Annotated in this window: 100 protein-coding genes, 7 tRNA genes and 1 pseudogene; 76 read left to right on the forward strand and 32 right to left on the reverse strand. The window is 72.0% G+C overall.

Annotated features, from left to right (window positions below):
* Window positions 1-34: 34 nt before the first annotated feature.
* Window positions 35-910, reverse strand: a complete 876-nt coding sequence (locus tag VE614_RS12645; RefSeq protein ID WP_324935837.1) for a 3-hydroxybutyryl-CoA dehydrogenase — start codon at window positions 908-910, stop codon at window positions 35-37.
* Window positions 911-1,093: 183 nt separating this feature from the next.
* Here VE614_RS12645 and VE614_RS12650 point away from each other — a divergent pair, with 183 nt between their 5' ends.
* A complete protein-coding gene (locus VE614_RS12650; protein WP_324935839.1) occupies window positions 1,094-2,425 on the forward strand; it encodes a glycoside hydrolase family 10 protein in 1,332 nt (443 codons plus the stop codon).
* Between the two features lies 1 nt (window position 2,426).
* Here VE614_RS12650 and VE614_RS12655 read toward each other — a convergent pair whose 3' ends face one another.
* Together VE614_RS12655 and VE614_RS12660 are read right to left on the reverse strand one after the other, a co-directional pair.
* Complete coding sequence (locus VE614_RS12655; protein WP_324935841.1) at window positions 2,427-2,666, reverse strand: DUF1918 domain-containing protein; 240 nt, start codon at window positions 2,664-2,666, stop codon at window positions 2,427-2,429.
* Window positions 2,667-2,756: 90 nt separating this feature from the next.
* Window positions 2,757-3,692, reverse strand: a complete 936-nt coding sequence (locus VE614_RS12660) for a DMT family transporter (protein ID WP_324935852.1) — start codon at window positions 3,690-3,692, stop codon at window positions 2,757-2,759.
* Here VE614_RS12660 and VE614_RS12665 point away from each other — a divergent pair.
* Window positions 3,691-5,133 (forward strand): PLP-dependent aminotransferase family protein, encoded by a 1,443-nt coding sequence (locus VE614_RS12665; protein ID WP_324935854.1) that lies wholly within the window; start codon window positions 3,691-3,693, stop codon window positions 5,131-5,133. The two genes, VE614_RS12660 and VE614_RS12665, sit on opposite strands and share 2 nt — an antisense overlap.
* On the opposite strand, the gene VE614_RS12670 is transcribed toward VE614_RS12665, so the two are convergent.
* Window positions 5,130-5,456: a DUF6461 domain-containing protein gene (locus tag VE614_RS12670; RefSeq protein WP_324935858.1), complete on the reverse strand. Its 327-nt coding sequence runs from the start codon at window positions 5,454-5,456 to the stop codon at window positions 5,130-5,132. The genes VE614_RS12665 and VE614_RS12670 overlap by 4 nt on opposite strands.
* 49 nt (window positions 5,457-5,505) lie before the next feature.
* On the opposite strand from VE614_RS12670, the gene VE614_RS12675 reads away from it, so the two are divergent.
* Both VE614_RS12675 and VE614_RS12680 read left to right on the forward strand, forming a co-directional pair.
* On the forward strand, window positions 5,506-5,988 hold the full coding sequence (locus tag VE614_RS12675; protein ID WP_324935859.1) for a GNAT family N-acetyltransferase: 483 nt from the start codon (window positions 5,506-5,508) through the stop codon (window positions 5,986-5,988).
* Window positions 5,989-6,039: 51 nt separating this feature from the next.
* A complete protein-coding gene (locus VE614_RS12680) occupies window positions 6,040-6,687 on the forward strand; it encodes a histidine phosphatase family protein (protein ID WP_324935862.1) in 648 nt (215 codons plus the stop codon).
* Here VE614_RS12680 and VE614_RS12685 read toward each other — a convergent pair.
* A complete protein-coding gene (locus VE614_RS12685; RefSeq protein ID WP_324935864.1) occupies window positions 6,669-7,115 on the reverse strand; it encodes a DUF6314 family protein in 447 nt (148 codons plus the stop codon). The two genes, VE614_RS12680 and VE614_RS12685, sit on opposite strands and share 19 nt — an antisense overlap.
* 164 nt (window positions 7,116-7,279) lie before the next feature.
* Between VE614_RS12685 and VE614_RS12690 the strand changes: the two genes are divergently transcribed.
* On the forward strand, window positions 7,280-9,769 hold the full coding sequence (locus tag VE614_RS12690; protein WP_324935865.1) for an alpha-L-arabinofuranosidase C-terminal domain-containing protein: 2,490 nt from the start codon (window positions 7,280-7,282) through the stop codon (window positions 9,767-9,769).
* Window positions 9,770-9,833: 64 nt separating this feature from the next.
* Here the strand turns inward: VE614_RS12690 and VE614_RS12695 are convergent, their stop codons facing one another.
* On the reverse strand, window positions 9,834-10,424 hold the full coding sequence (locus VE614_RS12695) for a hypothetical protein (RefSeq protein WP_324935867.1): 591 nt from the start codon (window positions 10,422-10,424) through the stop codon (window positions 9,834-9,836).
* A gap of 199 nt (window positions 10,425-10,623) precedes the next feature.
* Window positions 10,624-10,815, reverse strand: a pseudogene (locus VE614_RS33760) (DUF6215 domain-containing protein); the annotation flags it as partial.
* Window positions 10,816-11,017: 202 nt separating this feature from the next.
* On the opposite strand from VE614_RS33760, the gene argC reads away from it, so the two are divergent.
* From argC to VE614_RS12720, 5 genes are read left to right on the forward strand one after another with little or no spacing between them, the layout of a single operon-like run.
* Window positions 11,018-12,046, forward strand: coding sequence for an N-acetyl-gamma-glutamyl-phosphate reductase (gene argC / locus VE614_RS12700; RefSeq protein ID WP_324935869.1), 1,029 nt, complete (start codon window positions 11,018-11,020; stop codon window positions 12,044-12,046).
* A complete protein-coding gene (gene argJ, locus VE614_RS12705; protein WP_324935871.1) occupies window positions 12,043-13,194 on the forward strand; it encodes a bifunctional glutamate N-acetyltransferase/amino-acid acetyltransferase ArgJ in 1,152 nt (383 codons plus the stop codon). Before argC ends, argJ begins: the two co-directional genes overlap by 4 nt.
* Window positions 13,191-14,111, forward strand: coding sequence for an acetylglutamate kinase (gene argB, locus VE614_RS12710; protein WP_324935873.1), 921 nt, complete (start codon window positions 13,191-13,193; stop codon window positions 14,109-14,111). Before argJ ends, argB begins: the two co-directional genes overlap by 4 nt.
* Window positions 14,108-15,304 carry an acetylornithine transaminase gene (locus VE614_RS12715; RefSeq protein ID WP_324935875.1) on the forward strand — a complete coding sequence of 399 codons (1,197 nt, stop codon included), beginning with the start codon at window positions 14,108-14,110 and terminating at the stop codon, window positions 15,302-15,304. Before argB ends, VE614_RS12715 begins: the two co-directional genes overlap by 4 nt.
* A gap of 7 nt (window positions 15,305-15,311) precedes the next feature.
* Window positions 15,312-15,851: an arginine repressor gene (locus VE614_RS12720; protein ID WP_324935877.1), complete on the forward strand. Its 540-nt coding sequence runs from the start codon at window positions 15,312-15,314 to the stop codon at window positions 15,849-15,851.
* 85 nt (window positions 15,852-15,936) lie between these two features.
* Here VE614_RS12720 and VE614_RS12725 read toward each other — a convergent pair whose 3' ends face one another.
* The 6 genes from VE614_RS12725 to VE614_RS12750 form a co-directional block, all read right to left on the reverse strand.
* Complete coding sequence (locus VE614_RS12725) at window positions 15,937-16,674, reverse strand: FAD:protein FMN transferase (RefSeq protein ID WP_324936035.1); 738 nt, start codon at window positions 16,672-16,674, stop codon at window positions 15,937-15,939.
* Between the two features lie 43 nt (window positions 16,675-16,717).
* A complete protein-coding gene (locus VE614_RS12730) occupies window positions 16,718-17,533 on the reverse strand; it encodes an FMN-binding protein (RefSeq protein ID WP_324935879.1) in 816 nt (271 codons plus the stop codon).
* A gap of 30 nt (window positions 17,534-17,563) precedes the next feature.
* Window positions 17,564-18,946, reverse strand: a complete 1,383-nt coding sequence (locus VE614_RS12735; RefSeq protein WP_324935881.1) for a ferredoxin reductase family protein — start codon at window positions 18,944-18,946, stop codon at window positions 17,564-17,566.
* Between the two features lie 76 nt (window positions 18,947-19,022).
* The gene (locus VE614_RS12740; protein WP_324935883.1) at window positions 19,023-19,724 is read right to left on the reverse strand and encodes a L,D-transpeptidase family protein; all 702 of its coding nucleotides are present in this window, start codon (window positions 19,722-19,724) and stop codon (window positions 19,023-19,025) included.
* Window positions 19,725-19,780: 56 nt separating this feature from the next.
* On the reverse strand, window positions 19,781-20,374 hold the full coding sequence (locus VE614_RS12745) for a pyridoxamine 5'-phosphate oxidase family protein (protein WP_324935885.1): 594 nt from the start codon (window positions 20,372-20,374) through the stop codon (window positions 19,781-19,783).
* A gap of 110 nt (window positions 20,375-20,484) precedes the next feature.
* Window positions 20,485-21,279, reverse strand: coding sequence for a hypothetical protein (locus VE614_RS12750; RefSeq protein WP_324935887.1), 795 nt, complete (start codon window positions 21,277-21,279; stop codon window positions 20,485-20,487).
* 194 nt (window positions 21,280-21,473) lie between these two features.
* On the opposite strand from VE614_RS12750, the gene argH reads away from it, so the two are divergent.
* The 4 genes from argH to VE614_RS12770 all read left to right on the forward strand — a co-directional run bounded on the left by argH (window position 21,474) and on the right by VE614_RS12770 (window position 26,207).
* Complete coding sequence (argH, locus tag VE614_RS12755; protein ID WP_324935889.1) at window positions 21,474-22,901, forward strand: argininosuccinate lyase; 1,428 nt, start codon at window positions 21,474-21,476, stop codon at window positions 22,899-22,901.
* Between the two features lie 57 nt (window positions 22,902-22,958).
* Window positions 22,959-23,930, forward strand: a complete 972-nt coding sequence (locus VE614_RS12760) for an aldo/keto reductase (RefSeq protein WP_324935891.1) — start codon at window positions 22,959-22,961, stop codon at window positions 23,928-23,930.
* Window positions 23,931-24,096: 166 nt separating this feature from the next.
* Window positions 24,097-24,648, forward strand: a complete 552-nt coding sequence (locus VE614_RS12765; protein ID WP_324935893.1) for a helix-turn-helix domain-containing protein — start codon at window positions 24,097-24,099, stop codon at window positions 24,646-24,648.
* Window positions 24,645-26,207, forward strand: coding sequence for an MFS transporter (locus VE614_RS12770; protein ID WP_324935895.1), 1,563 nt, complete (start codon window positions 24,645-24,647; stop codon window positions 26,205-26,207). Before VE614_RS12765 ends, VE614_RS12770 begins: the two co-directional genes overlap by 4 nt.
* Window positions 26,208-26,287: 80 nt before the next feature.
* On the opposite strand, the gene VE614_RS12775 is transcribed toward VE614_RS12770, so the two are convergent.
* Window positions 26,288-26,959: a lysophospholipid acyltransferase family protein gene (locus VE614_RS12775; RefSeq protein WP_324936037.1), complete on the reverse strand. Its 672-nt coding sequence runs from the start codon at window positions 26,957-26,959 to the stop codon at window positions 26,288-26,290.
* 568 nt (window positions 26,960-27,527) lie between these two features.
* On the opposite strand from VE614_RS12775, the gene VE614_RS12780 reads away from it, so the two are divergent.
* The 4 genes from VE614_RS12780 (at window position 27,528) to VE614_RS12795 (ending at window position 33,389) form a co-directional block, all read left to right on the forward strand.
* Window positions 27,528-28,691, forward strand: coding sequence for a glycerophosphodiester phosphodiesterase (locus VE614_RS12780; RefSeq protein WP_324935897.1), 1,164 nt, complete (start codon window positions 27,528-27,530; stop codon window positions 28,689-28,691).
* A gap of 76 nt (window positions 28,692-28,767) precedes the next feature.
* Window positions 28,768-29,271 carry a sigma-70 family RNA polymerase sigma factor gene (locus VE614_RS12785; RefSeq protein ID WP_324936039.1) on the forward strand — a complete coding sequence of 168 codons (504 nt, stop codon included), beginning with the start codon at window positions 28,768-28,770 and terminating at the stop codon, window positions 29,269-29,271.
* A 44-nt stretch (window positions 29,272-29,315) separates the two neighbouring features.
* A complete protein-coding gene (locus VE614_RS12790; RefSeq protein WP_324935899.1) occupies window positions 29,316-29,813 on the forward strand; it encodes a GNAT family N-acetyltransferase in 498 nt (165 codons plus the stop codon).
* 261 nt (window positions 29,814-30,074) lie between these two features.
* Complete coding sequence (locus VE614_RS12795) at window positions 30,075-33,389, forward strand: NACHT domain-containing protein (RefSeq protein WP_324935901.1); 3,315 nt, start codon at window positions 30,075-30,077, stop codon at window positions 33,387-33,389.
* On the opposite strand, the gene VE614_RS12800 is transcribed toward VE614_RS12795, so the two are convergent.
* A complete protein-coding gene (locus tag VE614_RS12800; protein WP_324935903.1) occupies window positions 33,376-33,828 on the reverse strand; it encodes a hypothetical protein in 453 nt (150 codons plus the stop codon). The two genes, VE614_RS12795 and VE614_RS12800, sit on opposite strands and share 14 nt — an antisense overlap.
* On the reverse strand, window positions 33,809-34,168 hold the full coding sequence (locus tag VE614_RS12805) for a hypothetical protein (RefSeq protein WP_324935905.1): 360 nt from the start codon (window positions 34,166-34,168) through the stop codon (window positions 33,809-33,811). The genes VE614_RS12800 and VE614_RS12805 overlap by 20 nt, the downstream gene beginning before the upstream one ends.
* A 645-nt stretch (window positions 34,169-34,813) precedes the next feature.
* On the opposite strand from VE614_RS12805, the gene VE614_RS12810 reads away from it, so the two are divergent.
* The 9 genes from VE614_RS12810 to VE614_RS12850 all read left to right on the forward strand — a co-directional run bounded on the left by VE614_RS12810 (window position 34,814) and on the right by VE614_RS12850 (window position 47,176).
* Window positions 34,814-35,857 (forward strand): methionine ABC transporter ATP-binding protein, encoded by a 1,044-nt coding sequence (locus tag VE614_RS12810; protein WP_324935907.1) that lies wholly within the window; start codon window positions 34,814-34,816, stop codon window positions 35,855-35,857.
* The gene (locus VE614_RS12815) at window positions 35,854-36,591 is read left to right on the forward strand and encodes a methionine ABC transporter permease (RefSeq protein ID WP_324935909.1); all 738 of its coding nucleotides are present in this window, start codon (window positions 35,854-35,856) and stop codon (window positions 36,589-36,591) included. Before VE614_RS12810 ends, VE614_RS12815 begins: the two co-directional genes overlap by 4 nt.
* Window positions 36,592-36,662: 71 nt before the next feature.
* A complete protein-coding gene (locus tag VE614_RS12820; protein WP_324935911.1) occupies window positions 36,663-37,490 on the forward strand; it encodes a MetQ/NlpA family ABC transporter substrate-binding protein in 828 nt (275 codons plus the stop codon).
* A gap of 21 nt (window positions 37,491-37,511) precedes the next feature.
* Entirely contained in the window at window positions 37,512-38,333 is an 822-nt protein-coding gene (locus VE614_RS12825) for a MetQ/NlpA family ABC transporter substrate-binding protein (protein WP_324935913.1), read from the forward strand.
* Window positions 38,334-38,458: 125 nt separating this feature from the next.
* Complete coding sequence (locus tag VE614_RS12830; protein WP_324935914.1) at window positions 38,459-39,094, forward strand: GNAT family N-acetyltransferase; 636 nt, start codon at window positions 38,459-38,461, stop codon at window positions 39,092-39,094.
* A 100-nt stretch (window positions 39,095-39,194) separates the two neighbouring features.
* Window positions 39,195-40,421, forward strand: coding sequence for a precorrin-6y C5,15-methyltransferase (decarboxylating) subunit CbiE (gene cbiE / locus VE614_RS12835; RefSeq protein ID WP_324935917.1), 1,227 nt, complete (start codon window positions 39,195-39,197; stop codon window positions 40,419-40,421).
* 346 nt (window positions 40,422-40,767) lie between these two features.
* Window positions 40,768-44,922, forward strand: a complete 4,155-nt coding sequence (cobT, locus tag VE614_RS12840; RefSeq protein ID WP_324935919.1) for a nicotinate-nucleotide--dimethylbenzimidazole phosphoribosyltransferase — start codon at window positions 40,768-40,770, stop codon at window positions 44,920-44,922.
* 138 nt (window positions 44,923-45,060) lie between these two features.
* A complete protein-coding gene (gene cobA / locus VE614_RS12845; protein WP_324935921.1) occupies window positions 45,061-46,293 on the forward strand; it encodes a uroporphyrinogen-III C-methyltransferase in 1,233 nt (410 codons plus the stop codon).
* Between the two features lie 64 nt (window positions 46,294-46,357).
* Window positions 46,358-47,176 carry an RNA methyltransferase gene (locus VE614_RS12850; protein WP_324935923.1) on the forward strand — a complete coding sequence of 273 codons (819 nt, stop codon included), beginning with the start codon at window positions 46,358-46,360 and terminating at the stop codon, window positions 47,174-47,176.
* A gap of 49 nt (window positions 47,177-47,225) precedes the next feature.
* Here the strand turns inward: VE614_RS12850 and VE614_RS12855 are convergent, their stop codons facing one another.
* Window positions 47,226-48,773, reverse strand: a complete 1,548-nt coding sequence (locus tag VE614_RS12855) for a serine/threonine-protein kinase (RefSeq protein WP_324936042.1) — start codon at window positions 48,771-48,773, stop codon at window positions 47,226-47,228.
* A 196-nt stretch (window positions 48,774-48,969) separates the two neighbouring features.
* Between VE614_RS12855 and VE614_RS12860 the strand changes: the two genes are divergently transcribed.
* The 4 genes from VE614_RS12860 (at window position 48,970) to VE614_RS12875 (ending at window position 51,213) form a co-directional block, all read left to right on the forward strand.
* Window positions 48,970-49,326, forward strand: a complete 357-nt coding sequence (locus tag VE614_RS12860) for a hypothetical protein (RefSeq protein WP_324935925.1) — start codon at window positions 48,970-48,972, stop codon at window positions 49,324-49,326.
* A 115-nt stretch (window positions 49,327-49,441) separates the two neighbouring features.
* Window positions 49,442-49,648, forward strand: a complete 207-nt coding sequence (locus tag VE614_RS12865; protein ID WP_086172951.1) for a hypothetical protein — start codon at window positions 49,442-49,444, stop codon at window positions 49,646-49,648.
* A gap of 240 nt (window positions 49,649-49,888) precedes the next feature.
* Window positions 49,889-50,833, forward strand: coding sequence for an aminoglycoside phosphotransferase family protein (locus VE614_RS12870; protein ID WP_324935927.1), 945 nt, complete (start codon window positions 49,889-49,891; stop codon window positions 50,831-50,833).
* An 80-nt stretch (window positions 50,834-50,913) separates the two neighbouring features.
* On the forward strand, window positions 50,914-51,213 hold the full coding sequence (locus VE614_RS12875; RefSeq protein WP_324935929.1) for a zf-TFIIB domain-containing protein: 300 nt from the start codon (window positions 50,914-50,916) through the stop codon (window positions 51,211-51,213).
* A gap of 56 nt (window positions 51,214-51,269) precedes the next feature.
* On the opposite strand, the gene VE614_RS12880 is transcribed toward VE614_RS12875, so the two are convergent.
* The 5 genes from VE614_RS12880 to VE614_RS12900 form a co-directional block, all read right to left on the reverse strand.
* A tRNA-Val gene (locus VE614_RS12880) sits at window positions 51,270-51,341 on the reverse strand.
* Between the two features lie 42 nt (window positions 51,342-51,383).
* Window positions 51,384-51,455 (reverse strand) — tRNA-Val (locus VE614_RS12885).
* A 40-nt stretch (window positions 51,456-51,495) separates the two neighbouring features.
* Window positions 51,496-51,567 (reverse strand) — tRNA-Val (locus VE614_RS12890).
* A gap of 1 nt (window position 51,568) precedes the next feature.
* A tRNA-Cys gene (locus tag VE614_RS12895) sits at window positions 51,569-51,642 on the reverse strand.
* 39 nt (window positions 51,643-51,681) lie between these two features.
* A tRNA-Gly gene (locus VE614_RS12900) sits at window positions 51,682-51,754 on the reverse strand.
* A gap of 177 nt (window positions 51,755-51,931) precedes the next feature.
* Between VE614_RS12900 and VE614_RS12905 the strand changes: the two genes are divergently transcribed.
* From VE614_RS12905 to VE614_RS12915, 3 genes are all read left to right on the forward strand, one after another.
* Complete coding sequence (locus VE614_RS12905; RefSeq protein ID WP_324935931.1) at window positions 51,932-52,969, forward strand: chorismate-binding protein; 1,038 nt, start codon at window positions 51,932-51,934, stop codon at window positions 52,967-52,969.
* Window positions 52,970-52,990: 21 nt separating this feature from the next.
* Window positions 52,991-53,812: an aminodeoxychorismate lyase gene (locus VE614_RS12910; RefSeq protein WP_324935933.1), complete on the forward strand. Its 822-nt coding sequence runs from the start codon at window positions 52,991-52,993 to the stop codon at window positions 53,810-53,812.
* Between the two features lie 65 nt (window positions 53,813-53,877).
* Window positions 53,878-54,702 (forward strand): GNAT family N-acetyltransferase, encoded by an 825-nt coding sequence (locus VE614_RS12915; RefSeq protein ID WP_324935935.1) that lies wholly within the window; start codon window positions 53,878-53,880, stop codon window positions 54,700-54,702.
* Between the two features lie 3 nt (window positions 54,703-54,705).
* On the opposite strand, the gene VE614_RS12920 is transcribed toward VE614_RS12915, so the two are convergent.
* A complete protein-coding gene (locus tag VE614_RS12920; protein WP_324935937.1) occupies window positions 54,706-55,227 on the reverse strand; it encodes a DsbA family protein in 522 nt (173 codons plus the stop codon).
* A 269-nt stretch (window positions 55,228-55,496) separates the two neighbouring features.
* Here VE614_RS12920 and VE614_RS12925 point away from each other — a divergent pair, with 269 nt between their 5' ends.
* Window positions 55,497-55,937 carry a hypothetical protein gene (locus VE614_RS12925; protein WP_324935939.1) on the forward strand — a complete coding sequence of 147 codons (441 nt, stop codon included), beginning with the start codon at window positions 55,497-55,499 and terminating at the stop codon, window positions 55,935-55,937.
* A 164-nt stretch (window positions 55,938-56,101) separates the two neighbouring features.
* Window positions 56,102-56,254, forward strand: coding sequence for a hypothetical protein (locus VE614_RS12930; protein WP_164873000.1), 153 nt, complete (start codon window positions 56,102-56,104; stop codon window positions 56,252-56,254).
* Window positions 56,255-56,320: 66 nt separating this feature from the next.
* Here VE614_RS12930 and VE614_RS12935 read toward each other — a convergent pair whose 3' ends face one another.
* The gene (locus VE614_RS12935) at window positions 56,321-56,881 is read right to left on the reverse strand and encodes a CGNR zinc finger domain-containing protein (RefSeq protein ID WP_324935942.1); all 561 of its coding nucleotides are present in this window, start codon (window positions 56,879-56,881) and stop codon (window positions 56,321-56,323) included.
* 590 nt (window positions 56,882-57,471) lie between these two features.
* The gene (locus tag VE614_RS12940) at window positions 57,472-57,885 is read right to left on the reverse strand and encodes an SsgA family sporulation/cell division regulator (RefSeq protein ID WP_004002642.1); all 414 of its coding nucleotides are present in this window, start codon (window positions 57,883-57,885) and stop codon (window positions 57,472-57,474) included.
* Between the two features lie 191 nt (window positions 57,886-58,076).
* Between VE614_RS12940 and VE614_RS12945 the strand changes: the two genes are divergently transcribed.
* The 7 genes from VE614_RS12945 to VE614_RS12975 all read left to right on the forward strand — a co-directional run bounded on the left by VE614_RS12945 (window position 58,077) and on the right by VE614_RS12975 (window position 65,646).
* Window positions 58,077-58,541, forward strand: a complete 465-nt coding sequence (locus VE614_RS12945; RefSeq protein WP_324935944.1) for a TIGR02611 family protein — start codon at window positions 58,077-58,079, stop codon at window positions 58,539-58,541.
* A gap of 76 nt (window positions 58,542-58,617) precedes the next feature.
* Window positions 58,618-58,689, forward strand: a tRNA-Val gene (locus VE614_RS12950).
* A 374-nt stretch (window positions 58,690-59,063) separates the two neighbouring features.
* The gene (locus VE614_RS12955) at window positions 59,064-60,350 is read left to right on the forward strand and encodes an ABC transporter substrate-binding protein (protein WP_414719566.1); all 1,287 of its coding nucleotides are present in this window, start codon (window positions 59,064-59,066) and stop codon (window positions 60,348-60,350) included.
* A gap of 14 nt (window positions 60,351-60,364) precedes the next feature.
* On the forward strand, window positions 60,365-61,321 hold the full coding sequence (locus VE614_RS12960) for a sugar ABC transporter permease (RefSeq protein WP_324935946.1): 957 nt from the start codon (window positions 60,365-60,367) through the stop codon (window positions 61,319-61,321).
* On the forward strand, window positions 61,318-62,193 hold the full coding sequence (locus tag VE614_RS12965; RefSeq protein WP_324935948.1) for a carbohydrate ABC transporter permease: 876 nt from the start codon (window positions 61,318-61,320) through the stop codon (window positions 62,191-62,193). The genes VE614_RS12960 and VE614_RS12965 overlap by 4 nt, the downstream gene beginning before the upstream one ends.
* Before the next feature lie 10 nt (window positions 62,194-62,203).
* The gene (locus VE614_RS12970) at window positions 62,204-62,803 is read left to right on the forward strand and encodes a hypothetical protein (protein WP_324935950.1); all 600 of its coding nucleotides are present in this window, start codon (window positions 62,204-62,206) and stop codon (window positions 62,801-62,803) included.
* A 104-nt stretch (window positions 62,804-62,907) separates the two neighbouring features.
* Entirely contained in the window at window positions 62,908-65,646 is a 2,739-nt protein-coding gene (locus tag VE614_RS12975) for a Tat pathway signal sequence domain protein (protein ID WP_324935952.1), read from the forward strand.
* Window positions 65,647-65,703: 57 nt separating this feature from the next.
* On the opposite strand, the gene VE614_RS12980 is transcribed toward VE614_RS12975, so the two are convergent.
* Window positions 65,704-68,031 carry an SCO7613 C-terminal domain-containing membrane protein gene (locus VE614_RS12980; RefSeq protein ID WP_324935954.1) on the reverse strand — a complete coding sequence of 776 codons (2,328 nt, stop codon included), beginning with the start codon at window positions 68,029-68,031 and terminating at the stop codon, window positions 65,704-65,706.
* Between the two features lie 101 nt (window positions 68,032-68,132).
* Here VE614_RS12980 and VE614_RS12985 point away from each other — a divergent pair, with 101 nt between their 5' ends.
* Together VE614_RS12985 and VE614_RS12990 are read left to right on the forward strand one after the other, a co-directional pair.
* Complete coding sequence (locus tag VE614_RS12985) at window positions 68,133-68,579, forward strand: SRPBCC family protein (RefSeq protein WP_324935956.1); 447 nt, start codon at window positions 68,133-68,135, stop codon at window positions 68,577-68,579.
* Between the two features lie 39 nt (window positions 68,580-68,618).
* Window positions 68,619-68,690, forward strand: a tRNA-Val gene (locus VE614_RS12990).
* 75 nt (window positions 68,691-68,765) lie between these two features.
* Here the strand turns inward: VE614_RS12990 and VE614_RS12995 are convergent.
* Complete coding sequence (locus VE614_RS12995) at window positions 68,766-69,494, reverse strand: 3'-5' exonuclease (RefSeq protein ID WP_324935958.1); 729 nt, start codon at window positions 69,492-69,494, stop codon at window positions 68,766-68,768.
* A 167-nt stretch (window positions 69,495-69,661) separates the two neighbouring features.
* On the opposite strand from VE614_RS12995, the gene VE614_RS13000 reads away from it, so the two are divergent.
* The 4 genes from VE614_RS13000 (at window position 69,662) to VE614_RS13015 (ending at window position 74,195) form a co-directional block, all read left to right on the forward strand.
* The gene (locus tag VE614_RS13000; protein ID WP_324935960.1) at window positions 69,662-70,228 is read left to right on the forward strand and encodes a DUF4365 domain-containing protein; all 567 of its coding nucleotides are present in this window, start codon (window positions 69,662-69,664) and stop codon (window positions 70,226-70,228) included.
* The gene (locus tag VE614_RS13005; RefSeq protein ID WP_324935962.1) at window positions 70,225-71,439 is read left to right on the forward strand and encodes a hypothetical protein; all 1,215 of its coding nucleotides are present in this window, start codon (window positions 70,225-70,227) and stop codon (window positions 71,437-71,439) included. Before VE614_RS13000 ends, VE614_RS13005 begins: the two co-directional genes overlap by 4 nt.
* 90 nt (window positions 71,440-71,529) lie before the next feature.
* Window positions 71,530-73,506, forward strand: a complete 1,977-nt coding sequence (gene thrS, locus VE614_RS13010; protein WP_324935964.1) for a threonine--tRNA ligase — start codon at window positions 71,530-71,532, stop codon at window positions 73,504-73,506.
* A 128-nt stretch (window positions 73,507-73,634) separates the two neighbouring features.
* Window positions 73,635-74,195 carry an HIT domain-containing protein gene (locus VE614_RS13015; RefSeq protein WP_324935966.1) on the forward strand — a complete coding sequence of 187 codons (561 nt, stop codon included), beginning with the start codon at window positions 73,635-73,637 and terminating at the stop codon, window positions 74,193-74,195.
* Between the two features lie 78 nt (window positions 74,196-74,273).
* On the opposite strand, the gene VE614_RS13020 is transcribed toward VE614_RS13015, so the two are convergent.
* Together VE614_RS13020 and VE614_RS13025 are read right to left on the reverse strand one after the other, a co-directional pair.
* Window positions 74,274-75,929 carry a hypothetical protein gene (locus VE614_RS13020; RefSeq protein ID WP_324935968.1) on the reverse strand — a complete coding sequence of 552 codons (1,656 nt, stop codon included), beginning with the start codon at window positions 75,927-75,929 and terminating at the stop codon, window positions 74,274-74,276.
* Window positions 75,930-76,112: 183 nt separating this feature from the next.
* Window positions 76,113-78,311, reverse strand: coding sequence for an elongation factor G-like protein EF-G2 (locus tag VE614_RS13025; RefSeq protein ID WP_324935970.1), 2,199 nt, complete (start codon window positions 78,309-78,311; stop codon window positions 76,113-76,115).
* A gap of 226 nt (window positions 78,312-78,537) precedes the next feature.
* Here VE614_RS13025 and pgsA point away from each other — a divergent pair, with 226 nt between their 5' ends.
* The 15 genes from pgsA to VE614_RS13100 all read left to right on the forward strand — a co-directional run bounded on the left by pgsA (window position 78,538) and on the right by VE614_RS13100 (window position 94,405).
* On the forward strand, window positions 78,538-79,311 hold the full coding sequence (gene pgsA, locus VE614_RS13030) for a phosphatidylinositol phosphate synthase (RefSeq protein ID WP_324936046.1): 774 nt from the start codon (window positions 78,538-78,540) through the stop codon (window positions 79,309-79,311).
* Window positions 79,308-80,228, forward strand: a complete 921-nt coding sequence (locus tag VE614_RS13035) for a phosphatidylinositol mannoside acyltransferase (protein WP_324935972.1) — start codon at window positions 79,308-79,310, stop codon at window positions 80,226-80,228. The genes pgsA and VE614_RS13035 overlap by 4 nt, the downstream gene beginning before the upstream one ends.
* Window positions 80,225-81,391 (forward strand): glycosyltransferase family 4 protein, encoded by a 1,167-nt coding sequence (locus VE614_RS13040; protein ID WP_324935974.1) that lies wholly within the window; start codon window positions 80,225-80,227, stop codon window positions 81,389-81,391. Before VE614_RS13035 ends, VE614_RS13040 begins: the two co-directional genes overlap by 4 nt.
* Window positions 81,392-81,599: 208 nt before the next feature.
* Window positions 81,600-82,142: a hypothetical protein gene (locus tag VE614_RS13045; RefSeq protein ID WP_324935976.1), complete on the forward strand. Its 543-nt coding sequence runs from the start codon at window positions 81,600-81,602 to the stop codon at window positions 82,140-82,142.
* A 443-nt stretch (window positions 82,143-82,585) separates the two neighbouring features.
* The gene (gene pdxS / locus VE614_RS13050) at window positions 82,586-83,500 is read left to right on the forward strand and encodes a pyridoxal 5'-phosphate synthase lyase subunit PdxS (RefSeq protein ID WP_324935978.1); all 915 of its coding nucleotides are present in this window, start codon (window positions 82,586-82,588) and stop codon (window positions 83,498-83,500) included.
* 53 nt (window positions 83,501-83,553) lie between these two features.
* Complete coding sequence (pdxT, locus tag VE614_RS13055; RefSeq protein ID WP_324935980.1) at window positions 83,554-84,165, forward strand: pyridoxal 5'-phosphate synthase glutaminase subunit PdxT; 612 nt, start codon at window positions 83,554-83,556, stop codon at window positions 84,163-84,165.
* A 48-nt stretch (window positions 84,166-84,213) separates the two neighbouring features.
* Entirely contained in the window at window positions 84,214-84,966 is a 753-nt protein-coding gene (locus tag VE614_RS13060; RefSeq protein WP_043499024.1) for a YebC/PmpR family DNA-binding transcriptional regulator, read from the forward strand.
* 126 nt (window positions 84,967-85,092) lie between these two features.
* Window positions 85,093-85,659, forward strand: coding sequence for a crossover junction endodeoxyribonuclease RuvC (gene ruvC, locus VE614_RS13065; protein WP_324935983.1), 567 nt, complete (start codon window positions 85,093-85,095; stop codon window positions 85,657-85,659).
* Window positions 85,656-86,261, forward strand: coding sequence for a Holliday junction branch migration protein RuvA (gene ruvA, locus VE614_RS13070; protein WP_324935985.1), 606 nt, complete (start codon window positions 85,656-85,658; stop codon window positions 86,259-86,261). The genes ruvC and ruvA overlap by 4 nt, the downstream gene beginning before the upstream one ends.
* A gap of 118 nt (window positions 86,262-86,379) precedes the next feature.
* On the forward strand, window positions 86,380-87,450 hold the full coding sequence (gene ruvB, locus VE614_RS13075; RefSeq protein WP_324935987.1) for a Holliday junction branch migration DNA helicase RuvB: 1,071 nt from the start codon (window positions 86,380-86,382) through the stop codon (window positions 87,448-87,450).
* A 163-nt stretch (window positions 87,451-87,613) separates the two neighbouring features.
* A complete protein-coding gene (gene yajC, locus VE614_RS13080) occupies window positions 87,614-88,090 on the forward strand; it encodes a preprotein translocase subunit YajC (protein ID WP_324935989.1) in 477 nt (158 codons plus the stop codon).
* 132 nt (window positions 88,091-88,222) lie between these two features.
* Window positions 88,223-90,013 carry a protein translocase subunit SecD gene (gene secD / locus VE614_RS13085; protein ID WP_324935991.1) on the forward strand — a complete coding sequence of 597 codons (1,791 nt, stop codon included), beginning with the start codon at window positions 88,223-88,225 and terminating at the stop codon, window positions 90,011-90,013.
* A 1-nt stretch (window position 90,014) separates the two neighbouring features.
* Window positions 90,015-91,127, forward strand: a complete 1,113-nt coding sequence (secF, locus tag VE614_RS13090; protein WP_324935993.1) for a protein translocase subunit SecF — start codon at window positions 90,015-90,017, stop codon at window positions 91,125-91,127.
* Complete coding sequence (locus tag VE614_RS13095) at window positions 91,124-91,663, forward strand: adenine phosphoribosyltransferase (RefSeq protein ID WP_324935994.1); 540 nt, start codon at window positions 91,124-91,126, stop codon at window positions 91,661-91,663. The genes secF and VE614_RS13095 overlap by 4 nt, the downstream gene beginning before the upstream one ends.
* Window positions 91,664-91,846: 183 nt before the next feature.
* Window positions 91,847-94,405, forward strand: a complete 2,559-nt coding sequence (locus VE614_RS13100; protein WP_324935996.1) for a RelA/SpoT family protein — start codon at window positions 91,847-91,849, stop codon at window positions 94,403-94,405.
* Between the two features lie 65 nt (window positions 94,406-94,470).
* Here VE614_RS13100 and VE614_RS13105 read toward each other — a convergent pair whose 3' ends face one another.
* Entirely contained in the window at window positions 94,471-95,700 is a 1,230-nt protein-coding gene (locus VE614_RS13105) for a DUF349 domain-containing protein (protein WP_324935998.1), read from the reverse strand.
* A 134-nt stretch (window positions 95,701-95,834) separates the two neighbouring features.
* Window positions 95,835-96,644, reverse strand: coding sequence for a peptidylprolyl isomerase (locus VE614_RS13110; protein WP_324936000.1), 810 nt, complete (start codon window positions 96,642-96,644; stop codon window positions 95,835-95,837).
* 167 nt (window positions 96,645-96,811) lie between these two features.
* Here VE614_RS13110 and VE614_RS13115 point away from each other — a divergent pair, with 167 nt between their 5' ends.
* From VE614_RS13115 to rpsD, 5 genes are all read left to right on the forward strand, one after another.
* On the forward strand, window positions 96,812-97,519 hold the full coding sequence (locus VE614_RS13115; protein WP_324936002.1) for an MBL fold metallo-hydrolase: 708 nt from the start codon (window positions 96,812-96,814) through the stop codon (window positions 97,517-97,519).
* 12 nt (window positions 97,520-97,531) lie between these two features.
* Window positions 97,532-98,794: a histidine--tRNA ligase gene (gene hisS / locus VE614_RS13120; protein ID WP_324936004.1), complete on the forward strand. Its 1,263-nt coding sequence runs from the start codon at window positions 97,532-97,534 to the stop codon at window positions 98,792-98,794.
* A 209-nt stretch (window positions 98,795-99,003) separates the two neighbouring features.
* Window positions 99,004-99,666, forward strand: a complete 663-nt coding sequence (locus tag VE614_RS13125; protein WP_324936006.1) for a vitamin K epoxide reductase family protein — start codon at window positions 99,004-99,006, stop codon at window positions 99,664-99,666.
* A gap of 60 nt (window positions 99,667-99,726) precedes the next feature.
* Window positions 99,727-101,082 carry a replication-associated recombination protein A gene (locus VE614_RS13130; RefSeq protein WP_324936008.1) on the forward strand — a complete coding sequence of 452 codons (1,356 nt, stop codon included), beginning with the start codon at window positions 99,727-99,729 and terminating at the stop codon, window positions 101,080-101,082.
* Between the two features lie 297 nt (window positions 101,083-101,379).
* Window positions 101,380-101,994 carry a 30S ribosomal protein S4 gene (rpsD, locus tag VE614_RS13135; protein WP_043498994.1) on the forward strand — a complete coding sequence of 205 codons (615 nt, stop codon included), beginning with the start codon at window positions 101,380-101,382 and terminating at the stop codon, window positions 101,992-101,994.
* A gap of 22 nt (window positions 101,995-102,016) precedes the next feature.
* Here rpsD and VE614_RS13140 read toward each other — a convergent pair whose 3' ends face one another.
* On the reverse strand, window positions 102,017-104,176 hold the full coding sequence (locus tag VE614_RS13140; RefSeq protein ID WP_324936011.1) for an AAA family ATPase: 2,160 nt from the start codon (window positions 104,174-104,176) through the stop codon (window positions 102,017-102,019).
* Window positions 104,177-104,338: 162 nt separating this feature from the next.
* Between VE614_RS13140 and VE614_RS13145 the strand changes: the two genes are divergently transcribed.
* The 7 genes from VE614_RS13145 to VE614_RS13175 all read left to right on the forward strand — a co-directional run.
* The gene (locus VE614_RS13145) at window positions 104,339-104,785 is read left to right on the forward strand and encodes a DUF948 domain-containing protein (RefSeq protein WP_324936013.1); all 447 of its coding nucleotides are present in this window, start codon (window positions 104,339-104,341) and stop codon (window positions 104,783-104,785) included.
* An 8-nt stretch (window positions 104,786-104,793) separates the two neighbouring features.
* Window positions 104,794-105,141 carry a hypothetical protein gene (locus tag VE614_RS13150; RefSeq protein ID WP_324936015.1) on the forward strand — a complete coding sequence of 116 codons (348 nt, stop codon included), beginning with the start codon at window positions 104,794-104,796 and terminating at the stop codon, window positions 105,139-105,141.
* Window positions 105,141-107,813, forward strand: a complete 2,673-nt coding sequence (gene alaS, locus VE614_RS13155) for an alanine--tRNA ligase (protein ID WP_324936017.1) — start codon at window positions 105,141-105,143, stop codon at window positions 107,811-107,813. The genes VE614_RS13150 and alaS overlap by 1 nt, the downstream gene beginning before the upstream one ends.
* Window positions 107,813-108,277 (forward strand): Holliday junction resolvase RuvX, encoded by a 465-nt coding sequence (ruvX, locus tag VE614_RS13160; protein WP_324936019.1) that lies wholly within the window; start codon window positions 107,813-107,815, stop codon window positions 108,275-108,277. The genes alaS and ruvX overlap by 1 nt, the downstream gene beginning before the upstream one ends.
* A 119-nt stretch (window positions 108,278-108,396) precedes the next feature.
* Window positions 108,397-110,139, forward strand: coding sequence for an endolytic transglycosylase MltG (gene mltG / locus VE614_RS13165; RefSeq protein WP_324936021.1), 1,743 nt, complete (start codon window positions 108,397-108,399; stop codon window positions 110,137-110,139).
* Window positions 110,139-110,966 (forward strand): shikimate dehydrogenase, encoded by an 828-nt coding sequence (locus tag VE614_RS13170; protein WP_324936023.1) that lies wholly within the window; start codon window positions 110,139-110,141, stop codon window positions 110,964-110,966. Before mltG ends, VE614_RS13170 begins: the two co-directional genes overlap by 1 nt.
* 211 nt (window positions 110,967-111,177) lie before the next feature.
* A partial coding sequence (locus VE614_RS13175) for a chorismate synthase (RefSeq protein ID WP_324936025.1) occupies window positions 111,178-111,537 on the forward strand: 360 nt, incomplete at its 3' end.

The raw sequence follows: 111,537 nt of genomic DNA on the forward strand, positions 1-111,537 counted from the left end.
TGGGTGCCGGGCCCACGCAGCTAGCGCTGTGTAATCAGCCGTAGGTGTAGAAGCCGGAACCGGTCTTGCGGCCGAGCCGGCCCGCGTCCACCATGCGCTGGAGCAGCGGGGGAGCGGCGTACAGCGGCTCCTTGTACTCCTCGTACATCGAGTACGCCACGGAGGCGACCGTGTCCAGGCCGATGAGGTCGGAGAGCTTCAGCGGGCCCATCGGGTGGGCGCAGCCCATCTCCATGCCGTTGTCGATGTCCTCGCGGCTGGCGATGCCCGATTCGAACATCCGGATCGCGGAGAGCAGATACGGGATCAGCAGCGCGTTGACGACGAAGCCCGAGCGGTCCTGGGCGCGGATGGCGTGCTTGCCGAGCACCTTCTCCGTGAACAGCTGCGCCCGGCTCAGGGTGCCCTCGGAGGTGGTGAGCGCCGGGATCAGCTCGACGAGCTGCTGCACCGGAGCCGGGTTGAAGAAGTGGATGCCGATGACCTGGTCCGGGCGCGCGGTGGCGACGGCCAGCTTCACCAGCGGGATCGAAGAGGTGTTGGAGGCCAGGATCGCGTCCGGGCGGGTCACCACCTGGTCGAGCACCTGGAAGATCTCGGTCTTGACCTGCTCGTTCTCCACGACCGCCTCGATCACCAGATCGCGGTCGGCGAACTCGCCGAGGTCGGTGGTGAAGCTCAGCCGGGCCTGCGTGGCATCCCGCTCCGCCTCGCTGATCTTGCCCCGCTCGGCGGCCTTGGCCAGGGAGTTGAACAGCCGGGTGCGGCCGATCTCCAGGGCCTCGCCGGTGGTCTCGGCGACCTTGACGTCCAGTCCCGCGCGGGCGCACACCTCCGCGATGCCGGCGCCCATCTGGCCGCAGCCGACCACTCCGACGCGCGCAATGTCTCCCGATGGGATGCCTGTCACATCGTCCCCTTCGCTGATCCGTTCGGCCGCGGCAGTCCGCCGGGTCCCGGGGCCTGCTCGTGCCTGCTCCGTTCGTGCACGTTACCGCCAAGTATCGATGATCGATCGCCGGGGTCGGGGGCATCCTTGGCCACGGAGACGTTCCGTGACCGCGTGAGAACGCGGAGTAGGGGAGTGTTCTGGATGGGACATGTGACACGCCGGGCGTTCGCCGCGGCTGCGCTGTCGGCCCTGGCGATGAGCGGGGAGGCCGCGGCGGCTCCCGGCCGGGCCGGGCAGCGGCCGCGAGGGCAGGACGCGCGGGACCCGGCGCCCTACATCCCGGAGGCCGAGGGGAGCGGGCAGACCCCGCAGACCACGGCCGCCGGGAAGCCGGGCGAGGCCGCCGCGGCGGCGGAGATGCGCGGCATGTGGCTGGCCACGGTCGTCAACCGGGACTGGCCCTCCCGGGCCGGACTGAGCGCGGACCGGCAGCGCGCGGAACTGCTCGCCCACCTCGACCAGGCGGTGCGCAGCCGGCTCAACACGGTGATCTTCCAGGTGCGGCCCGCGGCGGACGCGCTGTGGCCCTCGCCGTACGAGCCGTGGTCGCAGTACCTCACCGGCACCCAGGGCAAGGATCCCGGCTGGGACCCGCTCGGCACGGCCGTCGCCGAGGCCCACGCGCGCGGTCTGGAACTGCACGCCTGGTTCAACCCGCTGCGCGTCGCGACCCACGGGGACCTGTCCCGGCTGGTGGCGAGCCACCCCGCGCGCACGCATCCGGAGTGGGTGGTGCGCTACGCCGGGAAGCTGTACTACAACCCCGGGCTGCCCGAGGTCCGCAGTTTCGTGCAGACGGCGATGCTGGACGCGGTCCGCAAGTACCGGGTGGACGCCGTCCACTTCGACGACTACTTCTACCCGTATCCGGTCGCGGGCGAGACCTTCGACGACGACGCGGCCTACGCGAGGTACGGCGGAGGTTTCGCCACCCGGGCCGACTGGCGGCGCGACAACATCGACCGGCTGGTGCGAGACATGGGAGCCGGGATCAAGAAGGCGCGCCCCGGCACCCGGTTCGGGATCAGCCCCTTCGGGGTGTGGCGCAACGCGTCCACCGACCCGCTCGGCTCGGACACCCGGGCCCTCCAGGCGTACGACGATCTTTACGCGGACACCCGCAAGTGGGTGCGGGAGCGGTGGGTGGACTACATCTGCCCGCAGCTCTACTGGCACATCGGCTTCGCCGCCGCCGACTACGCCAGGCTGGTGCCGTGGTGGGCCCAGGTCGCCCAGGGCAGCGGCACCCGGCTGTACATCGGCGAGGCCCTCTACCGGGCGGGCAGCCCGTCCCAGCCCGCCCCCTGGCAGGATCCGGCCGAGCTGTCCCGGCATCTGACGCTGGCCCGTGACCATCCGCAGGTGAAGGGACACGTGTTCTTCGCCGCCAAGGAGGTGGCGACGGACCCGGTTGGCGCGATGGCACGGGTGATCGCCGACCACTACGGGCAGCCGGCGAATCCCGCGTCCTGAATCACAGCCCGAACGTCGGCGGCGTCGTCGGCGGCTGGGTGCTCGTCGCCGGCTGAGTGCTCCGGTGCCGGATCTCGGTGTCGGGGCCCGGGGAGCACAGCCCCTCGTGCCCGTCCTGGAACCGGACGCGGTACGGGGGGTTTCCCTCCTGGCCGAGCACTTCCACGATCTCGCCGACCTTGTCGTGCTGTCCGACCACCCTGCCGTGCTGGACAAGCTGGTCGCCCACGCTTGCGCGCATCTGGAGCCTCCTCCACCATCGCGGGAACAGCGGTCCGTGGCTGTGAGCCCACGGCGCCGGCGCCGGGCGGAACCCGGCGGCGCACGCCGGTCAGCCTCGCGCCCGTTGGGTGACGGCGATGCAGACGAGCACGGCCGCGGCCGTCAGCGGGGCGGCCACTGTCAGGTGCTCGCCCAGCAGCAGCACCGACCACACCAGTGTGAGCAGCGGCTGGGCCAACTGCAACTGGCTGGCCTTGGGGATGCCGATGGCCGCCATGCCCCGGTACCAGACCACCAGGCCCAGGAACTGCGAGCCCGCCGCCACCCACAGCAGACCCGCCACGGCGTGCGCGGTGAGGGTCACCGGCTCGTACGCCAGCGCGATCGCGGCGGCCGGGACGCTCAGCGGCAGACACAGCACCAGCGCCCAGCCGATCACCTGCCAGCCCGGTATCACCCGGGCGAGCCGCCCGCCCTCGGTGTACCCGGCCGCGCAGACCAGGAGGGCACCGAAGAGACAGAGGTCGGCGGTGCTCAGCGCGCCGCCGCTCTGCTGCACGGTGAACGCCACCACCGCGGCCGCACCGGCGAGAGCCGCCGTCCAGAAGGTGCGGGACGGACGGGTGCCGACCCGCAGGGCGGACAGCGCGGCCGTCGTGAGCGGCAGCAGCCCGACCACCACGGCGGCGTGCGAGGTGGTCGACGTCTGGAGCGCGAGCGTCGTCAGCATCGGGAAGCCGAGGACGACTCCGGCGGCGACCACGGCCAGTCCGGGCAGGTGCCCGCGCTCCGGCAGCGGGACGCGCAGCACCAGCAGGCAGCCGCCCGCGATCAGCGCCGCCAGCACACTGCGCACGGCCACCAGCGACCAGGGACCGAACCCCTCCAGGCCCCAGGCGGTGGCGGGGAAGGTGAGGGAGAAGGCGACGACGCCGAGCGCGGCCTGGAGGGTGCCCGCGGGGACCCCGGGCTTGGTGGCGGCGGGAGTGCCGAGGGTGTCGACCGCTATCGTGGTCGGCTGGGTAGCGCTACTCTGTGCTCTCATGCAAGAGCGTAGCAGTGTGGGTGAATTGGCGGAACTGCTGCGGAGAGAGCTGGACCGCTACTCTCCGGGTGGAAAGCTGCCGTCGAGTCGTGCGCTGGTGGAGCGGTTCCGGGTGAGCCCGGTGACCGTCTCGCGGGCGCTGGCACAGCTCGCCGCGGAAGGGCTGGTGGTGACCCGGCCCGGAGCCGGGGCGTTCCGCGCCGAGCCCCGCGCCGCGGCCGTGGCCGACGGGGACACCTCCTGGCAGCAGCTGGCCCTGAGCGCGGACACCGCCGCCGAGCCCGTGCCGCGCTCGGTGGACGCCTCCGGTGTACTGGTCTCCCTCTCCGCGCCGGCGCCCGGAGTCATCGAGTTCAACGGCGGCTATCTGCACCCCTCCCTGCAACCCGAGCGGGCGATGGCCGCGGCGCTCTCCCGCGCGGGGCGCCGCCCCGGCGCCTGGGGCCGGCCGCCCATGGAGGGCCTGCCCGAACTGCGCGAGTGGTTCGCCCGCAGCATCGGCGGTCCCGGCGGGGCCGTCACCGCCGCCGAGGTGCTGATCACCTCCGGCGGCCAGTCCGCGCTGACCACCGCGCTGCGCGCGCTCGCCCCGCCCGGCGCCCCGGTGCTGGTGGAGTCGCCGACCTACCCGGGCATGCTCGCGATCGCCCGGGCGGCGGGCCTGCGGCCGGTGCCGGTCCCGGTGGACGCCGACGGGGTCCGCCCGGCGTTGCTCGCCGACGCGTTCCGGGCCACCGGCGCCCGGGTCTTCGTCTGCCAGCCGCTGTTCCAGAACCCCACCGGCGCCGTCCTCGCCCCCGAGCGGCGGGGCGAGGTGCTGCGGATCGCCCGTGCGGCCGGGGCCTTCGTCATCGAGGACGACTTCGTGCGGCGCCTGGTGCACGAGGACGCGCCGCCGCTGCCGCGCCCGCTGGCCGCCGATGACCCGGACGGTGTCGTCGTCCACGTCTGCTCGCTGACCAAGGCCACCTCGCCGAGCTTCCGGGTGAGCGCGCTCGCCGCCCGCGGCCCGGTCCTCGAACGGCTGCGCGCCATCCAGGTCGTGGACACCTTCTTCGTGCCCCGGCCGCTCCAGGAGGCGGCGCTGGAGCTGGTCGGCTCACCGGCCTGGCCGCGCCACCTGCGGGCCGTCTCCGCGGCACTGAAGACCCGGCGCGACGCCATGACCTCCGCGCTGGCCCTGCACCTGCCCGAGCTGGCGCTGCCGCACATCCCGGGCGGCGGCTACCACCTGTGGCCGCGGCTGCCCGAGGGCACCGACGAGACCGCCCTGACGGCGGCGGCCCTGCGCGCGGGCGTCGCCGTCACCCCGGGCCGCCCCTACTTCAGCGCCGAGCCGCCCGCCGCGCACCTGCGGCTGAGCTTCGCCGCGGTCGCGGGCACGACGGAGATCGCGGAGGGCGTGCGACGGCTGCGGTCGGCCTGCGACGAGGTGCTCTAGGGCCGGGGTGATCCGAGGTGGCTGCCGTCGCGGCGGTGGGCGAAGAGCGGCTCGAAGTGCAGGCGCAGGGTGCCGTCCCCGTACCAGGTGAAGTGGTCGACAGCGTTGACGTTGCGGAAGTGGGACACCACCGCGCGTCCGCGTGACAGGGGCAACGTCGCCTCGTCCACCGGGCCCAGGCAGCCGTGAGGCCGCGCACCAGCGTCGCGCAGTACGCCTCCATGAGGTCGGCGTACCGCTCCTCCAGCCACCCGCCGTCCGCGGCGGTCGTCATCCCGGTCATGCCCCGCAGCATCGCACCCCCCACTGACAATCCCCGCCACCTGCGAAAACCGCTCGACGTCCGCGCGCTCGGCCTGTCAGCCTCCCGGCATGACCGATACCTTCAGCCTCCCCGAGGGCTACGAGATCTCCACCGACTCCGGCCGCGTCGACGCCGAGCGGGTGCACCGGTGGCTGTCCACCGACGCGTACTGGGCGCTCGGCCGGGCTCGTGAGAAGCAGGACCGGGCGATCGCCGGGTCGCTCAACTTCGGGGCGTACGACACCGCGTCGGGGGAGCAGGTGGCCTACGCCCGCGTCATCACCGACGGGGCGACCTTCGCGTGGCTGTGCGATGTGTACGTGGACCCGTCGGTACGGGGCAAGGGCGTCGGGACGGCGCTGGTGGCGGCCGTACGGGAGGAGCTGCGGCCGTACGGGCTGCGGCGCGTGCTGCTGGCCACGCACGACGCGCACGGGGTCTACGAGAAGCTGGGGTTCGCGCCGCTGGAGCGGCCGGACCAGTGGATGGCGCTGCACTTCGACCAGGGAGACTCGGACACACCCTCGGTGACACCCCAGAACCCTGGGTAACTCTTGGTGCCGGCTCTTGACCCGCGCACGCGCGCGGCTCACCATCCCCGCATGACACTTCGGGTCACGTTCGTCGCCGCCGCGCGCAGCTCCCCGCGGTCGGCGGAGCGCTTCGAGGACGACCGGCCGCTGGACCAGGCGGGCTGGGACGAGGTGCAGCGCGTCGCCGGCCAGCTGCTGCCGCTGGCGGCGGCCGAGCTGCGCTACTGCTCGCCCACGCCGCGCAGCCGCGCCACCGGTGACGCCCTCGGCTTCGCACCGCTGGTGCAGCTCGCCCTGCGGGACTGCGACATGGGCCGCTGGCGGGGTCTGACCCTCGGCGAGGCGATGGCCCGCGAACCCGAGGCGGTGGACGCGTGGCTCGCCGATCCGCGCGGCACCCCGCACGGCGGTGAGTCCCTGCTCGCCTTCATAGGCCGCGTCGGCGGCTGGCTGGACACCCGGCCGGTGGAGGACGGCTGCCGGATCGTCGCGGTCGCCGAGCCGTCCGTCATCCGCGCGGCGCTGGTGTACGCGCTGAAGGCGCCCCCGTCGACGTACTGGAACATCGACGTCCGCCCGCTGTCGACGACGACCGTGACGGGGCACCGGGGCCGCTGGAACCTGCGCCTCGACGGCTTCCTCGGCTCCTCCGGCTCTCTCGGCTCCCCCGGCCATCCCGCCCCGCTCGGCGCCTGGGCTCAGCCCACGCGCGCGTAGTCCGTCGTCAGCACCAGATCCTTCGCCGGGCCCCGGACCCGCCACACCGTCCGCCAGTGGTCCGGGTCCCGGACGCCGAACTCGCCGCGGTAGAGGTCGGCGGCGCAGGGGTGGTCGGCGACCCAGTGCCCGGCCGTCAGGTCCAGGTCGTGGAACGGCCGGCCGTCCGCGAACCGCACCTCGGCCGTCCCGGTGCCGGCCGGCCCCGGCAGGAACCGCAGCGACCGCTCGGCGGGACGGGCAACACCTCGCCAGACGAAGGTGCCCGACTCGTGGTGCAGGAGAGCGCCGCCCCCCGAGGGGCCGAAAACCGTCGTTCCGTCGAAACGGCCCTCGTCCCCGCTCGCTTGATCCCGCACGGTCCGCTCGACCCGCCAGCTCCCGGCCAGAAACGTCAGCACCTCGGGAACTGGCCAGAACTCGCCCATCGTGTACCGCTCTCCGTTCTGCCCTCCGCCGCGCGACGGACGTCCGACTACCGCGCGACCCATTGACGCGTACCCGCCCCCTCCCTATCTTGCCGTTCGAAGTGCTGACCAACGTCCGATATTTCGAACCACTCCTTTCCGGAGCAGAGAGCCGCGGAGTATCCATGTCACGCACCACCCGCACCACCCGTTGGAGACTGGGCCTGGCCGCCACCGCCGCGCTGGCCGTCTCCACCGTGCTCGTGCCCGCGCCCGCGCACGCCGAGGCCGTCACCGACTACGCGATCACCGTCGACCCGTCCGCGACCGGCGCGACGATCGACGACACCATGTACGGCGTCTTCTTCGAGGACATCAACCGCGCGGCCGACGGCGGTCTGTACGCCGAGCTGGTGCAGAACCGGTCCTTCGAGTACTCCACCGCCGACAACGCCTCGTACACCCCGCTGACCTCCTGGACGGTCGACGGCACCGCGCAGGTCGTGAACGACGACGGCCGGCTCAACGAGCGCAACCGCAACTACCTCTCCCTCGGCGCCGGTTCATCCGTCGCCAACGCCGGCTACAACACCGGCATCCGGCTGGAGCAGGGCAAGAAGTACGACTTCTCGGTCTGGGCCCGAGCCGCCGCCGGGACCACCCTCACGGTCTCCCTCAAGGACGCCGCCGGCGAGCTGTCCACCGCCCGCCAGGTGAGCGTCAAGGGCGGCTGGGCCAAGTACACCGCCACCTTCACCGCGACCCGCACCAGCAACCGCGGCCGCCTCGCGGTCGCCTCCTCCGGCGCCGCCGCACTGGACATGGTCTCGCTGTTCCCGCGCGACACCTACAAGAACCAGTCCAACGGCCTGCGGAAGGATCTGGCCGAGAAGATCGAAGCCCTGAAGCCGGGATTCCTCCGCTTCCCCGGCGGCTGCCTGGTCAACACCGGTTCCATGCAGGACTACAGCGAGGCCAGCGGCTGGCAGCGCAAGCGCGCCTACCAGTGGAAGGACACCATCGGCCCCGTGGAGCAGCGCGCCACGAACGCCAACTTCTGGGGCTACAACCAGTCGTACGGCCTGGGGTACTACGAGTACTTCCGCTTCGCCGAGGACATCGGCGCCATGCCGCTGCCCGTCGTGCCCGCCCTGGTGACCGGCTGCGGCCAGAACCGGGCCACCGACGACGAGGCCCTGCTCCAGCGGCACATCCAGGACACCCTCGACCTGATCGAGTTCGCCAACGGCCCGGCCACCTCCACGTGGGGCAAGGTGCGGGCGCGGATGGGCCACCCCGCGCCCTTCGGCCTCACCCACCTCGGCGTCGGCAACGAGGAGAACCTGCCGAACGAGTTCTTCGCCCGCTTCCAGAAGTTCCGCGCCGCGATCGAGGCGAAGTACCCGGACATCACCCTCGTCTCCAACTCCGGCCCCGACGACACCGGCACCACCTTCGATCGCCTGTGGCAGCTCAACCGGGAAACGGGCGTCGACATGGTCGACGAGCACTACTACAACAGCCCGCAGTGGTTCCTGCAGAACAACGACCGCTACGACAGGTATGACAGGAAGGGCCCGAAGGTCTTCCTCGGCGAGTACGCCTCCCAGGGCAACGCCTTCAAGAACGCCCTCGCCGAGGCCGCGTTCATGACCGGCCTGGAGCGCAACGCCGACGTGGTCAAGCTCGCCTCCTACGCCCCGCTGCTCGCCAACGAGGACTACGTCCAGTGGCGGCCCGACATGATCTGGTTCAACAACCGGGCCTCCTGGAACTCGGCCAGCTACGAGGTCCAGAAGCTGTTCATGAACAACGTCGGCGACCGGGTGATCCCCTCCGCCGCGACCGGCACCCCGAACGTGAGCGGTCCGATCACCGGCGCGATCGGCCTCTCCACCTGGGCGACCAGTGCCGCGTACGACGACGTGAAGGTCACCGCCGCCGACGGCACCACCCTGCTCGACGACGACTTCTCCGGTGACGCCGCGAAGTGGACCCACTCAGGCAGCGGCAGCTGGACCGTCCAGGACGGCGCCTACGTCCAGACCGACGCCGCCGCCGAGAACACCCTGGTCACGGCGGGCGACCCGGCCTGGAAGGACTACGACCTGCACGTGAGGGCCACCAAGAAGTCGGGCAAGGAGGGCTTCCTCGTCGCCTTCGGGGTCAAGGACACCGGCACCTACTACTGGTGGAACCTCGGCGGCTGGAACAACACCAGCTCGGCCGTCGAGCAGGCCTCGGACGGCGGCAAGTCGACGCTGATCTCCAAGCCGCACTCGATCGAGACGGGCCGCGCCTACGACATCGACATCAAGGTGCGGGGCCGCCAGGTCAGCCTCTACCTGGACGGGCAGCTGTGGGACAGCTTCACCGACGACAAACCGGCCGAGCCGTTCCGCCAGGTCGTCACCGAGGACCGGCGCACCGGTGACCTGATCGTCAAGGTCGTCAACGCCCAGTCCACGGCCGCCCGTACGGCGATCGACCTGGGTGGCGTCAAGGTCTCCTCCCGGGCCCGGGTGACCACCCTGGCCGCGGACCCGGAGGACGTGAACACCGAGACGGACACCCCGGTCTCCCCGGTGAGGTCCACGCTCTCGGGCGTCGCCGCGAAGTTCACCTACACCTTCCCGGCGAACTCGGTCACCTTCCTGCGGATCGGGCAGCGGTAGCACCGGGCCAGGGTGCGGGCCGCCGTCCGAGGGGCGGCGGCCCGCACCCGCCCGCGCGGGCGCCTCAGCCCGCGAACGGCGGCAGGATCCTGAACCGCTCGTCGAGCGTGACCGTGGGCGTGATCCGGCGCAGGGCGGCCCGGACGAGGGTGAGCGGATGGTCCGGGAAACCGGCGTCCCACTGCTCGTGGTCGCCCACGTGGTAGGGCAGGCCGCCGCCGATGCCCGGTGCGTACGGGTGCGGCCGGAAGTAGTCGGCGGGACCCACCTGCGCCATCACCATCGCCTCGCGCATCCCGGTGGTCGCGCCCTCCGCCGCCTGCACCTTGAGCACGGTGCTGCAGCCGGCCCTGGGAACCGTCCAGGATCCGAGGAACACCTGGCCGCGGCCCTGCGGCCGGGGCACCTTGATGAGCTGGCGCACCGCCGGGACGCCGTCGACGACGCCGCACTCCGCCTCGATCAGACCTCCCCCCGCCCGCGCCACGCCCTGCGCGAGACCGGCCCGCAGCCGCTCGGGCTCGTCGAGCCGGGCGGGCAGGTCCGGCACCAGGGGAAAGAAGTGCACGGAGAGTACGAGCCCCCGCGGGTCGGTCCACACGCCGGGCTCGCGTGCGGTGAAGCCGGTCAGGTCCAGACCGGTGATGGGAGTCATGGTGATCATCATGCCGGGCCCGGGGCCCGCCCCGGCTTCGAGGGGCCGGGCAGCGGGGGTGGCGGGAGGCGGGATCACCGGAAGGCGGCGCACCGGCAGGTGGGGTCACCGGGAGGCGGGACCGCCCGCGGGCCGGGGGTCCGTTCGCGGTCTTCGCGGTCTGTCCGGGCGTGCCGAGCAGTCCGGCGAGGTCGGAGCGGTTCAGGGCCTGGCACAGCTGCGCTCCGGTGACGCGCCGGGACGACTCCTGCCCGGTCTCCCCGTCCGAGCACGTGGCAGGCGGCGGGGCGCCGTCCGGGGCCGGGGACGACGATGTCTGCTGCACGGTCCACAGCCCGATGCCGAGCGCCCCCCACCAGGGCCACCGCCGTGGCGGCCTGCCCCCAGGCACTCGGTCCCCGTGTGGGCCCGTCCGTGTTTCCCGCCCGCTCCGTCATGTCCCCCCGCCTGCGTGATCCCCTCGACGCGTGCCCGGGGGCCCTAAACCCGTGATCGTCGGGCGGCAAGGGAATTCGGGGCCGCGGGCAGCCGGTGGCCCTGATTGCATAAACGTGCAGCGATACGTATAGTCATGCCATCCAGGAGGAGGTCCCATGACGGTACGTGCGGCGGTGGCCGGAGCGAGCGGATACGCGGGCGGAGAGCTGCTGCGGCTGCTCCTCGCGCACCCCGAGGCCGAGATCGGCGCCCTGACGGGCAATTCCAACGCCGGACAGCGGCTCGGCGCGCTGCAACCGCATCTGCTGCCGCTGGCCGACCGGGTGCTCCAGGAGACCACCGCGGACGTGCTCGCCGGGCACGACGTCGTCTTCCTGGCGCTGCCCCACGGGCAGTCCGCCGCCGTCGCCGAACAGCTCGGCCCGGACGTCCTCGTCGTCGACATGGGGGCCGACTTCCGGCTGAAGGACGCCGCCGACTGGGAGAAGTTCTACGGCTCGCCGCACGCCGGCACGTGGCCCTACGGCCTTCCCGAACTTCCCGGCGCACGCGCCGCGCTGGAGGGGACCAAGCGCGTCGCGGTACCCGGTTGCTACCCCACGGCCGTCTCCCTCGCCCTCTTCCCGGCCTACGCGGCCGGGCTGGCCGAGGCCGAGGCCGTGATCGTCGCCGCGTCCGGCACCTCCGGCGCGGGCAAGGCGCCCAAGCCGCATCTGCTGGGCAGCGAGGTCATGGGCTCCATGTCGCCGTACGGCGTCGGCGGCGGCCACCGGCACACGCCCGAGATGATCCAGAACCTGAGCGCGGCGGCCGGGCGACCCGTGAGCGTCTCCTTCACCCCCACCCTCGCCCCGATGCCGCGCGGCATCCTCGCCACGTGCAGCGCGAAGGCCGGGCCGGGCGTCACCGCCGAGTCCGTCCGTGCCGCCTACGAGAAGGCCTTCGCCGACGAGCCGTTCGTCCGCCTGCTCCCCGAGGGGCGGTGGCCGGCCACGGCGTCCGTCCAGGCTTCCAACGCCGTTCAGGTGCAGGTCGCGTACGACGAGGCCGCGGACCGGATCATCGCCATCAGCGCCATCGACAACCTGACCAAGGGCACCGCAGGCGGTGCCGTCCAGAGCATGAACATCGCCCTCGGACTCCCCGAGGAGCTGGGACTTTCGACGATCGGAGTCGCACCGTGAGCGTCACGGCAGCCAAGGGATTCCAGGCGGCGGGCATCGCCGCCGGGATCAAGGAGAACGGCAACCCGGACCTGGCCCTCGTGGTCAACACCGGGCCGCGCCGCGCCGCCGCGGGCGTCTTCACCTCCAACCGCGTCAAGGCCGCCCCCGTGCTGTGGTCCGAGCAGGTCCTCAGGGCGGGCGCGCTGACCGCCGTCGTGCTCAACTCCGGCGGCGCCAACGCCTGCACCGGCCCCCAGGGCTTCCAGGACACCCACGCCACGGCCGAGAAGGCCGCCGAGGTGCTGGACATCGGCGCCGGTGAGGTCGCCGTCGCGTCCACCGGGCTCATCGGCGTCCTCCTGCCCATGGACAAGCTCCTGCCGGGCGTCGAGAAGGCGGCGAAGGAACTGTCCGAGCACGGCGGCGAGAAGGCCGCCATCGCCATCAAGACCACCGACACCGTCCACAAGACATCCGTCGTGACCAAGGACGGCTGGACCGTCGGCGGCATGGCCAAGGGCGCCGGCATGCTCGCCCCGGGGCTGGCCACCATGCTGGTCGTGCTCACCACCGACGCCGACCTGGACAGCGCGGCCCTGGACCGGGCCCTGCGGGCGGCGACGCGCACGACATTCGACCGCGTCGACTCCGACGGCTGCATGTCCACCAACGACACCGTGCTGCTGCTGGCCTCCGGCGCCTCCGGGATCACGCCCGAGTACGACGCGTTCGCCGACGCCGTACGGACCGTCTGCGACGACCTGGGTCAGCAGCTGATCCGGGACGCCGAGGGCGCCAGCAAGGACATCAAGGTCGAGGTGATCAACGCCGCGACCGAGGAGGACGCCGTCGAGGTGGGCCGCTCCATCGCCCGCAACAACCTCCTCAAGTGCGCCATCCATGGCGAGGACCCCAACTGGGGCCGCGTGCTCTCCGCCATCGGCACCACGAAGGCCGCCTTCGAGCCGGACCGGCTGAACGTCGCCATCAACGGCGTCTGGGTGTGCAAGAACGGCTCCGTCGGCGAGGACCGCGACAAGGTCGACATGCGCTACCGCGAGGTGCACATCGTCGCCGACCTCGCCGCGGGCGACGAGACCGCCACGATCTGGACCAACGACCTCACCGCCGACTACGTCCACGAGAACAGCGCCTACTCCTCATGAGCACCCGTAAGCACACCGCGCTGCCCAAGGCCCAGATCCTCATCGAGGCGCTGCCCTGGCTGGTCCGGCACAACGGCAAGACCGTCGTCATCAAGTTCGGCGGCAACGCCATGATCGACGAGGAGCTGAAGGCCGCCTTCGCCCAGGACGTGGTCTTCCTGCACCACGCCGGCCTCAAGCCCGTCGTCGTGCACGGCGGCGGCCCGCAGATCAGCGCCGCCCTCGACCGGCACGGCATCGTCAGCGAGTTCAAGGCCGGGCTCCGGGTCACCACCGAGGACGCCATGGACGTCGTCCGCATGGTGCTCGCCGGGCAGGTGCAGCGTGAGCTGGTCGGGCTGCTCAACCAGCACGGCCCGCTCGCCGTCGGCCTCACCGGCGAGGACGCGCACACCATCACCGCCACCAAGCACCAGCCGGAGATCGACGGCGAACGCGTCGACATCGGCCGGGTCGGCGAGATCACCGACATCGACACGGGTGCCATCGAGGCGCTGCTCGCCGACGGCAGGATCCCGGTCGTCTCGTCGATCGCCCGCTCCCGGGACGACGGGCATGTCTACAACGTCAACGCCGACACGGCGGCCGCGGCCCTCGCCGCGGCGTTGGGCGCCGAGACCCTGATGGTCCTCACGGACGTCGAGGGACTGTACGAGGACTGGCCGAACAGCGATGAGGTGATCAGCCGCCTCACCGCCTCCCAGCTGGAGAAACTGCTTCCCGAGCTGTCCTCCGGCATGGTGCCGAAGATGGAGGGCTGCCTGCACGCCGTACGCAACGGCGTCACCACCGCCCGCGTCATCGACGGCCGGGTCCAGCACTCGATCCTGCTGGAGATCTTCACCGACGAGGGCATCGGCACGATGGTCGTGCCCGACGAGAAGCCCGAGGGACCGCGCGCACAGGGGGAGTCGTGAGCAACCAGGAACTGACCGCGCGGTGGCAGGGCGCGCTCATGAACAACTACGGCACCCCGCGGCTGCCCCTCGTCCGCGGCGAGGGCACCCGGCTGTGGGACGCCGACGGCAAGGAGTACCTGGACTTCGTCGGCGGGATCGCGGTCAACGCACTCGGCCACGCCCACCCGGCCGTCGTCGAGGCCGTCAGCACGCAGATCGCCGCCCTCGGCCACGTCTCCAACCTGTTCGTCGCCGAACCCCCCGTCGCCCTCGCCGAACGGCTCCTGACGCGCTTCGGCCGCGACGGCAAGGTCTACTTCTGCAACTCCGGCGCCGAGGCCAACGAGGCCGCCTTCAAGATCGGCCGACTCACCGGGCGCAGCCACATGGTCGCCACCGACGGCGGCTTCCACGGCCGCACCATGGGCGCCCTCGCCCTCACCGGCCAGCCCGCCAAGCAGGACCCCTTCCTGCCGCTGCCCGGCGACGTCACCCACGTCCCCTACGGCGACGCGCAGGCGCTGGCCGCCGCCGTCACCGAGAACACGGCGCTCGTGATCATCGAGCCGATCCAGGGCGAGAACGGCGTCGTCGTCCCGCCGCCCGGCTACCTGAAGGCCGCCCGCGCCATCACCGCCGCCACCGGGTCGCTGCTCGTCCTCGACGAGGTGCAGACCGGCATCGGCCGTACCGGGCAGTGGTTCGAGTACCAGGCGCACGAGGGCGTCCTGCCCGATGTCGTCACCCTCGCCAAGGGCCTCGGCGGCGGCCTCCCGCTGGGCGCCACCGTCGCCTTCGGCCGCGCCGCCGACCTGCTCCAGCCCGGCCAGCACGGCACCACCTTCGGCGGCAACCCCGTCGCCTGTGCCGCCGGACTCGCCGTCCTCGACACCATCGCGGCCGATGGACTGCTGGACAACGTCAAGCGCCAGAGCGAGCGGCTGCGCGGTGGAATCGAGGGCCTCGGCCACCCGCTCGTCGCCCATGTCAGGGGCGCGGGCCTGCTGCTGGGTATCGTGCTCACCGAACCGCTTGCGGCACAGGCGCAGCAGGCGGCTCAGGACGCCGGTTTCCTGGTGAACGCGCCCGCCCCCGATGTCGTACGGCTGATGCCGCCGCTGAACCTCGGTGACGACGATGTGGCGGCGCTGCTCCAGGCGCTGCCCGGCATCCTCGACGCAGTGCACGGGGACGGACGATCCGGAGAATGAGACGACGATGAGCCAGGCGCAGGATCACGAGCAGACCGCAGGGCCTGCCGTGCCGCAGACCCGCACCGCACGGCACCGCCGGATCGTGGACATCCTCAACCGGCAGCCGGTGCGCTCCCAGAGCCAGTTGGCGAAGCTGCTCGCCGACGACGGGCTGACCGTCACCCAGGCGACGCTCTCCCGGGACCTGGACGAGCTGAACGCGGTGAAGATCCGCAACACGGACGGCGACCTGATCTACGCGGTGCCGAGCGAGGGGGGCTTCCGGACTCCCCGGGCACCGCTGGGGGAGTCGGCGAAGGAGGAGCGGATGCGGCGGCTCTCGCAGGAGCTGCTGATCTCCGCGGAGGCCTCCGCGAATCTCGTGGTCCTGCGGACGCCTCCGGGGGCGGCGCAGTTCCTCGCCTCGGCGATCGACCAGGCGGAGCTGCACGACATTCTGGGGACGATCGCGGGTGACGACACGCTGCTGCTGATCTCCCGGCGGCCGGACGGGGGGCAGGCGCTCGCCGATCATCTGCTGCGGCTGGCGCAGAACGGGAGCTGAGGCTCTCCGGGGGGCGCGGTCCCGGTCCGGGTGCGGGTGTGCTGCGGCCGGTCGCGCAGTTCCCCGCGCCCCTGGGTGAGTTCACTCACCCGAGTCGGGATGCCAGGCCCCTTGTGCATCGCACCTCGTCGCCCGCCGTGATCAGCAGGGCCTCCGCCTCCGGCAGGGACTCCAGCCAGGCCAGGCCCTCTCTCGCGCCCATCGCGAAGGCCGCCGTCGCCCAGCAGTCGGCCCAGGTGAGCCGGGGAGCCACGACGGTGACCGCGAGCAGGTCGGTCATGGCCGGCCTGCCCGTGCGGGGGTCGACGATGTGGGCGCCGCGTTCGGCGGTCCCGGAGGTGGCGACGGCCAGTTCGGCCGTACCGGCCGCGGTGATCACCGCGGCCAGGCCGCCGGGCCGGAGCGGATCCGCGATGCCGACCCGCCACGGCCGCCGTGTCCCCGGCGCGCCCAGCAGCTGGACGTCGCCGCCGCCGTTGACGCTGACCCCGCTCGCCCCGGCCGCCGCCAGCGTCCGCGCCGCTCGCTCGACCGCCCAGCCCTTGACGATGCCGGTCGGGTCCAGCCGGCCCTCGTAGGCGGTGCTGAACCAGCCGTCGGTGACCCGCTCCGCCTCGGCGCCCAGCTCCAGCACCTCGGCGACCTCCGGGTCGCACTGCGCGACGGTCAGCTCACCGCGGGCCAGCCGGGAGAGCTGGCTGTCCTCGCGGTAGGTGCTGAACACCGCGTCTGCCCGGTGCAGCCCGGCGACCGCCTCGTCCAGGGCCGCGCGGACGGTACGGGGATCCCCGCCGCGGACGTCGAAGGAGAAGACGGTCCCCATCGCCTCCTCCGTCCGGCGCACCGCGACGGGAGCTTCTGTCACGTCACCCACCGATCCGGTCCAGGGCGGACTGGAGGGACTGCCGGTAGCCGGTGCTGGTGTAGGTGGCTCCGGACACCGCGTCGATGTCCGCGCTGCCCGCGGCGACGGCGGCCTGGCCGAGGCGGGGTACGGCGTCGGCGGTGATCTGGCCGCTGCGGCCTCCCTCGGGAGCCCGGACCGCGGTGGCCTGGATGATCCGCCCGCCGCTCACGGTGATCCGGACCTGGACCGGACCGTACTGGGTCTGGACGACGGCGCCGGTCACGGTGCGCGCCTCGGTCCCGGCCTCGGTCCCGGCCTCGGTCCCGGTCCCGGCCTCGGTCCCGGCCCCGGCCCCGGTTCCGGCCCCGGCCCCGGCGTTCGCGGCGCCCATCCGGTCCAGGGCGGACTGGAGGGACTGCCGGTAGCCGGCGCTCGTGTACGTCGCTCCGGAGACGGCGTCGATGTCCGCGCTCTGCGCGGTGACGGCGGACTGGTTGAGGCGGGGTACGGCGTCGGCGGTGATCTGGCCGCTGCGGCCTCCGCCGGGCGCCTGGACCGCCGCGGCCGCGGTGACGCGGCCTTCGCTGACGGTCAGGCGGACCTGGACGGGGCCGTACTGGGTGCGGACGGCGTCGCCGGTGACCGTGGTGGCGCCCGCGGCCTCGGCGCCGCCCTGGGGCGACCGGCCCGCCGCCGTCTGCTGCGGCGCGGCACCGCCCGCCGCCGAGGCGGAGGCCGGGTCGGACGCCGGCTTCAGCGACAGCAGCAGCACGATGCCGGACACCGTGGCGGCGGTGGCGAGCAGGGCACGCCGGATCGGGTGACTCTTCCTCATGGCTGAGCAAGCTCCTGAAGTGGCCGTCGCTCACATCTCGAACGACTCGTGGTGGATACGGCGGGCGGGCACTCCCGCGCCGCGCAGCGCCTCGTACACGGACTGCGCGAAGCCGGGCGGTCCGCACAGGAACACGTCGTGCTTGTCGATGTCGGGCACCTTCTCCCGCAGCCGCTCCGCCGTGATGTCCGGGCGTGCCCCGTCCGGGCTGTTCACCGCGTACATCAGCCGCGCGCCCCGTTCGTCGGCGATGGCGGCCAGCTCGCCCCAGAGAGCCAGGTCCTGGGTGCTGTTGGCCCGGTAGAGGAGGGTGATGTCACCGGCCGCGCCCGGCAGCGTCTCGAACAGGGCCCGCATGGGGGTGATGCCGACCCCGCCCGCCACCAGCAGCACCTTGCCGCGGCTGCGCCGCTGCGCGGTCAGCGCCCCGTACGGGCCCTCGGCCCACACCCGGGTGCCGGGCGTCAGCTCGCGCAGCCGCGCGCTGTGGTCGCCGATCGCCTTCACGGTGATGCGCAGCAGGCCCGGGCGGGGCGCCGCCGACAGCGAGTACGGGTGGGAGCTGAACCGCATGCCCGGCGCGAGGAACCGCCAGCGGAAGAACTGCCCGGCCTCCGCGCCCATCCGGTGCAGCCTCCGCCCGCCGATCAGCACCGACACGATGCCGGGCGTCTCCTCGATCACCGCCTCGACGCGCATCCGGTGCTGCAGGTTGAGGCGGACCGGGGTGAGGATCCGGTACCAGACGACGAGCGCGGTGACCGTGCCGTACAGCCCGTACCAGAAGGTCTTCGCGACGGGCTCCACGGCGAAGTCGTTGCCGCTGCTGATCTGGTGCCAGAACGTCAGATAGACCGCCGCGTACGTCAGCAGGTGCACGTGGTACCAGGCGTCGTACGGCAGCCTGCGGCGGACCCCGCCGACCGAGAGCAGCCCGATGAGCAGCAGCAGCCCGGTGCCGATCGCGGCCTTGCCCATGTCGGGCAGCTGGTTCACCGAGTCGACGGTCTGCGTGACGATGTCGCCGAGGCTCCGCCCGGCCTGGAGCGCGTACCCCCACATGATGAGGAAGACATGCGCGAGGACCAGGCAGAGCGTGTAGCGGCCGGTCATCGCGTGCCAGCGGGCGACCCGGTCGGAGCCCACCCGCCGCTCCAGCGCGGGCACCCGCGCCATCTGGAGCACCACCAGCGCCATCAGATAGCCCGCGAGGAGCCCGGTGATCCGGCCCGCGCCCAGGATCCGCCCGGTGTCGTCCGCGATGGAGGGGGTGGTGCGCCACCACAGCCACAGCACCGCGCCCGCCCCCGCCCACAGGGCCAGCAGCAGCGGCACGGCGGGGGAGCGGCGCGGACGGATGCGGCGCATCGTCTGGCGCCGGGCGGCACGGCCGCCTGCGAGCGTGGTGGTCACGGTTCCTCCGGGGACGGGGGCAACGGGTGTGTCGTGGTCCCTTGGCCCAGAGATACGCGCGCGGCGGGGCGCGCGTTCAGTACCGCGTGACGGCGGTCGGCCCGCTCACCGTCCCCACCGCGATGTGCGGACGCCCGGCGGGCTCGGCCCAGGCGAGGATGCGGCGCATGGCGTCCGCGGGCACCGAGACGCAACCGGCGGTGGCGCCGCGCCCGTTGACGTGCAGGAAGATTCCGGCGCCACGGCCGCGCACCGGCTTGTCGTAGTTGAAGCCGACGACGAGCGCGTGGGCGTACTGCGTGCCGTAGGGGGGCAGGTGCTCCGCCTCGGCCGCGCGGCAGTCGGCGGGGCGGGGCTCGGTCCAGCGGTTGTAGGCGCGGGAGTCGTTGTCCTGACACCACCAGGAGTCCTGGCGGACCGGCCGGTACGGGTAGCTGGTGCCGCGCGGGGCCGCCTCGATGCCGAAGGCGTACGGCAGGCCGTAGAGCCCGGCCGGGGTGGTGCGGGTGCCCTGGCGGCGCGCGGTGCCCTCGACCAGGCCGTTGGCGCCGAACCGGGCCGGTGCCGAGCCCTTCGCCACCCAGCGCGGGCCCCGCCGCTCCCACCAGGTCACCGTGCCGGTGGTGGCCCCGGCCCGTGGTGCCACGGCCGTGATCAGCTGCCGGCCGCCGCCGGTGTCGGCCATCCGGTCGGGGAGCGTGCCCGCGCCGGGCGGGGCGAAGGCGGTGAGGGACGCGCAGGCGAGCAGGGACACGGCGGCGGCGACGGCGGGGCGCATGCCGTCGACGCTACCGGCGGAGCGGGCCACGGTCCGTGCCGTTGGGCCGTTCGGGCTCAGGCCTCCCGGGTGAGCGGGGGCAGCGGCAGCGGCAGGCCCGGCAGCCCGTCGAGGCTCCTCGCCACGTGCTCCTTCTTCTCGAAGTAGGTGTTCAGCGAGGCGTCGTCCTCCCGCGCGAAGCGCTTGGCGTGCAGGTCGCGGTCCTCGTCGTACGACATGAAGGGGACGGCGTATCCGCAGGTGTCGCGGACGAGTTCGGCCGTCACGACGATGACGGCGCGCAGGCCGTGCGAGGCGGTGTCGCGGTCCGGGAAACGGGCGAGCAGGTCCGGGAAGCGCGGGTCGTCACGGAAGACGGGCTCACCGCGGCCGTGGACGCGGACGATGTTCGGCGGGCCCTGGAAGGCGCACCACATCAGGGTGATCCGGCCGTTCTCCCGCAGGTGCGCGATGGTCTCCGCGTTGGAGCCCGCGAAGTCGAGGTACGCGACGGTGTGCTCGTCGAGGACCGCGAGGGAGCCCTTGAGGCCCTTGGGGGAGAGGTTGACCGTGCCGTCGCCCGCCAGTGGCGCGGTCGCGGTGAAGAAGATCGGCTGCTCCTCGATGAACGTCCGGAGCCTGCCGTCGATGCGTTCGTAAGTCTTTCCCATGTCTAAGGATTATTGGCGCGCATCGCTCATTTGTCCGAGGAATGCGGCGAGTTGGTGGGGTGGCCGCCCCGGCCGGCGTTTCCACGGGGCGGCCACTTGCCCGCACCGCCCTACCGGACGGTGCAGGCGGCCAGGGACTGCAGTCCCTGGGGCTTGGCGGTGGTGCGGCCGATGGAGATGGCGATGCGGTCGATGGCGGCGGTGCGCTTGGAGGCGAGGGGGCCGAGGATGGCGTTCTGCACGAAGTTGGGTCCGCCCTGGCCGACGGTTTCAGCGAGGCGCTTGTTCGCTTCGGCGATCTGGGTCCCGAGGAGGGCGAGGTTGCGGTCGACCTCGGCCCTGGCGGAGGCGGGGACCGCGGGGAGCCGGGAGGCGACGTCCGGGCAGGCGATCGTGCCCGTGGTCACCGCCCCGCCCGGCTGTGTCGCCGCCGGGCCGGGTGCTGCCGTACCGGCGCCGCCGCCCGCCCGGAGCGTGCAGGCGGCGAGGGATCCCAGTCCCTGGGGCTTGGCGGTGGTGCGGCCGATGGAGATGGCGATGCGGTCGATGGCGGCGGTGCGCTTGGAGGCGAGGGGGCCGAGGATGGCGTTCTGCACGAAGTTGGGTCCGCCCTGGCCGACGGTTTCGGCGAGGCGCTTGTTCGCTTCGGCGATCTGGGTCCGGAGGAGGGCGAGGTTGCGGTCGACCTCGGCCCTGGCGGAGGCGGGGACCGCGGGGAGCCGGGAGGCGACGTCCGGGCAGGCGATCGTGCCGGCGGCGGCCAGGGGGCGGGCGCCCGCGCCCTTCCCGGAGGTCTCCCCGGCGAGGGCGGAGCCGGCGATCAGTGCGCCGGAGAGCACCACGGCGGCGGCACCGCCGGTCAGTGCCACGCGGCGCTGGTTGTACTTCGGAAGAGCCCTGGACATGCGGAAGCCTCGCTCGGATCGGTGGAGTGGGGTCTGTGCCGACGCGTCGGTGAGCAGTACGAGAAAGCGGTTGCCGACGTTCAATCTCCGCTCAAATTGACGTTTCATGCAGTGCTCTGCATAATCATGCAGAACGGAGCGGGCAACGGTTCGTCGGTACGGCTCGTCCACCCACACCCCGAGGAGCAGCGCAAGTGAGCAGCAACAGCGGTGACGTACGGCTCTGGGGCGGGCGTTTCGCCGACGGTCCCGCCGAGGCCCTGGCGAAGCTGTCCGCGTCCGTCCACTTCGACTGGCGGCTCGCGCCCTACGACATCGCCGGTTCGCGCGCCCACGCACGCGTGCTGCACAAGGCCGGACTCCTCACCGAGGACGAGCTGCGGCGCATGCTCGCCGGGCTCGACCAGCTGGAGGCGGACGTCGCCGCCGGCACGTTCGTGGGCACCATCGCCGACGAGGACGTCCACACCGCGCTGGAGCGCGGCCTGCTGGAGCGGCTCGGCCCCGGCCTGGGCGGCAAGCTGCGTGCCGGCCGGTCCCGCAACGACCAGGTCGCGACCCTCTTCCGGATGTACCTGCGCGACCACGCCCGGATCATCGGCGGCCTGATCGCCGGACTCCAGGACGCGCTCGTCGGCCTCGCCGAGGCACACCCCGATGTGGCGATGCCCGGCCGCACCCACCTCCAGCACGCCCAGCCGGTGCTCTTCGCCCACCACGTCCTCGCCCACGTGCAGTCGTTGTCCCGGGACGCCGAGCGGCTGCGCCAGTGGGACGAGCGCACGGCCGTGTCGCCGTACGGCTCGGGCGCCCTGGCCGGTTCCTCGCTCGGCCTGGACCCCGAGGCGGTGGCGAAGGACCTCGGCTTCGAGCACGGCAGCGCGGCCAACTCCATCGACGGCACGGCCTCCCGCGACTTCGTCGCCGAGTTCGCCTTCATCACCGCGATGATCGGCGTGAACCTCTCCCGGATCGCCGAGGAGGTCATCATCTGGAACACGAAGGAGTTCTCCTTCGTGACCCTGCACGACGCCTTCTCCACCGGCTCGTCGATCATGCCGCAGAAGAAGAACCCGGACATCGCGGAGCTGGCGCGCGGCAAGTCGGGCCGTCTGATCGGCAACCTGACCGGACTGATGGCGACCCTCAAGGCCCTCCCTCTCGCGTACAACCGCGACCTCCAGGAGGACAAGGAGCCGGTCTTCGACTCCATCGACCAGCTGGAGGTCCTGCTGCCCGCCTTCACCGGAATGATGGCCACCCTCACCGTGCACCGCGAGCGCATGGAGGAGCTGGCCCCGGCCGGGTTCTCCCTCGCCACCGACATCGCCGAGTGGCTGGTCAAGCAGGGTGTGCCGTTCCGGGTGGCGCACGAGGTGGCCGGCGAGTGCGTCAAGGTCGCCGAGGCCGAGGGCAAGGAGCTGGACGATCTCACGGACGAGCAGTTCGCGAAGATCTCCGAGCACCTGACCCCGGAGGTCCGCTCGGTCCTCAACGTGCCCGGCGCCCTCGCCTCCCGCGACGGCCGCGGCGGTACGGCGCCCAGCGCGGTCGCCGTGCAGCTGGCCGAGGTGAAGGCGGACGTGGCGGCCCAGCACGAGTGGGCGAACGCCAGGAAGTGACGTAGGGGCATCGCGGGTTACGTTGGTCGGGAGTCAGCCGACCGAACGGAGCCCGCGATGCCCTTCGCCCGTCTCTCCTCCGCGACGACCCCGACCTGCCACATCGGCCTGGGGCTCGCCGCCGTCGGCCGCCCCGGCTACATCAACCTGGGCCGTGAGCGCGACCTCGGCGAGGACCGCGGCGTCGACGCGCTGCGCGAGCGCACCCACGAACTCCTCGACGCGGCCTACGCCCAGGGGGTGCGCTACTTCGACGCCGCCCGCTCCTACGGGCGCTCCGAGGAGTTCCTGGCGGGCTGGCTCGCCGCCCACCCCGAGATCGACGACATCGTCGTCGGCAGCAAGTGGGGCTACACCTACACCGCCGAGTGGACCACCGACGCCGAGCGGCACGAGGTCAAGGACCACGGTGTCGAGACGTACGAGCGGCAGCGCGCCGAGACCGCGGCGCTGCTCGGAGACCGGCTCGACCTCTACCAGATCCACTCGGTCACCCCGGACAGCCCGGCCCTGACGGACAAGGACCTGCACGCCCGCCTCGCGGAGGCCGCCGCGCGGGGCGTCACCGTCGGCTTCTCCACCAGCGGCCCCGCCCAGGCCGACGCGATCCGGGCCGCGCTCGCCGTGACGGTGGACGGCGAGCCGCTGTTCCGCACCGTCCAGTCGACGTACAACGTCCTGGAGACGTCCACCGCCCCCGCCCTCGCCGAGGCCCATGACGCCGGGCTCACGGTGATCGTCAAGGAGGGCATGGCCAACGGCCGGCTGGCCGCACCGCACGCGCCGCAGGAACTGAGGGCAGTCGCGGAGGAGACCGGACTGGGCTGTGACGCCGTCGCCCTCGCCGTGATCCTGCGGCAGCCGTGGGCGGGCGTGGTCCTCTCCGGCGCGGCGACCGTCGCCCAGCTGGCCTCCAACCTGCACGCGGCGGTGGTCGACCTCGACGAGGACCAGCTCACCCGCCTCGCGGCCCTGACGGAGGACCCGCACGCCTACTGGGAGCGGCGCGCGCAGCTGCCCTGGCACTGAACCCCGGCCTCCCCGCCCTGGCGCTGAGCCCCGGCCTCCCCGCCCCGGCATTGAGCCCCGGCATGCGCGCCCGGCACCGAGCCCCGGCATCCCCGCCGACCGACGGTCATGAGCCACTCGTGCCTGCGATGAGACAAAGGTGTCTCATATGGGCTACGGTTGTCTCATGGCCGTCGATCGTGAGCACGTACTGCGCAGCGCCGCTGCCCTGCTGACCCGCAAATCCACCGCGACCATGGACGAGGTCGCCAAGGCCGCCGGGATCAGCCGGGCCACGCTGCACCGGCAGTTCGCCGGGCGCGACGCGCTCGTCCGGGCGCTGGAGGCGCTGGGCATCGCCGAGTGCGAGGCCGCGCTGGACCGGGCCCGGCTGGACGAGGGCCCCGCGAGCCAGGCCGTCCGCCGGCTGATCCGCGAGATCGAGCCCGCCAGCGGACTGCTCGCCTTCCTCTACAGCGAGAACCAGCTGTTCGAGGGCGAGGAGCAGAACGCGGGCTGGGCCCGGATCGACGCCCGGATCACCGCGGTCTTCCGGCGCGGCCAGGACGGCGGCGAGTTCCGGATCGACCTCTCGCCCACCTGGCTCACCGAAGCGCTCTACGGCCTGCTTGCCGCGGGCGCCTGGTCGGTGCTCGACGGCAAGGTCGCCCGCAACGACTTCCCATTCATGATCGTCGAGCTGCTGCTCGGCGGCGCACTACGGAGAGAGGAATCATGACCCGCACCTTGCAGCCGGTCAGTGCGAACGAGGCGGTGAAGCGCCCGGGCCGCTGGCTGGCGCTGTCCGTCCTCGTACTCGCCGTGCTGCTGGTGGCCGTCGACGCGACCGTCCTCGGCCTCGCGAGCCCGTACATCAGTGAGGACCTGGCGCCGACCGGCACCCAGCTGCTGTGGATCGGCGACGTCTACTCCTTCGTCATCGCCGGCCTGCTCGTCACCATGGGCAGCCTCGGCGACCGCATCGGGCGCAAGCGCATCCTGCTGATCGGCGCCACCGCGTTCGGCGCGGTGTCCGTGCTCAACGCCTACGCCACCAGCCCCGAGCTGCTGATCCTCGCGCGGGCGCTGCTCGGCGTCGCCGGCGCCACCCTGATGCCCGCCACCCTCGCCCTCATCCGCAACCTCTTCCACGACCCGCGCGAGCGCAGCCTCGCCATCGGCATCTGGGGCGCCACCGCCTCCGCCGGTACGGCCGTCGGCCCGATCGTGGGCGGCTTCCTGCTGGAGCACTTCTGGTGGGGTTCGGTCTTCCTGATCAACCTGCCCGTGATGGCGGTTCTCGTCCTCGTCGGCATCAAGCTGCTGCCGGAGTCCCGCAACCCGAGCCCGGGCCCGTGGGACCTGTCCAGCGTGCTGCTCTCGCTGGTCGGCATGATCGGTGTGGTCTACGCCGTGAAGGAGGCCGCCGCGCACGGCTTCGCGTGGGCGACCCTGGCCGCCGGTCTGCTGGGCGCGGGCGCGCTGTACCGCTTCGTCCGCCGCCAGCTCACCCTGCCCGCCCCGCTGCTGGACATGCGGCTGTTCCGCAACCGTGGCTTCAGCGGCGCGGTCCTGGCCGACCTGCTGACCATCCTGGGCCTGTCCGGCCTGGTCTTCTTCCTCTCCCAGTACCTCCAGCTGGTGCAGGACAGGCGGCCGTTCGAGGCGGGCCTGGCCGAACTGCCCGCCGCGATCGGCGCGGTGACGGCCGGACTGCTCGCCGGTGCGGCGGCCCGGCGCTTCTCGGTCCGGTCCGTGGTGGCCGGCGGCCTCGCCGCGGTCGGCCTCGCCCTGGCCTCGCTGACCCTCCTCGACCAGTCCACCGGCTACCCGCTGCTCGGCGCCGCCCTGCTGGTCGTCGGTGTCGGCGCCGGGCTCTCCTTCACCGTGACCGCCGACGTCATCCTCGCCTCCGTGCCCAAGGAGCAGGCGGGCGCGGCCTCCGCGGTCTCCGAGACGGCGTACGAACTGGGCGCCGCCCTCGGCATCGCCCTCCTCGGTTCCATCGTGACCGGCGTCTACCGGGGCTTCCCGTCGCCGCCGGGCACCCCCGAGGGCGTCCACGAGTCCCTGGGCGGCGCGGTGGAGGCGGCCCACGCCCTCCCGGCCCGGACCTCCGAGGCCCTGCTCCACGCGGCCCGGGAGTCCTTCGTGGACGGCCTGGCCATCGCGGCGGGCGCGGGCGCGGCGGTCCTGCTGACGACGGCGGTCGCCGCCTGGTTCCTGCTGAAGGACCAGCGCCTGGAAGACTCCGCCTCAGGACACTCACCGAAGGGGCGCGGGGCACCGCGCGACTAGCCCCGGACGACCCGCACCCGGCGGACGGCGGAAACACAGGACGGCGGGCTGCCGGAAAGCAGCCCGCCGCCCGCGGAAACCTACGCGGCCTTGGCCTTCGTGGCGTACATGTCCACATACTCCTGCCCGGACAACCGCATCACCTCGGTCATCACCGAGTCGGTCACCGCCCGCAGGACATACCGGTCCCGGTCCATCCCCTCGTACCGGGAGAACTCCATCGCCGCGCCGAACCGCACCGTCACCCGGCACGGCCGCGGCATCCCGGCCCCGCCCGGCTGGATCCTGTCCGTGCCGATCATGGCGAACGGCACGACCGGCGCACCGGTCATCAGAGTGAGCCGGGCGATACCGGTGCGCCCCCGGTACAGCCGCCCGTCGGGCGACCGGGTGCCCTCCGGGTAGATGCCGAAGACCTTGCCCTCCTCCAGGATCCGGCGCCCGGTCATCAGCGCGGCCACGCCGCCCTTGCCGCCGTCCCGGTCGACCGGGATCATGCCGACCCCGGTGAAGAACCAGGCCATCAGCCGGCCCTTGAGGCCCTTGCCGGTGACGTACTCGTCCTTGCCGATGAAGAAGACCTGCCGATCGCAGACCAGCGGCAGGATCATCGAGTCGATGAAGGTCAGGTGGTTGCCGGCCAGGATGACCGGGCCGTCGCCGGGAATGTTCTCCACGCCCTCCACCCGGGGGCGGAACATCAGGCGCATGATCGGACCGAGCACTGCCTTGATGAGCGCGAAGCGGGACAACGGGCCCTCCGGTGTCGAGAGATCCAATGAGCGAATTGTTATGAGTCTGTGCAGGTGAGGACGATACTCGCGGTTCGCGGGGCGGCGCACATCGGGTTCACCGAGGTCTTACGCACTGTTGACGCACGTTTACCTGCGGCACCGGCCCGTGGACGGCGCCTCACCCGACCGCGGCGATGTGACGGACATCGCCCCCGCTCGGGTCCCGCACGCCGGTACGAGGAGCGCCGCAGCCGTACACCGGCGCGCTGGGCGCCCCCCCCGGGGCGGCCTCGCGCCGCACCGGCGCCCGGACCCGCACCCCATCCGAGTCCGGCATTCCAGCCGAGCCCGGTCGCTCGACCGAGCCCGGTGGCTCAGCCGGGTCCGGCCCCGGAGGGGTGTCCTCTTCTCCCGGCTGCCCCACCGCCGCCCCGCCAAGCCGACGGTCCGTCACTTTGCGCCGCCCGTACGCCATCCGTCGTCATGCATGTGTTCGACCCAAAGCCTCCCCCCGGTCATGTCCGCCCCCCTACGATCGGCCCGCACCACGGCCGAACGCCGGCCGAGCCGATTGCAGGAGGCGCCGATGGGAACGCAGGAGACGAACGAACACGCCCACACCCCCGGACGACGGGCGCTCCTCGGCGCGGCCGTGCTCGGCGCGAGCGGAGTGGTCCTCGGGGCGGGCGGCACCGCGAGAGCCGACGCGAGCAAGGAGGGCCGCGGTTTGAAGAGCCTGCCCGTGCCGACGATCATCGGCCACCGCGGCGCCAGCGGCTACCGCCCCGAGCACACCCTCGCCGCCTACCAGCTCGCCCTCGACATGGGCGCCGACATCGTCGAGGCCGGCGACCTCGTGCCCACCAAGGACGGTCACCTCGTCTGCCGCCACGAGCCGGAGATCGGCGGCACCACGGACGTCGCCGACCACCCCGAGTTCGCCGGCCGCAGGACCACCAAGACCCTGGACGGCGTGGCCACCACCGGCTGGTTCACCGAGGACTTCACGCTCGCCGAGCTGAAGACCCTGCGGGCCAAGGAGCGGATCCCCGCCAACCGCCCGCACAACACCCTCTACGACGGGCGCTGGGAGATCCCCACCTTCGAGGAGGTGCTGCGCTGGCAGGAGGAGCAGACCGGGCGGCGCGGCAAGCAGGTCTGGATCTACCCCGAGCTGAAACACCCCACCTACTTCCGCAAGCTGGGCCTCGGCCTGGAGGAGCGGGTCGCCAAGGTGCTGCGCAAGTACGGCAGGCACAAGTGGAACTCCCCGGTCGTGCTGCAGTCCTTCGAGCCGACCAGCATCCAGCGGCTGAACAAGCTCGTCGACAACCCGCTCGTGGTGCTGCTCTCCGGCGCGAGCACCCGCCCCTGGGACTTCGTCGAGACCGGTGACCCGCGCACCGTCGCCGACCTGGTCAAGCCGGCCGGCCTGCGCGAGATCGCCTCGTACGCGCAGGGCATCGGGCCCACCCTGGACCTGGTCATCCCGAAGGACGCGGCGGGCAACCTCACCCGGCCGACCACGCTGGTCGCCGACGCCCACAAGGTGGGCCTGATCCTGCACCCCTACACGCTGCGCAACGAGAACCCGTTCCTCCCGGCGAACTTCCGCAAGGGCACGGACGCCGACGGCTACGGCGATGTCTTCGGTGCCTACCGGGCGTACTTCGCGACGGGCATCGACGGTGTCTTCACCGACCACCCGGACACCGGTCTGCTGGCCCGCCAGGAGTTCGTCAACGGTTGAACCATTGAACCCTTCGTTCGGGGTGACCAGCCGCCGCCCGGGCAACTTCCCGCCCGGGCGGCGCGTCGTGCCGCATATGACGCACGAGTTGCTCACCGCACTGCGCCCGCTGCTCACGGCGGAGGCCTCGGCCGAGGCGCACGCCGGCACCGACCCCGGAGACCTGGAACAGGCGGTCTGGCTCCGCCTCCTGGAACGCCTCGACAGCGGCGGTCCGCCCGACGACCCCGAGCGCTGGCTGCGCCGAGCCGTCCGCTCGGAGGCGCGCCGCTCCCGCCGTACGTCCCGGCGCGAACGGCCGTACGACATCGAACCGGCCGACGACGGCGAGCGCACTCCCGAACAGCTCGCGCTGGCCGCCGCCCACCGCCGTGCCCTGCGCGACGCGGTCCGCCGGCTGCCCGGCCGCTGCCCCGCCCTGCTGGAGGCGCTGTTCTCTCCCGGCGACCTCACCTACCGGGAGATCGCGGGGGAGTTGGGTATCTCACAGGGCAGTCTCGGGCCGGAACGTTCCAGATGTCTGGGATGTCTGCGTCGTTTGCTCACGCCGGAGGTTGCGGCACGGGGAGCACGGGGATAGGAGTGAGGGACGACAGGCGACAGGTGAGCGGGAGGCGTGCACACATGGGCATGAGCGTGATCATCTCCGAGGCGACCGACCAGGACGCCGAGCAGATCTTCAAGCTGCAGTACCTGTGCTTCCAGAGCGAGGCCGCGCTGTACGGCAACTACCGCATCGACCCGCTCGTCCAGCCGCTCGACGCCGTCCGCCGCGAGGTCGTCGAGGACTGCGTGTTCGTCGCCCGGCTCGGTGACGAGGTGGTCGGCTCGGTGCGCGGCACCGTCACCGAGGACGGCGCCGCCGCCATCGGCAAACTCTGCGTCCACCCCCGCCTCCAGGGCCACGGCATCGGCGCCCGCCTGCTGCGCGCGGCCGAGTCCGCCCTCGTGGAGCAGCGCGGTGCCAAGAAGTTCCGCCTGCACACCGGCCACCGCAGCGAGAGCGGCCTGCGCCTGTACCGCCGGGTGGGCTACGAGAAGGTCGGCACGGCGCAGGGCGCGGACGGCGTTCCGATGGTCATCCTGGAGAAGCAGGCGGGCGCCTACGCCCAGACGGCATAGCCGCGCCACCGCCTCACCGCAGGCCCCCAGGGGGTGCCGATCGTTCTCTTGTGCGCGGTCGCCGCGGGCCGCGTAGCCTGGATTCCGGGGACCAGCTCGATCCGGGCCAGCGAGGGAAGACCGATGAGTCAGGTCATCCGGCACCCCGAGGGGAAGTACCGCCCGCCCAATGAGTCGCTCCAGTTGCGCGGCAGGCGACGCGTGTCCCGGGTGAGCACCCACTGGCTCCAGCGCTCCCGAATGTTTCGCATTCAACGGGAAGTGGCGCGTCGCGTCCCCCTCGCCCGGCGATGGCACCTGCGCAAGACGCCCGCCACCTACCTTCGGATATTCGCCTCCATCGGCGCGGTGGCGTTCCTGGTCTGGATCGGGCTGGCCCTCTCCGTGATCGCCGGCCCCGGACCCCGTTTCGTCGAGAACACCTGCAGGGAGACCCCTTTCTCCTGCGGTGCGGTCACCAGTTTCGTGACCCCGTTCCTCGCCCTGGGACTGAGCGCCGTCACCTTTCTCACGCTGCAGCACTTCAGGACGGTCCGGCGGGTGCGCCGGACCGCCAAGCGGAGACCGCGTGACCTGGTGCCCACCGCGGGCTCGATCATCGACGAGGTGGTCGGCAGGAAAGAGCTGTGCTCGGTCATCGCCCAGGCCCTCCGCAGCCGCCGCTGGCGCCGGCCGTACGTGCTCGTCGGCGGCGTGGGCAGCGGAAAGACGGCGGTGCTCGTGCAGTTGACGCAGGTTCTGGCGGAGAAAGGAGCGCTTCCCGTCCCCGTCCATCTGCGCCGAGCCGACCTCGACAACGGAGAGTTCAACTTCAGCGAGCTGGCCAAGAAGCGGTTCTGCGACCAGGTGGATCCGGGCGTGCTGTCCAGGACACAGGCCGAACGCGTGTGGCGGCAGCTCTGCATGGACGACAAGGCCGTCATCATCGCGGACGGACTGGAGGAGGCCTTCTCCGACGACGAGCGGCAGGCGGAGCGGGACGGCCTGATCCGCCAGGCCATCGCACGCGCCGAACAGCAAGGGATCCCGCTGGTGATCGCCTCCCGGCCGCACGCCGCGCTCGAAGGCACCCGGGCCGCCGTGATCGACCTCGAACCGCTCAGCGACGAGGCCGCGCTGACGTATCTGGCCCAGCAGACCCCCGGCGCGGACGACCGCCGACTCGACTGGATCGTGGAGACGGCCGCAGTCGCCGAGTCACCCCTCTATCTGCAACTGGCGCGTCAGCTCCGCGGGCACCAACTCCTCGAGAACTTCGAGAGCGCCAAGGCATGGGAGCTGATCGACACCCGGGGAAGCGACCGGGCGGGCATCCGGGTACGGCTCCTGAACGCCTGGGTCAAGGCCATCGTCGACGGCCACCTGCGCGCCCAGTTCGGCATTCCGCAGGAGGAGCGCCGCCGGACGATCGCCGTGATCTCGGCCCTGGCCTGCGTCGGCCTGCTCAAGGACCGGCAGGAGGTCTCGTTCGACGAACTCATCGACTGGAGGGGCGACGGGGACGGGACCGGGGAACCGGAGATCCGCTACCCGGGGATCCTCGGGGAACTGAGACGACGCGCCCGTGCGCTGCCCGGGCTCGGCGCCTCGGAGGCCTGCTGGCGGACCGTGCTCTCACGGTGCGCGGAGCACGGGGAGGAACTCGGTCTCGTCGAGGCGCACAGCCGCAAGGTGCGGTTCCCGCACAGCATCATCCAGGCCTACCTGGGCTCCGCTTTCCTCGACTCCGTGCAGCGGGACTCCCGGGCCGCCCTCGAAACCGCTCTGTCCGATCCGGGCCGCGAACTCCTCATGGCCTTCATCATGCGCTCACGAGCCGACCGGTCCGTTCCTCAACGGCCCACGGTCGACCTCCTGGTGAAGGCGGCCGCGACCCGCCAGGACGACAAGGCGTTCGACCTGTACGCCACCGCACTGGAGATCGACACCGGCACGATCGACGACTCGGCGCACAGCAGCATCGCGAACAAGCTTCTGCAGCGCTGGCCGGAACTCAGGGACGGCGACGCGCGAACGCTCGACGAGGCGAAACTGAGGCTCGTCCACCGCTTCGGTGAGGCGGCCCGCCGACTGGACCGGGCCAGCGGGAGCCCCGACGCCACCCGGTTCGTGCGGCCCGCCTACGGGGAGTTGATGCGGATCAGCTGGAAGGAGCCCGGCTATCCGGTCAGGCTGGCGATCGCCCAGGAGATCGGCGCCGGCGGGGACAACGCGTTCGACGCGCTGCGCCAGCTCTTCCCCTGGCCGAAGAAGAAGCAGGAGCCGGGTCCCGACCATTACGACCCCTGGGAGCAGTACAAGAAGGCCATGGCCGACCTCAAGTACGAGGAGGGCCTGGAACGCGAGGTGAAGCTGATCCCGCTCCCCGCGGCCCAGTCCCCGCGGCAGACCGGGAAACGCACCTCCGTGGAGGTGTGGCGCGAGTTCGTCACGCGGGCCTGGCTGGTCCCCATGGTGGTGGGCTCCGTGGGCGCCGACCGCAGGGTCGTGGCGCGGGAGCGGCTGGACCTGTGGCTCCAGCACCTGGTCCCGAACGCCGTGACGGGCAAGGCCGATCTGCCCATCTCCCTGGAGATAGCCCTCGCCCAGGGCTTCAAGGGCGCCGCGAACCGCCGCAGGCGGCACCCCGCGACGTCCGGCGAGACTCGCGCGTTCCTCATCGAGCAGGCGGAACGCATGCTCACCCACGCGCGCTACTGGTATTCGCAGCTCACGCTCATCCACGCGCTGTGCCTGTGGGAGCTGCCGGACAACGGGGACGAGGCCGGGGCCGAGGGCCGGGGTGCCGGGAACGCCGGGCAGGTGGCCGGCACCGAACCGCTGCGGGCCGTGGAACGGTGGCTGAGCATGGCCGGCAGCGCGCAGGCGCTCGGCGACCGCCCGCCGGACGAGGCGGCGGCCGAGCGGGGAAGGCGCCTGCACCCGTTCGTCGCCGAGGCCGGGGACCTCGCGGCGCTCGCGTTGCAGACCGGGCACCCCGAGCGGTTCATCTGGATCGACGAGCGGGGAGCCACACTCAAGATCGGTTCGAGCCCCGCCGATCCGACGGTCCACCGCAAGCACAACCTGTGGATCCCGCCGTCGCACGGCTGGAGCACCCTGCACCCGCGCGCCCAGCAACTGCTCGCCGACGTCCTGCTGCTGCTCAACCTCACGGAACGGGACGGGCGTATGGTCGACGAGCGGCTGCAGCGGACCAGCCGGACGGAACTGCCGCCGTGCCTGCGGACCGACCGGAAGGTTCTCCATCCCGAGCGCACGGTCGGCATGCCCAGCACGGCCGAGCCCGGAACGAGCTGCCTGCGCGGCTGCAAGTTCGAGCTGTGCCCCTACCCGGCGAAGGGCGAACAACCGGGTGGTGAGCTGCGCGAACCCTTCTGCAGGCAGCAGCAGGCACTGGTCAGCCGGCACTCCCTCCGGCGCCGGCGGGCGGGCTGGCAGGGCATCTCCCACCGTGAACTCGCCCGCTTCTGGGGAGCGATGGCGGAACGCACCCGCACACCGTCACAGGAGGACGCGACGGATACGGGGAACCGCGTGCCCTCCGGCCGGCGGCGCGGGTTCAGGCGCCGGTGACGGTGCCCTCCGGCTGTCCCGCCCGCGCCGTGCGCAGCCAGAACAGCGCGGACACCGGCAGGATCACCGGAATGAAGAGGTAGCCCATCCCGAAGTCCGACCACACGGTCGCGTCCGGAAACGCCGACGGCTCCACCAGGGTCCAGGCGCCGACGACCAGCACGCCGACCAGCTCGGCGGCGCAGCACACCAGCGCCGCCCGGCGGGCCGTCTCCCCGCCCCGGACCAGCGTGTACGTGATGAAGCCGTACACCACACCGGCTACCGCCGACAGCGCGTACGCGAGCGGCGCCCGGTCGAACTCGGTGGCGATCTGGTACACGGAACGCGACACCGCGCCGACGACCATCACGCCGTACAGCCAGACGAGCAGCGTCCCGGGCCCGGTGGCCAGCCGCCTCTCCCGGACCGCGCCCACCTCAGCCTCCCCAGATGTCATGGAGCCGCACCTCCAGGACGGCGAGCACGACGCCGCTCGCGGCCACGGTCACCGAACCCCACTTGGAGCGCTCGCCCAGCGACATGAACCCGGCGGCCGGCACACACGCGAACGCGCCCAGCAGGTACGCCACGAAGATCGTCGTCCCCTGGCCGGGCTTCTCGCCCCGCGCCAGCTGCACGATGCCGACGACCAGCTGGAGCAGGGCCAGCGCGGTCACCACGGCCATCCCGATGAAGTGCCAGTCCTTCGTCGGCTGGTCTCGGTACGCCGCCCAGCCGCACCACGCGGCGAGCAGCAGCGCGGCGACCCCGGTCACCAGCGTCAGGGCATCAAGCATGCAGCGACCTTAATACGACGCAACGGACACCCCGCCGTCACCCCCGGCCCTCGACGGCCGGCGCCCCGCCGGCCGGGAGGGCGGTGGCGGGCGCGGCCTGCCGCCCGGGACGGCGGTGGCGCCGGGATGACCACCGTGGCCTTGGCCACACGCCCCCGCCCGCGCACTCGACGCCGACCCGGGGCTCCGGAACCCGCCGGCCCTGTCCCTCCTGGTCATCGACGGGGGAGGGGAGATCGCCGTACGGGACGGACATGGATGTCCCGTGGTCCCACGGCTGTCCACTATCCGGACGGTGGTGACCGGCCGGCACCGTAGGTCTGCTTTACTGATCGCATGACCACGACGAGCAGCCGCATCCTTGCGACCGAGGCGACCATGACGCCCGGTGCTGCTTGTATGTGTCCGTGCCGAATGTGCGCCTTCTAGAGGGCCCCCGCACCATCTGAGCCTCGCGCCCCGAAGCGAGTGCCCGCTCGTGTCCGCCATGGCGCCCCGCGCCCGGAACGAGCCGCCCCGCGCACCGGTATCTCCCCGGTCTCCCGCCATGCGAGAGCCGTGCCGCGTTCCGAAGCCCCCCGAAGAACAACGCCCCGTGCCCGGCGCCCATCCTCGCGCCGCGCACTCGACAGTGACGGAATCCACGTGATCACCACATCGGGCCTGACCAAGGTCTACCGCTCACGCGGCCGCGAGGTCACCGCCCTCGACGGCGTCGACCTGCACGTCCGCGAAGGCGAGGTGTACGGCGTCATCGGCCAGTCCGGCGCCGGCAAGTCCTCGCTCATCCGCTGTGTCAACCTCCTGGAGCGCCCCACCTCCGGCACGGTCACCGTCGCCGGCCGGGACCTCACCGCGCTCGCCGGCCGCGGCCCCCGCGCCGGCCGCGAGCTGCGGCAGGCGCGCAGCCGGATCGGCATGGTCTTCCAGCACTTCAACCTGCTGTCCTCGCGGACCGTGCAGGACAACGTGGAACTGCCGCTGGAGATCCTCGGCACGTCCGGGAAGGAACGTTCCCGCAAGGCGCTCGAACTCCTCGACCTCGTCGGCCTCGCCGACAAGGCCAGGGCCTACCCCGCCCAGCTGTCCGGCGGCCAGAAGCAGCGCGTCGGCATCGCCCGCGCCCTGGCCGGCGACCCCAAGGTGCTGCTCTCCGACGAGGCCACCAGCGCCCTCGACCCGGAGACCACCCGCTCCATCCTCCAGCTGCTGCGCGACCTGAACCGGCAGCTGGGCCTGACCGTCCTGCTCATCACCCACGAGATGGACGTCGTGAAGTCGATCTGCGACTCCGCCGCGCTGATGGAACGGGGCCGCATCGTGGAGTCCGGCACCGTCAGCGAGCTGCTCGCCACTCCCGGTTCCCAGCTCGCCGCCGCGCTCTTCCCCGTCGGCGGCGAGGCCTCCGCCGACGACCGCACCGTCCTCGACGTCACCTTCCACGGCGAGGCCGCCACCCAGCCGGTCATCTCCCAGCTGGCCCGCACCTACAACATCGACATCTCCATCCTCGGTGCCGCCATCGACACCGTCGGCGGACTCCAGGTCGGCCGGATGCGCCTGGAGCTGCCCGGCCGCTACGAGGACAACGTCGTGCCGATCGGCTTCCTGCGCGAGCAGGGCCTGCAGATCGACGTCGTGGGTGCCACGGAGAACACGCCCGCGCTGGTGAAGGAAGGTGCCAAGTGACCTGGTCGGAGATGCAGCCCCTGCTGGAGCAGGCCTGTACCGAAACGCTGATCATGGTCGGCTGGTCCACCCTGATCGCCGTGGTCCTCGGCCTGCCGATGGGCGTCCTGCTGGTCCTCACCGACAAGGGCGGACTGCTGCAGAACACCGCGGTGAACAAGGTCATCGGGCAGATCGTGAACATCGGCCGCTCGATGCCGTTCATCATCCTGATGGTCGCCCTGATGGACTTCACCCGCTGGATCACCGGCACCACCATCGGCAGCTACGCCGCGATCGTCCCGCTCGCCATCGGCGGCATCCCGTTCTTCGCCCGGCTCGTCGAGACCGCCGTGCGCGAGGTGGACCACGGCCTGGTCGAGGCCGTGCAGTCGATGGGCGGCAACACCTGGACCATCGTCCGCAAGGTCCTGGTGCCCGAGTCCCTGCCCTCCCTGATCGCCAGCACCACCACCACGATCATCGCCCTCATCGGCTACTCCGCCATGGCCGGCACGGTCGGCGGCGGCGGCCTCGGCGACCTCGCGGTCCGCTACGGCTTCCAGCGCTTCGAGACCGGCCTGATGTGGATCACCGTGGCGATCCTCGCCGTGGTCATCTCCCTCATCCAGTTCGCCGGCGACTACGCGGCCCGCTCCGTGCACCGCCGCGGCGCCCGCTCCGGCCCCGGTCCCAAGCTCCGCCTGCTCAAGGCGAAGGAGCCGGCGGCGGCCGACGTCAGCAAGATCGCGTAGGCGCGCAGGCGCCCCCGAACTCCCGTCCACCCACGACGGGGTCGCATCACCCATAAGGAAAGGCACTTTTCGTGCGTAACACCGCCAAGATCACCACCGCCGTCCTCGCCGCCGGAGCCCTCACCTTCGGGCTCACCGCCTGCGGCTCGGACAAGGACGCCGCCTCCGACACCTCCGGACCGCTGGTCGTCGCCGCCACGCCCGTCCCACACGCCGAGGTCCTCACCTACGTCAAGGACAACCTGGCCGAGAAGGCCGGCCTGGACCTCGAGATCCGCGAGTTCACCGACTACGTCACGCCGAACACCGCGACCGAGGACGGCTCGGTGGGCGCCAACTACTTCCAGACCGAGCCCTACCTCGCGGACTTCAACAAGAAGAACGGCACCCACCTGGTGTCCGTCGCCTCGGTCCACCTGGAGCCGCTCGGCCTGTACTCCGAGAAGGCCGACAAGGTCGACGGCCTGAAGAACGGCGCCACCATCGCCGTCCCCAACGACACCGTCACCGAGGCGCGCGCCCTCCAGCTGCTCGCCGCCAACGGCCTGATCACCCTGAAGGACGGCGTCGGCACCGAGGCGACCCCCGCCGACATCACGAAGAACCCGAAGAACCTCAAGTTCAAGGAGCTGGAGGCGGCGCAGACCCCGCGCTCCCTCAAGGATGTCGACGCGGCCGTGATCAACGGCAACTACGCGCTCCAGGCCGACCTCAAGCCGGCCGAGGACGCCCTCGTCCTGGAGTCGCCCGAGAACAACCCGAACGTCAACCTCCTGGTCGTCAAGGAGGGCGACGAGGACGACCCGCGCGTCAAGAAGCTCGCCCGGCTGCTGACCTCCGCCGAGGTCAAGAAGTTCATCGCGGACAAGTACGCCGGTTCGGTCATCGCGTCCTTCTGACCCGTCGAGGGGAGTCTCCCGATGCGCAAGACCCCTCTCATCACGGCGGCGGCCGCGGCACTCGCCCTCGGCCTGACCGCCTGCGGCTCGGGACCCGGCAGCGGTGCCGCCGACGACACCCTGGTCGTCGGCGCCACCGCCGTCCCGGCCGGCGAGGTCCTGACGTACATCAAGGACAACCTCGCCGAGGACGCCGGTCTGAAGCTGGAGATCCGGGAGTTCACGGACTACGTCCTGCCGAACACCGCCCTCCAGGAAGGCTCGCTGGACGCGAACCTCTACCAGAACGAGCCCTACCTGGACGACTTCAACGAGGCCAAGGGCACCGACCTGGTCCCGGTCGTGGACGCCTACCTGCCGCCCATGGGCGTCTACTCCAAGCAGACCGACGACGTCACGAAGCTCGCCGACGGAGCCGTCGTCGCCGTGCCCAACGACACCACCAACGAGGGCCGCGCCCTGCGGCTCCTGGCGTCCGAGGGCCTGATCACGCTCCGGAAGGACGCCGGTACGGACGCCTCGCCGGCCGACATCACCGCCAACCCCCGGAACCTGACGTTCAAGGAACTGGAACCGGCCCAGCTGCCCCGCTCGCTCGACGACGTGACCGCCGCGGTCATCAACAACAACTACGCCCAGGACGCGGGTCTCAGCCCCACCGAGGACGCCATCCTCCTGGAGTCGGCGAAGGACAACCCGTACGCCAACCTCCTCGCCGTCAGGCGCGGCGACGAGGACGACCCGCGGATCGAGAAGCTCGCCGACCTCCTCACCTCCCCCGAGGTGAGGAAGTTCATCGAGGACGAGTACCAGGGCTCGGTGCTGCCGGTCACCGCCGGCTGACCCGGCACACGCGACCACGGGGCCCCTCCGGTGAGGAGGGGCCCCGTGGTGCGGTTCGGTGCTTTCATGCTGCATGCTGGGCAGTTCAGCAGGCCCTGACGGTTCAAAAGGTAACGGAGCGGCGCATGACGAGCACCTTCCCCAACATCTCCATCAGCACGGAGCGGTTGGTCCTGCGCCCCTTCGAGGAGCCGGACACCGAGGCCTTCGCCGAGATGATGAACGACGAACTCGTCGTCGCCTGGACCTCCGTACCGCACCCCTACACCGAGGCCGACGCCCGGGCCTGGATCACCGCCATCGCCCCCGCCGAGCGCGTCGAGGGCCGCGGCATCGTCTTCGCCGTCACCGAGTTCCTCACCCAGCGCCTGGTCGGCATCGTCCATCTGCGCAACACCGACTGGCGGGTCCGTTCCAGCGAACTCGCCTACGTCGTCGCGCCCTGGGCCCGCGGCGAGGGCTACGCCTCCGAAGCCGCCCTCGCCACCGCCCAGTGGCTCTTCAACGACCAGAAGTTCGAGCGCCTGGAGCTGCGCACCCCCGCCGACAACACCGCCTCCCAGCAGGTCGCCCAGAAGATCGGCTGCATCAGCGAGGGCGTCCTGCGCGGCGCCTGGATAGCGCGCGCCCGCACCGAGGGCGGGTGGACCGACGTACGCACCGACGTGATCGTGTGGAGCCTGCTGCCGGAGGACCTGGCCGGCGTAGCCGAGGAACTGGCCGACAGCGGGGGTTTCGCGTCCTACTCGGACTGGAACTGAACCCACCGGCGAGGCCACCCGCCACGCCCCCGCCCCCACCAGGTACCCTCACCAAGCCTGCCCCCGACGACCTGCGCGAACCCACGGGAGACTGACGACGATGGCCGACCGGGTCACGGTGATCGGCTGGGACGGCTCTCCGCTGACCGCCGCGGCACGCGCCGCGCTCGGCGCCGCCACCCTGGTGGCCGGTGCCGCCCACCACCTCGCCCTGCCCGAGGTGCCGCCCACCGCCGAGCGCGTCCGCCTCGGCAGCGTCGCCCTCGCCGCCCGCCGCATCGCCGCCCACCGCGGCACGGCCGTGGTGTTCGCCGACGGCGACCCCGGCTTCTTCGGCGTCGTCCGCACCCTGCGCGCTCCCGACTTCGGCCTGGAGGTCGAAGTCGTCCCCGCGGTCTCCTCGGTCGCCGCCGCCTTCGCCCGCGCCGGCATGCCCTGGGACGACGCGCACGTGACCGTCGCGCACCCCCGCACGCTGCGACGCGCGGTGAACGTATGCCGAGCCCACACCAAGGTGGCCGTCCTCACCGCCCCCGGCGCGGGCCCCGCCGAACTCGGTCTGCTGCTGGACGGCGTCCACCGCACCTTCGTCATCTGCGAGGAACTGGGCACCGAACGCGAACAGGTCACCGTCGTCACCTCCGACAAGGCCGCCGACCACACCTGGCGCGACCCGAACGTCGTCATCGTCATCGGCGGACCGGCCGGCGCGGAGGGCGGCGGCTGGATCGCCGGCCGCGACCCGGCCACCGGCCCCCGCGGCTGGACCCTGCCCGCCGAGGTCTACGGCACCGGACCCGGCCCGGACGCCACCCTCGGCGAAGGCGAGACCGAACCGCTGCGCGCCGCCCAACTCGCCCGCCTCGGTCCCCGCCTGGGCGACCTGGTGTGGGACATCGGATCCGGCTCCGGCGCCTTCGCCGTCGAGGCCGCCCGGGCCGGTGCCGCCGTCATCGCCGTGGACCGGGACCCCGCCGCCTGCGCCCGCGCCGACGCCGCCGCCCGCCGCTTCGGGGTCCAGCTCCAGGTCGTCCACGGCACCGCCCCGTATGTGCTCGAGAACCTGCCCGAACCGGATGTCGTCCGGGTCGGTGGCGGGGGAGCGGCCGTGCTCTCCGCGGTCGCCGACCGCCGCCCGCAGCGCATCGTCACCCACGCCGGCACCCGCGACGCGGCCGAACTCATCGGCCGCGACCTCACCGAGCACGGCTACCGGGTCCAGTGCGCCCTGCTGCAGTCCGTGGAACTCGACACCCGCCACTGGACGGAGACGGAGCGGAGCGTCGCGTTCCTGCTCAGCGGGGTTCTCCCGGACCGCGCCCCGTGATCCGGTTGTCGTACCGCGCGCGGTAGGCTGGCCGATCGCTGCACCGCACTCGGACGTCCGGCACCCCGTCGGTCAATGTCCCGAAACCGCGCCCGCTTTGGGGTGTGTGTGGTACGGCGACAACCGGGAGGACGCGCAACGTGGCGCAGTCCACAGCGGGCCGTCGTGGATCGAGCTGTCCTGACGGCGGAACGACCGCGACAATGCCACTGAATGGCTTTGTCGCCTTTTCCGGGCGGTCGTTCGTGCCGCTGGGCACGCACGCTCGTTCTTCACTGCGGGCGGTCGGTGCGCCGTTCCGGGTGAGCTGGTCGTAGAAGCATCAACCGATGGGCGAGGGGTACGCATGACCGACACCGGCCAGATCCCGGGCGAGGGGCTGCCGGAGAACGCAGGCATGGTGGAGCAGCCGGGCGTCGCCGCGCCCGGGGCGTACACCTACCTCTCCGAGACACCCGCCGAGGACGAAGACCTGCTGCTCCCCGGCGCCCAGGGCGCCTGGGGCAACGAGGTGCCCCCGCCCGCTCCCGAGCCGGTCGTCGAGGCCGTTCACGAACCCGGTCCGCACGAGCTGGGCGGCCGGGACAGCGGCTCGGTCGACCTCGGCGGTGTCCGCCTGCCGAACCGCACCGTGCCGACCGCGCCGACGACGCCCATCCCGCCGATCACCCCGCGCCGTCCGCTCCACCTCGGCCCGCCCATCCCCGACGCCTCCGCCAGCCCGGTCCGCTCCCTCGCCGACCGCGGCCCCGCGGGTGCGCCGGTCCGCCAGCCGGGCCCGGCGGCCACCGGCCCCGAATACCTCGACGTCCCGCGCGACGTCGCCCCGCAGGGCGCCGCACCCTGGGGCGCCCAGGGCCAGGACCCGGCCCCCGCGCCGGTCGCCACGGAGGCCGCACCCGAGGAAACGGTTGTCCCGGCGGCACCCCAGCCCGAGCCCGTCGGCGCGGCCCAGGCGGCGATGGCCCGCCTCGCGACCCAGACCCCGGCCACCACGGCCCCGCCCGCGCAGGGCGAGGCGGTCCCCGGTACGGCCCCGGAGACCGGGCGGCTTCCCGGCACCGAGACCGCACAGGTTCCGGACGCCATGCCGCACGCCGAGGCGCCGGAGGCCGCCCGGACGGCCGTCCCGCCGGTCACCCAGGGCGAGTGGCCGGCCGCGGAGCCGGCGGCCGAGGAGCCGACGGCCGAGGACGCGGCCGAGGACGCGGCCGAGGCTCCCGCCGCGGCCCCCGTGGCCGGTGACGCCGGTGAGGCGCCGGCCGCCCCGGCCGCCCATGATGCCGGTGAGGTTCCGGCCGCTGCGCCGCTCGCTGATGACGTCGCCGACGCTGAAGCCGCCGCTGCGGCAGCGGTCACCGCGGACGCCGCTCAGGCGCCCGCCGCCATGCCGGCCGCAGAGGACGCCGGTCAGGCACCTGGTGGGGTGCCGATCGCGGCCGACGAGGACCAAGCTGCCGCGGCCGTGCCCGTTCCGGCTGACGCCGATCAGGCTCCCGCTGCCGCGCCGGTCGCCGCTGTGGCCGCCCCGGGCGCCGACGCGGTGACCGCCGAGCAGGCCGCCCCCGCCGAGCCGGTCGCCCCCGCCGAGCAGGTCGCCCCCGCTGCGGAGGCCGCGCAGCCGCAGCCCGCCGAGCCGGTCCAGCCGCAGCCCGTCGAGCCGGTCGCCCCCGCTGCGGAGGCCGCGCAGCCGCAGCCGCAGCCCGCCGAGCCGGTGCAGGGCCCGGTCGCCGCGCCGGTGCCGGTGCCCGACCCCGCACAGGGCCGGGCACCGGTCGCCCCGGAGGCGGTTCCCGCGCCCGAGGCGGCGCAGGAGCCCGCGGCACCCGAGCAGCAGGTCTCCGACGCGGCCGCCCCCGAGACTCCGCAGGCACCGGAGGCGCCGGCCCCCGCCGACCGGACGCCCGAGTCTCCGGAACCCGCCGAGGTGGCCCCGCCGGAGGCGCCCCAGGCCCCCGAGCCGGTCCTGGCCGAGGAGCCGCAGGCTCCTGAGGCGGTCGCACCGGAGGCCACCGAGCAGGCCCCCGAGGTCGCCGTGGCCGAGGCACCCCAGGCTCCCGAGCCGGTCGCCCCCGAGGTGGCTCAGACAGGTGAGCCGGTCGCCCCCGAGGCTTCGGAAGCCCTCGAAGCCTCCGAAGCCGTCGCCGCACCCGAGCAGGCTCCGGAAGCGCCCGCCCCCGCTCCCGCCCCGGAGCCCCCCGCGGCGACCGCCCCGCAGCAGCCCACCCCGGACCAGGTCGCGGACCAGACCCCCGAGCCCGCTGAGCCCACACCGGACGCACAGCCCGAGACTCAGCCCGAGGCCCAGCCCGGCGCGCTCGCCACCGACGTACCCGCGGCGGACGTACCCGCGGCGGACGTACCCGCAGCCGACGTGCAGCAGGCTCCGGAGCCCGCCCCGGCTGCCGCGTCGGCACCCGCCCAGGACCCCACCACCCCCCTGGCCGCCCAGCCCGACGCGCAGCAGCCGCCCGGGCAGTTCGTCCCGGTGGACGGCTCCGTGCCGGCCACCCCCCGCCTCGCCCCCACCCCGCCGCACGGCGTGGAGACGGCCCCGGAGGGCCGGTCCGCGGTTCCGCCGCGGCCGGAGCCCGCCGTCACGGTCCCCGCCCCGCGCGAGGGAGAGCCGGAGGCCGCCGCCGTGGCCGCCGAGGCGGACCCGGACGTGATGCTCGTACAGCGGGCCGACGACCTGGACACCCGGGGCGCCGGTCAGGAAGACCAGGAAGAAGGCGCGGCCCCCGTGGCAGAAGCACGACAGTCCACCGGCCCGGCCGCGCCCGCCTACGACGACGCCGAGCGCGAGGCCGTCCTGAAGGTCATGCGCGAGCGGCGCGACATCCGCAACGGCTTCCGCGGCGACCCCATCCCGCACGAGGTGCTGCTGCGCGTCCTGGAGGCGGCCCACACCGCGCCCTCCGTCGGCCACTCGCAGCCCTGGGACTTCGTGGTCATCCGCTCGGCGGAGACCCGCCGCACGATGCACGAGCTGGCGATGCGCCAGCGGGAGGCGTACGCGAAGTCGCTGCCCAAGGGCCGGGCCAAGCAGTTCAAGGAACTGAAGATCGAGGCGATCCTCGACACCCCGGTGAACATCGTCGTCACCGCCGACCCGACCCGCGGCGGCCGCCACACCCTGGGCCGCCACACCCAGCCGCAGATGGCGCCGTACTCCGCCGCCCTCGCGGTGGAGAACCTGTGGCTCGCCGCCCGCGCGGAGGGCCTCGGCGTCGGCTGGGTCAGCTTCTTCGACGAGCGCGAGATGGTCCGCGCCCTGGACCTGCCCGAGCACCTGGAGGTCATCGCGTACCTCTGCGTCGGGTACGTCGACGAGTTCCCGGACGAGCCCGAGCTGATGCAGGCCGGCTGGTCCAAGCGCCGCCCGCTGTCCTGGGTGGTCCACGAGGAGACGTACGGCCGTCGCGCCCTGCCCGGCGAGGAGCCGCACGACCTGCTCGCCGAGACCGTCGCCCAGATCCGCCCGCTCGACGCCAAGGCGCTCGGCGAGGCCTGGGAGCGGCAGAAGCGCATGACCAAGCCCGCCGGCGCGCTCGGCATGCTGGAGATCATCTCTGCGCAGCTGGCCGGTCTGTCCCGCCAGTGCCCGCCGCCGATCCCGGAGCCCGCGGCCGTCGCGATCTTCGCCGGTGACCACGGAGTGCACGCCCAGGGCGTCACCCCGTGGCCGCAGGAGGTCACCGCGCAGATGGTGGCCAACTTCCTCGGCGGGGGAGCGGTCTGCAACGCGTTCGCCAACCAGGTGGGCGCCGAGGTCTGCATCGTGGACGTCGGTGTCGCCGCCGACCTCCCGGCGACTCCGGGCCTGCTGCCCCGCAAGGTCCGCCCGGGCACGGCCGACATGACCACCGGCCCGGCGCTGACCCGTGAGGAGGTCAAGCAGGCCATCGAGGTCGGCATCGAGACCGCCCGCGACCTGGTCGCGGCCGGCAACAAGGCGCTGCTGACCGGTGAGATGGGCATCGCGAACACCACCGCGTCCGCCGCCCTGATCTCCGTCTTCACGGGCACCGACCCGGCCGAGGTGACCGGCCGCGGCACCGGCATCAACGACGAGACGCTGGCCCGCAAGACCGAGGTCGTCCGCCGCGCCATCGAGCTGCACCAGCCGGACCCGGCCGACCCCATCGGCGTGCTCGCCGCGATCGGCGGCCTGGAGCACGCCGCCATGGTCGGCCTCCTCCTCGGCGGCGCCTCCCTGCGGACGCCGGTGATCCTGGACGGCGTCAGCGCGGGCGCCGCGGCCCTCGTGGCCCGCGCCATCGCGCCGGAGGTCCTGGCCGCCTGTATCGCGGGCCACCGCAGCGCGGAGCCCGGCCATGTGGCCGCCCTGAACAAGCTGGGCCTGCGCCCCCTGGTCGACCTCGACCTCCGCCTCGGCGAGGGCACCGGCGCCCTCCTCGCCCTGCCGATGGTCCAGAGCACGGCCCGGGCGATGCACGAGGTGGCGACGTTCGACTCGGCGGGCGTCACCGAGAAGTAGGCGCCCCCACGGGGCGGTCCGGTGTTCAGCCATCGGACCGCCTCTGCCGTCTGCCCCGCCCGCACCTTAAAATCCGCACGTCAGGGCTGCTCCGATGCCGAAGCGCCCCCGCCTGCCCGCACGAGGAGCCGTCCCCTCATGGCCGAACACCCCGCCTATCCCGTAGGCCTCCGCCTGACCGGCCGCCGGGTCGTCGTCCTCGGCGGCGGCCAGGTCGCCCAGCGCCGCCTCCCGGCCCTGATCGCGGCGGGCGCCGACATCCGCCTCGTCTCTCCCGAGGCCACCCCCTCCGTGGAGGCGATGGCGGACGCGGGCGAGATCACCTGGGAGCGGCGCGCGTACGCCGACGGCGACCTCGCCGACGCCTGGTACGCCCTGATCGCGACCAGCGACACCGAGGCCAACCGCGCCGCCTCCGCCGAGGCGGAGCGCCACCGTGTCTGGTGCGTGCGCTCGGACGACGCCGACGCCGCCACCGCCTGGACCCCGGCGACGGGCCACAGCGAGGGCGTCACGGTCGCGATCCTCACGACCGACACCAAGTCCCGCGACCCCCGCCACACCGCCGCCGTCCGGGACGCGGTCGTCGAGGGGCTGCGCGACGGCACCCTCGTAGCCCCGCATCACCGCACCCGCACCCCGGGCGTCGCCCTGGTCGGCGGCGGCCCCGGCGATCCGGACCTGATCACGGTCCGCGGCCGTCGCCTGCTGGCCGAGGCCGACGTCGTCATCGCCGACCGCCTCGGCCCCCGCGACCTCCTCGCGGAGCTGCCTCCGCACGTCGAGGTGATCGACGCGGCGAAGATCCCGTACGGCCGTTTCATGGCCCAGGAGGCCATCAACAACGCGCTCATCGAGCACGCCAAGCAGGGCAAGTCGGTGGTACGGCTGAAGGGCGGCGACCCGTACGTCTTCGGCCGGGGCATGGAGGAACTCCAGGCGCTGGCCGAGGCGGGCATCCCGTGCACGGTCGTCCCCGGCATCTCCAGCTCGATCTCGGTCCCGGGCGCGGCGGGCATCCCGGTCACCCACCGGGGCGTCGCCCACGAGTTCACGGTGGTCAGCGGCCATGTGGCCCCGGACGACGAGCGCTCGCTGGTCGACTGGCCGTCACTGGCCAAGCTCACCGGCACGCTGGTGATCCTCATGGGCGTCGACAAGATCGGCAAGATCGCCGAGACCCTGATCGCGCACGGCAAGTCCCCGCGGACCCCGGTCGCCCTGGTCCAGGAGGGCACGACGGCCGCCCAGCGCCGGGTGGACGCCACCCTGGCCACGGTCGCCGAGACGGTCCGCGCCCAGGAGGTCAGGCCTCCGGCGGTGATCGTCATCGGGGAGGTCGTCGGCGTCGGCCCGGTGACGCCGGCGTAACCCCCGGCAGGAGAACCCGTTCCGAGTCGTTGGCAGCACTTCCAGAGCAAGGCAGTATCACCCTGTGGCCGATCTCATCACCGTCGAGGACCCCGACGACCCGCGCCTGCGCGACTACACCGGCCTGACCGACGTCGAGCTGCGCCGCAGGCGCGAACCCGCCGAGGGCCTGTTCATCGCGGAGGGCGAGAAGGTCATCCGGCGGGCCAAGGACGCCGGGTACGAGATGCGGTCGATGCTGCTGTCCGCCAAGTGGGTCGACGTCATGCGCGACGTCATCGACGAGCTCCCGGCCCCCGTCTACGTGGTCAGCCCGGAACTCGCCGAACGGGTCACCGGCTACCACGTGCACCGCGGCGCGCTGGCCTCCATGCAGCGCAAGCCGCTGCCCACGGCGGCCGGCCTCCTCCGCACCGCCCGCCGCGTGGTGATCATGGAGGGGGTCAACGACCACACCAACATCGGCGCCATCTTCCGCTCGGCCGCGGCCCTCGGCATGGACGCGGTGCTGCTCTCCCCGGACTGCGCCGACCCCCTCTACCGCCGCAGCGTGAAGGTCTCCATGGGGGCGGTCTTCTCCGTCCCGTACGCCCGTCTCGACTCCTGGCCCAAGAGCCTGGAGTCGGTCCGCGAGGCCGGCTTCACCCTGCTCGCCCTCACCCCCGACGAGAAGTCCAGGACCCTCGACGAGGCCGCCCCGCACCGCATGGACCGGGTCGCACTGATGCTCGGCGCCGAGGGCGACGGCCTGACCACCCACGCCCTGGTCGCCGCCGACGAATGGGTGCGCATCCCCATGGCCCACGGCGTGGACTCGCTCAACGTGGGCGCCGCGGCGGCGGTCGCCTTCTACGCGGTCGCGACGGGCCGCCCGCAGCCGTGACGACGGCCCGGACGATCACCGTACGGACGCCCGGCACGCGGTCGTACGCCTACTCGGACCGCTCGAACGTGGACGCGTACCGCTCGGACATCAATCGTTCCCGGTCCAGCGGACGGTAGTCGGTCCGCACCTGCTCCTGCCGCTCGCGGCCCCCGCCCGGCTCACCGCCGAGTCCCCGGGCCGGCCCCTGGCAGCCCTGCACCACGGCGATGCCGAGCGCCACGAGCAGGGTCACCACGACGAACACGAACAGCCGCTGCCGCAGCAGCCGCGGATTGGCGGGCCGCAGCCCCGTCCCGGTGTTCCTGGGCGCCGGCCGCCCGGGCCCACCGCGCTGCACCGGACGCTTCCCGCCGCCGGTACGGCTGCCGCGCGGGACGGGCGTATTGCGTGGGACCGGTGTGTTCCTGGACGCCGGGCCGTTCCTGCCGGTCGGAGTGTTCCGGCCCGCGGGCGTGTCCCTGGGCACCGGAGTGTTCCGGGAGCCCGGCGCGGGCCGCGCCCCGGACCGGGAGGAGGAGCCGGTTCCCCGAGGCGCACCGCCGCCCCGCGACGGAACCGAGCCGCCCCGCGACGGCACCCCGCCCCGCGCCGGCGCCGGACCGCGCCCGCCGGTGCGCGGCCCGGGCGTGCCCGCCGCGCTCGACGGTCCCTGCGGGCGCCGGGACGCCTGGCCGCGCTGCTGTTCGGGATAGGTGTCCGTGAGCCGTCCGGTGGGCCGGTCCGCCTCACCAGCGCGCGGCGCGGGCGGGCGGCCGTCGATCAGGCCCTGGGCCTCGCGGGCCGCGATCTCCTTCAGCCGCAGCGACAGATCCAGCGTGCTGGGCCGCTCCTCGGGGTCCTTGGCCAGACACGCCCGGACCAGCGGGGCCAGCGCGTCCGGCACACCGTGCAGCTGCGGCTCCTCGTGGACCACGCGGTACAGCATCACCTCGGAACTGCCGTGCCCGAAGGGCGAGTCGCCGGTGCACGCGTACGCGAGCGTGGCACCCAGCGAGAACACGTCCGTGGCCGGGGTGACCGCCGCGCCCCGCACCTGCTCGGGAGCGAGGAACCCGGGCGAGCCGACCGCCGTGCCGACATGGGTGAGCGTCGAGGCCCCGGTCGCCCAGGCGATGCCGAAGTCGATGATCCGCGGCCCCTTGGGGGACAGCAGGATGTTGGACGGCTTCAGGTCCCGGTGGACGACCCCCGCCTCGTGCACGGCGACCAGGCCCTCCGACAGCGCGGCCCCGACCGCGGCCACCTCGGCGGCGGCCAGCGGGCCCTCGTCGGCCACCTTGTCGTGCAGGGAGGGGCCGGGCACGTACTGCGTGGCGAACCAGGGCCGCTCCGCCTCCAGGTCCGCCGCCACGAGCCGGGCCGTGCACCCGCCACGGATCCGCCGGGCGGCCGACACCTCGCGGGCGAACCGCGACCGGAACTCCTGATCCTCCGCCAGATCGGGGCGGATCACCTTCAGGGCGACCCGCTGCCCCTTCTTGTCGGAGCCCAGGTAGACAACGCCCATCCCCCCCGCGCCGAGCCGTCGGTGAAGCTTGAACGAGCCGACGACGCGCGGGTCCTCGCGCCTCAGGCGCATCATCGCCATGTTCATCCCCGCTGCCCGGTCCGTCTGACGTGCCACAGCTTACGTTTCCCCGGCCGCCTGCGCGCAGAGGCCGCGCCCTCTCGCCCCGATCGATTGTCGGTGCCGGGCAGGAGACTTGAAGGGAGGTCAGGGAGCCGCCGGACACCACGACTTGGTCCCGTCCGGGCTCCCAACCGTCCGTCAGCGACGGGGGATTGGACCCGTGAAGGGTGACCGCGTGGAAATTACCGACGACGCCGGCGACACGGCACGGACCTACGAGGTGGTGGCGAGCGGGGCGGGCCGCCGAGTGGAGACCGCGGTGCGGCGAGGTGTGGTGGAAGTGAGCGAAGTCACCCGCACCGGTGCCGTCGTCCGTACGGCGCGCTTCATGGCGAACCGGGTCCTCGCCCTCGTCGAGCCACCGGTTCCCCGGGAGGACGGCTCGGAAAAGCAGGGGCAGACCGGACGTCCCCTCCGGGAAGACCCCGAGACGCGGGAGCCCGTCTCCACCCAGGGGAGTACACACCACCTCATGGCTCATCCTCCGGGAGGCCCGCAGATCGGTACGAGGGCATGACGTCCGGTGCCCGCCCCGCACCTAGATTTGAGGTCAAGCGGCGGGTGCAGCACTCGTCCCCCGAGGTCAGACACCCGCCGCTGCAACGACAACCAAGCAGGTCAGGAGAGGGACCATGGCCCACACGGCACCGCGGACGCTGATCCGCGAGGAGGGGCGCAAGGCGTACGCCGCGCTCCGTCCGCGCCGCCAGGGCCGCCGCCACCCCCTGGTGGCGACGCTGATGGCCCTTCCCCTGGCGGTCCTGCTCCTCGTCGTCTTCGACGGCTGGGAGACAGTGGCCACGCAAGCGTCGTCCGTGGGCGTGATGCTGGGGCGCTGAGCGGCGACCCCAGGCCCGGAAGAGCGGTCCGGGCGGGGACATCCACCCATAACCCCGTGGGGACGGGGGTGCGGCGGACGGCACAGATGCCGGCGCAGCTGGGGAGCTGCGCCGGCATTGCCCTTCCCGGATCCGGACAGCCACGGCGGTCACCGCGGCCGGCGCACACCGGCGGGCCGACACAGCCCCACCGCCCCGGCGTACCCTCACCGTCACCGCCGCCACTCCCCGGGAACCAGCATGACGACACCCCCGCTCCTCACCGCCCTCACGGCCGAGGCCACAACCGCCACCCACCCCGCACCCGGCACCTGCGCCTGCGGCACGGCCGTCGTCACCACCCTCGCCGACCGCCCGGACGCCACCGTCGTCCGCCACGCGGCCACCGTCGCCAAGGCCCACGCCCCCGGCACGGACCCCGCCCGGCTCGCCGCCCGCCTGACCACGGCCTCCCGCCTCCCCGACGTCCTCCTGCCGCCGCTCGGCCCGGCTGCGGCCACCCTCCACGACCGCCTGGTCACCCTCTGGCCCTACGGCACCCCCGTGGACCCGGACGACCCCGACGCCGCCCCCTGGGAGGCCGCCGCCACCCTCCTCGCCCGCCTCCACCGCACCCCTGCCCCGACGCCGCTGCCCCCCATGCGCGGCCCCGAGAAGGCCGCCCGCGCGGTCGCCCGCCTGACGGCGGCGGCCCCGCATCCCGCCACGCCCACCGTCCTGCGGGCCTGGTCCGCCCTCCCCGCCTGGGCCCGCGCGGAGGCGCCCATGCCGGACGCGACCACCCTCTGCCACGGCGACCTGCACCTCGGCCAGCTCGTACGGCACCCGGCCCCGCTCGGCCCGTGGCGGCTCATCGACGTCGACGACCTCGGGGTGGGCGTCCCGGCCTGGGACCTCGCCCGTCCGGCCGCCTGGTACGCCTGCGGTCTGCTGCCGCCCGACGAGTGGACGCGCTTCCTGGACGCCTACCGCGCCGCCCGTGGCCCGGCCGTCCCGGCCGACGGCGACCCGTGGTCCGCCCTCGACGTCCCGGCCCGCGCCCTCACGGTCCAGGCCGCCGCCCAGGCCGTCACCAAAGCCCTGACCGCGGCTCGCCCGCTGGACGAGGTCGAGCAGTGCCTCGTGGAGGCCTGCGAGCGAATGACGGCCGTACCCCCGGACCTGGCGGGGAACTTCGCGAAGTAGGGTGCAACCGACCGCAGCCGGACAGAGTCTGTGCTGTCGATACCCGAAGCAGGATCCACCGGCGAGGAGTTGACCCGACCGTGCAGTGCCCGAAGTGCCGTGCCGCGATGCACACCTACAACCGCAACGGAGTCCAGATCGAGCAGTGCAGCAACTGCCGGGGGATCTTCCTCGACTACGGCGAGCTGGAGGCCCTGACCCGCCTGGAGTCCCAGTGGACCCAGCCCGCCCCGCCCGCCCCGCCGGCGCCCCCGGCCCCGCAGGCCTACCCGGCCGCGCCGGCCCCGGCCGCTCCCGCCTGGGGCGCCCCGCACGGCGGCCACGGGCACTACGGCCACAAGCGGCACAAGAGTTTCGGCCACATGCTCTTCTCCAGCTGAGGCACCGAGCACGACGAAGCCCCCGGCCGTCTCGGACGGCCGGGGGCTCCGGTCTGTGGACGATACTGGGATTGAACCAGTGACCTCTTCCGTGTCAGGGAAGCGCTCTCCCGCTGAGCTAATCGTCCTCGGGACCACGATCACGTCTGAAGCGGATCATGGGCACTGCGTGCGCGATACTGGGATTGAACCAGTGACCTCTTCCGTGTCAGGGAAGCGCTCTCCCGCTGAGCTAATCGCGCGGGTGGGATCTTCGAGGAGATCCAGGATCCGAAGATCCAGTGGACGATACTGGGATTGAACCAGTGACCTCTTCCGTGTCAGGGAAGCGCTCTCCCGCTGAGCTAATCGTCCTTGGAGGTGGAGACGGGATTTGAACCCGTGTAGACGGCTTTGCAGGCCGTTGCCTCGCCTCTCGGCCACTCCACCAGGAGTGTAGAGGACCGGAAAGATCCTCTTCTTCCTGCGAGCGGACGACGAGGTTCGAACTCGCGACCTCAACCTTGGCAAGGTTGCGCTCTACCAACTGAGCTACGTCCGCCTGTCGTTTCGGTCCGCTTCCGCGTCCCGGCGACGTGTTGAACTCTAGCGGATTCCCCGGCCAGTACAAAAACGCGTTTGTGCAGCGTGCTGCGGTGCGTCCCCCGGAGGACCCGGCCGGGGAGCCTGGAGGTCACGCCGGGGCCACCCGCCGGACACCCGCCATAGACTCGACAACGTGCTCGACCTCGCTCCCCTCGCCCGCTTCGGCGACCGCGTCGCCACCGGCCTCCTCGACGTCACCGGCGATCCCGCCGCCCTGGACTCCTCGGGCTTCTGGGCCGTCGTCGCGGACTTCGAGGGCCGCCTGACCTGCGCCCGCTTCGCGGAGGTGCGCGAGGAACCGGTACCCGCCCCGGCGCCCGGCGCCTGGCGGGGCCCCGCGGCCGGTGACTGGACGTCCTCCCTCGACCGCGCCGGGTACACGGCGGGCGTACGACGGATCCGTGAGCACATCGCGGCCGGCGAGGTCTACCAGGCGAACCTCTGCCGGGTGCTCTCGGCGCCGGTCGACCCGGGCGCGGACGTGGACGCCCTCACCGCACTGCTCGCCCGCGGCAATCCGGCGCCGTACGCGGGAACGATCCGTCTGCCGGGGCACGGGGTGGAGATAGCCACCGCCTCCCCGGAGCTGTTCCTGCGCCGCCAGGGGCGGACCATCGAGTCCGGGCCGATCAAGGGCACCGGCCGCACCGAGGCGGACCTCCTGGAGAAGGACTACGCCGAGAACGTGATGATCGTGGACCTGGTCCGCAACGACATCGGGCGGGTCTGCGCCACCGGAAGCGTCACCGTCCCCGACCTGTGCGCTGTGGAGAAGCACCCCGGCCTGGTCCACCTCGTCTCCACCGTGCGCGGCGAGCTGCGCGACGGCTGCGGCTGGCCGGAGACGCTCGCCGCCGCCTTCCCGCCCGGCTCGGTCACCGGCGCCCCCAAGGCGAGCGCCCTGCGGATCATCGACGCCCTGGAGACCGCCCCGCGCGGTCCCTACTGCGGCGGCATCGGCTGGGTCGACGCCGACCGGGGTGTGGGCGAGCTGGCCGTCGGCATCCGCACCTTCTGGATCGACCGGGCCGAGGGGCTGCTGCGGTTCGGCACCGGCGCAGGGATCACCTGGGGTTCGGACCCCGAGGGGGAGTGGCGGGAGACCGAACTGAAGGCGTCCCGGCTGCTCGCGGTAGCGTCGGGGACGTACGAGGCGATGGACAGGTACTGACGTGATGCGAGGTAGGGACCAGTGAAGGTTTGGCTCGACGGCGGGCTCAAGGACATGGAGTCCGCGCGCGTCTCCGTCTTCGACCACGGGCTCACCGTGGGCGACGGCATCTTCGAGACCGTGAAGGCGGTGGACGGCCGTCCCTTCGCGCTCACCCGCCACCTGGACCGGCTCACCCGCTCCGCCCGCGGTCTCGGCCTGCCCGACCCCGACCTCGACGAGGTCCGCCGGGCCTGTGCCGCCGTCCTGGAGGCCAACCCGATGCCGCTGGGCCGGCTGCGCATCACCTACACCGGCGGCCACGGCCCGCTCGGCTCGGACCGCGGCGAGCACGGCCCGACCCTGGTCGTCGCCCTCGGCGAGGCCGCCCGCCGCCCCGACTCCACCGCGGTGATCACCGTGCCGTGGACCCGCAACGAGCGCAGCGCGCTCGCCGGCCTGAAGACCACCTCGTACGGCGAGAACGTCGTCGCCCTCGCCCGCGCCCACGAACAGGGCGCCTCCGAGGCGCTGTTCGCCAACACCGTCGGACAGCTCTGCGAGGGCACCGGGTCGAACGTCTTCGTCGTCCTGGACGGCGAGATCCACACCCCGCCGCTCGCCTCCGGCTGCCTCGCGGGCATCACCCGCGCGCTGACGATCGAATGGGCCGGCGCCAAGGAGACCGACCTGCCGCTCGACGTCCTGGAGCGTGCCGAGGAGGTCTTCCTCACCTCCACCCTGCGGGACGTCCAGGCCGTGCACCGCGTCGACGACCGCGAACTGCCCGGCACGGGCGGCCCGGTGACCGCGAAGGCCACGCGGATCTTCCAGGAGCGCTCCGGGGACGACCTCGACCCCTGACCGCCGCGACCGACCGCCGCGATATTCGGCTGCCCCGGGGGCCCGGCCGGGGTAGAACACCCGTGATGACCACGACCCTACGGCCGACCGGGCCGCTCCAGCAGCACGCCGACGGGACGCGCTCACGCCACTACCAGGTGTGCGTGAACAGCCGCCCCGTCGGCGACCTCCACCTCGCCACCTCCGCCGCCTTCGGTGACTCGATGGCGTGCGTCCGCCATGTGCGCATCGAGGAACCCGACCGCAGACGCGGCCGGGCCACGGTGGCCCTGCTCGCCGCGGAGGAGGTGGCGCGCGGCTGGGGCTGCACCCGCATCGAGACGACCGTACCCGCCGACGCCGGGCCCGCCCTGCGGCTCGTGCAGGCCCTCGGCTACAGCGTCCGCAACCGCGGCATGGAGAAACGGCTCGGCGACAGCCCGCCCGTCCTGCCCGCCGGCAGCCGGTCGCGTGCCATGACCGACGCCGAGTTCGTGGCGTGGCACGCGGACGAGTGGGAGCAGTACGCGCGCAGCTGGATCGAGCGCGGGGTGCCCGAGTCGGCGGCGTACGCGAAGGCGCGGCGTGACCAGGAGCAACTGCTGCCGCGGGGCCTGGCCACCGAGAACATGCGCTTCAGCGTCCTGGAGCACGAGGGCACCCGGGTGGGCATCCTCTGGCTCGCCCTGCGCGACGACAAGGCGTTCGTCTTCAAGGTGGAGGCCGACGAGGCCCACCGCGGGCGGGGCCACGGCCGGGCGCTCATGCTCCTGGCGGAGATACAGGCGGTCTCCGCCGGCCGGCGCGTCCTCGGGCTGAATGTGTTCGCCGGGAACACCCCGGCCGAGCGGCTGTACGCGTCACTCGGCTACGAGACGACGCTGTACGCCCTCCAGAAGCCGCTGCTGTAGCCGTCAGGCCCCCTGCTCGGCCAGCAGCCGGTCCGCGATCTCCGCGATGCGCTCGCGCAGACCCTCCTGGCTCTTGCCGCCGTCGAGCCGTTCACCGCCGATGACGTACGTCGGGGTGCCGGTCACCCCGATCGCCTTGCCCTCGGCCTGGTCGGCGTCCACGATCAGGATGTGCCGGCCGTCGATCAGCGCCGTGTCGAACTCCTCCGCGTCCAGGCCCAGTTCTCGGGCCACCTCGACCAGGAAGGGCTCCCCCTTGCGGTCCAGCTCCTCGACCCGGCCCAGCACCGCCTCGACGTACGCCCATCCCCGCCCCTGCTCCAGCGCCTCCTCGGCGGCCTGGGCGGCGGCGAAGGCATGCTTGTGCTTCTCCAGCGGGAAGTGCCGCAACCGCACCTCCAGCCGGTCGCCGTAGCGGGCGCGCAAGGCGCGCAGATCATCCAGGGCACTACGGCAGTCCGGGCACTGCAGCTCGCACCAGACATCGAGAACGGCTGCCGGCCGGGCGGAGGAGGTGTCGCTCATGCCCCCAGTCTCCCAGCCCGCCGACACCCCACCCGACCGGCCCACCTGTTCCCCGCCTCTCGGCCTTCGGCCGGCCGCGGCGTACGGCCGGGACCCGCCCCGCCCCGCCCCGCCCCGTCTCCGGGGCGTAGCGGCCCACGGGACCCTGAGGAGGAGACGACCCGGAGATGTCCCTGATGTCGGGGCGGGGCATGGCCTGGCGGGGTGGGGGCGGTGCAGGATGGAAGGGGACGAAGCGCCCCGACCGACCGAGCCAGCTGGAGGACCGGATGATTGCCGAGACCGTCTGCTCCGCCGTCTCCGCGGCGGGCCTGGGCATCGCGGCGGTCACGGCGTACCGCAGGCGTTTCCTCACGGCCGCCCGGATCGCCGCCTACTCCCTCGTCCCCATCGGCCTGGTGATGACGGGAGTGGTCGAGTGGGCGGCCGGCACCGCGTTCAGCCCGATCGCCTGGGCGGGCTTCGGTGTGCTCGGAGGCGCATGGCTGCTGTTCGTCGGCACGCGGGCCGTGGAGCGCCGGCGCGGCGGACGACGGGACCGTGGGGCGGCCGCCGAGGGGGCGCAGCCCGGCGCGGTGGCCCCGCAGGCCTCGGCGCCCTCCCTGGGCCGATCCTCCCGCCCGGCGGCCCGGCCGGGCCCGGCCTCCCGGGCAGACGCCGCGGACGACTTCAGCGACATCGAGGCCATCCTCAAGAAGCACGGCATATGAAGCCCGCCCCGGGCGTCTGAGACGTCCCAAGGGCCCTCCGGCGAGCGGTGGGCGCGCAGCGTACTGAGCGCTGCCCCGCGGGACCACGTGTTCGGGACGAAGTCCCTCGTTCGGCGGCGGCGTGGGGGTGCCAAGGGTGCCGATTGCGCCATCATCGGCGCGAGATGCTGGACACGACACAGAGCGATGCCGCGCCGCCTCAGGACGAGCCGCGCGGATGCCTCTTCGCCCTTTCCCAGCCACCGCTGATGATCTTCCTTGCGGTGATCGGGTGTCTGCTGCTCACGGCTGCGCTGCACGATCTGCTGTTGCTGTGAGCCGTACCCGTGGTCCCCGGCGCCACCCGCCGGGGACCACGACGGCACCGTTGTCCGGCGCGGCCGTCAGCCCGCCGCCTCCTTGCGCCGGGCACGATAGGCGGCCACATGCAGGCGGTTTCCGCAGGTCCGGCTGTCGCAGTAGCGCCGGGACCGGTTCCGGGAGAGATCGACGAAGGCGCGTCGGCAGTCGGGTGCCTCACAGCGTCGCAGCCGCTCCTGCTCCCCGGCCACCACGAAGAAGGCCAGCGCCATCCCGCAGTCGGCGGCCAGATGGTCGGCGACGGAGGCGCCGGGGGCGAAGTAGTGGACGTGCCAGTCGTAGCCGTCGTGATCGGTGAGCCGGGGGGTGGTGCCCGCGGCGGCCACCAGGTCATTGATCATGCCGGCGGCGGCGCGGGCGTCGGGGGCCGCGAAGATCCCGGCGAACCGGCCGCGGACCTTGCGCACCGCGGAGAGATCGAACTCCGACAGCACACCGACATCGCTGATCTTGTGTGTGCGCACGAACTCGTCGAGGGCCGCGACATCCGCCAGCCCGTCCGGTGACGTCTCGTCCTCCGGTGCGGTGTTCACCAGATCGACCACGGTGTCGAGCGCGCACCGGGTGTCGTGGGTGATCAGCACGTTTCGCTCCCTGGCCTGGGGGTCGGGCGAACGCCCGCCGATGCTGGCCGATGGTAATGGCTTCCCAAAGGCCACTGGCCCGCTCCCGCCCGTGCATGCCCGTTCAACGAGGCTCCGGCCTGCGATGTTCCCGCCCGGAGGGATTTTCACGACTGCGGGCGGGCACCGGCAGACGGCGACCGGGTGCCGGCGAGGCTGCGCCCAGGGGCAGGCCCGGGCCCAACCCGGGCTCATGCCCGGGTCCGGCTTGGCCAGACCCCGGCCGGCCTCCCTCCACCCCGCCCTCGCCGGGTGACCGGCCGGGCCTGGGCCGTGCACCGCCGGGCACCGTCCAGCGGCCTGCGCACGGCGTCTTCACCGCCCAGCGGCCCGCGCCCCGCCGCCCGCGCACCGATCACTTCCCGTTTGGGTTCTCCCAGCCCACCCACGACGTCAGGTCCCGCTGGTCACACAGTGTGACCAGCGGGAGGCGCATCGGCGCCACCCCCGCAGGGTGCGTGCGGGAGCGGCGCCGTGGTGTGCCGTATGCGGTTGTCCTGGCCCGAGCCGTCTCCCCGAGTGGACGGCGCCGGGCGGCTTATGGGGTTCGCCTAGCTCTCCGCCAGGATGTGCGACAGCTCCTGATCCAGGTCGAAGTGCCGGTGCTCCGTGCCCGGGGGCACGGCGGCGTCCGTTCGCTTCAGGAACGATTCCAGGGCCCGCGCCGGGGCCTCGAGCAGTGCTTCTCCCTCCGGGGAGCTCAGGGCGATGCACACCACGCCCTGACCGTGACTGCGCGACGGCCAGACGCGGACGTCACCGGTACCTGTGGGCCGGTGAAGCCCCTCGGCGAGGAGGTCGCGGGCGAACACCCACTCGACGGTCTCCTCGGCTCCGGTGTGGAAGGTGGCGTGCACGGCGTAGGGGTCGGCCGTGTCGTACCGCAGGCCTGCCGGCACCGGCAGGGAGGACTCGCTCGACACAACGAGGCGCAGGTGCAGCTCGCAGCTGACCGTGGTGTTCATAAGCGCCAGGGCCTTTCGCTCAGTGTGCGCTCGGGGATTCGCACGTCGGCGAAATCGACATGCCACCTACGGTGCCGTTGTAAACCCCTCTGAGTGTTTTGCGTGTGTTTACGTAACTCTTCCGGCCGAGAGCTCGTTCGTCCGGTGCGTCCGTTTCAGTGACGGGTTTCGGTCCGGTAGGGTTTGGCCGTATGAATACGGGGAGTAACGAGCCTGGCGAGGTCGCCGTGGCTGCCGACGAGACGAGGGCGAACGGGGTGCGCAGCGAGCCGGAGGACGAGCCGGGGCTCGGATCCCGGGCGCCGGAGTTCATCAAGGCGCGCCGGGTTCTCCATGTGAGCTGGCAGGTCGGTGTCTTCGTGGTCGGCCTGGCCGTCGTCGTCGCCGGCGTCATCATGCTGCCCCTGCCCGGACCGGGCTGGGTGGTCATATTCGGTGGTATGGCGATCTGGGCGACCGAATTCGTCTGGGCCCAGCTGGTGCTGCGCTGGACCAAGCGCAAGGTCACCGAGGCCGCCCAGCGCGCCCTGGATCCCAAGGTGCGGCGGCGCAACATCATCCTGACCGTGCTCGGCCTGGTGATCGTGGGGGTCCTGGCCGGGATCTACCTGTGGAAGTTCGGCCTCGTCATGCCGTGGAAGATCGAGGACCAGTGATCCGCGAGGGCGCGGGCAGGCCGCCGAGGATGGTCACACGCACCCCCTGACATGGGGTAATGTTCTTCCTGCGCCCGGGCGATTAGCTCAGTGGGAGAGCGCTTCGTTCACACCGAAGAGGTCACTGGTTCGAACCCAGTATCGCCCACCCGGTACGGCGGCCCGTCTGCGACAACGCAGGCGGGCCGCCGTCGTGTGTGCCCGGCCCGGGGCGGGGCCAATGCCGCCCGCCCCGTGTCTCATGTCATGTCCCGGACGTCCAACGATTTTCGGCCGGACGGCATCTCGTCTCGGTCGGCCGCATCGCGTTCCGCCCGTCGATCACGCGGCCCTCACCTGCGGGATCATCCCGCCCGCCGCCCGCCGGGTCCGTCGCGGCCCGCCCGCCGCCCGGCTCCACCCGCAAGAAATTCCTGTCCGAATCATTGACGCACCCCGAACCCCTTCGTACCTTGTGCCAGCAAGCGCTTACTTGAAACGATTCATGCAAGCGGCAAGGACGCCGCGGGGAGGGGTCTGACGGTGGCAGGCAGCAGTGTGGAGAGGCGCACGATCCTCAAGGTCGCGGGAGCCTCGGCGGCCACTCTCGGGCTGGCCGCGACGACCGGTTGCGGTGGCGGCGGAGGTGCCTCCGGCGATGGGACGGTGACACTCCGTTACGCGTGGTGGGGTGGTGAGCCGCGCACCATCGCCATCAAGAAGACCATCGCGCTCTTCGAGAAGAAGTACCCGAAGATCAAGATCAAGCCTGAATTCACCGACTACGAGGCATTCTGGGAGAAGTTCCAGACCCAGGCCTCCGGTGGAAATCCGCCGGACGTCTTCCAGAATGCGGTCGGCTTCCTGCGCAAGTACGACAAGCGTGGTGTTCTCATGGACCTCACGTCGCAGGCCGACGCGGGGCACCTGAACCTGGAGGGCTTCCGCAACGGCGTTCTGGCGAACGGTCAGGTCGACGGCAAGCAGATCGGCATCCCCGTCGGCGCCAACACCATGGCGCTCGTCATCGACCTCAAGGCCTTTGAGAAGGCGGGCGTGGAGGCGAAGTTCGGCTGGACCTGGGACGAGTACTTCGACGCGCTCCAGACCATCCAGGACAAGGTGAAGATCGCCGGTGACACCGGCTACTTCAGCATCATGTACCTCTACGACCTGTACCTCCGCCAGAACGGCATGGCCTTCTTCACGGAGACCGATCTGGGCTTCACCGAGGACGATCTGACGCAGTGGTGGGAGGACGGCTACAAGCGCGTGCGGTCCGGCCTGGTCGCCGACCCGAAGAAGGTCGAGCAGGTCAAGCCCAAGTCCGCGCTCTCGGCGGGGCTCGCCGCGTCCGAGTTCACCTGGGACAACTTCTCCATCCGCTATGAGGGCGAAGGCGAGTCGGACTACGGGCTCGCACCGATCCCCACCACGAACGGCAAGGACACCGGCCAGTACCTCGGCTCGCTGATGCTCAGCGCCTTCTCCGGGACCGAGCATCCCAAGGAGGTCGCCCAGTTCATCGACTTCATGGTCCACGACCCCGAAGCCGGCAAGATCATGGGCTACGACCGCGGCATCCTCGCGACGACCGAGCAGTACGAGGCGTTCACGCCCGCCGACGAGACCAACAAGGGCGTCAGGGCGTACGAGGAGGAGGTCGCCGCGGCCGGCGTGCTCGGGAAGATCACCCCGCACCCGTCCGGTGCCGACGTCATCGAGGCGGCCTTCCTGCGGCTCGGCGGTGAGGTCGCCCAGGGCAAGACCAAGCCGGCCGACGCCGCCAAGGCGCTGTTCAGCGAGGCCAAGGCCGCGTTCGCGGGCTGAGGGGACGTACCACCATGACGCTCGTCAAGGAAGCGCCCGCGCGCCCGGCCGGGAAGCGGTCCGCCGCTCCCGCCGCGGGGCGGCGCGGGCGGCGCCGCGAGAACCTCGCCGGCTATCTCTTCATGTCGCCGTGGATCGCGGGATTCCTGCTGCTCACGGCGGGGCCGATGATCGCGTCGCTGTACTACGCGTTCACCAGCTACAACCTGTTCACGCCACCGAAGTGGGTGGGGCTGGACAACTTCTCGGCGATGTTCCAGGACCCGCGCTGGCAGAAGTCGGTCGAGGTCACGCTGAAGTACGTCGTCGTGGCCACGCCGCTGAAGCTGCTGCTCGCGCTCGGCGTCGCGCTGCTGCTCGCGCAGAAGCGGCGCGGACAGGGCCTGTACCGGGCCGCGTTCTACATGCCCTCGCTGATCGGCGCCAGCGTCTCCGTGGGCTTCGTGTGGCGGGCGCTGTTCTCGGACGACGCGATCGTGGACCGCACGCAGAAGGTCTTCGGGTTCGACGTCGGAGGCTGGATCGGCAACCCGGACTACGTTCTCTACGCCCTGGTGGCCCTGAGCATCTGGCAGTTCGGTGCGCCGATGGTCATCTTCCTGGCCGGTCTCAAGCAGGTCCCGCAGGAGCTGTACGAGGCCGCCGAGGTGGACGGGGCCGGCCCCCTGCGGCGGTTCTGGAACATCACGCTGCCGATGATCTCCCCGGTGCTGTTCTTCAACGTGCTGCTGGAGTCCATCCACGCGTTCCAGGTGTTCGGCTCCGCGTACGTCGTCTCCGACACCCGGTGCGGGCCCGCCGACGCCACACTCGTCTACACCTGTTACCTCTACCAGAAGGGCTTCAAGGAGGCCCAGATGGGCTTCGCCTCCGCCATGGCCTGGACGCTGGTGGTCGCGGTGGCACTCGTCACGGCGGTCCTGTTCTGGTCGCAGAAGAAGTGGGTGCACTACGAGGAGGCCGCCAAGTGACCACTGCCACCCCAGCTGCCGTGCGCGACGCCACAGAGCGACGGCGCGCCGGATCGATCGCCTGGCACGCGGGCGCGCTCCTCGTCCTCGCGGTCGTCCTGTACCCCGTGGTCTGGGTGGTCGGCGCCTCGTTCAAACCGAGCAAGGACATCATCGCCAGCCTCGACCTGCTGCCCACCGAGCCGGTCTGGGCGAACTTCTCCGGACTCGCCGACGGCATCTCCGGCATCTCCATCAGCAGCTTCTTCTGGAACTCGCTGATGTACGCGGTCCTCGCCGTCGCCGGAGTCGTCCTGTCCAGCTCGCTGACCGCGTACGCCCTCGCCAAGATCCGGTTCGCCGGACGCAACCTGCTGTTCACGCTGATGATCGGCACGCTGCTGCTGCCGTACCACGTCCTGCTCATCCCGCAGTACGTGCTCTTCCGGAACCTGGAGCTCACCGACACCCTGGTGCCGCTCGTCGCGGGCAAGTTCCTGGCCACGGAGGCGTTCTTCGTCTTCTTGATGGTGCAGTTCATGCGCGGGCTGCCGCGTGAGCTGGACGAGGCCGCCAAGCTCGACGGCTGCGGGCACTTCCGGACCTACTGGGCCATCGTGCTGCCGCTGAGCCGCCCCGCCATCATCACCAGCGCCATCTTCACCTTCATCAACGCCTGGAACGACTTCATGGGGCCGTTGATCTACCTCAACACCCCCGAGAAGTACACCGTCTCGCTCGGCCTGATGATGTTCCGCGACCAGGAGGGCATCTCCAATTACGGCAGCATGATCGCGATGTCGCTGGTGGCGCTCGTGCCGGTCATCGCCTTCTTCATGGCCTTCCAGCGCCACCTCATCGACGGCATGGCGACGTCCGGACTGAAGGGCTGAGGCGGTCACCATGGCGCAAGCACGCGTGAAAGCCCGCTCCGCGCGCAAGGAGCCGTTCTTCGGCGAGCGGTTCAGTGTCTTCGCCGAGTGCCTGCTCACCGGCGTGTGGATCGCCGTGGCCTGCCTCGGACTCGTCACCTACCCCGCCGCCTTCGCCGCCGGCGCCCGGCATCTTCGGCGTCGTACCGCCCATGTGGGAGGTGGCTGGCGGGAGTTCGCGGCGGACTTCCGGGCGGCCGTGCGCGGCGGGTGGGCGGTCGGGCTCGCCGGCTGGGCGGTGGCCGCGGCGGTCCGGGTGGACGTCGAGGCCGCCCGGGCGGGCCTGCCCGGCGGGCCGCTCGTGGGGGCCGTCGGCATCTTCGCGCTGATCGGATGCGTCGTGGCGCTGCTGCGGGCGGCGGCCGTCTGGACGCCGGGTGCGTCCTGGCGGGCGCTGCTCGCGGGCGCCGGGCGGCGGACCGTGCTCGATCCCGCCGGGTCCTTCCTGATCGTCGGCGGGGTGGCCGTCGTGGCGCTGTCCGCCCTGTTCGTCGCGCCGCTGGCGGTGCCCGTGCTCGGGGCCGTCGCGGCGGCGGCCGTCGCCGTGGAGCTGCGGTACCGGCACCGCTGACCCGCGGTGCTCCCGCTTTCCCTGATCGAGGGCGGCGCCCCGGGCGCCGCACCTGTCTGTGTCATGCCCTTGGCAAGCCCTGATTCCGCACGGAGAGGAAAGCCATGTCCCCCATCCCCCGCAGGTCCGTCCTGAAAGCGGCCGCCGTCGCCGGAGCCGCCGCGCAGTTCAGCTGGGCCCTGGGCGCCCGGGAGGCCCAGGCGGCCCCGGCCGCCGGGACCGCCGACGCCGAACCGGTCGTCCTCGACTGGCTGGAGGACGGCGGGCTCGGCGCCGCCCCCGGCTCCACCCTCGGCGTGCCCTGGCCCAAGGGCGTCCACCAGGAGGACCAGACCTTCGCCGTCACCGACGAGAAGGGCACCGCCGTCCCCGTCCAGTCCTGGCCGATCGCCTACTGGCCCGACGGCTCCCTGAAGTGGACCGCGCACGCCGTCAGCTCCGGCACCGGCAAGCTCACCCTGACCACCGGCGCGCCCGCCGCCCCGGAGAAGAAGGTCACCGTCGTCCGGAGCGGCGGCACCATCGACATCTCCACCGGCGTCATCACCGCGAAGCTCGGCAAGTCCGGCTCCACCCTGGTCAAGTCCGTCACCCGCGGCTCCACAGAGATCGCCAAGAACGGCCGGCTGGTGCTGCTGCGCCAGCCGGAGATCGAGGACGGCGACCAGGGCACGGTCAAGTACGAGCGCTTCGACAGCGCCATCTCCGAGGTGAAGGTCGAGCAGGAGGGCCCGGTCCGCGCGGTCGTCCGCGTCGACGGCAAGCACCGCAAGGGCGACCGCGGCTGGCTGCCGTTCTCCATCCGCCTCTACTTCTACGCTGGTGCCGACTCCTTCCGCATGGTGCACACCATCACCTACGACGGCACCCAGGAGCCCGGCAAGGCGAGCGGCGACTTCATCCGCGGCATCGGCGTCCGCTTCACCGTCCCGATGCGCGACCAGTCCTACGACCGCCACATCCGCCTTGGCGGCGAGGGCACCGGCATGCTCCGTGAGGCCGTCAAGGGCATCACCGGACTGCGCCGCGACCCCGGCCAGGCGGTGCAGGTGGCGCAGTACGAGGGGAAGAAGCTGCCCGACCCGGCCACCTGGGACCAGCGGGTCACCACCCGCCTCCAGTACATCCCCGAGTGGGGCGACTACACCCTCTCCCAGCTCTCCGCCGACGGCTTCACGGTGCGCAAGCGCACCAAGAAGGGGCACGGCTGGATCGCCGCGGGCGGCGGCCGGCGCGCCTCCGGCTTCGGCTACGTCGGCGGCGCGAGCGGCGGCTTCTCGTTCGGCCTGCGCGACTTCTGGGAGAAGTTCCCCGCCCAGCTCGACATCCGCGACGCCCACACCGACGAGGCCCAGGTCACCATCTGGCTCTGGTCGCCCGAGGCGCAACCCATGGACCTGCGCTTCTACCACGACGGTCTGGGCCAGGACACCTACCCCGAGCAGCTCGAAGGCCTCAACATCACCTACGAGGACTACGAGCCCGAGTTCGGCACCCCCTACGGCATCGCCCGGACCTCCGAACTCCTCTTCTGGGCCAACGAGTCCACCCCGAGCGCCGACCGGCTCGCCGAGCAGATCGAGGCCGTCCGCGTCCTGCCCCAGCTCGCCGCCCCGCCCCGGCAGCTCATCAAGGCGGGCGTCTTCGGCAAGGGCCTGTACGCCGAGCCCGACCGCTCCACCCCCGCCAAGGCGAAGATCGAGGACCACCTCGACTTCCTCTTCACCTATTACAAGGACCAGGTGGAGATGCGCCGGTGGTACGGCTTCTGGGACTACGGCGACATCATGCACACCTACGACACGGTCCGGCACCAGTGGCGCTACGACGTCGGCGGCTACGCCTGGGACAACTCCGAGCTGTCGCCCGACCTGTGGCTCTGGTACGCGTACCTCAGAAGCGGCCGCGCCGACATCTTCCGCTTCGCCGAGGCCATGACCCGGCACACCGGAGAGGTCGACGTCTACCACCTCGGGCAGTGGGCGGGCCTCGGCACCCGGCACGGCGTCCAGCACTACGCCGACAGCGCCAAGCAGCAGCGCATCGCCAACACGACCTACCGCCGCTACTACTACTTCCTCACCGCGGACGAACGCGTCGGCGACCTCATGCACGCCAACGTCGACTCCGACGAGACGTTCCTCGTCCTCGACCCCATCCGCAAGATCCGCACCGAGCCGTACACGCCCGACCGGCACGCCCTGTCGATCGGTTTCGGCACCGACTGGAGCGGCCTGGTCTCCGCCTGGCTCACCGAGTGGGAGCGCAAGGGCCCCAAGTGGGAGAAGGCCAAGGCGCGCGTGCTGTCCACCATGGAGACCATCGCCGCCCAGCCCAACGGCTTCGTCCAGGGCACCGGCCTGTACGACCTCGACACCGGCCGGTTCGCCATCGCCGACAAGCCCGTCGTCGGCGTCTCGCACCTTTCGGCCGTGTTCGGCCTGGGCGAGCTGTGCGCGGAACTCATCGATCTCGTCGACATGCCGAAGTTCAACGAGGCCTACTACGACTACTGCCGCTACTTCAACGCCACCAAGGCCGAACAGGCCGCCCGCTACGGCTCCAACTTCGGCAGTCTGATCCTCTTCCAGGGCCACTCCCGCCTCGACGCCTACGCGGCCGTCAGGACCGGCGACGCGAAGCTCGCCAAGCGGGCCTGGGACAAGTTCTACAACTCCGACGGCTACAAGGAGTCCGCGCCCTGGAAGACCGAGAAGGTCACCGGGCCCCTGGCCCTGGTCGAGGGCAGCGAGGCCACCTGGGTGTCCACCAACGACACCGCCCTGTACGGCCTCGCCGCCATCGAGAACCTGGCCCTGCTCGGCGACCGGATGCCCTCGTAGCCGACCCGATCAGAGACACCCCCTGGGGTGTCTCGCGATCATGCCGGGCTCGCTCCCCTAGGTCATCCGCCCCAGCGTCTCCCGCACCCGCCGGACATCCCGCAACCGCTGCTCGTACGTCGCCCCCAGGGCGAGCAGCAGCAGTCCGGCGAGCGCGGGAGGCGCCCAGCGGGGGAGCGCCCCCGCCACCTGCACCAGATACGGGGCCAGCTCGTGCAGGCTCACCAGGGCGAGCACCGAGCCGCCCAGCAGCAGCGGCGCCCTCAGGTGATGACGGGCGCCGGCCAGCGTGACCAGCAGCGCCCCCACGCCCAGCAGCAGGGGGCGCTGCCAGTGCGCGTCGCCCCAGGCCGCGACCAGGCTCGGCAGCAGACCGGCGGCGAGCCCGGGGCCGTACGCCGTCCAGGACGACGCCTGCGGGTCACGGCGCCGCCGCAGTACGCCCACCACCAGGGCGGGAACGGCCACCGGCAGCGCGTACGCCTCCGGGACGGCCACCTCCCAGGCGGCCAGCCGCACCCACGCGGCCAGCACGAACAGCGCGGCGGCCACCTGCCCGGCCGGACGCCGGTCCGGTCGTACGGCCGTACCCGCGACGATCACCCCGGTGAGGGACAGCACCAGCGCGAGCATCGGCGCGTCCGGCACCGCCAGCCCCACCGCGAGCAGGGCCGCGACCCCGCCGGACACCTCGGCGGTCACCCGCGCCGCGCCCTCGGCGCGCGGCGCCCACAGCGCCGCGGCCACCGGCACCAGCAGCACCAGCGGCGCGATGTGCGACGGCTGCCAGTCCAGCGCCGCACCCGTCGCGCAGAGCAGGGCGGTGGCGTACCCCGCCGTCGCCGCCACGGCCACCGGCCGCCGGGCGACCCCCGCGAACACGGCTGTGAGAAGGGCGAACACCGTCAGCGTGGCCGGTTCGGCGGCCAGCGCGAGCAGACCGGCGACGACCGACGTCACCAGGGCGAGCACGGTCGGCAGCAGCCGCTTCGAAACCGCCAGCGCCACCGTGGTCAGCACCAGCACCGCCAGCGTGGCGGCGTACGGCAGCCGCAGCACCGGCGGCACGGCCAGCACCGCCGCCCACGCCAGGACCGACGCGGTGTCCAGAGCCCGGCGCCGCCACAGCGGCTCCCGCACCGCCGACACCAGGACCGCGGCCACCGCGGCCAGCACCAGCGGAGCCGTACCGCTCGCGGGCGGCCACGGCAGGTCCGCCGTCACCGCCGCCCGCGCGTCCCCGGGCACCCCCGACCAGACGCGGAGCGGCACGCCGAGCGGTCCGAGCAGCGCCACGGCCACGACCGGCAGCGCGGCCACCACGGCCAGCGCCAGCACCACGCCCGAGGCCCAGCCGAGCCCCCGGCGCACCACCTCGGGGATCCGGGTGAGGCCCAGCAGGGCCAGCAGGGCGATGCCCCACCCGAGATGGACCGGCACCACCCAGCTGTCGGACACCACCGACCGCGGCACCGCGCCGAGCGCCGCCACCGCCAGCAGACCCGCCGCGGTGGCGTTGCCCCGCGCCATCCCCTCGTGCGGCGCCCGCGCCCCGGCCAGCGCGATCACCGTGGCCAGCAGCAGAAGCCCCGCCGCACGCGTGGCGGCACCCGGACCGGCCGCCGTCCACGCCAGTCCACCGGCCGTCAGCGCGCCCCAGCCGCCCAGGCCGTACGCGCCCGCGACGGCGGCGATCCGTGCCGGTCCGGACGTCACCCGCAGCGCCATCGCCGTGTTCGCCGCGGCCGTCACCAGCAGCGCCGCAGCGACCCCGGACGCGTCCGCGCCCACCGCGACGGCGAGCAGGAGCAGCGGGAGCTGGGCCGCACCCACGGCGGCCGGTACGGGCAGCAGCAGCGGCTGACCCGTCACGCGGGGGAGCAGCAGACCGTATGCCGCCCAGACCGCCCCCAGCACCGCCGTGGCGCCCGCCGCGTACCCCGTGGCGTCCGCCTCCGTGAGGGCCGCGGCGTACAGCGCGTACGCGTCCAGCACCGTCAGCGCCAGACCCAGGCCCGCCACCGACTCGGCCGTCGAGCGCAGCCCCCGCCTCAGCAGCGGTACCGGCACCGCCAGCGCCGCCGCCGTGACCGCGCCCAGCACCACGGCCCGCCCGGTGATCCCCAGATGACCCCAGCTGACCAGTGTGAACGCCGCCGCCGCGAGGGTGAGCAGCACACCGCCCAGCACCAGCAGGACGTTCTGGACCCGGGGCCCGGTGGCCTCGGGACGGGGCGGACCGGCGGCCGGCAGCGGCCGCACCGGCTGGAGCTGTGAGAGCAGCCAGCCACGACGCGCCAGCAACTGGGCGCGCCGGGCGTCCAGTCGGTACAGCTCGGCGTCGACGAGCCGCAACTCTTCGGCGGGGGACGGAATGTGCGTCATGACCGCGAGTGTGGCGGCGGTCATGCCTCCGGACATGAGTGCGCGTACTCAGACCGTACTCAGCCACGGATACCGAGGCCTGAGCAGGACAGACTCAGCTCATGGACTGGACCCACCACCGCTTCCGCAGCCTGTGGCGGCTGCCCGCCCCGCCCGCCGACGTGTACGCCGCGCTCGAACGGGTCGAGGACTATCCCCGCTGGTGGCCGCAGGTGCGCGAGGTGACCCGGCTCGACGGGCGCACCGGAGCGATCCGGATCCGCTCCCTGCTGCCGTACGACATGACGTTCACCGCCCGGGAGGTGCGCCGCGACCCCGCGGCGGGCATCCTGGAGGCCGCGCTCTCCGGCGACGTCGAGGGCTGGTCGCGCTGGACCGTCACCGCCCACGGCACCGGCAGCCTCGCGCGCTACGACCAGGAGGTCGACGTGCGCAAGCCGCTGCTGCGACGGCTCGCCGTGCCGGGACGGCCCTTCTTCCGCGCCAACCACCGCCTGATGATGCGCGCGGGGCGGCGCGGCCTGGCCGCCCACCTGGAAGCGGTTTGAACGAAAGCCGCCGGGACCTGTATTGTTCAGTGCGTTCCCGGGCGATTAGCTCAGTGGGAGAGCGCTTCGTTCACACCGAAGAGGTCACTGGTTCGAACCCAGTATCGCCCACCGGGAAAGGCCGGTCCGCCATCGCGGACCGGCCTTTTGCATGGCCTCACGCCCGCCCACCGGCCTGCGCGCTTCCTACGCGGCAGCCGCCGGCAGGTCCGGACGCAGCGGCCACGCCGGGTCCACCGCCTCCTCCACACCGCTGCGCGCGAACCACGCCTGGAGTCCCCGCGCCTGCGCCGCGTGCCACACCGCCTGCAACGTGTGCAGCTCGGCGGGGGAGAGACGCTCCAGCCGGGACGCGAAACGCCGCCCGACCGCCCGGACCACCTCCAGCGCCGCCAGCGCGTCCGCCGCCGCGTCATGCGCGCCGTCCAGCGCCACCCCGTACTGCTCGCACAGATCGCTCAGCGTGCGGCGCCCCTTGCGGTAGCGGTCCAGATGCTTGTCGAGCACCCGCGGATCCAGCACCAGCAGCGGCGTCGACTCGAACCAGCGCACCAGCGAGGACGCCCGGTGCCGGCGCAGCTCCCGGTCGAGGAGCGTCAGATCGAACGGTGCGTTCATCACCACCAGCGGACGCCCGCGGCCGGCCTGCTCCGCCAGCCCCAGGGCTATCTCCTGCATCACCGGCGCCGGCCAGCGGCCGTTGCGCGCCAGGTGATCCTCCGTCAGCCCGTGCACCGCCGTCGCCTCGGCGGGCACCGGCACGCCCGGGTTCACCAGCCAGCGGCTCACCCGCGGCCGGGTGCCCGGGGCGTCCTGGACGACGAGGGCGGCCGACACGATCCGGTCGGTCTCGACGTCCACGCCCGTAGTCTCCGTGTCGAATGCCGCCAAAGGGCCCTCGTACCAGCACGTCATACCCAACAACTCCTCGCTCACCCACGGCAGCTGACGTCCCGTCTTCTGCCGGTTCGGTGATACCCGGGCTGTTTGCGCCGTACGCCGCTAGGAGACAACAGGAGTACCGGCTCGCGCAGTTCAGCGGCGCGGCACGGGGAAACACCTCGCTTGGAAGGCTGTTGGCCATGGTGATAGCGCAGCCCGAGTGGGGCGGGCTGCGTCCCGACCGCCCGGGACCCCTCCGCGGTTCCCTCGCCACCACCGCCTGCATGGAGACCCTGCAGGTGGCCTACCTGCACGCCGTCGCCGCGGCCGCGGGCTGCTCGCTCTCCCAGCCCTTCCCCGACAACGGCATCGACTGGCACGTCAGCCACAGCGCGCCGGGCCACACCGTCGACGACGAGGTCACCATCAAGATCCAGCTCAAGGCCACCTACCAGGTCGCGCCGAACCCTCCGGGCCGCGCCTTCTCCTTCACGCTCGACAACGCCCACCTGGCGAAGCTCGCCCGCACCCCGGTCTCGGTGCACAAGATCCTCGTCGTGATGCTCGTGCCCAGATCCCAGGACGACTGGCTGCGCGCCAGCCACGACCGCCTCGACCTCAGGCACTGCTGCTACTGGACCAACCTCGCCGGACACCCCGTCACCGGCCGGAACCGGACCACCGTGCGGATCCCCACCGCGCGCATCTTCGACGACCGGGCGCTGTGCGAGATCATGACGCGGGTCGGCACCGGAGGCAGACCATGACCCACCGTCCGCTCGACGAGCCCCTGCGGCCGGTCCGGCCGCACCCCGACGCCCGCTGGGACCAGCCGCCCGAGCCCGGCCGGGTCGACCCCGCCGTGCTCAGCGCCCTGCTGCACCGGCACGGCTGGCAGCGCCGCGGCGGCGCCCCCGGACGCTACGGCCGCTGGACCCCGCCCGGCCCCGCCGGCAGCCGCACCAGCCTGCTCGTCCCCGAGAGCCGTGCCTTCCCCGACAGCGACGACCTGCTCGGCGAAGCCCTCACCGCCCTCGCCCGCAGCCACAGCCCCGGCGCCCGGGAGGTACTGCTCGGCCTCACCGTCCCCAGCGACGAGATCCGCTGGTGGCGGGACACACCGGGCGGACCGGCCGGCGCCGGCCCGTGGCCCGTCGAGGAGCGGCTGCGCACCGCCGCCCGGCAGACCCTGCTCGCCGCCGCGCTCGCCACCCGCGCGCGGGCCGGCTACCACGGCGCCCGGCACCGCCGGGCCGCCGCCGCACTGCTGGACAACGTCCTGATCGGCCCGGCGGCCGGGGGCCACCGCCTCACCGCCTTCGTGCCCGTGGCCACCGCACGCCCGCTCGCCGTCCGCCTCCACCAGGCGCTCTACGCCGCCCGCGAGGCCATCGACTTCCGGCGGGCCACCGGCGGCATGGACGCCTTCGACGGCGCCGTCGAGGCGGGCGTCAGCCGGGAACTCACCGAGGCGCTGATCACCCTCGTCCACGGCACCGAGGGCGCCCGGATCGCCGTCGCCTGGGCACCCGCAACCGGGGCCCCCGCGGGCGCGGTGCCCTCCGCCGAGGCGGTCGAGTTCTCGCCCGGTGACCTCCCCGCGCTGCGCGAGGCCGCGGCCCGCTACCGGCGCGCCGAACCCTCCGTCCCGGTGCGCGTCACCGGCGCCGTCGTCCGGATGCGCCGCTCCGGGCCGCGCGGCGAGGGCACCGTACGGCTGCGGGTGCTCACCGGGGCCGAGGTGCCGCACGTCCGGCTCACCCTCGACGAGGACGACTACCGCATCGCCGGGCACGCCCACCTCGTCGGCGTGCCGGTGCGGGTGCGCGGGCGGCTGGAGAGCCGGGACGGCTTCCGGCGGCTGACCGGCGCCTCGGGCGTCGCCCCGGTGCAGGTGGACGAGGCGGAACGGGACCGGCTGATGAAGTCGCTCCAGGAGAACCTGGACGTCTTCGGGGAGGCGTGCGGCGGGGACTGATTTCGCCTGGGGGGTCGAACGCTCGGTACGATCCTGTACGGCGCGCGCTCCCGGTATGGCGCCGCATCCACCTTCAGTCAGGAGAGACCGGTGTCAGACGTCCGTGTGATCATCCAACGCGATTCCGAGCGGGAAGAGCGCGTGGTGACGACGGGCACTACGGCCGCCGACCTCTTCGCCGGCGAGCGCTCCGTCATCGCCGCGCGCGTGGGCGGCGAGCTGAGGGATCTGTCGTACGTGCTCTCCGACGGCGAGGAGGTCGAGGGCGTCGAGATCTCCTCCGAGGACGGCCTGAACATCCTGCGCCACTCCACCGCGCACGTCATGGCGCAGGCCGTGCAGGAGCTGTTCCCCGAGGCCAAGCTGGGCATCGGCCCGCCCGTCAAGGACGGCTTCTACTACGACTTCGATGTCGACAAGCCGTTCACGCCCGAGGATCTCAAGGCCATCGAGAAGAAGATGCAGGAGATCCAGAAGCGCGGGCAGAAGTTCGCCCGCCGCGTGGTCACCGACGAGGCCGCCCGCGAGGAGCTGGCGAACGAGCCGTACAAGCTGGAGCTGATCGGCCTCAAGGGCTCCGCGTCCAGCGACGACGGCGCGGACGTCGAGGTCGGCGCCGGCGAGCTGACGATCTACGACAACCTGGACGCCAAGACCGGCGACCTGTGCTGGAAGGACCTCTGCCGCGGTCCCCACCTGCCCTCGACCCGTCTCATCCCGGCGTTCAAGCTGATGCGCAACGCCGCCGCCTACTGGCGCGGCAGCGAGAAGAACCCGATGCTCCAGCGCATCTACGGCACCGCCTGGCCGTCCAAGGACGAGCTGAAGCAGTACCTGGACTTCCTCGCCGAGGCCGAGAAGCGCGACCACCGCAAGCTGGGCAACGAGCTGGACCTGTTCTCCATCCCGGAGCAGATCGGCTCCGGCCTCGCCGTCTTCCACCCCAAGGGCGGCATCATCCGCCGGGTCATGGAGGACTACTCGCGGCGCCGCCACGAGGAAGAGGGCTACGAGTTCGTCTACACCCCGCATGCCACGAAGGGGAAGCTCTTCGAGACGTCGGGCCACCTCGACTGGTACGCCGAGGGCATGTACCCGCCCATGCAGCTCGACGAGGGCGTGGACTACTACCTCAAGCCCATGAACTGCCCGATGCACAACCTGATCTTCGACGCGCGCGGCCGGTCGTACCGTGAACTGCCGCTGCGCCTCTTCGAGTTCGGGACCGTGTACCGGTACGAGAAGTCCGGCGTCGTGCACGGTCTGACCCGCGCCCGCGGCTTCACCCAGGACGACGCGCACATCTACTGCACCCGCGAGCAGATGTCGGAGGAGCTGGACAAGACACTCACCTTCGTCCTCGGCCTGCTGCGCGACTACGGCCTGACCGACTTCTACCTGGAGCTGTCCACCAAGGACCCCGAGAAGTACGTCGGGACCGACGAGGCCTGGGAGGAGGCCACCGAGACCCTCCGCCAGGTCGCCGAGAAGCAGGGCCTGCCGCTGGTCCCGGACCCGGGCGGCGCCGCCTTCTACGGCCCGAAGATCTCCGTCCAGGCCAAGGACGCCATCGGCCGCACCTGGCAGATGTCGACCATCCAGCTCGACTTCAACCTGCCGGAGCGCTTCGACCTGGAGTACACCGGCGCGGACGGCGCCAAGCAGCGGCCGGTCATGATCCACCGCGCGCTGTTCGGCTCCATCGAGCGGTTCTTCGCGGTGCTCCTTGAGCACTACGCGGGCGCCTTCCCGGCGTGGCTGGCCCCGGTCCAGGCGATCGGCATCCCGATCGGCGACGCCCACGTCGAGTACCTGGAGAAGTTCGCCGCTGCGGCGAAGAGGAAGGGTCTGCGCGTCGAGGTCGACTCCTCGTCCGACCGGATGCAGAAGAAGATCCGCAACGCCCAGAAGCAGAAGGTGCCCTTCATGGTCATCGCGGGCGACGAGGACATGTCCAACGGATCGGTGTCCTTCCGCTACCGTGACGGCTCGCAGGAGAACGGCATTCCGTTCGACGAGGCCATCGCGAAGATCGTGAAGGTCGTGGAGGAGCGGACGCAGGTCTGATCCGGCACTTCCGGCACCGCCGGCGCTTTCCGAAGGCCCCCGGGTCCGTCCCGGGGGCCTCTCGTCGTCCTCCCGGCAGAGCCCCTGGAGCGCGGCCCCGGCGACACGCCGCGAACGGGCGAAGCCATATGCTGCACTGCATGACGAGTGAGCCGGAGCAGCAGATCGGAGTGGGGACGCAGGACGCGTTCCAGCGCCTGTGGACGCCCCACCGGATGGCCTACATCCAGGGCGAGAACAAGCCCACCGGCCCGGGGGCCGACGACGGCTGCCCCTTCTGCTCCATCCCGGCCAAATCCGACGAGGACGGGCTGGTCGTCCGGCGCGGTGAGCAGGTCTACGCGGTGCTGAACCTGTACCCGTACAACGGCGGTCATCTGATGACCGTGCCGTACCGCCACGTCGCCGACTACACGGATCTGACGGACGCCGAGACGGCCGAGCTGGCGGAGCTGACCAAGCAGGCGATGACGGCGCTGCGCACCGCGTCCGGGGCGCACGGTTTCAACATCGGCATGAACCAGGGCTCGGTGGCCGGCGCGGGCATCGCCGCGCATCTGCACCAGCACGTCGTCCCCCGCTGGGGCGGCGACACGAACTTCATGCCGGTCGTCGGGCACACCAAGGTGCTGCCGCAGCTGCTGGCGGACACCCGGAAGATGCTGGCGGAGGCCTGGCCGACGGCGTGAGAACCGCTTCGGCGCCCCCGGCCCGAGCCGGGGGCGCCGTGCTGTCCGCGCGAGGTCTCCGTCAGGCCGCCGTGGTGTCTAGGCGTCGTACACGTCGGCCTTGCGCGGTGACAGGTCCTGCACCGCCGTGCTGAGAAACGCGGAGCGGCTGCCGAACTTCTCCGTGTCGACGCCGTTCTCCTTCAGGACCTTGATCGCCGCGGCGTGGACCACCCGCAGCACCGGGGTCGCGGCGCGCAGGGCGTCGTCGGCCATGAACCGGTGGCGCCAGGGCTGGTCGGCCCAGGCGTGCCGCAGGCCGAACGGCTCCGGGAGGGCTATCGAACCGCCGAGCCAGTTCAGCAGCGGGGGATACCAGCTGATCGGCGCGCGGACGGCGAGCCGGACGACCTCGTCGCTGTTGACCAGAGGCAGCTTGATCGTGCGGGACTCCCACGGCTTGAACGACTTGCTGACCGACCTGGTCGGGGCCTCCGACTTGGTGGTGAACAGGCCGTTCACGGGGCCGAGGGCATGGCCGGTGACCTCGATGCGCAGGGTGGCGTGCAGCACGGTGACGGTGATCAGCATGGTGAGCACCAGCTGGCCGTCCCACAGGGTCCACTGCACGCCGAGGTAGTGCCGGTCGCCGGCGCCGAACTGCTGCTTGTTGCAGATGTCCTGTATGGCGTGCGGCTTGACCTGGAAGGCCTCGACGTCGGTGCCCTCGGGCCGGGAGACCGCCGTGGCGTTCTCGCCGATCGGGGTGACGATCCAGTGCCGTATCGACGGGGTCGGGAAGCCGCCCGTGTTCAGCGGGCCGCGCTCCAGCATGCGCAGCTGGTCGTGGATCGACCGTATGACGTCCCAGCTGCGGAACGGGTGGATCTCGCGGTCGGCGTGGGCGGGCACCAGGTCCTCGGCGAGCTGCCAGGAGCCCCAGCGGGTGCCCATGCCGAGGATGCCCTTGGGGCCGGCGTAGAACACGGAGTTCGACTGCTGTTCGGCGCTGAGCTGGGCCAGGGACTGGCGCAGTTGCTCGGCGGCGGTCTCGCCGGGGTTGCTGGGCACGGCCTCGGGGACCTTGGCGCCGATGCTGCTGCCCGCCAGGAGGCCGTCCCAGCGGTCCCTGAGGTCCGCCGCGGTGTGCTCGCAGACCCGCTTGGCCCAGAACCAGCCGACCACGGGGGCGACGACCGCCGCGCGCGCGTACCACCCCCAGAAGCCGGTGAAGGGCATCCGGACCAGGAAGATCACCGCGAGTGCGCCGACGGCGATGAGCAGGGCGGTGGCCGCCGCGGAGACGCGCTTGTTGTCGCCCCTGGTCATCGTGGTGCGCAGCTGGAAGACCACCAGCCACACCACGAGGCCGGGCAGGAACACCAGCCCGCACAGCGCCATGATCGCCGTCAGCTTGTTGTCGCGCTCACGGCGGATGCGGTTGGCGGCCAGGCAGTGCTCGACGACCACCTGCGGCTGGGTGCCGAAGGACTGGATGAGCGGCTTGCGGCCGCCGCCGAGCATGCGGTCGACCACCGCGCGGGAGAAGGCCTCGCCCAGGTTCGGCTTGAACAGCGCGAGCTTTCCCGGGTTCACGGTCGACTGGTGCCACTCGTTGTCGGCCTTCTTGATGTCCTCCACGGGGTTGTCCCGATAGGCCGCCGAGGCCAGCGCGAAGGTCGCCGTCTGGCCCTCGTCGCCCATGCGCGGCACCTGCGGTCCGAACATGTCCGCGTAACCGCTCTCAACGGTCATACCCGCCCCCACTCGCCGCCACTGTCGTCCTGCGGCCTTCCCGACTTCCTTGCTTCGCACACCTGTTGATCAGGTCATCAGCGTATCCGCAGGCACCGGCATTCGTCGGCGGACGGCCGAAGCCGTCCGCCGATCCGGCAGCGGAGCCTCCCCACCGGTCACTTGGGTGCTCCGGTGTCCCAACTAGGAAGCGGCCCGCTCCTGTTCCCGGACCCGTTCGGCGACCTGCGCGGGCATCGGCTCGTGCCGGGCGTAGCGGCGGTCGAAGCGCGCCGTGCCGTGCGACAGGGAGCGCAGATCGACGGCGTACCGCCCGATCTCGATCTCGGGCACCTCGGCGCGCACCAGCGTGCGCCCCCCGGGCGTCTGCTCGGTGCCGAGCAGCCGGCCGCGCCGCCCCGACAGGTCGCTCATGACGGCGCCCACGTACTCGTCGCCGACCAGGACGCTCACCTCGGCCACCGGCTCCAGCAGATGGATCCTGGCGTCGGCGGCGGCCTCCCGCAGGGCCAGCGCCCCGGCGGTCTGGAACGCGGCGTCCGAGGAGTCCACGGAGTGCGCCTTGCCGTCCAGCAGCGTGACCCGGACGTCGATCAGCGGATATCCGGCGGCGACGCCCTTGGCGGCCTGGGCCCGGACGCCCTTCTCCACGGACGGGATGAACTGGCGCGGCACCGCGCCGCCCACCACCTTGTCGACGAACTCGATGCCGGAACCACCGGGCAGCGGCTCCACCTCGATCTCGCAGATGGCGTACTGCCCGTGCCCGCCGGACTGCTTCACATGCCGTCCGCGCCCGGCCGACTTCGTCGCGAACGTCTCCCGCAGGGAGACCCGGTGCGGTACGACGTCGACCTGGACGCCGTAGCGGCCGCGCAGCCGCTCCAGGGCGACGTCCGCGTGGGCCTCGCCCAGGCACCACAGCACCACCTGGTGGGTGTCCTGGTTCTGCTCCAGCCGCATCGTCGGATCCTCGGCGACCAGCCGGGCCAGGCCCTGGGAGAGCTTGTCCTCGTCGGCCTTGCTGTGCGCCCGGATGGCGAGCGGCAGCAGCGGGTCCGGCATCCGCCAGGGCTCCATCAGCAGCGGGTCGTCCTTGGCGGAGAGGGTGTCGCCGGTCTCCGCGCGGCCGAGTTTCGCCACGCACACCAGATCACCGGCGACGGCGTGCGTCACCTGCCGCTGCTGTTTGCCGAACGGCATGGACAGCGCGCCGACGCGTTCCTCCACGTCGTGGTCCTCGTGCCCGCGGTCGGCGAGGCCGTGCCCGGAGACATGGACGGTCTGGTCGGGGCGCAGGGTGCCGGAGAAGACCCGCACCAGGGAGATCCGGCCGACGTAGGGGTCGGAGGAGGTCTTGACGACCTCCGCGACCAGCGGGCCGTCGGTGTCGCACGGCTGCAGCTCGCGCGGCTCGCCGTCGATCGTGGTCACCGTGGGCAGGGGGTGCTCGAAGGGGGTGGGGAACCCGCCGGTGATCAGCTCCAGCAGCTCGACCGTGCCGATGCCCTGGCGGGCGCCCTCGGCGGCCGGCGCCGCGGCCAGCACGGGGAAGAACGTGCCCCGGGCCACGGCCCGCTCCAGGTCCTCGATCAGCGTCTTGAGGTCGATCTCCTCGCCGCCCAGATAGCGGTCCATGAGGGTCTCGTCCTCGCTCTCGGCGATGATCCCCTCGATCAGCCGGTTGCGGGCCTCCTCGATCAGCGGGAGCTGGTCCTCGCCCGGTTCCGACTCCTTGCGCTCCCCGCCGGAGTAGTCGAACAGCTGCTGGGTGAGCAGCCCGATCAGCCCGGTGACGGGCGCGTGCCCGTCCGGCGCCTCGGGGCCGTGCAGCGGCAGATACAGCGGCAGCACGGCGTCCGGGTCGTCACCGCCGAAGGCCTCGGCGCAGATCCGGGTCATCTCCTCGAAGTCCGCGCGGGCGGCCTCCAGGTGGGTGACCACGATCGCGCGGGGCATGCCGACGGCCGCGCACTCCTCCCACACCATGCGGGTCGAGCCGTCCACGCCGTCGGAGGCGGAGACGACGAAGAGGGCCGCGTCCGCCGCCCGCAGACCGGCCCGCAGCTCCCCGACGAAGTCGGCGTATCCCGGGGTGTCGAGGAGGTTGATCTTGATGTCGTCCCATTCGACGGGCACCAGCGACAACTGCACCGAGCGCTGCTGGCGGTGCTCGATGTCGTCGTAGTCGGAGACGGTGGCGCCGTCCTCCACGCGGCCCGCCCGGTTCACCGCTCCCGCGGTCAGCGCGAGAGCTTCCACCAGAGTCGTCTTGCCCGATCCGGAGTGGCCGACCAGCACCACATTCCGTACGGACGCGGGGTGGTCGGCCGCCGTAGCCCTGCCGGCGGCTCCGGGGTGGGTGTGTGCCTTGTCGCCCATGATCCTGCCTCCCGTGCACGGTGAGGTCACTGTGGGCGCGGACACGCGGGGGCCGCGTGTGGGCGGCTCCGGCGACGCCCGCGATTCTTCGAGCTTTCCACTCCCGTCACGGTGCGTCCATACGAGCGACGGGAACCCGCCGCCCACCGGCGGTGGCGGGCCGTTCGCCCGATCCCGCCGGCCGGTGCGGGTGCCCGGCCGTCGCACACACGCGCGCGTGGCTACGATGGGCCAGCCGGCGGCCAGCAGGGGACGCCCGGCGACACCGACCCTCGGGAAGGCCATGCTGAACAAGTACGCGCGTGCATTTTTCACGCGTGTCCTCACACCGTTCGCCGCGTTTCTCATCCGCCGGGGCGTGAGCCCCGACACGGTCACGCTGATCGGGACCGCCGGTGTGATCGCGGGCGCGTTGGTCTTCTACCCCAGGGGCGAGTTCTTCTGGGGCACGGTCGTCATCACGCTGTTCGTCTTCTCCGACCTCGTCGACGGCAACATGGCCCGCCAGATGGGCCGCTCCAGCCGCTGGGGCGCCTTCCTGGACTCCACCCTGGACCGGGTCGCCGACGGCGCGATCTTCGGCGGCTTCGCCCTGTGGTACGCGGGCGGCGGGAACGACAACGTGCTGTGCGCGGTGTCGATCTTCTGCCTGGCCAGCGGGCAGGTGGTGTCGTACACCAAGGCGCGCGGTGAGTCGATCGGGCTGCCGGTGGCCGTCAACGGTCTGGTCGAGCGGGCCGAGCGGCTGGTGATCTCCCTGGTCGCGGCCGGACTCGCCGGTCTGCACACGTTCGGCGTGCCGGGCATCGACGTGCTCCTGCCGATCGCGCTCTGGCTGGTCGCGGTGGGCAGTCTCGTCACCCTGGTGCAGCGGGTCGTCACGGTCCGCAGGGAGTCCGCGGAGGCGGACGCCGCGGCCGCCCAGGGGGAGGAGAATGCCTCCCAGGGGCAGGACAACCCCTCCCACAACGCCTCCCACGGGAGCGAGGCGGCGACATGAGCGCCCAGGAGCGTCTGACGGACGCGCTGTACGGTCTCGGCTGGAGCACCGTGAAGAAGCTCCCCGAGCCGGTCGCCGTGCGGCTCGGCCGCACCATCGCCGACCTCGCCTGGAAGCGGCGCGGCAAGGGCGTGCTCCGGCTGGAGAGCAACTACGCGCGCGTGGTGCCCGACGCGACCCCCGAGCGGCTGGCGGAGCTGTCCCGCGCGGGCATGCGCTCGTACCTGCGCTACTGGATGGAGTCCTTCCGGCTCCCGGCCTGGAGCGCCGAACGCGTCAGCGCGGGCGTCGAGGTCAAGGACCTCCACCACCTCACCGACGGCCTCGCCGCCGGCAAGGGCGTCGTCCTCGCCCTGCCCCACCTGGCCAACTGGGACCTGGCGGGCGCCTGGGTCACCACCGAGCTGAAGATCCCCTTCACCACGGTCGCGGAACGCCTCAAGCCGGAGACGCTGTACGACCGCTTCGTCGCCTACCGCCAGGGCCTCGGCATGGAGGTGCTGCCGCACAACGGCGGCTCCGCGTTCGGCACCCTCGCCCGCCGGCTGCGCGACGGCGGCCTGGTCTGCCTGGTCGCCGACCGCGACCTGTCCGCGTCCGGCACCGAGGTCCGGTTCTTCGGCGACACCGCGCGGATGCCCGCGGGCCCCGCGCTGCTCGCCCAGCACACCGGCGCGCTGCTGCTGCCGGCCACGCTGTGGTACGACGACTCGCCCGTCATGCGGGGACGGGTGCATCCCCCGATCGAGGTACCGGAGACAGGCACCCGGGCCGAGAAGACGTCTGTCATGACACAGGCACTGGCAGACGCCTTCGCCCAGGGAATCGCCGACCACCCGGAGGACTGGCACATGCTGCAGCGCTTGTGGCTCTCGGACCTCGACCCCGCTCCCGACCCCGCGAAGGGCCGCTCGTGAGAATCGGCATCGTCTGCCCCTACTCCTGGGACGTGCCGGGCGGCGTCCAGTTCCACATCCGCGACCTCGCCGAGTACTTCATCCGGCTCGGCCACGAGGTGTCCGTCCTCGCTCCCGCCGACGACGACACCCCGTTGCCGCCGTACGTCGTCTCGGCCGGCCGCGCGGTGCCCGTGCCGTACAACGGCTCGGTGGCCCGGCTGAACTTCGGTTTCCTGTCGGCGGCCCGGGTGCGGCGGTGGCTGCACGACGGCGCGTTCGATGTGATCCACATCCACGAGCCGACCTCGCCGTCGCTGGGCCTGCTGGCCTGCTGGGCGGCGCAGGGTCCGATCGTGGCCACCTTCCACACGTCCAACCCGCGCTCGCGCGCGATGATCGCCGCGTACTCGATCCTCCAGGCGGCCCTGGAGAAGATCAGCGCGCGGATCGCGGTCAGCGAGTACGCGCGCCGCACCCTCGTGGAGCACCTCGGCGGCGACGCCGTGGTCATCCCCAACGGGGTCGACGTCGCCTTCTTCGCCGAGGCCGAGCCCAACCCGGACTGGCAGGGCGACACGATCGGCTTCATCGGGCGCATCGACGAGCCCCGCAAGGGCCTGCCCGTGCTGATGCGGGCGCTGCCCCGGATCCTCGCCGAGCGCCCGCGGACCCGGCTGCTGGTCGCCGGGCGCGGCGACGAGGAGGAGGCGGTCGCCTCCCTCCCCGCCGAACTGCGCTCGCGCGTGGAGTTCCTGGGCATGATCAGCGACGTGGACAAGGCGCGCCTCCTGCGCAGCGTCGACCTGTATGTGGCGCCCAACACCGGCGGCGAAAGCTTCGGCATCATCCTCGTCGAGGCGATGTCGGCGGGCGCGCCGGTGCTGGCCTCCGACCTCGACGCGTTCGCCCAGGTCCTCGACCAGGGGGCGGCGGGCGAGCTGTTCGCCAACGAGGACGCGGACGCGCTCGCCGAGGGGGCGCTGCGGCTGCTGGGCGATCCGGTGCGCCGTGCCGAGCTGAGCGCCCGGGGCAGCGCCCACGTCCGGCGCTTCGACTGGTCGACCGTCGGCGCGGACATCCTGTCGGTCTACGAGACGGTGACGGCGGGCGCGGCCGCGGTGGCGGCGGACGAGGCGACGGGCGGCGGACTCCGGGCGCGGTTCGGACTGGCGCGGAGCTGAGGCGTGAGGTTCAGGCGTAGGGCTGAGGCGCGGGGCTGAGGCGCGGGGCTTCTGTCGAGGGCGTGCGCGACGCAGCCCGCCGGGTCTGCGGACGAGGCCGGCCAGGCCGAAGCGGGGACGTGGGGGTGGCAGCCCCCAGCGACGCCGGCCGCTGTGAGCCACCCGGCCCTGGCCGAAGCGGCGCAGCGCCCCGGTAGCCTTGCCGCCCGTGACCGAAACCCTCATCTGGATCCTCGTGGCCCTCGTCGCGATCGGCCTCTATCTGAGCTGGACGGCCGGTCGGCTGGACCGGCTGCACGCCCGGATCGACGCCGCCCGTGCCGCGCTCGACGCCCAGCTGCTGCGCAGGGCTTCGGTGGCCCAGGAACTGGCGACGTCCGGCGTGCTCGACCCGGCCGCCTCGATCGTGCTCTACGAGGCCGCGCACGCCGCGCGGCAGGCCGAGGAGGACCACCGGGAGGTCGCCGAGAGCGAGCTGAGCCAGGCGCTGCGGGCCGTTTTCGCGGAGACGCAGCAGGTGGAGGTGGTCCGGGAGGCCCCCGGAGGCGAGGAGGCGGCTCACGAGCTGGCGGAGGCCGTACGCAGGGTGCCGATGGCCCGCCGGTTCCACAACGACGCGGTCGGCGCGGCCCGCAGGCTCCGTGAACACCGCAAGGTCCGCTGGTTCCGGCTCGCCGGCCACGCCCCCTTCCCCCTGGCCTTCGAAATGGACGACGAGCCCCCCACGGCCCTGACGGACCGGGCGGCCTGAGCGCGCGCACGGGACCGCGGCGGCGGGGACCGGCGTGGCCGGCCCGGAAGGGGCACCAGGTCCCGCCCCCACTGCCAGCCGAGGCAGCCCCAGCGCCTCCCGGCAGGGCCGCCTGTGGCGGCCACGGCCGCATGCCCGGTGCCTGTGGCGGCCACGGCCGCACGCTCCGGTGTCTGTGGCGGCCACGGCCCCATGCCCGGGGCACCCGCGGTGACCACGGCCGACCGACCCCAGGGCCACCGAGGCGGCCCCCAGCCCCTTCGCCGGAGCCGCAGGACGGCCGCGAGCCCGCCGCCCGGGCCGCTGAGCCCCAGCCAAGCCCGCAAACGAGCCACCACCCACAAAACGAGCCACCGCATCCTCATTGGCCCTTGCTGTGGACTGGGTTCCTCGCGTTTCCTCGATGGAGCAGTAACCCTCTTTCACCCAGTGAGGTCATACCCGTGTCCACCACGCTCCCCAACTCCGCCCAGACCCCCGAGACCGGCACCGCGCGCGTGAAGCGCGGCATGGCCGAGCAGCTCAAGGGTGGTGTGATCATGGACGTCGTCACGCCGGAGCAGGCGAAGATCGCCGAGGACGCGGGCGCCGTCGCCGTCATGGCCCTGGAGCGCGTCCCGGCCGACATCCGCAAGGACGGCGGTGTTGCCCGCATGTCCGACCCGGACATGATCGAGGGCATCATCAACGCCGTCTCGATCCCGGTGATGGCCAAGTCGCGTATCGGCCACTTCGTCGAGGCGCAGGTCCTCCAGTCCCTCGGCGTGGACTACATCGACGAGTCCGAGGTGCTGACCCCGGCCGACGAGGTCAACCACTCCGACAAGTGGGCGTTCACCGCCCCCTTCGTCTGCGGTGCCACCAACCTGGGCGAGGCCCTGCGCCGTATCGCCGAGGGGGCCGCGATGATCCGCTCCAAGGGCGAGGCGGGCACCGGCAACGTCGTCGAGGCCGTCCGCCACCTGCGCCAGATCAAGAACGAGATCGCCAAGCTGCGCGGCTTCGACAACAACGAGCTGTACGCCGCCGCCAAGGAGCTGCGCGCCCCGTACGAGCTGGTCAAGGAGGTCGCCGAGCTGGGCAAGCTCCCGGTGGTGCTGTTCTCCGCCGGTGGCGTGGCCACCCCGGCCGACGCCGCGCTGATGCGCCAGCTGGGCGCCGAGGGCGTCTTCGTCGGCTCCGGCATCTTCAAGTCGGGCGACCCCGCCAAGCGCGCCGCCGCCATCGTGAAGGCCACCACCTTCTACGACGACCCGAAGATCATCGCCGACGCGTCCCGCAACCTGGGCGAGGCCATGGTCGGCATCAACTGCGACACCCTCCCCGAGGCCGAGCGCTACGCCAACCGCGGCTGGTAATCACCCGAGCTGGTAATCCCGAGCTGGTCGTCAACCGAGCTGGTAGTCACCTGATGAGCAACGAAGCCCCTGTCATAGGCGTCCTGGCCCTCCAGGGCGACGTACGGGAGCACCTGATCGCCCTGGCCGCGGCGGACGCCGTGGCCAGGCCGGTCCGGCGCCCCGAGGAACTCGCCGAGGTCGACGGCCTCGTCCTGCCCGGCGGTGAATCCACCACCATCTCCAAGCTGGCCGTCCTCTTCGGAGTGATGGAGCCCCTCCGCGCGCGCGTGCGGGACGGCATGCCGGTCTACGGCACCTGCGCGGGCATGATCATGCTCGCCGACAAGATCCTCGACCCGCGCTCGGGCCAGGAGACGATCGGCGGCATCGACATGATCGTCCGCCGCAACGCCTTCGGGCGGCAGAACGAGTCCTTCGAGGCGGCCGTCGACCTCAAGGGCGTCGACGGCGATCCCGTGGAGGGCGTCTTCATCCGCGCCCCCTGGGTGGAGTCCGTCGGCGCGCGGACCGAGGTGCTCGCCGAGCACGACGGCCACATCGTGGCGGTCCGCCAGGGCAACGCGCTGGCCACGTCGTTCCACCCGGAACTGACCGGCGACCACCGCGTGCACTCCCTGTTCGTCGACATGGTGCGCGCGAACCGGGCGGCGGAGTCCTTGTAGGATCTCTGCCGTTCGTACGGAGATGGGTTACGCGAAGGAGACAGGCAGATGTCCGGCCACTCTAAATGGGCCACGACGAAGCACAAGAAGGCCGTGATCGATGCCAAGCGCGGCAAGCTCTTCGCGAAGCTGATCAAGAACATCGAGGTCGCGGCCCGGATGGGCGGCGCCGACCCGGACGGCAACCCGACGCTGTACGACGCCATCCAGAAGGCGAAGAAGTCGTCGGTTCCGAACAAGAACATCGACTCCGCGGTCAAGCGCGGCGCCGGCCTGGAGGCCGGTGGCGCCGACTACGAGACGATCATGTACGAGGGGTACGGCCCGAACGGTGTCGCGGTGCTCATCGAGTGCCTGACCGACAACCGCAACCGCGCCGCCTCCGAGGTCCGTGTCGCCATGACCCGCAACGGCGGCTCCATGGCCGACCCGGGCTCGGTGTCGTACCTGTTCAACCGCAAGGGCGTCATCATCGTCCCCAAGGGCGAGCTGACCGAGGACGACGTCCTCGCCGCCGTCCTGGACGCGGGCGCCGAGGAGGTCAACGACCTCGGCGAGAACTTCGAGGTGATCAGCGAGGCCACCGACCTGGTCGCGGTCCGCACCGCCCTCCAGGACGCCGGGATCGACTACGACTCCGCCGAGGCCAACTTCGTCCCGACCATGCAGGTCGAGCTGGACGAGGAGGGCGCCAAGAAGATCTTCAAGCTGATCGACGCGCTGGAGGACAGCGACGACGTGCAGAACGTCTTCGCCAACTTCGACGTCAGCGACGAGGTCATGGAGAAGGTCGACGCCTGACGCCGAGCCGGACAGCACAGCGAGCCGAACGGGCCGACGGGAGACACCCCGTCGGCCCGTCGCTTTGCGCGGCGTTGTCAGTGCCACCCGATAGCCTGCACAAACAGGCGAGCGAAGGAGGGGCGGGTGCGCGTACTGGGGGTGGACCCGGGACTGACCCGGTGCGGTGTCGGAGTGGTCGAGGGCGTGCCCGGCAGACCGCTGACCATGCTCGGCGTCGGTGTCGTGCGCACACCGGCCGACGCGGAGCTGGGGGACCGCCTCGTCGCCGTGGAGCGGGGCATCGAGCAGTGGCTCGACGAGCACCGCCCCGAGTTCGTGGCGGTGGAGCGCGTCTTCAGCCAGCACAACGTCCGCACCGTGATGGGCACCGCGCAGGCCAGCGCGGTCGCCATGCTGTGCGCCGCCCGCCGGGGCATCCCCGTCGCCCTGCACACACCGAGCGAGGTCAAGGCCGCGGTCACCGGCTCGGGCCGCGCGGACAAGGCCCAGGTCGGCGCCATGGTCACCCGTCTGCTGCGACTGGCCGCGCCGCCCAAGCCGGCCGACGCGGCCGACGCCCTCGCGCTCGCCATCTGCCACATCTGGCGCGCCCCCGCCCAGAACCGCCTCCAGCGGGCCGTCGCCCAGAACCGCCTGCAGCAGGCGGTCACCCAGCACGCAGCACACGCAACGAAAGGCCGTACGACATGATCGCCTTCGTCAGCGGCACGGTCGCCGCCCTCGCCCCGGACACCGCGGTGATCGAGGTCGGCGGTGTCGGCATGGCCGTCCAGTGCACGCCTAACACGCTCTCCACGCTCCGCCTCGGCCAGGCCGCGAAGCTCGCCACCTCCCTGGTCGTGCGAGAGGACTCCCTCACGCTGTACGGCTTCGCCGACGACGACGAGCGCCAGGTCTTCGAACTGCTCCAGACGGCGAGCGGCGTCGGCCCCCGTCTCGCCCAGGCCATGCTCGCCGTGCACACCCCCGACGCCCTGCGCCGCGCGGTCTCCACCGGCGACGAGAAGGCGCTCACCGCGGTCCCCGGCATCGGCAAGAAGGGTGCCCAGAAGCTGCTGCTGGAGCTGAGGGACCGCCTCGGCGAACCCCTCGGCGCCCCCGCCGTCGGCGCCCCGGTCTCCTCCGGCTGGCGCGACCAGCTGCACGCCGCGCTCATCGGCTTGGGCTACGCCACCCGCGAGGCCGACGAGGCCGTCGCCGCCGTGGCCCCGCAGGCCGAGGCCGCCGACGGCCCGCCCCAGGTCGGCCAGCTCCTGAAGGCCGCGCTGCAGACCCTGAACCGAGCCCGCTGACGCCCGCGCCGTCCGCGGCGCGGCGCCTTCCTGGCCCGATCAGGCCGGAAACCGCCCCCGCGAGCGGCTCTCTCATCCGCGTACGCCCCATCCGACCGCGACCCCCGAGGCACACTCCATGAACTGGGACGACACGACCGACACCTCCGCCGGCGAGCGGCTGGTGGGCCCTGTCGCCGACCGTGAGGACCAGGCCGTCGAGGCCGCCCTGCGCCCGAAGGACCTGGGCGAGTTCATCGGCCAGGAGAAGGTCCGCGAGCAGCTGGACCTGGTGCTGCGCGCCGCCCGCGCGCGCGGCGCGACCGCCGACCACGTCCTGCTCTCCGGCGCGCCCGGCCTCGGCAAGACCACCCTCTCGATGATCATCGCGGCCGAGATGGGCGCCCCCATCCGCATCACCTCCGGTCCCGCCATCCAGCACGCCGGCGACCTCGCGGCGATCCTCTCCTCCCTCCAGGAGGGCGAGGTGCTGTTCCTGGACGAGATCCACCGCATGTCCCGGCCCGCCGAGGAGATGCTGTACATGGCGATGGAGGACTTCCGCGTCGACGTCATCGTCGGCAAGGGCCCCGGCGCCACCGCCATCCCCCTGGAGCTCCCGCCCTTCACCCTGGTCGGCGCCACCACCCGGGCGGGCCTGCTGCCGCCCCCGCTGCGCGACCGCTTCGGCTTCACCGCGCACATGGAGTTCTACGAACCGGCCGAACTCCAGCGTGTCGTCCACCGGTCCGCCAGCCTGCTGGACGTCGAGATCGACGCCCACGGCGCGGCGGAGATCGCGGGGCGCTCCCGTGGCACGCCCCGTATCGCCAACCGCCTGCTGCGCCGGGTCCGGGACTACGCCCAGGTCAAGGCCGACGGCGTGATCACCCGGGAGATCGCCGCGGCGGCCCTCGCGGTCTACGAGGTCGACGCCCGCGGACTCGACCGCCTGGACCGCGCCGTCCTGGAGGCCCTGCTCAAGCTGTTCGGCGGGGGACCGGTGGGCCTGTCGACGCTCGCCGTCGCGGTGGGGGAGGAGCGCGAGACCGTCGAGGAGGTCGCCGAGCCCTTCCTGGTCCGGGAGGGCCTGCTGGCCCGCACCCCCCGCGGCCGGGTCGCCACCCCGGCCGCATGGACGCATCTCGGCCTCACCCCGCCCCGCTCGCAGGGCGGGGGAAACGGACAACAGGACCTGTTCGGGGCGTGACGGCGAGGGAATCGCCGGAGCAGGAACCCCGGTGCCATGCTGAGCGTTGTTCCCTGCGCGCGGACTCGCTTAGACTCCGCCGATGCCGCCTAAGTCGGCGGCGCACAAACCCCCAACCATCAGGCCGCTCACCATCGCGGTCGTGTGAAGGAAGTACCGACCCGTGAGTCTCGTGACCCTCCTCCCGTTCATCGTGCTCATCGGGGCCATGATCCTGATGACCCGGTCGGCCAAGAAGAAGCAGCAGCAGGCCATCGACATGCGGAACCAGATGCAGCCCGGTTCCGGCGTTCGCACCATCGGGGGCATGTACGCGACGGTCAAGGAGGTCAACGAGGACACGGTCCTCCTCGACGCCGGGCCGGGCGTCGAGCTGATCTTCGCCAAGAACTCGATCGGTGCCGTCCTCTCCGACGACGAGTACAACCGCATCGTCCACGGCATCGAGCACGACCTGAAGTCCGACGCGGACCTCGTCCCGGACGACGCCTCCGCCCTCACCGAGACCGACGGCGACTCCGACGCTGCCGCCGCCTCCGACGACAAGGCCGTCGACCTCGGCAAGAAGGACGTGGAGCCCTCCGACGACACCGCGCACGAGGCGCCGAAGAAGACCGACGGCGACACCGACGCGAAGTAGTGATGTCCCGGGGCGCGCGGGCGGGACTCGTTTGCCCCGGGACACGCGCATCCCGCGCGGGATCCCGAGACCATGTCATGGCCGCCCGCACGCCCACCCGGCGCGAGGCGGCCCGAGAGGGAGTACGAGAAGGTGGCAGCACCTAAAAGGGGCCGGAACGCGAGCGCCCAGAGCAAGCCGGGGCGCTCGCTGGCCCTGATCCTGATCGCCATCGTGGCGCTCACCGGGGGCATGTTCGCCTCCGGTCACACCACTCCGCGGCTCGGCATCGACCTGGCCGGCGGCACGAGCATCACGCTCCGCGCCGTCGCGGAGGACGGCAACGAGGCAGCGATCAACAAGACCAACATGGACACCGCGGTCTCCATCATGGAGCGGCGGGTCAACGGTCTTGGCGTGTCCGAGGCGGAAGTCCAGACGCAGGGCACGCACAACATCATCGTGAACATCCCCAAGGGCACGAACTCCAAGCAGGCCCGGGATCAGGTCGGCACCACCGCCAAGCTCTACTTCCGTCCGGTGCTGGCCACCGAGCCCTCCGGCGGTGCCGCCACCCCCTCGCCCAGCGGAACGCCGAGCGGCTCTCCCAGCCCCTCCGCCTCCGACAAGGCCACCGACAAGGCCACCGACAAGGCCACTGACAAGGCGAGCCCGTCCGCCTCCGCGAGCGGCACGCCCTCGGCCTCCGCCACCACCCAGGGCCGCGCGGTCACCGACGCCCTGAAGGCCGACCCCACCCCGTCCGGCAGCGCCTCCGGCTCCCCGTCGGCCAGCCCGTCCCCGTCCGCCGGCGCGAGCGGCGGCACGGGCTCCGCAACCGACGCGCAGGCCGCCTACGCCACGCTCGACTGCTCCAAGGAGAGCGCCCGCACCACGGCCGGCGAGGGCTCCAAGCCCGAGGACACCACGGTCGGCTGCGGCGAGATCCAGGGCGTCTGGTACAAGTACCTGCTCGGCCCGGCCGCCGTCGACGGCACCGACGTCAAGAAGGCCCAGGCCGTCTACGACACCCAGAGCGGCGCCGGCTGGAAGGTCCAGATGGACTTCACCTCCGGCGGCGACAAGAAGTTCGGCGACATCACCGCCAAGCTGGCGCAGAACCCCCAGCCGCAGAACCAGTTCGGCATCGTCCTGGACGGCGAGGTCGTCTCCAGCCCGTACGTCAACCAGGCCATCACCGGCGGCAACGCCGAGATCTCCGGCAGCTTCACCCAGCAGGAGGCCCAGGGCCTCGCCAACATGCTGTCGTACGGCGCCCTCCCGCTGACCTTCAAGGAGGACAGCGTCACCACCGTGACCGCGGCGCTCGGCGGCGAGCAGCTGGAGGCCGGTCTGATCGCGGGCGCCATCGGCCTCGCCCTCGTCGTGCTCTACCTGGTGCTCTACTACCGCGGCCTGTCGCTCATCGCGATCGCCTCGCTGCTGGTCTCCGCCGCCCTCACCTACGTGATCATGTCCCTGCTCGGCCCGGCCATCGGCTTCGCGCTGAACCTGCCGGCCGTCTGCGGTGCCATCGTCGCCATCGGTATCACGGCGGACTCGTTCATCGTCTACTTCGAACGGGTCCGGGACGAGATCCGCGAGGGCCGCACGCTGCGCCCCGCCGTCGAGCGGGCCTGGCCGCGCGCCCGGCGCACCATCCTGGTCTCCGACTTCGTGTCCTTCCTCGCCGCGGCGGTGCTCTTCGTCGTCACCGTCGGCAAGGTCCAGGGCTTCGCCTTCACGCTCGGCCTGACCACCGTCCTCGACGTCGTGGTCGTGTTCTTCTTCACCAAGCCGCTGCTGACGCTGCTCGCGCGCCGCAAGTTCTTCGCGGAGGGCCACCCCTGGTCCGGCCTCGACCCGAAGCGCCTGGGTGCCCGGCCGCCGCTGCGCCGCACCCGCCGTCCCGCCGCCGGCCCCGTCGAAACGAAGGAGGCCTGAGATGTCGAAGCTCGGCAACCTCGGCGCCCGACTGCACCGTGGCGAGGTCGGCTACGACTTCGTCAAGAACCGCAAGATCTGGTACGGCATCTCGATACTGATCACCATCACGGCCATCGTCGGCCTGGCGGTGCGCGGCCTGAACATGGGCATCGAGTTCCAGGGCGGCGCCGTCTTCACCACCGGCAAGACCTCCGTCTCGGTCTCCCAGGCCGAGGAGTACGCGGAAGAGGCTTCCGGCCACGACGCCATCGTCCAGAAGCTCGGCAACGGCGACGACGGCAGCCTCCGCATCCAGGTCGCCGGTATCGACACCGAGCGGGCCGACCAGATCAAGGACACGCTGGCCGAGGACATGAAGGTCGACCCCGAGTCGATCAACGCCGAGCTGGTCGGCCCCAGCTGGGGTGACCAGATCGCCAACAAGGCCTGGCAAGGTCTCGGTATCTTCCTGATCCTCGTGGTGATCTACCTGGCGATCGCCTTCGAGTGGCGCATGGCGGTGGCGGCGTTCGTCGCCCTGATCCACGACATCACCATCACCGTCGGGATCTACGCCCTCGTCGGCTTCGAGGTGACGCCGGGCACGGTGATCGGTCTGCTGACCATCCTCGGTTACTCGCTCTACGACACGGTCGTCGTCTTCGACAGCCTCAAGGAGCAGACGAGGGACATCTCCAAGCAGACCCGCTGGACCTACAGCGACATCGCCAACCGGTCGATCAACAGCACCCTGGTCCGCTCGGTCAACACCACGGTCGTCGCGTTGCTGCCGGTGGCGGGCCTGCTCTTCATCGGCGGCGGCGTCCTCGGCGCCGGCATGCTCAACGACATCTCACTGTCGCTGTTCGTCGGCCTCGCGGCCGGCGCGTACTCCTCGATCTTCATCGCCACGCCGCTCGTCGCGGACCTCAAGGAGCGCGAGCCGCAGATGAAGGCCCTGAAGAAGCGCGTCCTGGCCAAGCGGGCGCAGGGCGGCGACCAGGACGAGCCGCAGACCGGGCACAGCGACGACGAGGCGTACGACGACGTCGCGCCCGCGGTCGTCGGTCCCCGCGACCAGTCCGCGGCCCGCACCCGCGGCCGTGGCCGCCCCTCCGGGAAGCGCCGATGACCGACATCAAGGAGCTGCTGCTCAGCCGCATCCGCGATGTCGCGGACTACCCGGAGCCCGGGGTGATGTTCAAGGACATCACCCCGCTCCTCGCGGACCCGGCGGCGTTCACCGCGCTCACCGACGCGCTGGCCGAGGTCGTGGAGCGCACCGGCGCCACCAAGATCGTCGGCCTGGAGGCCCGCGGATTCATCCTCGGCGCCCCGGTCGCCGTCCGCGTGGGCGTCGGTTTCATCCCGGTCCGCAAGGCCGGCAAGCTCCCCGGGGCCACCCTGCGCCAGTCCTACGACCTGGAGTACGGCTCGGCGGAGATCGAGGTGCACGCCGAGGACCTGAGCGCACAGGACCGCGTCCTGGTCATCGACGACGTGCTGGCCACCGGCGGCACCGCCGAGGCCTCCCTCCAGCTGATCCGCCGCGCCGGTGCCCAGGTGGCGGGCGTCGCCGTGCTGATGGAGCTGGCGTTCCTCGACGGCCGCAGCCGGCTGGCACCGGCCCTCGACGGCGCCCCGCTGGAGGCGTTGCTCGTCGTCTGAGCAAGGGACGGACGGCCGTACGACACCGCTGAGGCGGGCCCGGAGGAATCCGGCGCCCGCCTCATGTGTTTGCCTGGTAGACCGCTTTCACATTGGCCTGAAGGCGATCCCGGAGCCCAGGATCGCTACCATGGGGTTTCCGGAGCCTGACCGGGGGACCCGGATCGCGCACGAGGAGCCCTCTTGCCAGACGAGGCCCAGCACCTGACCGCCGCCAAGCCCGAGCGCGGCTCGGAGCCCGCGGCCCAGCCCGCGCCCGCGAAGAACGACCCGCGCGGGGCGGCCCAGCACGGCGAGTCCGCGCCCGTCGCCAAGGGCTCGGAGCAGGCGCGCCCCGAGCCGTCCCCCGCTCCGGACTCCGCCAAGACGGGCGGATCCCCGTCCGCCGAGCGCCCCACGCCGCCGATCCGCCCGGCCACGTCGTCGCAGCCCGCCCGCTCCGGCTCCTCCAACCGTGTTCGTGCCCGCCTCGCCCGCCTCGGTGTGCAGCGCGCGAACCCGTACAACCCGGTCCTCGAGCCGCTGCTGCGGATAGTCCGGAGCAACGACCCCAAGATCGAGACGTCGACGCTCCGCCAGATCGAGCGCGCCTACCAGGTCGCCGAGCGCTGGCACCGCGGCCAGAAGCGCAAGAGCGGTGACCCGTACATCACGCACCCCCTCGCCGTCACCACCATCCTCGCCGAGCTGGGTATGGATCCGGCCACGTTGATGGCGGGCCTGCTGCACGACACCGTCGAGGACACCGAGTACGGCCTGGAGGACCTGCGCCGCGACTTCGGCGACGTGGTCGCCCTGCTCGTGGACGGCGTCACCAAGCTGGACAAGGTCAAGTTCGGCGAGGCCGCGCAGGCCGAGACCGTGCGCAAGATGGTCGTCGCCATGGCCAAGGACCCGCGCGTCCTGGTCATCAAGCTCGCCGACCGCCTGCACAACATGCGCACCATGCGCTACCTCAAGCGCGAGAAGCAGGAGAAGAAGGCGCGCGAGACCCTGGAGATCTACGCGCCGCTCGCCCACCGCCTGGGCATGAACACCATCAAGTGGGAGCTGGAGGACCTCGCCTTCGCGATCCTCTACCCCAAGATGTACGACGAGATCGTCCGCCTGGTCGCCGAGCGCGCCCCCAAGCGGGACGAGTATCTGGCCATAGTGACCGACGAGGTCCAGCAGGACCTGCGCTCCGCCCGGATCAAGGCGACGGTCACCGGCCGCCCGAAGCACTACTACAGCGTCTACCAGAAGATGATCGTCCGCGGCCGTGACTTCGCGGAGATCTACGACCTGGTGGGCATCCGCGTCCTCGTGGACACCGTCCGCGACTGCTACGCGGCCCTCGGCACCGTGCACGCGCGATGGAACCCGGTCCCCGGCCGGTTCAAGGACTACATCGCGATGCCCAAGTTCAACATGTACCAGTCGCTGCACACGACGGTCATCGGCCCCAACGGCAAGCCGGTCGAACTCCAGATCCGCACCTTCGACATGCACCGCCGCGCCGAGTACGGCATCGCCGCGCACTGGAAGTACAAGCAGGACGCGGTGGCCGGCGCGTCCAAGGTCCGCACCGACGTGCCTAAGGCGTCCGGCAAGGACAAGGACGCCATCAACGACATGGCGTGGCTGCGGCAGCTCCTCGACTGGCAGAAGGAGACCGAGGACCCCAGCGAGTTCCTGGAATCACTGCGCTTCGACCTCTCCCGCAACGAGGTCTTCGTCTTCACCCCCAAGGGCGACGTCATAGCGCTCCCCGCCGGTGCCACCCCGGTGGACTTCGCGTACGCCGTGCACACCGAGGTCGGCCACCGCACCATAGGAGCCCGGGTCAACGGCCGTCTCGTCCCGCTGGAGTCCACGCTGGACAACGGCGACCTGGTGGAGGTCTTCACCTCGAAGGCGGCCGGCGCGGGCCCGTCCCGCGACTGGCTCGGCTTCGTGAAGTCGCCGCGCGCCCGCAACAAGATCCGCGCCTGGTTCTCCAAGGAGCGCCGCGACGAGGCGATCGAGCAGGGCAAGGACGCCATCGTCCGCGCCATGCGCAAGCAGAACCTGCCGATCCAGCGCATCCTCACCGGCGACTCCCTGGTCACCCTCGCGCACGAGATGCGCTACCCGGACATCTCCGCGCTGTACGCGGCGATCGGGGAGGGGCACGTCTCCGCGCAGAACGTCGTGCAGAAACTCGTCCAGGCCTTCGGCGGCGAGGAGGCGGCCACCGAGGAGATCGACGAGAGCGTGCCGCCGTCGCGCGGCCGCAGTCGCAAACGCCGTACGAGCGCCGACCCGGGCGTGGTCGTCAAGGGCGTCGAGGATGTATGGGTCAAGCTGGCCCGCTGCTGTACGCCGGTCCCCGGCGACCCGATCATCGGCTTCGTCACCCGGGGCAGCGGCGTATCGGTTCACCGTAGCGACTGCGTGAACGTGGACTCGCTGTCCCGCGAGCCCGAGCGGATCCTCGACGTGGAGTGGGCGCCCACCCAGTCCTCCGTCTTCCTGGTCGCCATCCAGGTCGAGGCGCTGGACCGCTCCCGGCTGCTGTCCGACGTCACCCGCGTCCTGTCCGACCAGCACGTCAACATTCTCTCCGCGGCCGTCCAGACCTCCCGTGACCGCGTCGCCACCTCCCGCTTCACCTTCGAGATGGGCGACCCGAAGCATCTCGGCCACGTCCTGAAGGCGGTGCGGGGCGTCGAGGGCGTGTACGACGTGTACCGGGTGACGTCGGCGCGCAACCGGTCGTAGGCCGCACACGACGAGGGCGCCCGCACCTTCCCGGTGCGGGCGCCCTCGTCGGGTGCGGTTCCGTCTCAGCCGCCGAACTCCTGCAGACCCTTCAGCGCCTGGTCCAGCAGCGCCTGCCGGCCCTCCAGCTCCCGCTCCAGCTTCTCGGCCTTGGCGTTGTTGCCCTGGGCGCGCGCCTGCTCGATCTGGCCCTTGAGCTTGTCCACGGCGGCCTGGAGCTGGCCGGTCAGACCCTCGGCACGCGCGCGTGCCTCCGGGTTCGTCCGGCGCCACTCGGCTTCCTCGGCCTCCTGGATGGCCCGCTCGACCGCGTGCATCCGGCCTTCGACCTTGGGCCGGGAATCCCGCGGCACATGGCCGATGGCCTCCCAGCGCTCGTTGATCGAGCGGAACGCGGCCCGCGCCGCCTTCAGATCCGTGACCGGGAGGATCTTCTCGGCCTCCTCGGCCAGCTCCTCCTTCAGCTTCAGGTTCTCCGCCTGCTCGGCGTCACGCTCGGCGAAGACCGAGCTGCGGGCGGCGAAGAAGACGTCCTGGGCGCCGCGGAAGCGGTTCCACAGGTCGTCCTCGTGCTCGCGCTGGGCACGGCCCGCGGCCTTCCACTCCGCCATCAGCTCGCGGTAGCGGGCGGCGGTGGGGCCCCAGTCGGTCGAGTTCGACAGCGCCTCGGCCTCGGCGACCAGCCGCTCCTTGACCTTGCGGGCCTCCTCGCGCTGGGCGTCGAGCTGCGCGAAGTGCGCCTTGCGGCGCTTGGAGAACGCCGACCGGGCGTGCGAGAAGCGGTGCCACAGCTCGTCGTCCGACTTGCGGTCCAGCCGCGGCAGGCCCTTCCAGGTGTCCACCAGCGAACGCAGCCGCTCCCCGGCCGCCCGCCACTGGTCGGACTGTGCCAGTTGCTCGGCCTCCGCGACCAGCGCCTCCTTGGCGTGACGGGCCTCGTCGGACTGCTTGGCGCGCTGTGCCTTGCGCTCCTCGCGGCGCTTCTCGACGGTCTCCACCAGCTTGTCCAGCCGGGTCCGCAGGGCGTCGAGGTCACCCACGGCGTGGTGCGCGTCGACCTGCTCGCGCAGATGGTCGATGGCGGCCTGGGCGTCCTTGGCCGACAGATCGGTGGTCCGCACTCGCTTCTCGAGGAGGCCGATCTCGACAACCAGGCCCTCGTACTTGCGTTCGAAGTAGGCCAGCGCCTCGTCAGGGGAGCCGGCCTGCCAGGAGCCGACGACCTTCTCGCCGTCGGCCGTCCGCACGTACACGGTCCCCGTCTCGTCGACGCGGCCCCACGGGTCGCTGCTCACAGCGCCTCCTCCACATGATGCCTGCGGGGGGCCTCAGCTCCCCCGGGCATCGTCCACAGTTTCGTCACGGCCAACATAGGCGACCGGCGGGTTGCCTGTCCGCATCCCGCGCGACCGAAATTCGCAGCTGAGCGTCAGGATTTCGTGACTGTCGCCTTGTCGATCACGACCGTCGCGTTCGGAGCCCCGTCACCGGCGCCGGTGTTCTCGCCCGCGGCGGCGATCTTCTTCAGGACCGTCATGCCCGATGCCGACACCGTACCGAACGGTGTGTAGTTGGGCGGCAGCTGACTGTCCTGGTAGACCAGGAAGAACTGGCTGCCGTTGGTGTTCGGGCCGGAGTTGGCCATCGCCACCGTGCCCGCCGGATAGACGTTGCCCTTCAGGCTCTTGTCCTTCAGGTTCTCGTCCTTCAGCTGGTACCCCGGGCCGCCGCTGCCGCTGGCCGTGGGGTCGCCGCACTGCAGCACGTAGATCCCGTTGGTGGTCAGGCGGTGGCACTTGGTGTGGTCGAAGTAGCCCTTGCCGGCGAGGAAGTCGAACGAGTTCACCGTGTGCGGCGCCGCCGACGCCTTCAGCGCCACGTCGATGTCACCGCAGGTCGTCACCAGCTTCATCGTGTACTTCGCCGACGTGTCGATGGTCATCGCCGGCTCCTTCTTGAAGGACATCGACTCGGCCTCGCCCTTGGCCGGCTTGTCGCACGGGTCCGGCGGCGCGCTCGTGGCGCTCGGCGTGACGTCCGCGCCCGCGTTCTCCTTGCCGTCGTCCTTGAGAGCCCCGGTCGTGTACAGCGCGAGGCTGCCGACCAGGATGACGCCCAGTGCCGATGCGATCACCGCGTTGCGCGTGCGCGCCTTGCGCCGCGCGTCGGTGCGCCGCTGCTGCTGCCGCAAGAACTTCTCCCGGGCGAGCTGACGCCGCCGCTGTTCCTGGCTGACCACCGGGTTTACTCCTCATGCGTCTCGTACGTCGACGGGTACGCGTGCGTCTTCTGAGCCGACCGCCTGCGTGTGCCCCGTACCGTATATGGGTTCGCTGAGGAAACGGCAGCGCCGGTAGGCTCTGACGGAAGCTGTAGCCGCCCGTATCGACACAACGAAGGACGATCGTGCTCATTGCCGGGTTCCCCGCCGGGGCCTGGGGGACCAACTGTTACCTGGTCGCCCCCGCCGCCGGTGAGGAGTGCGTGATCATCGACCCGGGCCACCAGGCGGCCCCTGGAGTCGAAGAGGCGCTGAAGAAGCATCGGCTCAAGCCCGTCGCCGTCGTCCTCACCCACGGCCACATCGATCACGTGGCCTCGGTCGTCCCGGTGTGCGGCGCGCACGACGTACCGGCCTGGATCCACCCAGAGGACCGGTACATGATGAGCGATCCCGAGAAGGCCCTCGGCCGTTCCGTCGGAGCGCAGCTGATGGGGGAGCTGACCGTGGGGGAGCCGGACGACGTCAGGACGCTGGCCGACGGCGCGAAGCTGGAGCTGGCCGGCCTGGAGCTGACCGTCGCGCACGCGCCCGGCCATACCAAGGGGTCGGTGACCTTCGGCCTGCCCGAGGCGGCGGACATCCCGCCGATCCTCTTCTCGGGCGACCTGCTGTTCGCCGGCTCCATCGGACGCACCGACCTGCCCGGCGGTGACATGGCCGAGATGCTCGACTCGCTGGCCCGCGTGTGCCTGCCGCTCGACGACTCGACCGTGGTGCTGTCCGGCCACGGCCCCCAGACGACCATCGGCCAGGAGCGCGCCACCAACCCGTATCTGCGACAGGTGGCCGACGGCCAGGGAGCACCCGAGGCTCCCCGACGAGGAATGTGACGAGAGAGTTCCGTGAGCACCTTCAAGGCCCCCAAGGGCACGTACGACCTGATCCCGCCGGACTCCGCCAAGTACCTGGCGGTGCGCGAGGCGATCGCCGCGCCGCTGCGCAACTCCGGCTACGGCTACATCGAGACGCCCGGCTTCGAGAACGTCGAGCTGTTCGCGCGCGGTGTCGGCGAGTCCACGGACATCGTCACCAAGGAGATGTACGCCTTCGAGACCAAGGGCGGCGACAAGCTCGCGCTGCGCCCCGAGGGCACCGCGTCCGTGCTGCGCGCCGCCCTGGAGGCCAACCTGCACAAGTCCGGCAACCTCCCGGTCAAGCTCTGGTACTCCGGCTCGTACTACCGCTACGAGCGCCCCCAGAAGGGCCGCTACCGGCACTTCTCCCAGGTCGGTGCCGAGGCGATCGGAGCCGAGGACCCGGCGCTGGACGCCGAGCTGATCATCCTGGCCGACCAGGCGTACCGCTCGCTGGGCCTCAGGAACTTCCGCATCCTGCTGAACAGCCTGGGCGACAAGGAGTGCCGTCCGGTGTACCGGGCCGCGCTCCAGGACTTCCTGCGCGGCCTCGACCTCGACGAGGACACCCTGCGCCGCGCGGAGATCAATCCGCTGCGCGTCCTCGACGACAAGCGTGAGTCGGTCCAGAAGCAGCTGGCGGGCGCCCCCCTCCTGCGCGACTACCTGTGCGACGCCTGCAAGGCGTACCACGAGGAGGTCCGCGAGCTGATCACGGCCGCCGGTGTCGCCTTCGAGGACGACCCGAAGCTGGTCCGCGGCCTGGACTACTACACCCGGACCACCTTCGAGTTCGTGCACGACGGCCTGGGCTCCCAGTCCGCGGTGGGCGGCGGCGGCCGCTACGACGGCCTGTCCGAGATGATCGGCGGCCCCGCGCTGCCGTCCGTCGGCTGGGCCCTCGGCGTGGACCGCACGGTCCTCGCCCTGGAGGCGGAGGGCGTCGAACTGGAACTGCCCGCCGCCACCAGCGTGTTCGCGGTGCCGCTCGGCGAGGAGGCCCGGCGCGTGCTGTTCGCGAAGGTCACCGAGCTGCGCAAGGCCGGGATCGCGGCGGACTTCGCGTACGGCGGCAAGGGCCTCAAGGGGGCCATGAAGAACGCCAACCGCAGCGGCGCCCGCTACACGATCGTGGCCGGTGAGCGCGACCTCGCCGACGGCGTCGTCCAGCTCAAGGACATGGCGTCCGGCGAGCAGGAGGCGGTCGGCGTGAACGAGATCGTGGCCGAGCTGGAAGCCCGGCTGGGCTGACGAGGTGGCGTGCGGGAGCCGGGAGTCGATCAACGGCTCCCGGCTCCCGGCGCCCTCGTCGCGGTCGTCACCGTTGTCCGGATCCGAACGGTGGGCATCGCTCGGCCGTATGTCCTTATGCGCAGCGAACGGTGGACACACAGTCGCTTGCGGCACAATGTCCGGTGCCGGAAGCAGGTCCACCCTCCTCAAGTGACGGAATCGGCGTGATGAGCAAGACGACAGTCCAGGACGTCTCCACCGAGCCCGAGCCGCAGCCGGCGCGCGCCGCCGTCGAGCCGCGCACGGTGGGCGCCAGCCGGGCCTTCGCCCTGCTGCTGGTGATCACGGGCGCGGCGGGCCTGCTCGCCGCCTGGGTCATCACGATCGACAAGTTCAAGATCCTCGAAGGCAAGGTGAGCGGCGAGACGTTCACCCCGAGCTGCAGCCTGAACCCGATCGTCTCCTGCGGCAGCGTCATGGAGAGCGAGCAGGCGTCCGTCTTCGGATTCCCCAACCCGATGCTGGGCCTCGTCACGTACGGCATCGTGATCTGCGTCGGCATGAGCCTGCTGGCCCGCGCCCGCTTCCCGCGCTGGTACTGGCTCACCTTCAACGCCGGCACCCTCTTCGGCGTCGCGTTCTGCACCTGGCTGATGATCCAGTCGCTGTACGAGATCAACGCGCTGTGCCTGTGGTGCTCACTGGCCTGGGTCGCCACGATCGTCATGTTCTGGTACGTCACCTCGTTCAACGTCCGCAACGACTTCCTGCCCGCCCCCGCCGGCCTCAAGCGGTTCCTCGGCGAGTTCACCTGGGTGCTGCCGGTCACCCACGTCGGCATCATCGCCATGCTGATCCTGACCCGCTGGGGCAGCCAGCTCTGGGCCTGAGCCGGGTCCCGGGGCCCGGACCGGCGGGGATTGTCAGTGCGGTGATTTAGGGTTTCCAGCGTGGAGCCCGACCTGTTCACCGCAGCCGCAGAAGAACGCCAGGAGAAGGACCCGGCCGGCAGTCCCCTGGCCGTGCGGATGCGCCCGCGCACCCTCGACGAGGTGGTGGGCCAGCAGCACCTGCTGAAACCCGGCTCGCCCCTGCGCCGCCTGGTCGGCGAGGGCTCCGGCGGACCGGCCGGACCGTCCTCGGTGATCCTGTGGGGCCCGCCCGGCACCGGCAAGACGACCCTCGCGTACGTCGTCTCCAAGGCCACCAACAAGCGCTTCGTGGAGCTGTCCGCGATCACCGCGGGCGTCAAGGAGGTCCGCGCGGTCATCGACGGCGCCCGCCGCGCCACGGGCGGGTACGGCAAGGAGACCGTTCTCTTCCTCGACGAGATCCACCGCTTCAGCAAGGCCCAGCAGGACTCTCTGCTGCCGGCCGTCGAGAACCGCTGGGTGACGCTGATCGCCGCGACCACCGAGAACCCGTACTTCTCGGTGATCTCCCCGCTGCTCTCCCGCTCCCTGCTGCTCACCCTCGAACCCCTCACGGACGACGACATCCGCGGGCTGCTGCGGCGGGCGCTGGACGACGAGCGCGGCCTCAAAGGCGCCGTCGCCCTCCCCGAGGACACCGAGGACCATCTGCTGCGCATCGCCGGCGGTGACGCCCGTCGCGCGCTGACCGCCCTGGAGGCCGCCGCGGGTGCCGCGCTCGACAAGGGCGAGGCGGAGATCGCCCTGACGACGCTGGAGGAGACGGTCGACCGGGCGGCGGTGAAGTACGACCGCGACGGCGACCAGCACTACGACGTCGCGAGCGCCCTCATCAAGTCCATCCGCGGCTCCGACGTCGACGCCGCCCTGCACTACCTGGCCCGGATGATCGAGGCCGGTGAGGACCCCCGGTTCATCGCCCGTCGGCTGATGATCTCCGCCAGTGAGGACATCGGCCTGGCGGACCCCAACGCGCTGCCGATCGCGGTCGCCGCCGCCCAGGCCGTCGCCATGATCGGCTTCCCCGAGGCCGCCCTCACCCTCAGCCACGTCACCATCGCCCTCGCCCTGGCCCCCAAGTCCAACGCGGCCACGACCGCGATCGGCGCCGCCCTGGAGGACGTACGCAAGGGACTGGCCGGGCCGGTCCCCGCGCACCTGCGGGACTCGCACTACAAGGGCGCGTCCAAGCTCGGCCACGGGCAGGGGTACGTCTATCCGCACGACGTGCCCGAGGGCATCGCCGCCCAGCAGTACGCCCCGGACGCCCTGAAGGACCGGGAGTACTACACCCCGACCCGGCACGGCGCGGAGGCGCGGTACGCGGACGCGGTGGAGTGGACCAGGAAGCACCTCGGTCGCAGGCGGTCCTGAGCGCCCTGTAGACTTGCCGGAAGTGCTGCGTTCCGTGCAGTCAGAACGGAACAGTCAGCGGGAGCCCGGTCCTCCGGGGCCGGCTCCAGGAGCGTCGCGCACCGTCGAAGGTGTCGCGGGCAGCCCACCACCACCCCGGAGTCCGGGAGCGGTCGGTGGGCCACTCGCGTGCTGCACGTATGTGCCCAGATCAGGGGAGCGGCTGCCCGGCAGGTCCCATGGGACCCGGCGGGTTTCCCCGGCTGCGGATGCGACCTCCCAAAACTCTGACAAGCCGAAACAAGGAAATGAGAGACAGTGGCGAACCAGTCCCGCCCCAAGGTCAAGAAGTCGCGTGCCCTCGGCATCGCGCTGACCCCGAAGGCCGTCAAGTACTTCGAGGCCCGTCCCTACCCGCCGGGTGAGCACGGCCGTGGCCGCAAGCAGAACTCGGACTACAAGGTCCGTCTGCTGGAGAAGCAGCGTCTGCGCGCGCAGTACGACGTGTCCGAGCGCCAGCTCGTCCGCGCCTACGAGCGTGCCTCCAAGGTCCAGGGCAAGACCGGTGAGGCCCTGATCGTCGAGCTCGAGCGCCGTCTCGACGCGCTGGTCCTGCGTTCGGGCATCGCCCGCACGATCTACCAGGCCCGCCAGATGGTCGTCCACGGCCACATCGAGGTCAACGGCCAGAAGGTCGACAAGCCCTCGTTCCGCGTCCGTCCCGACGACGTCGTGATGGTCCGCGAGCGCAGCCGCGAGAAGCCGCTGTTCCAGGTCGCCCGCGAGGGTGGCTTCGCCCCCGACGGCGAGACCCCGCGCTACCTGCAGGTGAACCTCAAGGCCCTGGCGTTCCGCCTGGACCGCGAGCCGAACCGCAAGGAGATCCCGGTGATCTGCGACGAGCAGCTCGTCGTCGAGTACTACGCCCGTTGATCCGGGTGTAGCACCTCTCGCGTCAGCCCGTCGTCTCCCCGCCCTTGCGGGTGGGGGAGGCGGCGGGCTTTTGCATGTCCAGCGCCCCCTGCGTGCGCCGCGCCGCTCCGCGCGCCACCGGTACCCCGTCCAACGCCTGCCCCCGGCCCAGCGCCCGGGCCACCGCCTGCTCCTGGTCCAGCCGCTCCCCGGCCCGTGCGCAGGCCTCGTACCGCTCGTCGCCCAGCCCCTCCCGGGCCATCGCCTCGCACAGCTCGTGCGGCCCGTTGTAGTGCGCCGACCCGAACAGCGGCAGCCCCACCGACGGCCACATGCGGGAGGCCGCGCCCTGGAGCACCGCGGCCTCCGCGACATCGCCCTCCGTCGCCGTGACCAGCGCCAGCAGCTCGATCGACAGCACCGAGCCGAGCAGGTCGCGGAAACCGTGCGCACCGCGGAGGCAGTCCGTGAGCAGCGCGCGGGCCCGGCCCGGGTCGCCCTCGCTCCAGGCCGCGTACGCCAGGACGTACAGCGCGTACCCGCGTGCCCACCGCTCGCCGTGGTCCTCGCACACCCGCCGCACGTCCTCGCACAGCCGTACCGCGTCCGGCAGATCGCCCTGGAAGGCGCGGATCATCGCCAGCTCCACCTGACCCATCAGGACGTTGCTGTTGAGTTCGCCGATCTCCTGGTAGCGGCGCAGCGCGGAGCGCAGCAGGGTCTCCGCGCGGTCGATGTCGCCGGTGACCAGCGCCAGACACCCGGTGCGGTGCTCCGCGTACGCCAGCGCGGTGGCGCTCGCCGAGCGTTCCGCCCCTTCCCGGCACTCCTGGAGCGCGGCCAGGGCCGCCACCGCGTCGCCCTGAAGGATGGCCACATAGCCGAGCACCCACAGCGCCTTCAGCCGGGGCTGGTCGTGCGCGGAGTCCAGCGCCAGCGCGCGCTCCAGCCAGTGCCGGCCCTCCGCCAGCCGGCCGCAGCCGACCCAGCAGAACCACAGGGAACCCGCGAGGTACTGCCCCAGATGCGCCTCGTCCGGCTCGGTCAGGCAGTACTCCAGGGCACTGCGCAGATTCGGCAGCTCCGCGTCCACCCGCGCCGCCACCTCGGACTGGCGCGGCGAGAACCAGTCCAGCTCGCACCAGGTGGCCAGGCCCGTGTACCAGTCCCGGTGCCGCCGCCGCAGCCGGTCCTCGTCGCCGGTCGCCGCCAGCCAGTCGGCGCCGTACGCGCGGACCGTGTCCAGCATCCGGTAGCGCACACCCGCCCCGGTCGGCTCCCGTCCGACCACCGACTGCGCGATCAGCTCGGACAGCACGTCGAGCACGTCGTCGGCGCGCAGGCCGTGCCCGCCGCACACGTACTCGGCGGCCTCCAGGTCGAACGGCCCGGTGAACACCGACAGCCGGGACCACAGCAGCCGCTCCTGCGGAGTGCACAGCTCATGACTCCAGCCGATCGCGGTGCGCAGCGTCTCATGACGGGGCAGCCCTTCCCGCCCGCCGCCGGTCAGCAGCCGGAACCGGTCGTCGAGCCGGTCGAGGAGCTGCTCCGGCGTCAGGGCCCGCAGCCGTCCCGCGGCCAGCTCGATCGCCAGCGGGATGCCGTCCAGGCGCCGGCACAGCTCCCGCACGGTCCGCTCGTCGTCCGGCGCCACGTCCTGCCGCCCCGCCCGGTCCGCGAACAGCAGGGCCGCCTCCTCCGCGTCGAGCGGCGCGAGCGGGAACAGCCGCTCCCCGGTCACCCCGAGCGGCCGACGTCCCACGGCGAGCACCCGCAGCCCCGGCGCGCCGCGCAGCAGCTCGACCACCAGGTGGGCGCAGGCCTCCACCAAGTGCTCGAACCCGTCGAGGAGCAGCAGCACTTCACGGCCGGCGAGATGGCCGAGCAGCGTCTCACGGGGCAGCCGGGCGGTGTGGTCGGTCAGCCCCAGGGCCTCCACGACGACGTGGTCGACGAACTCCGGGTCGCGCACCGGGGCCAGTTCCACCCGCCAGACGCCGTCGCGGGGCGCGGCACCCGCGGCGGCGCGTGCCGCCAGCCGCGACTTGCCCACGCCGCCGACCCCGGTCACGGTCACGAGCCGCGAGGTGTCGAGCGCCGCCGCCAGGGCACTGAGTTCGGGGGTTCGCCCGACGAACCCGTCGAGTTCCGCAGGGAGGTTGCCGGTCAGGGAGGTGTCGCCGCGCTGATGGTCCCGCATGGAATACGGAGCGTACTGAATCGTATTCAGTCCGTACAATCGCCGGACGCAACTCCGCTGCGCGCACGCCCTAATCCGGTACGGAACGCCGGCCCCGGCGCGATAGGCTCGGTCGCACGACTTACTCGATGTTCAGGCGTTTTCAGGGAGCGGGTGCACAAGGTGTCCGGTGGAGAGGTGGCCGGGATCCTGGTGGCTGTCTTCTGGGCGATCCTGGTCTCCTTCCTCGCGGTGGCTCTCGCGAGGCTGGCCCAGACGCTCAAGGCGACCACCAAGCTCGTGGCGGACGTGACGGATCAGGCCGTCCCGCTGCTGGCCGACGCCTCCGCGGCGGTACGCTCCGCGCAGACCCAGATCGACCGGGTCGACGCGATCGCCTCCGACGTCCAGGAGGTCACGTCGAACGCGTCGGCGCTCTCGACCACCGTCGCCTCCACCTTCGGCGGCCCGCTGGTCAAGGTCGCGGCGTTCGGCTACGGCGTGCGCCGCGCGCTGAGCGGCCGCAAGGACGACGTGCCCGAGCGGGCACCCCGGCGTACCGTGATCGTGGGCCGCACCGTCCCGGCCTCGCGGCGGGCGAAGCGGAACCTCCGCCGAGAGAAGGACTGAACGCAGCGATGTTCCGCCGTACGTTCTGGTTCAGCACCGGTGTCGCCGCCGGTGTGTGGGCCACCACCAAGGTCAACCGCAAGCTGAAGCAGCTGACCCCCGAGAGCCTGGCCGCGTCCGCGGCGAACAAGGCGATCGAGGCCGGTCACCGGCTCAAGGACCGCGCGGTCGGCTTCGCCCTCGACGTCCGCGACAACATGGCCCGGCGGGAGGCCGAACTGGGGGACGCCCTCGGCCTCAACGCCGACCCGGAACTCCCCGCACCCCACCGGCGCTACGCCGTCATCGAGAACCGCAACGACCCGAAGTACATCGAGAACACGACGTACTCGAACAACCGGAATGAGGACCACTGATGGAGTCGGCTGAGATCCGCCGTCGCTGGCTGAGCTTCTTCGAGGAGCGCGGGCACACCGTCGTCCCTTCGGCGTCGCTCATCGCGGACGACCCGACTCTGCTCCTCGTCCCGGCCGGCATGGTGCCCTTCAAGCCCTACTTCCTCGGCGAGGTCAAGCCGCCGTTCCCGCGCGCCACGAGCGTGCAGAAGTGCGTGCGCACACCCGACATCGAAGAGGTCGGCAAGACCACGCGGCACGGCACGTTCTTCCAGATGTGCGGCAACTTCTCCTTCGGCGACTACTTCAAGGAAGGCGCCATCAAGCTCGCCTGGGAGCTGCTCACCAGCTCGCAGGACAAGGGCGGTTACGGCCTCGACCCCGAGCGCCTGTGGATCACCGTCTACAAGGACGACGACGAGGCCGAGCGCATCTGGCACGAGGTCGTCGGCGTGCCCAGGGAGCGCATCCAGCGCCTGGGCATGAAGGACAACTACTGGTCCATGGGCGTGCCCGGCCCGTGCGGCCCCTGCTCCGAGATCAACTACGACCGCGGCCCCGAGTTCGGCGTCGAGGGCGGCCCCGCCGTCAACGACGAGCGGTACGTGGAGATCTGGAACCTCGTCTTCATGCAGTACGAGCGGGGGGAGGGCATCGGCAAGGACAACTTCGAGATCCTCGGGGACCTGCCGAGCAAGAACATCGACACCGGCCTCGGCCTGGAACGCCTCGCCATGATTCTGCAGGGCGTGCGGAACATGTACGAGATCGACACCTCGATGGCCGTCATCGAGAAGGCCACCGAGCTGACCGGCGTCCGCTACGGCGACGCCCACGAGTCGGACGTCTCCCTGCGCGTGGTCACCGACCACATGCGCACCGCCACCATGCTCATCGGCGACGGCGTCACCCCCGGCAACGAGGGCCGCGGCTACGTGCTGCGCCGCATCATGCGCCGCGCCATCCGCAACATGCGCCTGCTGGGTGCCACCGGTCCGGTCGTCAAGGACCTGATCGACGTCGTGATCGGCATGATGGGCCAGCAGTACCCCGAGCTGATCACCGACCGCGAGCGCATCGAGAAGGTCGCCCTCGCCGAGGAGAACGCCTTCCTCAAGACGCTGAAGGCCGGCACCAACATCCTCGACACCGCCGTTTCCGAGACCAAGGCCGCCGGTTCCACCGTGCTGCCCGGCGACAAGGCGTTCCTGCTCCACGACACCTGGGGCTTCCCGATCGACCTCACCCTGGAGATGGCCGCCGAGCAGGGCCTCTCCGTGGACGAGGACGGCTTCCGCCGCCTGATGAAGGAGCAGCGGGAGCGCGCCAAGGCCGACGCCCAGGCCAAGAAGACCGGCCACGCCGACCTCGGTGCCTACCGCGAGATCGCCGACCGCGCCGGAGCCACCGACTTCATCGGCTACACCGACACCGAGGGCGAGACCACCGTCGTCGGCATCCTGGTCGACGGTGTCTCCTCGCCCGCCGCCACCGAGGGCGACGAGGTGGAGATCGTTCTCGACCGCACCCCGTTCTACGCCGAGGGCGGCGGCCAGATCGGCGACACCGGCAAGATCAAGGTCGACACCGGTGCCGTGATCGAGGTCCGCGACTGCCAGAAGCCGGTCCCGGGCGTCTACGTCCACAAGGGCGTCGTCCAGGTCGGCGAGGTCACCGTCGGCGCCAAGGCCCACGCCTCGATCGACGCCCGCCGTCGCACGGCCATCGCCCGCGCCCACTCGGCCACCCACCTCACCCACCAGGCCCTGCGCGACGCCCTCGGCCCGACGGCCGCCCAGGCCGGTTCGGAGAACCAGCCCGGCCGCTTCCGCTTCGACTTCGGCTCCCCGTCCGCCGTGCCCACGGCCGTGATGACCGACGTCGAGCAGAGGATCAACGAGGTGCTGGCCCGCGACCTCTCGGTGCACGCCGAGGTCATGGGCATCGACGAGGCCAGGAAGCAGGGCGCCATCGCCGAGTTCGGCGAGAAGTACGGCGAGCGGGTGCGCGTCGTCACCATCGGCGACTTCTCCAAGGAGCTGTGCGGCGGCACGCACGTGCACAACACCGCCCAGCTGGGTCTGGTGAAGCTGCTCGGCGAGTCCTCCATCGGCTCCGGTGTGCGCCGTATCGAGGCCCTGGTCGGCGTGGACGCCTATCACTTCCTCGCCCGGGAGCACACGGTCGTCAACCAGCTCACCGAGCTGCTCAAGGGCCGTCCGGAGGAGCTGCCGGAGAAGGTCTCCGCCATGCTCGGCAAGCTGAAGGACGCCGAGAAGGAGATCGAGAAGTTCCGCGCCGAGAAGGTGCTCCAGGCCGCCGCCGGGCTCGCCGAGTCCGCCAAGGACGTGCGCGGCGTCGCGCTGGTCACCGGCCAGGTCCCGGACGGCACCACCGCCGACGACCTGCGCAAGCTGGTCCTCGACGTGCGCGGCCGGATCCAGGGCGGCCGGGCCGCCGTGGTGGCCCTGTTCACCACCGTCAACGGCAAACCGCTGACGGTCATCGCCACCAACGAGGCCGCCCGTGAGCGTGGCCTCAAGGCCGGCGACCTGGTCCGTACGGCCGCCAAGACGCTCGGTGGCGGCGGTGGCGGCAAGCCGGACGTCGCCCAGGGCGGCGGCCAGAACCCGGCCGCCATCGGTGACGCCGTGGACGCCGTGGAGCGCCTGGTCGCGGAGACGGCCAAGTAATGCGCAGAGGACGCCGGCTCGCCATCGACGTCGGGGACGCCCGCATCGGGGTCGCCTCGTGCGACCCCGACGGGATCCTCGCCACGCCGGTGGAGACCGTCCCCGGGCGGGACGTCCCGGCGGCGCGGCGGCGGCTGAAGCAGCTGGTCGAGGAGTACGAGCCGATCGAGGTCGTGGTCGGTCTGCCCCGCTCCCTCAAGGGGGGCGAGGGCCCGGCCGCGACCAAGGTCCGCGGCTTCGCCCAGGAGCTGGCCCGCGTGATCGCGCCGGTCGAGGTGCGACTCGTCGACGAACGCATGACGACGGTGACCGCGAGCCAGGGACTGCGCGCCTCGGGCGTGAAGTCCAAGAAGGGCCGGTCCGTCATCGACCAGGCTGCCGCTGTGATCATCCTTCAGCAGGCGCTGGAATCCGAACGGGTGTCAGGCAAAGCCCCGGGCGAGGGCGTCGAAGTGGTCATCTGATCGCGATACGGTAACGTTCCGCGCGATGCGGCGGCATTCGAACAGCCGCCGCACAGCAAGAGGCGGGACGGAACCGGTCCCCAGGGCCGCGACCGCCGCCTCGCGGCTCTAGGGGATCGATGACTGAGTATGGCCGGGGCCAAGGCTCCGAACCGTGGCATCCGGAGGACCCGTTGTACGGGGACGGCGGATGGGGAGGACAGCAGGCCCAGCAGGGTGGGCAGTCGTCCTACGGCGGCCAGCCGCAGCACTGTCCGCAGCAGCCGCAGGAGTCGCAGTACGGCGAGTGGGGCGACGGCGGTCAGCAGACCGCGTACGGCCAGGGGCAGCAGCAGTACCAGGACCACGGCCGGCAGGACCACTCCGGCGAGGGTCAGCCCTCGTACGACCAGCACGGCGGGCAGCAGTACGACAACCAGCACGGCGGTCAGCAGCCCGACGGACAGCAGTACGACACCGGGCAGTACGACAACGGCGGCTGGGGGACCGGCGAGCAGCCGCACATCCCGTACCCCGCCGACCCGGTGGACCCGTACGCCCAGCAGACGGCGGGCTACCAGGGCGAACAGCCCGACTTCTACGGCACCCCGGACGCCTACCCGCCGCCGGAGCCGCCGGCCCGCCGCAGCGCCGACCCCGAGCCGCAGACCGACTGGGACCCGGGCCCCGACCAGGGCGAGGCCGCCTTTTTCGCAGGCGGCGACGATGACGACGACGGCGCCGGCGAGCAGCCCGGAGGGCGGCGCGGCCGGGCGGACCGGCGGGGCCGGGGCGGCAAGAACAAGAAGAGCCGCAACGGCATCGCCTGCCTGGTGGTCGTCCTGGTGTTCGGCGGCGGTCTCGCGGGCATCGGCTACTTCGGCCTTCAGTTCTACCAGGACCGTTTCGGCGAGGCCCCGGACTTCTCGGGCGACGGCAATGGCGAGCAGATCTCCGTCCGCATCCCCAAGGGCGCGAGCGGCTCGCAGATGGGCAACATCCTGAAGGAGGCCGGCGTCGTCAAGAGTGTCGACGCCTTCGTGGCCGCCCAGAACGGCAACCCGCAGGGCAAGAGCATCCAGGACGGCGTGTACACGCTGGAGAAGGAGATGTCGGCCGACAGCGCGGTGAAGCTGATGCTCAGCCCCGAGAGCAAGAACAACCTGATCATCATCGAGGGCGCGCGCAACGCCGACATCTACAAGCTCATCGACCAGCGCCTGGAGGTCGACGAGGGCACCACCGCCGAGGTCGCCAAGGAGGACTGGCGAAAGCTCGGCCTGCCCGACTGGGCGATGGACCACAAGGACGTCAACGACCCGCTGGAAGGCTTCCTCTTCCCGTCCAGCTATCCGGTCGCCAAGGGCCAGAAGCCCGAGGAGGTCCTGAAGGAGATGGTGCAGCGCGCCACCGACGTCTACGAGGAACTGGGCGTCGAGAAGAAGGCCGAGAGCCTGGGCCTGGAGAACCCGTGGCAGCTGATCACCGTCGCCAGCCTCGTCCAGGCCGAGGGCACCAGCCATGACGACTTCCGCAAGATGGCCGAGGTCGTCTACAACCGGCTCGAGCCCGCGAACCCGCAGACCAACGGCATGCTGGAGTTCGACTCCACGTACAACTACATCAAGAACCAGAGCAAGATCGACCTGACCCTGGCCGAGCTGCGGAACTACGACAACCCGTACAACACGTACTACTACCGGGGCCTGCCGCCGGGACCGATCAGCAACCCGGGCGAGGAGGCGCTCCAGGGCGCCCTCGACCCGACCGACGACGGCTGGTACTACTTCATCTCCATGGACGGCAAGACGAGCAAGTTCACCCGGACCAACGAAGAGCACCAGCGGTTGGTCGACCAGTGGAACGCTTCGAGGAACAACTGATGGCCGCATCCCGCCGCGCCGCCGTTCTCGGCTCGCCCATCGCCCACTCCCTGTCCCCGGTGCTGCACCGCGCCGCCTACGCGGAACTGGGGCTGACCGACTGGACGTACGACCGCTTCGAGGTCGACGAGGAGGCACTGCCGCGCTTCCTGGAGGGACTGGGGCGGGAGTGGGCGGGCCTGTCGCTGACCATGCCGCTGAAGCGGGCGGTCATCCCGCTGCTCGACGAGATCAGCGAGACCGCGTCCTCGGTGGACGCCGTGAACACCGTCGTCTTCCACGAGGACGGCCGGCGCACCGGCGACAACACCGACATCCCCGGCATGGTCGCGGCGCTGGCCGAGCACGGCATCGAGAAGGCCGACAGCGCGGCGGTGCTCGGCGCGGGCGCCACCGCCTCCTCCGCCCTGGCCGCGCTGGCCCGGATCTGCACCGGTGAGATCGCCGTCTACGTCCGCAGCGAGGCACGCGCCGCCGAGATGCGGGAGTGGGCCGGGCGGCTGGACGTCCAGGTGCGCGTCGAGGACTGGGCGAACGCCGAGCAGGCGCTGCGCGCGCCCCTCGTCATCGCGACCACCCCGGCGGGTGCCACCGACGCGCTGGCCGCCGCCGTCCCGGAGCGGCCGGCCGCCCTCTTCGACGTGCTCTACGACCCCTGGCCGACCACCCTCGCGGCCCGCTGGTCCGCGTACGGTGGCGCCGTGGTCAGCGGTCTCGACCTGCTGGTGCACCAGGCGGTGCTCCAGGTGGAGCAGATGACCGGCCGTGCGCCGGCCCCGGTCGCGGCGATGCGGCGGGCGGGCGAGCGGGCCCTGGCGGAGCGCTGATCACGGGCCCGGACCGCGCTGTGTGACGGGTTCCACACCCGGCTCCCGGCGCTGTCCCGTCCGCCTGGTGGACCGGCGGATGGGACCGCGGCCGGGACATGGGAGGATCGGAGGTGGCGGGCCAGGGCCGCGCACCCGGGTCGCGCCACCGCCGCACGCGAGGACGCGCGCAGGCAGGGCAGTACCAGGGCGCGAGCACTGAGGAGCACCGTTGAGCAGGTTGCGCTGGCTGACCGCGGGGGAGTCCCATGGTCCCGCACTCGTCGCGACGCTGGAGGGCCTTCCCGCCGGCGTGCCCATCACCACGGAGATGGTGGCGGATCACCTGGCGCGGCGCCGGCTCGGCTACGGCCGCGGTGCGCGGATGAAATTCGAGCGCGACGAGGTCACCTTCATCGGCGGCGTCCGGCACGGACTCACGCTCGGCTCTCCGGTGGCGGTCATGGTGGGGAACACCGAGTGGCCGAAGTGGGAGAAGGTCATGGCGGCCGACCCCGTCGACCCGGACGAGCTGGCCGAGCTGGCGCGCAACGCGCCGCTGACCCGGCCGCGGCCCGGTCACGCGGATCTG

Source organism: Streptomyces sp. (genome assembly GCF_035645055.1).
In the GTDB taxonomy this organism is placed as follows: domain Bacteria; phylum Actinomycetota; class Actinomycetes; order Streptomycetales; family Streptomycetaceae; genus Streptomyces.

Excerpts from the sequence above, each read along its gene's own strand:
- cobT (WP_324935919.1), top strand. The coding sequence starts at position 40,768 with ATGACCGACACCGGCCAGATCCCGGGCGAGGGGCTGCCGGAGAACGCA.
- pgsA (WP_324936046.1), top strand. The coding sequence starts at position 78,538 with ATGGGCCAGCCGGCGGCCAGCAGGGGACGCCCGGCGACACCGACCCTC.
- pdxT (WP_324935980.1), top strand. The coding sequence starts at position 83,554 with ATGAGCAACGAAGCCCCTGTCATAGGCGTCCTGGCCCTCCAGGGCGAC.
- VE614_RS12855 (WP_324936042.1), bottom strand. The coding sequence starts at position 48,773 with ATGAACATGGCGATGATGCGCCTGAGGCGCGAGGACCCGCGCGTCGTC.
- ruvX (WP_324936019.1), top strand. The coding sequence starts at position 107,813 with ATGCGCAGAGGACGCCGGCTCGCCATCGACGTCGGGGACGCCCGCATC.
- VE614_RS12660 (WP_324935852.1), bottom strand. The coding sequence starts at position 3,692 with ATGAGAGCACAGAGTAGCGCTACCCAGCCGACCACGATAGCGGTCGAC.
- VE614_RS12765 (WP_324935893.1), top strand. The coding sequence starts at position 24,097 with ATGGCCGTCGATCGTGAGCACGTACTGCGCAGCGCCGCTGCCCTGCTG.
- VE614_RS12655 (WP_324935841.1), bottom strand. The coding sequence starts at position 2,666 with ATGCGCGCAAGCGTGGGCGACCAGCTTGTCCAGCACGGCAGGGTGGTC.
- VE614_RS13095 (WP_324935994.1), top strand. The coding sequence starts at position 91,124 with ATGACCGACATCAAGGAGCTGCTGCTCAGCCGCATCCGCGATGTCGCG.
- VE614_RS12945 (WP_324935944.1), top strand. The coding sequence starts at position 58,077 with ATGAATACGGGGAGTAACGAGCCTGGCGAGGTCGCCGTGGCTGCCGAC.
- VE614_RS13060 (WP_043499024.1), top strand. The coding sequence starts at position 84,214 with ATGTCCGGCCACTCTAAATGGGCCACGACGAAGCACAAGAAGGCCGTG.
- VE614_RS12675 (WP_324935859.1), top strand. The coding sequence starts at position 5,506 with ATGACCGATACCTTCAGCCTCCCCGAGGGCTACGAGATCTCCACCGAC.
- VE614_RS13150 (WP_324936015.1), top strand. The coding sequence starts at position 104,794 with ATGTTCCGCCGTACGTTCTGGTTCAGCACCGGTGTCGCCGCCGGTGTG.
- VE614_RS12695 (WP_324935867.1), bottom strand. The coding sequence starts at position 10,424 with ATGACTCCCATCACCGGTCTGGACCTGACCGGCTTCACCGCACGCGAG.
- VE614_RS12825 (WP_324935913.1), top strand. The coding sequence starts at position 37,512 with ATGCGCAAGACCCCTCTCATCACGGCGGCGGCCGCGGCACTCGCCCTC.
- VE614_RS12800 (WP_324935903.1), bottom strand. The coding sequence starts at position 33,828 with ATGACATCTGGGGAGGCTGAGGTGGGCGCGGTCCGGGAGAGGCGGCTG.
- VE614_RS12745 (WP_324935885.1), bottom strand. The coding sequence starts at position 20,374 with ATGGGAAAGACTTACGAACGCATCGACGGCAGGCTCCGGACGTTCATC.
- VE614_RS12785 (WP_324936039.1), top strand. The coding sequence starts at position 28,768 with ATGACGCACGAGTTGCTCACCGCACTGCGCCCGCTGCTCACGGCGGAG.
- VE614_RS12725 (WP_324936035.1), bottom strand. The coding sequence starts at position 16,674 with ATGGGGACCGTCTTCTCCTTCGACGTCCGCGGCGGGGATCCCCGTACC.
- VE614_RS12915 (WP_324935935.1), top strand. The coding sequence starts at position 53,878 with ATGACCACGACCCTACGGCCGACCGGGCCGCTCCAGCAGCACGCCGAC.
- cbiE (WP_324935917.1), top strand. The coding sequence starts at position 39,195 with ATGGCCGACCGGGTCACGGTGATCGGCTGGGACGGCTCTCCGCTGACC.
- VE614_RS12750 (WP_324935887.1), bottom strand. The coding sequence starts at position 21,279 with ATGTCCAGGGCTCTTCCGAAGTACAACCAGCGCCGCGTGGCACTGACC.
- VE614_RS12780 (WP_324935897.1), top strand. The coding sequence starts at position 27,528 with ATGGGAACGCAGGAGACGAACGAACACGCCCACACCCCCGGACGACGG.
- VE614_RS12995 (WP_324935958.1), bottom strand. The coding sequence starts at position 69,494 with ATGACGTGCTGGTACGAGGGCCCTTTGGCGGCATTCGACACGGAGACT.
- VE614_RS12740 (WP_324935883.1), bottom strand. The coding sequence starts at position 19,724 with ATGCGCCCCGCCGTCGCCGCCGCCGTGTCCCTGCTCGCCTGCGCGTCC.
- VE614_RS12680 (WP_324935862.1), top strand. The coding sequence starts at position 6,040 with ATGACACTTCGGGTCACGTTCGTCGCCGCCGCGCGCAGCTCCCCGCGG.
- VE614_RS13125 (WP_324936006.1), top strand. The coding sequence starts at position 99,004 with ATGAGCAAGACGACAGTCCAGGACGTCTCCACCGAGCCCGAGCCGCAG.
- VE614_RS12870 (WP_324935927.1), top strand. The coding sequence starts at position 49,889 with ATGACGACACCCCCGCTCCTCACCGCCCTCACGGCCGAGGCCACAACC.
- VE614_RS13020 (WP_324935968.1), bottom strand. The coding sequence starts at position 75,929 with ATGACCGTTGAGAGCGGTTACGCGGACATGTTCGGACCGCAGGTGCCG.
- VE614_RS12650 (WP_324935839.1), top strand. The coding sequence starts at position 1,094 with ATGGGACATGTGACACGCCGGGCGTTCGCCGCGGCTGCGCTGTCGGCC.
- VE614_RS13035 (WP_324935972.1), top strand. The coding sequence starts at position 79,308 with ATGAGCGCCCAGGAGCGTCTGACGGACGCGCTGTACGGTCTCGGCTGG.
- VE614_RS13025 (WP_324935970.1), bottom strand. The coding sequence starts at position 78,311 with ATGGGCGACAAGGCACACACCCACCCCGGAGCCGCCGGCAGGGCTACG.
- ruvA (WP_324935985.1), top strand. The coding sequence starts at position 85,656 with ATGATCGCCTTCGTCAGCGGCACGGTCGCCGCCCTCGCCCCGGACACC.
- VE614_RS12940 (WP_004002642.1), bottom strand. The coding sequence starts at position 57,885 with ATGAACACCACGGTCAGCTGCGAGCTGCACCTGCGCCTCGTTGTGTCG.
- argB (WP_324935873.1), top strand. The coding sequence starts at position 13,191 with ATGAGCACCCGTAAGCACACCGCGCTGCCCAAGGCCCAGATCCTCATC.
- VE614_RS12685 (WP_324935864.1), bottom strand. The coding sequence starts at position 7,115 with ATGGGCGAGTTCTGGCCAGTTCCCGAGGTGCTGACGTTTCTGGCCGGG.
- VE614_RS12980 (WP_324935954.1), bottom strand. The coding sequence starts at position 68,031 with ATGACGCACATTCCGTCCCCCGCCGAAGAGTTGCGGCTCGTCGACGCC.
- VE614_RS12720 (WP_324935877.1), top strand. The coding sequence starts at position 15,312 with ATGAGCCAGGCGCAGGATCACGAGCAGACCGCAGGGCCTGCCGTGCCG.
- VE614_RS12925 (WP_324935939.1), top strand. The coding sequence starts at position 55,497 with ATGATTGCCGAGACCGTCTGCTCCGCCGTCTCCGCGGCGGGCCTGGGC.
- VE614_RS12760 (WP_324935891.1), top strand. The coding sequence starts at position 22,959 with ATGCCCTTCGCCCGTCTCTCCTCCGCGACGACCCCGACCTGCCACATC.
- VE614_RS12665 (WP_324935854.1), top strand. The coding sequence starts at position 3,691 with ATGCAAGAGCGTAGCAGTGTGGGTGAATTGGCGGAACTGCTGCGGAGA.
- VE614_RS12985 (WP_324935956.1), top strand. The coding sequence starts at position 68,133 with ATGGACTGGACCCACCACCGCTTCCGCAGCCTGTGGCGGCTGCCCGCC.
- VE614_RS12805 (WP_324935905.1), bottom strand. The coding sequence starts at position 34,168 with ATGCTTGATGCCCTGACGCTGGTGACCGGGGTCGCCGCGCTGCTGCTC.
- VE614_RS12865 (WP_086172951.1), top strand. The coding sequence starts at position 49,442 with ATGGCCCACACGGCACCGCGGACGCTGATCCGCGAGGAGGGGCGCAAG.
- alaS (WP_324936017.1), top strand. The coding sequence starts at position 105,141 with ATGGAGTCGGCTGAGATCCGCCGTCGCTGGCTGAGCTTCTTCGAGGAG.
- mltG (WP_324936021.1), top strand. The coding sequence starts at position 108,397 with ATGACTGAGTATGGCCGGGGCCAAGGCTCCGAACCGTGGCATCCGGAG.
- VE614_RS13015 (WP_324935966.1), top strand. The coding sequence starts at position 73,635 with ATGCTGCACTGCATGACGAGTGAGCCGGAGCAGCAGATCGGAGTGGGG.
- VE614_RS12690 (WP_324935865.1), top strand. The coding sequence starts at position 7,280 with ATGTCACGCACCACCCGCACCACCCGTTGGAGACTGGGCCTGGCCGCC.
- VE614_RS12930 (WP_164873000.1), top strand. The coding sequence starts at position 56,102 with ATGCTGGACACGACACAGAGCGATGCCGCGCCGCCTCAGGACGAGCCG.
- VE614_RS13005 (WP_324935962.1), top strand. The coding sequence starts at position 70,225 with ATGACCCACCGTCCGCTCGACGAGCCCCTGCGGCCGGTCCGGCCGCAC.
- VE614_RS12970 (WP_324935950.1), top strand. The coding sequence starts at position 62,204 with ATGGCGCAAGCACGCGTGAAAGCCCGCTCCGCGCGCAAGGAGCCGTTC.
- secF (WP_324935993.1), top strand. The coding sequence starts at position 90,015 with ATGTCGAAGCTCGGCAACCTCGGCGCCCGACTGCACCGTGGCGAGGTC.
- VE614_RS12830 (WP_324935914.1), top strand. The coding sequence starts at position 38,459 with ATGACGAGCACCTTCCCCAACATCTCCATCAGCACGGAGCGGTTGGTC.
- VE614_RS12960 (WP_324935946.1), top strand. The coding sequence starts at position 60,365 with ATGACGCTCGTCAAGGAAGCGCCCGCGCGCCCGGCCGGGAAGCGGTCC.
- VE614_RS13170 (WP_324936023.1), top strand. The coding sequence starts at position 110,139 with ATGGCCGCATCCCGCCGCGCCGCCGTTCTCGGCTCGCCCATCGCCCAC.
- VE614_RS12920 (WP_324935937.1), bottom strand. The coding sequence starts at position 55,227 with ATGAGCGACACCTCCTCCGCCCGGCCGGCAGCCGTTCTCGATGTCTGG.
- cobA (WP_324935921.1), top strand. The coding sequence starts at position 45,061 with ATGGCCGAACACCCCGCCTATCCCGTAGGCCTCCGCCTGACCGGCCGC.
- VE614_RS13140 (WP_324936011.1), bottom strand. The coding sequence starts at position 104,176 with ATGCGGGACCATCAGCGCGGCGACACCTCCCTGACCGGCAACCTCCCT.
- VE614_RS13000 (WP_324935960.1), top strand. The coding sequence starts at position 69,662 with ATGGTGATAGCGCAGCCCGAGTGGGGCGGGCTGCGTCCCGACCGCCCG.
- VE614_RS12975 (WP_324935952.1), top strand. The coding sequence starts at position 62,908 with ATGTCCCCCATCCCCCGCAGGTCCGTCCTGAAAGCGGCCGCCGTCGCC.
- argC (WP_324935869.1), top strand. The coding sequence starts at position 11,018 with ATGACGGTACGTGCGGCGGTGGCCGGAGCGAGCGGATACGCGGGCGGA.
- VE614_RS12730 (WP_324935879.1), bottom strand. The coding sequence starts at position 17,533 with ATGAGGAAGAGTCACCCGATCCGGCGTGCCCTGCTCGCCACCGCCGCC.
- VE614_RS12790 (WP_324935899.1), top strand. The coding sequence starts at position 29,316 with ATGGGCATGAGCGTGATCATCTCCGAGGCGACCGACCAGGACGCCGAG.
- ruvB (WP_324935987.1), top strand. The coding sequence starts at position 86,380 with ATGAACTGGGACGACACGACCGACACCTCCGCCGGCGAGCGGCTGGTG.
- VE614_RS12770 (WP_324935895.1), top strand. The coding sequence starts at position 24,645 with ATGACCCGCACCTTGCAGCCGGTCAGTGCGAACGAGGCGGTGAAGCGC.